At 39.5% G+C, this 115,343-nt stretch carries 97 protein-coding genes (1 of these 97 running past the window's edge); 46 read left to right on the forward strand and 51 right to left on the reverse strand.

The annotated features are described in order from the left end of the window. On the forward strand, nt 1-5,939 hold a 5,939-nt coding region (locus BVH02_RS21445), incomplete at its 5' end, for a beta strand repeat-containing protein (protein ID WP_394363990.1). A gap of 247 nt (nt 5,940-6,186) precedes the next feature. On the opposite strand, the gene BVH02_RS14020 is transcribed toward BVH02_RS21445, so the two are convergent. Both BVH02_RS14020 and BVH02_RS14025 read right to left on the reverse strand, forming a co-directional pair. Beyond that, a complete protein-coding gene (locus BVH02_RS14020) occupies nt 6,187-10,542 on the reverse strand; it encodes an AsmA family protein (protein ID WP_086502090.1) in 4,356 nt (1,451 codons plus the stop codon). A gap of 1,075 nt (nt 10,543-11,617) precedes the next feature. Next, nucleotides 11,618-12,652 carry an RluA family pseudouridine synthase gene (locus BVH02_RS14025; RefSeq protein WP_086502091.1) on the reverse strand — a complete coding sequence of 345 codons (1,035 nt, stop codon included), beginning with the start codon at nt 12,650-12,652 and terminating at the stop codon, nt 11,618-11,620. A 58-nt stretch (nt 12,653-12,710) separates the two neighbouring features. Here BVH02_RS14025 and BVH02_RS14030 point away from each other — a divergent pair, with 58 nt between their 5' ends. Next, complete coding sequence (locus BVH02_RS14030; RefSeq protein WP_086502092.1) at nt 12,711-13,634, forward strand: 1-aminocyclopropane-1-carboxylate deaminase/D-cysteine desulfhydrase; 924 nt, start codon at nt 12,711-12,713, stop codon at nt 13,632-13,634. Here the strand turns inward: BVH02_RS14030 and BVH02_RS14035 are convergent. The 3 genes from BVH02_RS14035 to BVH02_RS14045 form a co-directional block, all read right to left on the reverse strand. Then, nucleotides 13,609-14,253, reverse strand: coding sequence for an AlbA family DNA-binding domain-containing protein (locus tag BVH02_RS14035; protein ID WP_086502093.1), 645 nt, complete (start codon nt 14,251-14,253; stop codon nt 13,609-13,611). The genes BVH02_RS14030 and BVH02_RS14035 overlap by 26 nt on opposite strands. A gap of 357 nt (nt 14,254-14,610) precedes the next feature. Continuing rightward, a complete protein-coding gene (gene uvrB / locus BVH02_RS14040) occupies nt 14,611-16,653 on the reverse strand; it encodes an excinuclease ABC subunit UvrB (protein ID WP_086502094.1) in 2,043 nt (680 codons plus the stop codon). 347 nt (nt 16,654-17,000) lie between these two features. Further along, nucleotides 17,001-18,188 (reverse strand): Lnb N-terminal periplasmic domain-containing protein, encoded by a 1,188-nt coding sequence (locus tag BVH02_RS14045; RefSeq protein ID WP_086502095.1) that lies wholly within the window; start codon nt 18,186-18,188, stop codon nt 17,001-17,003. A gap of 146 nt (nt 18,189-18,334) precedes the next feature. Between BVH02_RS14045 and BVH02_RS14050 the strand changes: the two genes are divergently transcribed. From BVH02_RS14050 to BVH02_RS14060, 3 genes are all read left to right on the forward strand, one after another. Beyond that, on the forward strand, nt 18,335-20,542 hold the full coding sequence (locus BVH02_RS14050) for a T9SS type A sorting domain-containing protein (RefSeq protein ID WP_158093897.1): 2,208 nt from the start codon (nt 18,335-18,337) through the stop codon (nt 20,540-20,542). 83 nt (nt 20,543-20,625) lie between these two features. Further along, on the forward strand, nt 20,626-21,939 hold the full coding sequence (locus tag BVH02_RS14055; RefSeq protein ID WP_086502097.1) for a gluconate:H+ symporter: 1,314 nt from the start codon (nt 20,626-20,628) through the stop codon (nt 21,937-21,939). Nucleotides 21,940-22,066: 127 nt separating this feature from the next. Then, a complete protein-coding gene (locus BVH02_RS14060) occupies nt 22,067-22,540 on the forward strand; it encodes a RidA family protein (RefSeq protein WP_086502098.1) in 474 nt (157 codons plus the stop codon). A gap of 123 nt (nt 22,541-22,663) precedes the next feature. On the opposite strand, the gene BVH02_RS14065 is transcribed toward BVH02_RS14060, so the two are convergent. From BVH02_RS14065 to BVH02_RS14090, 6 genes are all read right to left on the reverse strand, one after another. Further along, a complete protein-coding gene (locus BVH02_RS14065) occupies nt 22,664-24,058 on the reverse strand; it encodes an MltF family protein (protein WP_086502099.1) in 1,395 nt (464 codons plus the stop codon). Between the two features lie 132 nt (nt 24,059-24,190). After that, nucleotides 24,191-25,537, reverse strand: coding sequence for a TolC family protein (locus BVH02_RS14070; protein ID WP_086502100.1), 1,347 nt, complete (start codon nt 25,535-25,537; stop codon nt 24,191-24,193). Beyond that, nucleotides 25,537-28,599 carry an efflux RND transporter permease subunit gene (locus BVH02_RS14075; protein ID WP_086502101.1) on the reverse strand — a complete coding sequence of 1,021 codons (3,063 nt, stop codon included), beginning with the start codon at nt 28,597-28,599 and terminating at the stop codon, nt 25,537-25,539. The genes BVH02_RS14070 and BVH02_RS14075 overlap by 1 nt, the downstream gene beginning before the upstream one ends. A 1-nt stretch (nt 28,600) precedes the next feature. After that, on the reverse strand, nt 28,601-29,683 hold the full coding sequence (locus tag BVH02_RS14080; protein WP_086502193.1) for an efflux RND transporter periplasmic adaptor subunit: 1,083 nt from the start codon (nt 29,681-29,683) through the stop codon (nt 28,601-28,603). 61 nt (nt 29,684-29,744) lie between these two features. Next, entirely contained in the window at nt 29,745-30,527 is a 783-nt protein-coding gene (locus BVH02_RS14085) for an alpha/beta fold hydrolase (protein WP_086502102.1), read from the reverse strand. Nucleotides 30,528-31,273: 746 nt separating this feature from the next. Then, nucleotides 31,274-34,624 carry a TonB-dependent receptor gene (locus BVH02_RS14090; RefSeq protein WP_086502103.1) on the reverse strand — a complete coding sequence of 1,117 codons (3,351 nt, stop codon included), beginning with the start codon at nt 34,622-34,624 and terminating at the stop codon, nt 31,274-31,276. A 344-nt stretch (nt 34,625-34,968) separates the two neighbouring features. On the opposite strand from BVH02_RS14090, the gene BVH02_RS14095 reads away from it, so the two are divergent. After that, nucleotides 34,969-35,664: a lysoplasmalogenase gene (locus BVH02_RS14095; RefSeq protein ID WP_086502104.1), complete on the forward strand. Its 696-nt coding sequence runs from the start codon at nt 34,969-34,971 to the stop codon at nt 35,662-35,664. Between the two features lie 333 nt (nt 35,665-35,997). On the opposite strand, the gene BVH02_RS14100 is transcribed toward BVH02_RS14095, so the two are convergent. The 3 genes from BVH02_RS14100 to aspS form a co-directional block, all read right to left on the reverse strand. Then, nucleotides 35,998-37,077, reverse strand: a complete 1,080-nt coding sequence (locus tag BVH02_RS14100; protein ID WP_169712844.1) for a fatty acid desaturase family protein — start codon at nt 37,075-37,077, stop codon at nt 35,998-36,000. 55 nt (nt 37,078-37,132) lie between these two features. Next, nucleotides 37,133-37,330: a hypothetical protein gene (locus tag BVH02_RS14105; protein WP_205635738.1), complete on the reverse strand. Its 198-nt coding sequence runs from the start codon at nt 37,328-37,330 to the stop codon at nt 37,133-37,135. Nucleotides 37,331-37,852: 522 nt separating this feature from the next. Next, nucleotides 37,853-39,607: an aspartate--tRNA ligase gene (aspS, locus tag BVH02_RS14110; RefSeq protein WP_086502105.1), complete on the reverse strand. Its 1,755-nt coding sequence runs from the start codon at nt 39,605-39,607 to the stop codon at nt 37,853-37,855. Nucleotides 39,608-39,928: 321 nt separating this feature from the next. Between aspS and BVH02_RS14115 the strand changes: the two genes are divergently transcribed. After that, nucleotides 39,929-41,236 (forward strand): peptidoglycan DD-metalloendopeptidase family protein, encoded by a 1,308-nt coding sequence (locus BVH02_RS14115; protein ID WP_086502106.1) that lies wholly within the window; start codon nt 39,929-39,931, stop codon nt 41,234-41,236. A 357-nt stretch (nt 41,237-41,593) separates the two neighbouring features. Next, a complete protein-coding gene (gene rluF, locus BVH02_RS14120) occupies nt 41,594-42,325 on the forward strand; it encodes a 23S rRNA pseudouridine(2604) synthase RluF (RefSeq protein WP_086502107.1) in 732 nt (243 codons plus the stop codon). Nucleotides 42,326-42,462: 137 nt separating this feature from the next. Here the strand turns inward: rluF and BVH02_RS14125 are convergent, their stop codons facing one another. Continuing rightward, complete coding sequence (locus tag BVH02_RS14125) at nt 42,463-42,936, reverse strand: YcxB family protein (RefSeq protein WP_086502108.1); 474 nt, start codon at nt 42,934-42,936, stop codon at nt 42,463-42,465. Between the two features lie 149 nt (nt 42,937-43,085). Here BVH02_RS14125 and BVH02_RS14130 point away from each other — a divergent pair, with 149 nt between their 5' ends. After that, complete coding sequence (locus BVH02_RS14130; RefSeq protein ID WP_086502109.1) at nt 43,086-43,313, forward strand: hypothetical protein; 228 nt, start codon at nt 43,086-43,088, stop codon at nt 43,311-43,313. Here BVH02_RS14130 and BVH02_RS14135 read toward each other — a convergent pair. Beyond that, entirely contained in the window at nt 43,310-43,723 is a 414-nt protein-coding gene (locus tag BVH02_RS14135; RefSeq protein ID WP_223271871.1) for a Fur family transcriptional regulator, read from the reverse strand. The two genes, BVH02_RS14130 and BVH02_RS14135, sit on opposite strands and share 4 nt — an antisense overlap. A 283-nt stretch (nt 43,724-44,006) precedes the next feature. Next, nucleotides 44,007-46,523, reverse strand: a complete 2,517-nt coding sequence (locus BVH02_RS14140; protein ID WP_086502110.1) for a zinc-dependent metalloprotease — start codon at nt 46,521-46,523, stop codon at nt 44,007-44,009. A gap of 107 nt (nt 46,524-46,630) precedes the next feature. Here BVH02_RS14140 and BVH02_RS14145 point away from each other — a divergent pair, with 107 nt between their 5' ends. Further along, nucleotides 46,631-47,746 (forward strand): NAD(P)/FAD-dependent oxidoreductase, encoded by a 1,116-nt coding sequence (locus tag BVH02_RS14145; protein WP_086502111.1) that lies wholly within the window; start codon nt 46,631-46,633, stop codon nt 47,744-47,746. Here BVH02_RS14145 and BVH02_RS14150 read toward each other — a convergent pair. Further along, entirely contained in the window at nt 47,743-48,672 is a 930-nt protein-coding gene (locus tag BVH02_RS14150; protein WP_317045435.1) for a UbiA family prenyltransferase, read from the reverse strand. The genes BVH02_RS14145 and BVH02_RS14150 overlap by 4 nt on opposite strands. A 169-nt stretch (nt 48,673-48,841) precedes the next feature. Between BVH02_RS14150 and BVH02_RS14155 the strand changes: the two genes are divergently transcribed. From BVH02_RS14155 to BVH02_RS14165, 3 genes are read left to right on the forward strand one after another with little or no spacing between them, the layout of a single operon-like run. Then, nucleotides 48,842-49,921, forward strand: a complete 1,080-nt coding sequence (locus tag BVH02_RS14155) for a type III polyketide synthase (protein ID WP_086502112.1) — start codon at nt 48,842-48,844, stop codon at nt 49,919-49,921. After that, nucleotides 49,918-50,625 (forward strand): methyltransferase domain-containing protein, encoded by a 708-nt coding sequence (locus tag BVH02_RS14160; protein ID WP_086502113.1) that lies wholly within the window; start codon nt 49,918-49,920, stop codon nt 50,623-50,625. Before BVH02_RS14155 ends, BVH02_RS14160 begins: the two co-directional genes overlap by 4 nt. Nucleotides 50,626-50,647: 22 nt before the next feature. Beyond that, nucleotides 50,648-51,511, forward strand: a complete 864-nt coding sequence (locus BVH02_RS14165) for a mechanosensitive ion channel family protein (protein ID WP_086502114.1) — start codon at nt 50,648-50,650, stop codon at nt 51,509-51,511. Between the two features lie 40 nt (nt 51,512-51,551). Here BVH02_RS14165 and BVH02_RS14170 read toward each other — a convergent pair whose 3' ends face one another. Genes BVH02_RS14170 through BVH02_RS21580 form a run of 3 tightly spaced genes read right to left on the reverse strand, consistent with a single transcriptional unit; the run spans nt 51,552 to nt 53,312 of the window. Then, nucleotides 51,552-52,229, reverse strand: coding sequence for a nitroreductase family protein (locus BVH02_RS14170; protein WP_086502115.1), 678 nt, complete (start codon nt 52,227-52,229; stop codon nt 51,552-51,554). Between the two features lie 56 nt (nt 52,230-52,285). Then, nucleotides 52,286-53,119, reverse strand: coding sequence for a hypothetical protein (locus BVH02_RS14175; RefSeq protein WP_143244220.1), 834 nt, complete (start codon nt 53,117-53,119; stop codon nt 52,286-52,288). A 25-nt stretch (nt 53,120-53,144) separates the two neighbouring features. After that, nucleotides 53,145-53,312, reverse strand: a complete 168-nt coding sequence (locus BVH02_RS21580; RefSeq protein ID WP_169712845.1) for a hypothetical protein — start codon at nt 53,310-53,312, stop codon at nt 53,145-53,147. Between the two features lie 111 nt (nt 53,313-53,423). On the opposite strand from BVH02_RS21580, the gene BVH02_RS14180 reads away from it, so the two are divergent. From BVH02_RS14180 to BVH02_RS21585, 4 genes are read left to right on the forward strand one after another with little or no spacing between them, the layout of a single operon-like run. Then, a complete protein-coding gene (locus BVH02_RS14180) occupies nt 53,424-55,184 on the forward strand; it encodes a MutS-related protein (RefSeq protein ID WP_086502117.1) in 1,761 nt (586 codons plus the stop codon). Nucleotides 55,185-55,241: 57 nt separating this feature from the next. After that, nucleotides 55,242-56,387, forward strand: a complete 1,146-nt coding sequence (locus BVH02_RS14185) for a 5-(carboxyamino)imidazole ribonucleotide synthase (protein WP_086502118.1) — start codon at nt 55,242-55,244, stop codon at nt 56,385-56,387. Then, nucleotides 56,384-56,899, forward strand: a complete 516-nt coding sequence (gene purE, locus BVH02_RS14190) for a 5-(carboxyamino)imidazole ribonucleotide mutase (RefSeq protein WP_086502119.1) — start codon at nt 56,384-56,386, stop codon at nt 56,897-56,899. Before BVH02_RS14185 ends, purE begins: the two co-directional genes overlap by 4 nt. A gap of 39 nt (nt 56,900-56,938) precedes the next feature. Continuing rightward, nucleotides 56,939-57,082 (forward strand): hypothetical protein, encoded by a 144-nt coding sequence (locus BVH02_RS21585; protein ID WP_169712846.1) that lies wholly within the window; start codon nt 56,939-56,941, stop codon nt 57,080-57,082. Here the strand turns inward: BVH02_RS21585 and BVH02_RS14195 are convergent. Beyond that, the gene (locus tag BVH02_RS14195) at nt 57,079-57,534 is read right to left on the reverse strand and encodes a hypothetical protein (RefSeq protein ID WP_086502120.1); all 456 of its coding nucleotides are present in this window, start codon (nt 57,532-57,534) and stop codon (nt 57,079-57,081) included. The two genes, BVH02_RS21585 and BVH02_RS14195, sit on opposite strands and share 4 nt — an antisense overlap. Nucleotides 57,535-57,546: 12 nt before the next feature. Beyond that, complete coding sequence (locus tag BVH02_RS14200) at nt 57,547-57,894, reverse strand: DUF3127 domain-containing protein (protein ID WP_086502121.1); 348 nt, start codon at nt 57,892-57,894, stop codon at nt 57,547-57,549. A gap of 349 nt (nt 57,895-58,243) precedes the next feature. On the opposite strand from BVH02_RS14200, the gene BVH02_RS14205 reads away from it, so the two are divergent. Further along, entirely contained in the window at nt 58,244-58,846 is a 603-nt protein-coding gene (locus tag BVH02_RS14205) for an RNA polymerase sigma factor (protein ID WP_086502122.1), read from the forward strand. Beyond that, nucleotides 58,821-59,054 carry a hypothetical protein gene (locus BVH02_RS14210; protein WP_086502123.1) on the forward strand — a complete coding sequence of 78 codons (234 nt, stop codon included), beginning with the start codon at nt 58,821-58,823 and terminating at the stop codon, nt 59,052-59,054. Before BVH02_RS14205 ends, BVH02_RS14210 begins: the two co-directional genes overlap by 26 nt. Nucleotides 59,055-59,247: 193 nt before the next feature. Here BVH02_RS14210 and BVH02_RS14215 read toward each other — a convergent pair whose 3' ends face one another. Both BVH02_RS14215 and BVH02_RS14220 read right to left on the reverse strand, forming a co-directional pair. After that, complete coding sequence (locus tag BVH02_RS14215; protein ID WP_158093898.1) at nt 59,248-60,126, reverse strand: alpha/beta hydrolase; 879 nt, start codon at nt 60,124-60,126, stop codon at nt 59,248-59,250. Between the two features lie 2 nt (nt 60,127-60,128). Beyond that, nucleotides 60,129-61,562 carry an aldehyde dehydrogenase family protein gene (locus BVH02_RS14220; RefSeq protein WP_086502125.1) on the reverse strand — a complete coding sequence of 478 codons (1,434 nt, stop codon included), beginning with the start codon at nt 61,560-61,562 and terminating at the stop codon, nt 60,129-60,131. A gap of 357 nt (nt 61,563-61,919) precedes the next feature. Between BVH02_RS14220 and rlmH the strand changes: the two genes are divergently transcribed. Next, nucleotides 61,920-62,393 (forward strand): 23S rRNA (pseudouridine(1915)-N(3))-methyltransferase RlmH, encoded by a 474-nt coding sequence (rlmH, locus tag BVH02_RS14225; protein ID WP_086502126.1) that lies wholly within the window; start codon nt 61,920-61,922, stop codon nt 62,391-62,393. Nucleotides 62,394-62,460: 67 nt separating this feature from the next. On the opposite strand, the gene crtD is transcribed toward rlmH, so the two are convergent. After that, the gene (crtD, locus tag BVH02_RS14230; protein WP_086502198.1) at nt 62,461-63,936 is read right to left on the reverse strand and encodes a 1-hydroxycarotenoid 3,4-desaturase CrtD; all 1,476 of its coding nucleotides are present in this window, start codon (nt 63,934-63,936) and stop codon (nt 62,461-62,463) included. 163 nt (nt 63,937-64,099) lie between these two features. Here crtD and BVH02_RS14235 point away from each other — a divergent pair, with 163 nt between their 5' ends. The 3 genes from BVH02_RS14235 (at nt 64,100) to BVH02_RS14245 (ending at nt 67,002) form a co-directional block, all read left to right on the forward strand. After that, nucleotides 64,100-65,068 carry a hypothetical protein gene (locus BVH02_RS14235; RefSeq protein ID WP_086502127.1) on the forward strand — a complete coding sequence of 323 codons (969 nt, stop codon included), beginning with the start codon at nt 64,100-64,102 and terminating at the stop codon, nt 65,066-65,068. A gap of 208 nt (nt 65,069-65,276) precedes the next feature. Continuing rightward, nucleotides 65,277-65,627 (forward strand): hypothetical protein, encoded by a 351-nt coding sequence (locus tag BVH02_RS14240; RefSeq protein ID WP_086502128.1) that lies wholly within the window; start codon nt 65,277-65,279, stop codon nt 65,625-65,627. Nucleotides 65,628-65,862: 235 nt separating this feature from the next. Next, entirely contained in the window at nt 65,863-67,002 is a 1,140-nt protein-coding gene (locus BVH02_RS14245) for a hypothetical protein (RefSeq protein ID WP_086502129.1), read from the forward strand. Nucleotides 67,003-67,413: 411 nt separating this feature from the next. Here BVH02_RS14245 and BVH02_RS14250 read toward each other — a convergent pair whose 3' ends face one another. Next, on the reverse strand, nt 67,414-68,880 hold the full coding sequence (locus tag BVH02_RS14250; protein WP_086502130.1) for a glycine--tRNA ligase: 1,467 nt from the start codon (nt 68,878-68,880) through the stop codon (nt 67,414-67,416). Between the two features lie 130 nt (nt 68,881-69,010). Here BVH02_RS14250 and BVH02_RS14255 point away from each other — a divergent pair, with 130 nt between their 5' ends. Continuing rightward, nucleotides 69,011-69,691, forward strand: a complete 681-nt coding sequence (locus BVH02_RS14255; protein ID WP_086502131.1) for an outer membrane beta-barrel protein — start codon at nt 69,011-69,013, stop codon at nt 69,689-69,691. Nucleotides 69,692-70,065: 374 nt separating this feature from the next. Here BVH02_RS14255 and BVH02_RS14260 read toward each other — a convergent pair whose 3' ends face one another. From BVH02_RS14260 to rdgB, 10 genes are all read right to left on the reverse strand, one after another. Beyond that, nucleotides 70,066-70,500: an outer membrane insertion C- signal gene (locus BVH02_RS14260; RefSeq protein ID WP_086502132.1), complete on the reverse strand. Its 435-nt coding sequence runs from the start codon at nt 70,498-70,500 to the stop codon at nt 70,066-70,068. A gap of 56 nt (nt 70,501-70,556) precedes the next feature. Beyond that, nucleotides 70,557-71,603, reverse strand: coding sequence for a Gfo/Idh/MocA family oxidoreductase (locus BVH02_RS14265; RefSeq protein WP_086502133.1), 1,047 nt, complete (start codon nt 71,601-71,603; stop codon nt 70,557-70,559). Continuing rightward, complete coding sequence (locus BVH02_RS14270; RefSeq protein ID WP_086502134.1) at nt 71,600-72,232, reverse strand: response regulator transcription factor; 633 nt, start codon at nt 72,230-72,232, stop codon at nt 71,600-71,602. The genes BVH02_RS14265 and BVH02_RS14270 overlap by 4 nt, the downstream gene beginning before the upstream one ends. Before the next feature lie 57 nt (nt 72,233-72,289). Further along, the gene (locus tag BVH02_RS14275; RefSeq protein ID WP_086502135.1) at nt 72,290-73,045 is read right to left on the reverse strand and encodes a sensor histidine kinase; all 756 of its coding nucleotides are present in this window, start codon (nt 73,043-73,045) and stop codon (nt 72,290-72,292) included. Continuing rightward, nucleotides 73,038-73,790, reverse strand: a complete 753-nt coding sequence (locus BVH02_RS14280) for a hypothetical protein (protein WP_086502136.1) — start codon at nt 73,788-73,790, stop codon at nt 73,038-73,040. The genes BVH02_RS14275 and BVH02_RS14280 overlap by 8 nt, the downstream gene beginning before the upstream one ends. A gap of 2 nt (nt 73,791-73,792) precedes the next feature. Next, a complete protein-coding gene (locus tag BVH02_RS14285; RefSeq protein ID WP_086502137.1) occupies nt 73,793-74,203 on the reverse strand; it encodes a hypothetical protein in 411 nt (136 codons plus the stop codon). 147 nt (nt 74,204-74,350) lie between these two features. Further along, nucleotides 74,351-77,320 carry a protein translocase subunit SecDF gene (gene secDF / locus BVH02_RS14290; protein WP_086502138.1) on the reverse strand — a complete coding sequence of 990 codons (2,970 nt, stop codon included), beginning with the start codon at nt 77,318-77,320 and terminating at the stop codon, nt 74,351-74,353. Between the two features lie 92 nt (nt 77,321-77,412). Then, entirely contained in the window at nt 77,413-77,769 is a 357-nt protein-coding gene (locus BVH02_RS14295) for a hypothetical protein (RefSeq protein WP_086502139.1), read from the reverse strand. 122 nt (nt 77,770-77,891) lie between these two features. Next, nucleotides 77,892-78,509: a uridine kinase gene (gene udk / locus BVH02_RS14300; RefSeq protein ID WP_086502140.1), complete on the reverse strand. Its 618-nt coding sequence runs from the start codon at nt 78,507-78,509 to the stop codon at nt 77,892-77,894. Between the two features lie 37 nt (nt 78,510-78,546). Beyond that, complete coding sequence (gene rdgB / locus BVH02_RS14305) at nt 78,547-79,122, reverse strand: RdgB/HAM1 family non-canonical purine NTP pyrophosphatase (protein WP_086502141.1); 576 nt, start codon at nt 79,120-79,122, stop codon at nt 78,547-78,549. A 287-nt stretch (nt 79,123-79,409) separates the two neighbouring features. Between rdgB and BVH02_RS14315 the strand changes: the two genes are divergently transcribed. Together BVH02_RS14315 and BVH02_RS14320 are read left to right on the forward strand one after the other, a co-directional pair. Beyond that, entirely contained in the window at nt 79,410-79,976 is a 567-nt protein-coding gene (locus BVH02_RS14315) for an LOG family protein (protein WP_086502143.1), read from the forward strand. A gap of 255 nt (nt 79,977-80,231) precedes the next feature. Continuing rightward, nucleotides 80,232-80,735, forward strand: a complete 504-nt coding sequence (locus BVH02_RS14320; protein ID WP_086502144.1) for a hypothetical protein — start codon at nt 80,232-80,234, stop codon at nt 80,733-80,735. A gap of 23 nt (nt 80,736-80,758) precedes the next feature. On the opposite strand, the gene BVH02_RS14325 is transcribed toward BVH02_RS14320, so the two are convergent. Then, nucleotides 80,759-81,688 (reverse strand): hydrogen peroxide-inducible genes activator, encoded by a 930-nt coding sequence (locus BVH02_RS14325; protein ID WP_086502145.1) that lies wholly within the window; start codon nt 81,686-81,688, stop codon nt 80,759-80,761. Between the two features lie 101 nt (nt 81,689-81,789). On the opposite strand from BVH02_RS14325, the gene BVH02_RS14330 reads away from it, so the two are divergent. Next, a complete protein-coding gene (locus tag BVH02_RS14330) occupies nt 81,790-82,347 on the forward strand; it encodes a peroxiredoxin (RefSeq protein ID WP_086502146.1) in 558 nt (185 codons plus the stop codon). Between the two features lie 77 nt (nt 82,348-82,424). Then, complete coding sequence (locus tag BVH02_RS14335) at nt 82,425-83,015, forward strand: carboxymuconolactone decarboxylase family protein (protein WP_191278337.1); 591 nt, start codon at nt 82,425-82,427, stop codon at nt 83,013-83,015. Nucleotides 83,016-83,259: 244 nt separating this feature from the next. Here BVH02_RS14335 and gndA read toward each other — a convergent pair whose 3' ends face one another. Beyond that, the gene (gene gndA / locus BVH02_RS14340) at nt 83,260-84,678 is read right to left on the reverse strand and encodes an NADP-dependent phosphogluconate dehydrogenase (RefSeq protein ID WP_317045436.1); all 1,419 of its coding nucleotides are present in this window, start codon (nt 84,676-84,678) and stop codon (nt 83,260-83,262) included. 192 nt (nt 84,679-84,870) lie between these two features. On the opposite strand from gndA, the gene zwf reads away from it, so the two are divergent. The 5 genes from zwf (at nt 84,871) to BVH02_RS14365 (ending at nt 89,933) form a co-directional block, all read left to right on the forward strand. Further along, complete coding sequence (zwf, locus tag BVH02_RS14345) at nt 84,871-86,397, forward strand: glucose-6-phosphate dehydrogenase (protein WP_086502147.1); 1,527 nt, start codon at nt 84,871-84,873, stop codon at nt 86,395-86,397. A 248-nt stretch (nt 86,398-86,645) separates the two neighbouring features. Further along, entirely contained in the window at nt 86,646-87,359 is a 714-nt protein-coding gene (pgl, locus tag BVH02_RS14350; RefSeq protein ID WP_086502148.1) for a 6-phosphogluconolactonase, read from the forward strand. A 141-nt stretch (nt 87,360-87,500) separates the two neighbouring features. Further along, nucleotides 87,501-88,550: an NAD(P)-dependent alcohol dehydrogenase gene (locus BVH02_RS14355; protein WP_086502149.1), complete on the forward strand. Its 1,050-nt coding sequence runs from the start codon at nt 87,501-87,503 to the stop codon at nt 88,548-88,550. Nucleotides 88,551-88,664: 114 nt separating this feature from the next. Continuing rightward, a complete protein-coding gene (locus BVH02_RS14360; RefSeq protein ID WP_111357151.1) occupies nt 88,665-89,471 on the forward strand; it encodes an alpha/beta hydrolase family protein in 807 nt (268 codons plus the stop codon). 45 nt (nt 89,472-89,516) lie between these two features. Beyond that, nucleotides 89,517-89,933 carry a DoxX family protein gene (locus BVH02_RS14365; RefSeq protein WP_086502150.1) on the forward strand — a complete coding sequence of 139 codons (417 nt, stop codon included), beginning with the start codon at nt 89,517-89,519 and terminating at the stop codon, nt 89,931-89,933. A gap of 20 nt (nt 89,934-89,953) precedes the next feature. Here BVH02_RS14365 and BVH02_RS14370 read toward each other — a convergent pair whose 3' ends face one another. Beyond that, entirely contained in the window at nt 89,954-90,997 is a 1,044-nt protein-coding gene (locus BVH02_RS14370; protein WP_086502151.1) for a zinc-binding metallopeptidase family protein, read from the reverse strand. Nucleotides 90,998-91,426: 429 nt separating this feature from the next. Here BVH02_RS14370 and BVH02_RS14375 point away from each other — a divergent pair, with 429 nt between their 5' ends. Then, a complete protein-coding gene (locus BVH02_RS14375) occupies nt 91,427-91,888 on the forward strand; it encodes an outer membrane insertion C- signal (RefSeq protein ID WP_086502152.1) in 462 nt (153 codons plus the stop codon). A gap of 40 nt (nt 91,889-91,928) precedes the next feature. Next, nucleotides 91,929-92,384: a DUF1905 domain-containing protein gene (locus tag BVH02_RS14380; RefSeq protein WP_086502153.1), complete on the forward strand. Its 456-nt coding sequence runs from the start codon at nt 91,929-91,931 to the stop codon at nt 92,382-92,384. Nucleotides 92,385-92,386: 2 nt separating this feature from the next. Here the strand turns inward: BVH02_RS14380 and BVH02_RS14385 are convergent, their stop codons facing one another. The 10 genes from BVH02_RS14385 to BVH02_RS14430 all read right to left on the reverse strand — a co-directional run bounded on the left by BVH02_RS14385 (nt 92,387) and on the right by BVH02_RS14430 (nt 102,220). Continuing rightward, the gene (locus BVH02_RS14385) at nt 92,387-94,786 is read right to left on the reverse strand and encodes a TonB-dependent receptor (protein ID WP_086502154.1); all 2,400 of its coding nucleotides are present in this window, start codon (nt 94,784-94,786) and stop codon (nt 92,387-92,389) included. 14 nt (nt 94,787-94,800) lie between these two features. Beyond that, nucleotides 94,801-95,502 carry a fatty acid desaturase gene (locus BVH02_RS14390; protein WP_086502202.1) on the reverse strand — a complete coding sequence of 234 codons (702 nt, stop codon included), beginning with the start codon at nt 95,500-95,502 and terminating at the stop codon, nt 94,801-94,803. A gap of 23 nt (nt 95,503-95,525) precedes the next feature. Then, nucleotides 95,526-96,371, reverse strand: a complete 846-nt coding sequence (locus BVH02_RS14395) for a 4-hydroxy-3-methylbut-2-enyl diphosphate reductase (RefSeq protein WP_086502155.1) — start codon at nt 96,369-96,371, stop codon at nt 95,526-95,528. Nucleotides 96,372-96,383: 12 nt separating this feature from the next. Further along, nucleotides 96,384-97,085 (reverse strand): lycopene cyclase domain-containing protein, encoded by a 702-nt coding sequence (locus BVH02_RS14400; protein WP_086502156.1) that lies wholly within the window; start codon nt 97,083-97,085, stop codon nt 96,384-96,386. Between the two features lie 2 nt (nt 97,086-97,087). Further along, the gene (locus BVH02_RS14405) at nt 97,088-97,930 is read right to left on the reverse strand and encodes a phytoene/squalene synthase family protein (RefSeq protein WP_086502157.1); all 843 of its coding nucleotides are present in this window, start codon (nt 97,928-97,930) and stop codon (nt 97,088-97,090) included. 21 nt (nt 97,931-97,951) lie between these two features. Continuing rightward, nucleotides 97,952-99,430 (reverse strand): phytoene desaturase family protein, encoded by a 1,479-nt coding sequence (locus BVH02_RS14410; protein WP_086502158.1) that lies wholly within the window; start codon nt 99,428-99,430, stop codon nt 97,952-97,954. A 4-nt stretch (nt 99,431-99,434) separates the two neighbouring features. Next, nucleotides 99,435-99,947 carry an RNA polymerase sigma factor gene (locus BVH02_RS14415; protein ID WP_086502159.1) on the reverse strand — a complete coding sequence of 171 codons (513 nt, stop codon included), beginning with the start codon at nt 99,945-99,947 and terminating at the stop codon, nt 99,435-99,437. A gap of 197 nt (nt 99,948-100,144) precedes the next feature. Then, on the reverse strand, nt 100,145-101,035 hold the full coding sequence (locus BVH02_RS14420; protein ID WP_086502160.1) for a MerR family transcriptional regulator: 891 nt from the start codon (nt 101,033-101,035) through the stop codon (nt 100,145-100,147). Beyond that, entirely contained in the window at nt 101,032-101,478 is a 447-nt protein-coding gene (locus tag BVH02_RS14425) for a sterol desaturase family protein (RefSeq protein ID WP_086502161.1), read from the reverse strand. The genes BVH02_RS14420 and BVH02_RS14425 overlap by 4 nt, the downstream gene beginning before the upstream one ends. A 73-nt stretch (nt 101,479-101,551) precedes the next feature. Further along, nucleotides 101,552-102,220, reverse strand: coding sequence for a carotenoid biosynthesis protein (locus BVH02_RS14430; protein ID WP_086502162.1), 669 nt, complete (start codon nt 102,218-102,220; stop codon nt 101,552-101,554). A 111-nt stretch (nt 102,221-102,331) separates the two neighbouring features. Between BVH02_RS14430 and BVH02_RS14435 the strand changes: the two genes are divergently transcribed. The 9 genes from BVH02_RS14435 (at nt 102,332) to BVH02_RS14475 (ending at nt 112,626) form a co-directional block, all read left to right on the forward strand. Continuing rightward, nucleotides 102,332-102,637 carry a DUF4286 family protein gene (locus BVH02_RS14435; RefSeq protein ID WP_086502163.1) on the forward strand — a complete coding sequence of 102 codons (306 nt, stop codon included), beginning with the start codon at nt 102,332-102,334 and terminating at the stop codon, nt 102,635-102,637. A gap of 423 nt (nt 102,638-103,060) precedes the next feature. Further along, complete coding sequence (locus BVH02_RS14440) at nt 103,061-104,212, forward strand: DUF4221 family protein (protein WP_086502164.1); 1,152 nt, start codon at nt 103,061-103,063, stop codon at nt 104,210-104,212. A gap of 6 nt (nt 104,213-104,218) precedes the next feature. Further along, a complete protein-coding gene (locus BVH02_RS14445) occupies nt 104,219-105,355 on the forward strand; it encodes a DUF4221 family protein (RefSeq protein ID WP_086502165.1) in 1,137 nt (378 codons plus the stop codon). A 6-nt stretch (nt 105,356-105,361) separates the two neighbouring features. After that, entirely contained in the window at nt 105,362-106,486 is a 1,125-nt protein-coding gene (locus BVH02_RS14450) for a DUF4221 family protein (protein WP_086502166.1), read from the forward strand. Then, nucleotides 106,479-107,642, forward strand: coding sequence for a DUF4221 family protein (locus tag BVH02_RS14455; RefSeq protein WP_086502167.1), 1,164 nt, complete (start codon nt 106,479-106,481; stop codon nt 107,640-107,642). Before BVH02_RS14450 ends, BVH02_RS14455 begins: the two co-directional genes overlap by 8 nt. After that, nucleotides 107,632-108,774 (forward strand): DUF4221 family protein, encoded by a 1,143-nt coding sequence (locus BVH02_RS14460; RefSeq protein WP_158093899.1) that lies wholly within the window; start codon nt 107,632-107,634, stop codon nt 108,772-108,774. Before BVH02_RS14455 ends, BVH02_RS14460 begins: the two co-directional genes overlap by 11 nt. Nucleotides 108,775-109,022: 248 nt before the next feature. Continuing rightward, nucleotides 109,023-110,195, forward strand: coding sequence for a DUF4221 family protein (locus BVH02_RS14465; protein WP_086502169.1), 1,173 nt, complete (start codon nt 109,023-109,025; stop codon nt 110,193-110,195). Between the two features lie 1,370 nt (nt 110,196-111,565). Further along, nucleotides 111,566-112,180 carry a cytochrome c oxidase subunit 3 gene (locus BVH02_RS14470; protein ID WP_086502170.1) on the forward strand — a complete coding sequence of 205 codons (615 nt, stop codon included), beginning with the start codon at nt 111,566-111,568 and terminating at the stop codon, nt 112,178-112,180. Nucleotides 112,181-112,185: 5 nt separating this feature from the next. Further along, entirely contained in the window at nt 112,186-112,626 is a 441-nt protein-coding gene (locus BVH02_RS14475; protein ID WP_086502171.1) for an SRPBCC family protein, read from the forward strand. A gap of 185 nt (nt 112,627-112,811) precedes the next feature. Here the strand turns inward: BVH02_RS14475 and BVH02_RS14480 are convergent, their stop codons facing one another. Further along, entirely contained in the window at nt 112,812-113,282 is a 471-nt protein-coding gene (locus BVH02_RS14480; RefSeq protein WP_086502172.1) for a Fur family transcriptional regulator, read from the reverse strand. Nucleotides 113,283-113,492: 210 nt separating this feature from the next. Between BVH02_RS14480 and BVH02_RS14485 the strand changes: the two genes are divergently transcribed. Both BVH02_RS14485 and BVH02_RS14490 read left to right on the forward strand, forming a co-directional pair. Beyond that, nucleotides 113,493-114,746 (forward strand): retropepsin-like aspartic protease, encoded by a 1,254-nt coding sequence (locus BVH02_RS14485; protein ID WP_086502173.1) that lies wholly within the window; start codon nt 113,493-113,495, stop codon nt 114,744-114,746. 116 nt (nt 114,747-114,862) lie between these two features. Beyond that, nucleotides 114,863-115,343, forward strand: partial view of a LemA family protein gene (locus BVH02_RS14490; RefSeq protein ID WP_086502174.1) — the 5' portion only. It continues 110 nt past the right edge of the window; only the first 481 of its 591 coding nucleotides appear in the window; it begins with the start codon at nt 114,863-114,865; its stop codon lies beyond the right edge, outside the window.

The raw sequence follows: 115,343 nt of genomic DNA on the forward strand, positions 1-115,343 counted from the left end.
ACATTCCTTTATCTGGAGGTTGCAATACGCCGGCAGTCAATGCTACAGGAACTATCACAGTCACCCAGAACAATACAGTGGCAACAGCTTCCAGTACTCCTACGCTTTGTATCAACACTGCCTTAACTAATATAACTCATGCCACCACCGGAGCAACCGGTATAGGAGCAGCAACTGGTTTACCAACAGGTGTCACCGCATCTTGGGCTTCGAATACCATAACAATTTCCGGAACTCCAACAACATCCGGAACTTTCAATTATTCCATTCCTTTGACTGGTGGATGTAACACACCTGCTGTAAATGCAACTGGAACTATCATCGTTACGCCCAATAATACTGTAGGCACTGCTTCCAGCACTCCTACTCTTTGTATCAACACTGCCTTAACTAATATCACCCATGCAACTACAGGAGCAACTGGAATCGGAGTTATAACAGGATTACCAACAGGTGTTACCGCTGCTTGGTCTGGTAATTTAATCACTATCTCCGGTACGCCTACCACTTCTGGGACTTTCAATTATTCCATTCGTCTCACAGGTGGATGCAACACGCCTATTGTTAGTGCTACCGGAACTATCACAGTCACTCCAAATAATACAGTTACATCAGCCTCTCCAAATCAAACACGTTGCATTAACTCAGCCTTAGCCAACATTACCCATTCCACCACTGGAGCAACAGGAATCGGTGTGGCAACAGGTTTACCAGCAGGTGTCTCTGCTGCCTGGTCTGGTAATGTAATCACCATCTCCGGTACGCCCACCGCTTCTGGAACTTTCAATTATTCCATTCCTTTAATAGGCGGTTGCAATACACCAGCTGTTAATGCTACCGGAACTATTACAGTAACAGCAGCAAATACCGTTTCAGTAGCATCTTCCTCTCCTATTCTCTGTATTTATACACCTGTGACGCCCATCACTCACACCACAACCGGAGCAACCGGAATAGGAGCGGCTATTGGATTACCAGGTGGAGTGACCGCATCAAGGTCTGGAAATACAATTACAATTTCCGGTACACCATTCGTTTCTGGAACTTTTAACTATTCAATACCACTAACAGGTGGATGTGGATCTGTTGCTGCTACAGGAACTCTAATTGTCACACCAAATAATACAGTAGGTGGCGCTTCTTCAACTCCAACACTTTGTATCTCTACTCCACTAACTAATATCACACATACCACCTCGGGAGCAACTGGAATTGGTTCGGTCACAAATTTGCCAGCCGGTGTCTCTGCTGCTTGGTCTGGTGATATCATTACCATATCCGGTACTCCTACAGTATCTGGAACTTTCAATTATTCCATTCCTCTCACTGGTGGTTGTAACATACCCGCTGTGAATGCTACCGGTACAATCACGGTCACACCTAATAATACTGTTACCTCTAGCGCACCAAATCAAACTGTTTGTATCAACAATGCTTTAAACAATATCATCCATGCCACCACGGGAGCAACCGGTATAGGAGCAGCAACAGGTTTCCCTCTCGGTGTGACTGCTGCTTGGTCTGGTAATACAATCACCATTTCCGGTACACCAACACAATCTGGTACATTCAATTATTCCATTCCTCTATCGGGCGGCTGTAACACTCCGGCTGTCAATGCTACAGGTACAATCACAATTACTCCGAACAATACAGTAGGAACAGCCTCAACTGCACCAACACTTTGTATCAATACTCCTTTAACCAACATCACACATGCTACTACTGGTGCAACGGGAATCGGTGCGGCAACAGGCTTACCTGCAGGTGTTTCTGCTGCCTGGTCGGGTAATGTAATCACCATCTCCGGTACGCCTACCGCTTCTGGGACTTTCAATTATTCCATTCCTTTAACCGGAAGTTGCAATACACCGGCGGTCAATGCTATTGGAACTATTACAGTTAATCCAGCTACCACAATTGTAAGTGAAAGTCTAGCTGCACAATCCATTTGTATCGGTCAAAACTTTACAGGCATTTCTATAAGCGCTACGGGTACAGGAACTTTAACTTACCAATGGTATGGCAATACGGTCAATAACAACACGAGTGGAACTGCGATTACCGGAGCAATTTCACCTTCTTACACCCCACCTTCTTCACTTCTTGGCACCAACTATTATTATGTGACTGTCACAAGTAGTTGTGGGCCAATTAAAACTTCAAGCGTTTCGGGAGCATTTATTGTTGATCCAATTACTTCCATTACTACCCAACCAGATGACACTGGGGAGTTCGATTGTTTTGGAGACGGTTTTGATCCTATTTCAGTGGTTGCAAAAGGCGGTGACCTAACTTACCAATGGTATAAAAATACTGCTGCCTTAAATACAGGTGGAATTGCAATGACGGGACCCCAAATGGCCACGTTCACTCCTCCTTCCACTATTCTTGGAAATTCTTATTATTATGTGATTGTAACCGGAAATTGTGGAACTGAAATCTCAAATGTGTCTGGATTATATACAGTCAATGAGCCTGAGACTACCATAATCCAACATCCCTCAACTGATTCAGAAACATCTTGTCAGGGGGGAATTCCTTTCTCTGAATTAATTGTAGAAGCGCAAGGTGAACCATCAGTCACTTATCAATGGTACAGTAATTCATCACCCTCAAATACTGGAGGAACTTTAATCTCCGGAGCTACTTTACCAAATTTTACACCACCAACTACTTCCGTTGGAACCTTTTATTATTATGCCACCGGATCCAGTGCATGTGGTACAGTGCCTACAGATGTGTCAGGCGCCTTTACAGTTACCCCTTTAACAAACATAGATTCAGAAAGTCTTGCTGCCCAAACCATTTGCTTCACCGATAATTTCACTCCTATTTCTGTTACTGCATCTGGTTCTGGAACTCTATCTTATCAATGGTATAAAAACACGGTAAATAATAATACGACAGGAACATTAATTTCCGGAGCAAATTTACCAAGCTATATCCCTCCATCTTCGTCCACAGGTACTAACTTCTATTATATTATAGTTTCTAGTGAATGTGGTCCAGCACAAATCTCAAATCCATCTGGCGCATTTACAGTGACTCCTACTAACACAGCAGGTGCTGCCTCAAGTACTCCAACACTTTGTATCAACACTGTCTTAAACAATATCACCCATACAACGACTGGAGCAACCGGAATTGGAGCAGTAACAGGATTACCGGCTGGTATCACCGCTGCATGGGTTGGGAATTCTATTACTATTTCTGGTACTCCTATCGAATCCGGAACTTTCAATTACACTCTCCCACTAACTGGCGGATGTGGTGCAGTAGCTGCAACAGGAACTATTATAGTCGAGCCAATAGCGACAGTTTCTCTGCCTTCTGTTACATTCCCGAGTGTCTGTATAACTTCTCCGACATTATCCCCTTTCACTCAAACTACTACGGGCGTTACAGCAATAGGTGTACCTACTGGATTACCTCCGGGAATTTCGGCATCTTTTAATTCCACAACTGGATTAATTACTTTCTCCGGGACAGCCACCACAATAGGCTTGTATAGCTATAGCATCCCACTTGTAGGTAATTGTGTATATGGTCTAAATGCAACCGGGACAATTGATGTAACTCCGGTATATAATATTACCTCTGTTTCTTCAGTTTCTGCCAGTAGCATTGGTGGCGCTGCAACCGTAACGTTTTATGGAAACCCTGCAACAATTCTAGATGGGACCTACAAAATAACCTATCAAATTAAACAAGCATCCGGTGCCTTTACCACAGTGGGACCAGTGGATGCAACAGTGGTAAATGGCAAAGGAACTTTCACAACTATCCCAATTAATAGCAATGTGGATACCTACACGGTCCAAATTTTAACCATCAAAAAATCAACTGATTTTTGTACAGTAACTTTAACTACTCCACCGACTACCTATTTTGGTGTCTGTTCAGCTGTATTTGGCAGTAATAGCACTTTTTATGTTCCTGCAGGCGTTTTCAGTGTTACGATAGAAGTATATGGAGGCGGTGGAGGTGGTAATGGAGGTGGTGGTGGAGGCGGTGGATATAGCATTCTAAAAAATATCCCTGTAACTCCAGGAGAATCACTTGCTGCATTTGTAGGCAATGGTGGAGGTCAAGGTCAAAATGGAGGCGTAAGTTATGTCACTCGTGATTCAAATATTGCTAATCAACTAGGTAATAGCTTGGTTTTGGCAAATGGAGGAAATGGATCTACTGCAGGAAATGCGGCAGGAGGTACATTTGACCCTCGATACACAGGTTCCAATGGTAATCCTTCAAGTGGAACCAATGGAGGTAAAGGAGCTGGTCCCTCAGGTGGAAATGGAGGAACAAGTGGAAATAATGGAACTTCACCTGGAGGTGGAGGCGGTAATTGGAGCTCAGGTAAAGGAATTGGAGGAAATGGTCTAATAGTAATTTCTTACTCTTGCCCGGATTCAGATATTAGCGATTGTATTAAGGTTATTGATGATGGATCCAAATCAGGATCTGGCATAATTGAATTCTCTTGTGATTATAGCTGGACAGCACCTGAAGGGCTACAATCATTCACCGTTATTGTTGGTAGCGGTGGTGGTGGTGGAGGCAGTGGATTTGGTTCTGGTGGCGGTGGATCAGGTGCATTAATTTTACAAAAGTTTAGTACTTCTAACCCATATGGTTTACCTGCCAATGCAACTTTCCCAATTACGGTAGGTCAAGGTGGGAATGGTGCAGTAGGTGGAACTAACCCTGGCTTTACAGGAAATCCCTCTACTTTTTCTGGAACTATAGATGGAAGTTCCATTAATATATCCGTACACGGTGGCGGTGGCGGCGGGTCTCAAAGCTCCATTGGAGGAGCAAATGGCGCTTCTGGTGGAGGTGGTGGTGCAAGACCAAATCCTGGTGCTCAAGCTGGGGTAGGTGGAAGCTCTATTCCTATTGTGTATTCCGGCACTGATGTAATATTATACCAAGGTAATAAAGCAGGAGATGGAGCTCATAGCAATTCTCAAAATTCCATTGCGGGTGGTGGTGGTGGTGGTCTGGTTGCATTTGTACCCTCAGATCGTCCAAATGGCAAGGCTTCAGGGAATGGTCAGGGTGAGGGAGGAGATGGAGGTAAAGGTGTCTCACTTACGATGGGAGATTCTCTTCGCCAATTTGGTGCGGGTGGAGGTGGAATTGGTGAATATTTCAATGGAACAGAAAAAGTCGGGATAGGTGGATCAGCCAATGGAGTTAAACTTGGTGGGGATGGAAATTTAGCGAATCCATCTGCTATCGGTGGAGCAGGAAAAAATAAAACCGGTTCTGGTGGTGGAGCAGGATACGGCGGCGGAGGCAGAGGGGGCAATGGTGTCGTTTATATTTATTTTGATATTTTACGCATCCTTTCAGTAGAGTACCTTTATTTCAATGCCACCTATAACCGGGAAGAAAGATCAGGATTATTAGAATGGGCTACCTCTAAAGAGTGGGAAAACTCAGGGTTTGAAATAGAGAGATCGGTAAATAACACTAACGATTGGGAAAAAATCGGCGAAAATGCAGGAAGTGGATATACTGATGCTGCTACAGCATATTCATTTACTGACAAAGAACTACCAGCATCCGGTGGAAATGTTTTCTATAGATTGAAGCAAGTGGACTTTGATGGGTCATTCGGCTACAGCGTGGTCAAGTCCATACAGGTAGCAGCTCTGAAAGGGAAAAGCAATTGGGTAGCCTACCCTAACCCAAGCTCTTCAGGTGACTATGTTGTAATTGACTTACTTGACCTGTCTGCCTATAATGACGAACCTATAGTTATGCTGATCTCTGATGTAAAAGGTGTTTCAAGAACCTACACTTTAAAGCAGCCAAATGAGGTATCTGAAGTAGTCAATGACTATTTAGATCAAGCACATGTGGGCCTATATATAGTACAGTTGATATGGGGAGAGCAAAATCAGCAACTTAAGTTAATGAGGAAATAGACAAATTTTTTATATCAAAAGCCCTTTTAGAGTTGATTCTAAAAGGGCTTTTTGTATTACTAATAAATACTGCCTGGCATCAAAGTCCTAAGAAATTTTGGCTGCCATTGTATAGAAATTGCTTCTTGATCAGAGGTTATAGAATTTGGGGAAGTTTGAAAATGTATCCTAAGTAGACAATACTGGAGAAACGAACGAAGACGACAAACATGCCTTATTACCCAATTCTCTAATCACTATATATACCTTACTCCTCCTCATCTTTTCTTTTTGGAGCTTTGGCTTGCCCCAATCCCACAGCACCTTTCAGCCCGCTAAAAGTTGCCCTCCACCAGCCTCCAAAAATAAACTTGGTCTTATCACGCTCAAAATACACCCTTGATGTCACTCTATTGTTAAACAGCTTTCTAGGATTACTTTTCTTTGTGATGGTATTAGCCAAAAAAGTCATCAAACCCAACTTTCCTCGCCCTCTCTCCAGTGTTAAGGAATCAAGAAATTCTATATGCAGATTTTCATACCTAAAGTTCATTTTCCCTTTAGCCACAGCATCATCAATCTTGAAATTCCATTTTCCATCCGTCACTTTTCCATCAACAATTCCAATAAACGTTCCTCTTGAGATCATATTATTCAATTTAGTCAAATCAAATTCACCTAATTCAACCTCCACTTCCATAGGATAAGGAGCCCCAAAACTCATATCCGCCTTAATAGTAACATCACCATCTCCCATCAACTGGGCCGTAGCAAATAATACGCTGGACTTCAATGGGAATTCCTCCGAACTTTTTCGTAACACAAAAGGCGCTATAGAAGCATCAACATCTTCAAAATGAATAGAGCCGGGAAGCATGGCTTTGGGAGCAAACTCCTCATATCTAACCAGCCCATTACGTACAATAACAGAATCCACGTCCAAATCAAAGGGAGCATTTTCCATCAAATACTGTGGCATTTGCTTGACAATACCTTCTTTGAAAGGGATCCTCTTATCTCTGAATACATCCAGCTCCAAACCATCCACTCTTAGTGCGTGAGCCTTTAAGATGTTAGTGCGAAAATATTCTTCAAAATCAATGTCCTCAAGATGAATTTTTGACACAAAAGCATCCATTGTATTATCCTGAAAACCCTTTTTCCGCAAAAACTCATAGCGACCCATTGTTGGATTGAAAAACACACTGTCGAGAATGATCGAATTATTCAAATACTTAATCTTTCCTATTTTAAGTTTATTGAGACTATCCTTTGTATAGACTTGATAATTAGTAAGTGAAAGACTCAAGTCTTTTTCTAATAGCAATTGAGGACTTACATCACTGCCTTTCCTCATCAAATCAAGATTCAGATCTTGCAATCCAAGGTTTACATTGTTAAATGCCATTCTTGGAATCTGACCCGTCTCCTTGTTATTAAGCACAATTTTTCCATTTTTGATCAGCACATCCTGAAGAAGAATAGCTTCTATTAAGCCACCATTTACAGCACTTACAGAATCAGGCTTAAGTTTAGGCTTTCTAACTTTATTCGCCGTATCGAGATACACCATAATCTTTGGATTCAGTAGCCTTAGCTGAGTAAGGTCAAACACCCCAGTAGATTGTATCTCACTTATAGAATTATTTTTCACTCCAAGTTCATCTATTTTAGCAGACAAAATAGGAGAGCCAGGGTTTCCTGTGATAGTACTTGGGACAATTTCAAAATTAGAAAAAATAGTTTCCGAAGATGAATTATCCACATACAGATTAGAAAATTTGATCGTATGGATACTGTCGGGTAAGGTATAAGAAAAATCATTTAGCGTCAGGTTGATCGCATCAAATAACCCTGCTATGTCTTTCTGTGCATTTGCCGTGGAATCCAGATTCAGTCCTTTTATCTCAAGGTCAAAATCTGTCTGAATAGACTCAAAATCATCCTCTCCTACTCTATAATTAATACTCAATTTTGAATTTGTTGCTTCTATATCCCCAATAGTAACTTTCTCAATGGATTTTGGCAAAGTCGTACCCACACCCTGACTAAATTTTTCTTTGGAGTCTTCCTTTTGAAAATCCCTTTTAACTTCAAGAGTTATCCCACTTCCATCCACCGCGAGTTTATCCAGATTCAGTATATTCTCGAATAAGAAAGATTCAATATCCACACCCTCCAGAGACACACTAGGTAGATTCAAGGATAAAGCAATTTTGCTCTTAATAGACTTACTTGGACTCAGCGTAAGGTTATCGATTTCTATTGTCTTAGAACGGGAATTAAATCGGAGGCCGTCCGTGTCTACATCGTAATTTCCACCTGCCACACTGAAGTCATATTTCCTCAAAATCAGATCGATCTCATCTGAGAAAAACGTTCTTTCGGGACTTTTAAGCTGTCCTTTTTCAAGATAAAAGCCTTTCAAACTAAGAGAAAGGCTATCCTCACTTAAAGAGAGATTTTTCTTACCTGCAAAATTCTCATACTGAACTTGCCCATTACTAAAACTTATAGAATCTATCTGAATGGATGAAAAATAGGATGTCAACAAGTCTTCGATCTCATCTGTAGATTCTACTTGTACTGTAGAATTTCCGCTACTCTTTTTCCTAAACCTGGTCAAGTTAGCAATCGGTGATGGCACTAGAATCTGCCGAATAATGAGCTTTTCATCCAAATAAGCCGACATCAAATCAATCCCCTCTACTCTAAACTCAGGAATGCTGATATCAAGAATGACAGACCTGCCATAGGTATCCAGAATTGCCTGAGTAGAGTCTGGGTTTTCTGGCCGAAGCGTAAAGTTATTTATCACCACTAAGGATTGTTTCGAATCTATCAGGACCCTATCTGCCAAAAACTCATGCAAATTATCACGCAATTTCAAGCGGTATTTGTCCAAACTAAGTACCATACCTTCCGCCAAGAACTGGTTTTTTACATCTTTGGTCGAGTTTGGCTGCAAAAATACTTCTTCAAGCAACAGACTAAATTTCTCAAACCCAATATCATCACTCCTCAGTCCCTTCTCATTTTTGAACTGAACTTCACCATCGCGAAGGTCCATTCTACCAATCGACAACTCGTTCATATAGCCCTCCAATAGCTCTTTTACTGGTATACTAGCTTTACTTTTATCGCTTTGACTGATCTCAGTGATCTCGACTTTAGGCGATTGTACAAGCATCTCATCAATTTTGAAAACTCCTTCATTATACAAACGCTTCAAGTTTGCTTTGGAAAGTGTCAGTTTCGGTAAGGAAATTCGCATAATTTGATTAGCCAAACCTTTTGCCAAAGCATCTTCCTTAGGCTCTACATGAACGTTCTCTATGATAATTTCATCTTTAAAAGAAGAAACACTCATCCGGTCCCCGTAGATGACATGGACATTGTCTGACAAGTACAAATCCGCATTCTCGATATCCATGGCAGCTTCTTCTCCATAGAAAAATTGGTTAGTTTTCCTTGACTCATCATCGCCCAAATAAAAATTGATCATCTTAAAATCAAGTTTCTTGATATCAATCCGGTTTTTCAGCGTGTCAGCGATGCTGTATGTTGTGAATTTCCCATTATTCACTGAGAGCTCTTGGACTTCAAAAGACTTCAAAACCCCTTTTATCAATTCATTCAGATTTCCTGTAGCTGTGCTATCTTTTTCACTGTAACTATTATCCTCAACTTTAATCTGTGGATTGTTAAGGATAATTTCGTCAATCAGGACATTAGAAGTCATGAAGGCTTTGTTAAGATCCACATTCCCTACACGGAGCGCACTTAATCTAACCTCGTAATACGCTTTACTGTCAACTGATTTATCAGAATTAAGCCGGAAATCAGTAATATTAATCACGTTGTCCAGCGAGCTTACATAGACTTTTTCCGCTTGAATGGAATGCACCCCATCAGGCAAAGGGAAGTTCACATTTTCCAGATCGAACTCAAACCCTCTAGCGTTGAAGGGTGTCGCCCACACGTCTCTGGTGGTCCAATTGATATCTTCGACAAGCAATCGCGTATTTTCAGCCTTTAGTGAGTTCTGACTTAGAAAATTCAAAAAGAACAGATCTGCATGGTTTATCTCCAATTCACGGATATACACACCCGTGAAATTAATTTTATCAATAATCTTTTTCAGCTCGTCCTCAAGAGATTTTACTGGAGAGCCTGTCGATTCTCTGGTTGAATCAACTTCCAAAAGTTCCTTTGAAGGCAAATCCATACTAATATTTGGATTGTCAAACTCTAATCTACCCACATACAAGATTTCTTCTGAGAAGTCATACCAGAGATTTTTTAGCGCCAATTGATCTAGAGACAAATCAAATATTGCCTGCGTTTGGTCTGGCCTTCGCTCTCCTATAGGCTTCATCACTATCCCGTCCATGAAAAGTCCACGACGAAACAGTGAAAATCTAACTCTATTGAAATCAACTAAATAAACATCCTTGGCGGCCTCATTGATTTTACGCCTTGCCCAGTTGGAGAGCAGAAGATTGGAGCCAAAATAGACTACAAACTCTAAAAAAAGTAGAGCTAAGAAAGTAAACATTACCCATCTAAGAACCTTCTTTCTAAAAGGGTGTCTGGAATGCTTCGTAATATGCTCTTCTGTCATTCAGGTGATTTTTGTCTAAAATAGACATTTAAGAACAAATCTAAACGAAAAAAGCAGCACTTAGGTGCTGCTTTTTTTTGCTGTAGGAGAAGGATTCGAACCTCCACGGAGCAGTTAGGCAATAGTCCGGTAGAATTACGCTTTATTCTTGAATCCCCACCCCCGAGACAGGAGGGCTTGTCTGCCAATTTCAACATCCTACAAGGTTGAATTTTCACTCGCTGCTAGCCATTTGCCAGCTTTGATGGTTTTTTTAGAAAACCAAAGTTTAATAGGTTTGAGAGGACTAAAAATAGTCCAAAATAACGCTTGCCCTTAAGCAAACTTTTATTTCGCTGGGTCAAAATTAGAAAAACCTGCCATTTATTAAAATTTTAATAAGAATTAATTATTTTTTTTACAGTATTAATATTTAAAAACATGTTTCAATACCATATCAATAATTATAAACGTAATTAGAAGACGCTATTTAACTATTCAATAATTGAGTCTCTGCGTATATTTGCAATAGCTTATTGGGAAAAGATATAACTAAACCAAATTAAAGCTAATCTCCATTTTGGACTGGGCATAAAAAAACCATGAAACAAAATTTCATGGTTTTAGTCAATTAACAATAAACCCAAAATAACCTGCTGTAGGAGAAGGATTCGAACCTCCACGGAGTAGTTAGGCAAATTTACGAGCTCGCTAAATGCTTTATCCTATAACCTCCACCCCCGAGACAGGAGGGCTTGTCTGCCAATTTCAACATCCTACAATGATGTGTATTTTAAATATATTCTGGGTACTTAGAGTGCTTACCGTTTGTTTGCTCTCTTTCAATACTTCAAATATAGCAGACGGGTTTCTTTATTAAAAATAATTCAAAAAATATTGTGAATTTTTACAGTATTTTTAATGAAATCGATTGAAAAATACAGTATCGTTAAAAATGAGTTCTTTTACCAGTTCCAAATTATCTATATTTCAATGAGAGAGCTCATAAATGACAATACGCTCATTAAACGGCTATTTTATTGCCAAAACATTAATAAAAAAGATAATTCATTGAATATTTAGCAATCAAATCCTGTTATTCAAAATTCACGTAGTTTTCCCACTTATCCAAAACAGATTGGAAATCCTCTGGTAAGGGAGCTTCAAAATACATCTTTTCCTTTGTCGCAGGATGTATGAAACCCAATGACATTGCATGCAAAGCTTGGCGAGGTAGCAATTCAAATGCATTGTGAACAAATGCTTTATATTTTGAAAACTGGGTTCCTTTTCTAATTTTCTCTCCACCGTAGGTCGCATCATTGAAAAGCGGATGCCCAATGAATTTCATGTGTGCTCTGATCTGATGGGTACGGCCTGTCTCCAGATTGCACTGCACCAGGGAAACGTACCGTAGCCTCTTTAACATTTTCCAATGTGTCACTGCATGCTTGCCTTGGTTTCCATCAGGGAACACATCCATGATTTTTCTGTTCTTGGCACTTCTACCAACATGCCCAGTTACGGTCCCGAATTCCTCATCCATTTCCCCCCAAACAAGTGCCTTATATGTCCGCTCAATGGTGTGATGGAAAAATTGCGAAGCTAAATGCGTCATCGCATCCTCAGATTTGGCAATAACGAGTAGCCCAGAAGTGTCTTTATCTATTCGATGCACCAAGCCTGGCCTACCTTCATTTCCTTTCATCTCAGGCAAATTCTGAAAATAATACACCAAAGCGTTCACCAAGGTACCTGTCCAGTTGCCATGAGCTGGATGCACGACCATCCCCGCTTCTTTATTCACCACCAACAAATGCTGGTCTTCATAGATTATATTTAGCGGAATATTCTCTGGAACCACCTCTGTATCTCGTGGCGGTTTACCGAAAAGAACCCGGATATCATCCAGAGGTTTTACCTTATAACTACCCTTGATAGATTCGCCATTAACTTGAATCGCACCCGAGTCTATGGCTTGCTGAATCTTATTTCGAGTAGCAAAAGCGATCTTATCTGTCAAAAATTTATCGATCCTGATGGGGGTCTGACCTTTATCGATTAGAAACTTAAAATGCTCATAAAGTTCTAACTCTTCGTCTTCAAAATCTTCGTCTGGTTGCATGCTCATGCTGCAAAAATAGGATTATCAAGCTTAACTTTGGCTACTCTGCAAAAAAGCACCGAAAATGCTCATCCAAAATCCAGTTCCCGTCCAGTCTCTTACCCATACTTTACTTGCTGAAAAAGCAATTCAATTGTCCGTGAAGCGCCTGGATTTAGTCCATTCTGACGTTTCTGGAAATAAATTTTTCAAGCTCAAATACAATGTAGAAAAGGCAATCCATGAAGAAAAAAGCACACTATTGACTTTTGGAGGGGCTTTTTCAAATCACATCTATGCTACTGCCGAAGCTGCAAACGCGGAAAAGCTACTATCTATAGGAATAATCCGTGGGGAAAGAACAGAACCTCTAAATGCTACACTTGCACGTGCAGAGCAGTTGGGCATGCAGTTCCATTTTATTGATAGAAAAAGCTACAGAAATAAGATGGAGCATGAATTCTTGGATAGCCTGAAAGATAAATTCGGTAATTTCTATCTAATTCCTGAAGGCGGAACCAACGAGCTAGCCATCAAAGGAACTCAAGAAATTCTCGATTTAGAAGATGAGCAATTCACCCACGTCTGCAGTTCTATAGGTACAGGAGGCACGTTTGCAGGTCTCTATTCTTCATTAGCAAACAGTCAAAAAGCACTTGGCTTTTCCTCATTGAAAGGAGATTTTATTCATCAGGAAATCACTGACCTACTCCAGCAGCATAAGCTGAGCAGTCTAGGCTCTTACGAAATTTTCACTCAGTACCACTTTGGTGGATACGCCAAATACAAAAAGGAACTTATCGATTTTATGTGGTGGTTTTACGAGAGTTTTGATATAGTTTTAGACCCTATATATACTGGAAAAATGGCCTTCGGAATCTGGGATTTGATCCAAAAAGACCATTTTCCTTCTGGCTCAAAAATAGTAATGATCCACTCTGGAGGACTTCAGGGAAATGCTGGATTTACAGAAAGAACAGGGATTAAACTTCCGAGTCTTTCAGCGTAAAGTAATCTTCTGATTCCCGCGGGTGGATTTTCAGCACGTTTGCCAGCACCAGTCTAACCAGCGTTTTGGAAGCCATAAACCGCGGTAGCTTCGCAAGCTTGGCAAACTCCTTTAGCGTAATTCTGTCGGAAACTCCCAAAGCTTTCATCAATATCTCTTCCTTTGTACCATAAGTAAAAACCATGTCTTTAGGATTTTTACCTCTGCGTAAAATCTCCCAAACCTCCTTGCTAGCCTGCACAGATCGGTCAGCTACACGTATATAGCCTTGTTTTCTATCTTTTTCTTTCAAGTAATGCGGACGATTCAAGCTTACTGGAATTTTAAAAACAGCTACACCTTTTTTATCATTGAGTTTAAATGAAATTACCTCGTATTCTATTACAGGAAAAATAAACTCTTTGATGGCTTTTTCCATCACATAAATCTCCTCCTCGATGTACCGCTGCCCACTGACAGTCCCATCATCATCCACTCCGATGAGCAGATCTCCACCGGAAGTATTGGCAAATGCAATCAGTTCACGAACAATTTTCTCAGGAAAAGTCGCCTTCTTCTTAAATTCTATTTTCAGACCCTCACCTCTTGCAGCGAGCAACTTCACATCCTGCAGCGTCATTTTTATAGATTTTAGATGGGGTTAATTGTAAGTAACAATTGATTCAATGTTGGAGAATCCAATTATAAAGAAAGAGAAATTTCGCTTCTAGTCTATTGAGCATTTCGTTCCCTAGGAACGTTTGGTTGGAAGAAAGCTGAGTTTATTTACCAGACGTTCCTACGGAACGAGGAAACAAGCTTGTTTCCGATTGAACTACCGACTAGTTGTTCCGATGGAACAATCCATCTACACTCCTACTTAATTTATATTCTACACAAGATCAAAGAGATGTCAATTGCGTTCTCTGCGAATCCCGATAGCTATCGGGACTCTGCGTTTTCTCTGCGGTTAAAACATTCTTCGCGGTTAAAGATCCTATTTACGAACCCCTTGATTTAGTTGATCCAACCTTGATTTTTGAGATTGCCACTCATCTCGTAGTCTCGCTGCTTCCATGAAGTTCAGTTCTTTTGCCGCTTTTTCCATCTGCTTCTGCGTCTGCTGGATCAGTTTCTCCAGCTTTTCTTTGCTGAGGTATTGCACCACTGGATCCGCCGCCATACTCTGTTCTCCAGGCATAGGCTCTGCATAGTATTTCGCGTTTTTCTTCGAGTCAGCAACTTTAGTCTGGCCCATGATTTTATCATGTGACTTCACTACAGTAGTCGGCGTAATGCCATGCTCCAAATTATACTCGATTTGTAAGACCCTTCTTCGCTTCGTCTCATCCATCGCCAATTGCATGGAGTTAGTAATCTTGTCCGCATACATAATCACACGGCCCTCGGAATTTCTTGCTGCTCGACCAATTGTCTGCACCAAACTTCGCTCATTTCTCAAGAAGCCTTCTTTATCCGCATCCAAAATCGCCACTAAAGAGACCTCTGGCAAATCCAATCCTTCTCTCAACAAATTCACGCCTACAAGCACATCGAAAACACCCAATCGTAATTCTCGCAGGATTTCTACTCGGTCTAGCGTTTTCACTTCAGAGTGAATGTAACGAGACTTTACCCCAGCTCTTTCTAGAAACTTCTGAAGTTCCTCAGCCATTCTTTTGGTCAGGGTAGTCACCAGTGTTCTCGCACCAGATTTAATCGTCTGATCTATTTCCTCCAGCAAATCATCGATTTGATTTTGGCTTGGTCGCACCTCAATCGTAGGGTCCAAAAGTCCAGTTGGCCGGATGATTTGCTCCACAACCACTCCTTCGGTTAGGGACAACTCATAGTCCGCAGGTGTTGCCGAAACATAAATAGCTTGATTCGTCAGCTCCTGAAATTCTTCAAATTTCAGGGGACGATTGTCCAATGCCGAAGGTAATCGAAAACCAAAATCAACCAAATTGATCTTTCGAGATCGATCTCCGCCCCACATTGCTCTCACTTGCGGTAAGGTCACGTGGCTTTCATCCACTATGAGTAGAAAATCATCTGGGAAATAGTCTATCAAGCAAAATGGCCTTGCTCCTGGTGCTCGCCTATCGAAATACCTGGAATAGTTTTCCACTCCTGAGCAATAGCCCAATTCACGCATCATCTCCAAATCAAACTCCGTTCGCTCCTGAAGTCTTTTCGCCTCAGCAAATCTGCCTTCTCTTTCAAAGAAATTTACCTGATCCACCATGTCGTATTGTATCTCATGAATGGCTGTTTGCAGCGTGTCTTTTCCCGTCACAAATAAGTTTGCAGGGAAAATAGAAATAATTTTTTCGTCATTTAGCTTCTTTCCAGTCGCTGGATCAAAGCGCTGAATCGCTTCAATCTCATCTCCCCAAAAGAAAATCCTATATCCCCAATCGGCATAGGCTACGAAAATATCCACTGTATCACCTTTCACCCGAAAAGTACCATGTGTCAGTTCGAGTTGCGTGCGGCTATATAAAATATCGACCAACTTGAACAGCAACTGATTTCTGGGAATGCGATCACCTTCTTGAAGCTTGATAACATTTTTAGAAAACTCATCTGGATTTCCAATACCATAAATACAAGACACCGAAGCAACCACAATCACATCCCTACGCCCAGTAAGCAATGCGGAAGAAGCACTCAATCGCAGCTTCTCGATCTCTTCATTGATCGAAAGATCCTTCTCTATATACGTGCCCGAAGTAGGGATGAAAGCCTCTGGCTGATAATAATCGTAGTAGGAAATGAAATACTCGACGGAATTCTCGGGAAAAAACTGCTTGAACTCCCCATACAGCTGCGCCGCCAGAGTCTTATTATGACTGAGAACCAGGGTAGGTTTTTGGGTTTGCTGAATGACGTTTGCTACTGTGAAAGTTTTACCAGAACCAGTAACACCGAGTAGCACCTGTGCCTGATCGCCATTGTTTACGCCAGCGGTGAGCTGTTCTATAGCCTTGGGCTGATCTCCAGTAGGTTGGTAATCTGAGGTAAGTTTAAATTCCATAAGCTTCGTCCGAAAATACCCAACACCAATCCTCTATGCAAAAGTTTACTTAGGAAAGAATTTCTAAGACATTCGTAAGATGATTTGAAAAGGCGGATTATCCTCAATCAAAAAATTGAGGTAAGGCATCAGGAAAAGCAAATCGTAGCTAAATCAAATCCTTGCCAAAGGCAAGGCCTGTAACAGCCCAGAATGAAATTCTGGGTTTCAAAGAGAAGTTTATTTTTTAGAGTGCCAACGGCACGATCAATAAAAAACTAAAAGAAACAGCTTCATTACTAACTTACCCCCTAGCATATTAATTTCGAATGATGAATACTGAATAATGAAATGGTGAACTCATAGGCTTACACCACTTTTTTAAACTTCCCCACATTATAATACAGGTAATTCGTTCTGAGGATCATTACCAAAAGCAAAGGAATCAGGCTAGGGTGAAAAGATTGCCAGCCCAAAATCCAGAATACCACCGCTGCATCTGCCATAATCAAGGCAAACAGCAAGTACTTTAGCACCCAAGGTTTGATAGTTTTCTTGAGCAAAACAATCGCTAGGACTAAGTGGCCAGGGAAAGCCCAGAGAATATTCCAATTGTACCTGGTAGAGGGGATTTCCGAACCTATCCAAAGCAAGGATATTACGATCCCTATGATTCCTAGGATACCAAAAAAAGCCACATCAAAACCCACAAAAAGCTTTTTCTTCTTAAATCCTAGGAAGGTTATTGCTGTGAAAATAAGCGCTACTAGCCAAAAAATCCAGTATGGATTGATTGCTCCAAATGCCCCTTCTGCTTTCTCAAATTTCAAAACATCTCTACTCTTCTCCACCAAAAGGCGTGTAGGGCCATCGCCTTGGATTTCTGCCCGAGCAAAAGCTCCTTCCACATACTTGGGTAGAAACTGCTCCTCTAGCGGAGTGGCGTCTTTATCTAGGCGTGATCCTAACGCAAGATCAATTCCCAGATCCGACCATGTCATAAAATATACCATCTCGTCGATTAGACCACGAAAACTCATATCTACCGGCTCACGCACGGCATCGTTCCAAACGAGCTGATCTCCCAGCACAGTGGCTAGCGCGTCACGCACCCGAGTAGCACAGTTATCAAAGAAGAAATCATACCGATATGCCCGATTCTCTGGCAGGTAATTGTTCTCCAGAAACCTGATTAAATCCAACTTCTGCTGCTCATTTAGATCAAGTACCTGCTCCCGCACGGAGCGCTGAAAGTAATCGTATTCGGCTATAAAGCGATCAAAAGTGGAAACCGAGAGAAAGTAATCCAGTCTGCCTCCAGCAAAGTTTAAGACAAAATTGGGCGCGCCAAAGTCAAAGGTGCCGTAGTTATAGACCACATCCCTGCCGGTAGTCAGCTCTGTGACCCGAATTCCGCTATGCCCAAAGGAGCTGTAGATCTCCTCGCCGGGATCGCAAGTCAGGAGGGAGATTTGGTATTGCTGGGCTTGAACAGCACCTAACCAACTGATAGTCAGTAAAAAAATTAAACTAATTGCTATTTTTTTAAAATTCATTTCACTAAATTAATAAACGCTTTTTTAGAATACTTTTTCTAATGAAAATACGGGACATAACGTTGGCCCAGGAGGCAATTTTTAGGTGCCGAATATACCTCATATTCTCGGTAGTTGCATTTAATTGTCTTTACTTAAACGTTGCATTGAGTCAAGAAATTGGGGCATACCGCACAATTGCTAGTGGGAATTTTGGAAATATAGGAATATGGCAAGTGTATAACGGCACACTTTGGACTCCGGCATCCGCCAAACCTAGTCATGTGAATGACATTTATATAGACCAAGGTCATTTATTAACCTTAACGGGTAACGAGGAAGTCAAGAGTGTCTTTATTAATGCTGAAACTGGAGCAAATCAGAAATTGAATCTGAATGCATCGAATCTAAATATTTATGGTACGCTTCAGGCATTTTCAGGTGCTGCCCCAGGTTCAGCTACTGGATCATGGAACAGCCAAAACTGGATAGGCAACTCCATTATAAGCACATTAACATTTAAGGGGAACTCAAGAATAATTATTCCTAAAAATGCTTGGAGTGGATTTACAACCCAAAGTAGATATACAGTGATTTTCGATCCTGGAGCAGGAAAAACTTTGACAATTGAGGAGCCATTTAAAGCTGTAAGATTTATTGTTAGATCGGGTATTGTACTGCAAAAATTAGATACTTCTGTAATTCCAAACTTTTGTTCATCACTCTCTTTCAATACGGAAACCACCTTCTATCCTGCAGGTCCGTTTGGAGATTTTATAATCGAAAATGGTGGGATATTTATATCTGAATGCAATGAAAAAATAATAGCAAGATCTGTGACAGGATCAGTAAGTGCCAATCTCTTTAATATTCAAACAGGTGGTGAGCTTGTTTTGGAAGGCACAACTCCGAGAATTGAAGCAGCAAATTTTCAACTTGAAGGAAAAGTAACATTCAGGGGAGGCTCATCGACTAAGACATTACTAACATCTTCCTTTGCTGATGCAGGTACTATCAATAGCTTCCATCATCTGGAAATTCAAGGAACTCAAAACGTTTCCTTCCCAGCATCTATATCCGTAACTGGCGACATTTCTAAAGTTGGTACAGGCACATTCCTAACATCAACTAGCCATATAACTTTCACAGGAAATCAGGTCCAAACTGTTTCCGGATTTTCCCTAACTCCAAGGGATTTGACAGTCAACAAATCAGGAGGAAAAGTCAATTTAGCCCAAAATCTTACAGTCCTGAGAAATCTAACTATGCTTAATGGAAAACTTGATTTCCAAAATAATCAGCTCACAATTAACTCATCCAATTCAGGAACTTATAACTATACAGGAGGGTCATGGGAGAACTTATCCAGATTCATATACAACAATTCACCGACAAATCTCACTGCCATCAATGCTACGTTTCCCTTTGGAGACAGATATCATGGTGGAATCCGAAAAGTTCAAATGCTCGGCACCTCAGCTGGCGGCAATCTCTCTATCAATTACACCGAATACAAAGGGGCAGATTTCAATCCTGGTTTTGAAGACACAGGAGGTATTCCAATTCTATATCGCCTATTTAGCTATTTCCAATTCTCCGGATTAAGCACATCCTTAAATCCATTGGAATTGAGGATTTCTGCAAACAATTTAATAGTTGATCAACCTGAAGATATTAGATTAGTTTGCACTGGATACGCTGCTCCAGGAAACCATATTTTGAGTATGGACGCTATCAATCTTTGGGCAATTCGAGATCTTACATTTGACGATCTCCCTGGGAAAAATTTTACTGTTGGCAGCTTCAGAACATTGAGTATTCTTCCCGTCACTTGGCTTTCTGTTTCTGCGAAAAAACAAGGAGCAAACAACCAAATCACCTGGACAGTAGCGCAGGAAAAAGATAATGAGAAGTTTGAAGTCTATCATTCCACAGATCCATTGGTAAAATGGACGAAATTAGGCGAAGTTTTAGGCAAAGGCGACACAGACACACCCGTCTCTTACTCATTTATTGATCAAAGTAGTTCTAATTTATTTATATCCTATTACCAAATTAAGCAGTTTGATTATTCAGGAAAATGGGCTTGGAGCCCTGTGTTTAGACTGGAAAGAGATTTATCAAATTCAAATGATCAACTTTCCATATCCCCAAATCCACACACCTACGGCAAAATTAGCGTTGTCCTAACTCAAAAATTGCATTCTGAAAAAACCCTCGTAAAAGTTCACACCACTCAAGGTCTACTTATTTCATCCTTTAACTTTTATGAGGCTCAATTCTCTGAAAAACTAGAATTATTGAAGCCAGGGCTGTATCTCATCACCTTTTCAAATGAGAAATACAGCCATCATATCAGATGGATTAAGCATTAACAATCTTTTGAATGAATTATCTTAGCTGAAATACACTTTATCTCATTTTTTTTATCTTAGCCAGCTAAACCCAACCTCAATCGATGACCATTCTTCTTGTCTTGCTCAGTATTGCCATCCTGGTGCTTCTGATCGTCTGGGCCAAGCTCAATCCTTTTTTAGCTTTTCTGATTTCCTCCATTGCAGCTGGTTTCCTTTTGGGACTTCCCGCAGACCAGATCGCTGGCTCTGTGCAGCGGGGAATGGGCGTACTATTAGGTGACTTGGTCATCGTAATCGTGATGGGCGCGATGCTCGGTAAGCTTGTCGCCGAAAGTGGTGCTGCGCAGCGAATCGCTGGTTTTCTGATGAAAGTCTTTGGCGAAAAACGCATCACCTGGGCCATGGCTATCACTGGGTTAGTGGTGGGTATTCCTTTGTTCTATAATGTAGGCTTCGTCCTGTTAGTCCCGTTGGCCTTCACAGTAGCGTATCAGTATAAAATCTCAGCTGTCTATGTAGGCATTCCTCTGTTGGCAGCACTTTCTGTGACGCATGGGTTTTTGCCTCCACATCCATCGCCAGCAGCTTTGGTAGCACAGTTTGATGCAAATATGGGTTTGACTTTATTCTACGGTTTTCTGATTGCTATTCCTACCATTGCGCTGGCAGGACCTATTTTCGCAAGAACTCTGAAAAATATGAAGGCGGAACCGCTGAAGACTTTTCAGGCAGAGATAAAACCTGAATCTGAGCTTCCTTCTACTGCTAATAGTTTTTTTACGGCTTTACTTCCAGTCGTATTATTGGTGGGAACCACGGCACTCAATCTCAATATAGCTGAAGAAAGTCCTCTTGCTCCTTTCATTCACTTCGTAGCTGATCCGGGAATCGTGATGTTGGTTTCAGTGCTAATTGCCACGTACACACTTGGTCTAAAACGCAAATTCACCATGAGGCAAATCATGGATCTATATACTGTGGCGACCAAGGACATTGCGATGATTTTATTGATCGTAGCAGGAGCGGGTGCCTTGAAGCAAATCTTTACTGACACAGGAGTCAGCATGGTGATCGCTGAAGGATTGCAAAGTTGGGATATTCATCCTTTGATTCTGGCCTGGGTTATTACCGCAATCATACGTGTATGCGTGGGCTCAGCTACTGTTGCTGGACTAACCACTGCTGGCATCATCGCTCCTCTGGTAACTACTATGAATGTGGATCCAAATCTTTTGGTACTTTCCATCGGAGCGGGAAGCTTGATGTTCTCCCACTTCAACGATGCTGGCTTCTGGATGTACAAGGAGTTTTTCAACGTAAGCATCAAAGATACCATCAAATCCTGGTCGGTCATGGAAACCATTGTAGCATTAGCCGGCTTGGGTGGGGTCCTACTCTTGGATATTTTTGTATAAAGTAAAAGTGCTTTTCTTTTGGTCAGTGGAGACACACATCGCCTTTCATGAAGCTAAAAAAATCACCCAGATTTATTTAAACAATACCTCTCTGTTTCAGAGAATCAAGTAAAACAATAATATAATTATGGAAACCCCAGAAAACAATTTTTCTAAACTTGGTCTAACGCTTCCCCCAGCACCGAAACCACTAGGCGTGTATAAGCCATGCTTGATTGATGGCAAATACCTTTATCTCTCAGGTCATGGCACGGTACAAGCTGACGGAACCCTGATTCTTGGTAGAATTGGCGAGGATATGGATCAAGAACACGGCAAATTAGCTGCTAGACAGGTGGGACTGGCAATGCTTGCAACAATTAAAGCAAATCTTGGCTCGCTAGATCGCGTGAAGCGAGTGATCAAAGTGCTTGGAATGGTGAATTGCATCTCTACTTTTGAAAAGCACCCCTACATCATCAATGGATGCAGTGAGTTATTCGCACAGGTTTGGGGTGAAGAAAATGGTATAGGCGTACGATCAGCTGTAGGAATGGGTTCGCTACCTGGTAATATCCCAGTTGAAGTAGAAGCGATGTTTGAGCTTCACGAGGAAGCATAGAAAATCCCGAGGTCTGTGAGGACAGAGACCTCGGGATTGAAAATGGTAATTTCCTGGTCTGTGGAGACACAGACCAGGGCTTCATGCAAAAATTACTCGGATTCTTCAAATCCGGCTTTCCTTTTAAGGATGCACAAGTGCTTTGTAAGATTCGAATACGCTCATCACGTCTTTGACGTAGTTGACTGCCAGATGACCTTTGGCAAAGCCGCTTTTCACAATAGGATCCTGGTAATAGTCTGGATCGCTTTTTAGCTCCAAGAATTTGGAAACATCTGCCCAAGTCTGGGTATTTTCCCCAAATTTCAAGGTTAATCTCCAGGCATCTTCCACATGCCCGTGACCGATATTGTAAGATGCTAAGACAAATTTCAGGCGCTCTGAAGTATCTGGCACTCTTTCCATCCAGAACTTATCCAAGTATCTCAAATAGCGAACACCACCCATCAATGACTCACTTGGATCATCTGGGTTCTGTACGCCAAATCTCTCTAAGGTCACTGGCATCAATTGCAGCAAACCTCTTGCTCCAGCATAAGAAGTCGCCACTGTATCAAACCTAGATTCTTTATAAACGAGTGAAGCAAGTAATCTCCAATCCCAACCTAATTGTTCAGCTCCATCCTTAATGATATCATCGTAAACAGAAATTTGATTTCCAGCTAGAGATGAAAATGGACTATTTGTTCTGAAGTAACTGTTTTTGGAATTCAAAAAATACTTCGCATAGACATCAGGAATAAATCTCTTCTGCTTATCTGAAAGCCAAGTATCTAAGGAAGCTAAAAGCTTAGGGGAATTCTGACGTACGACCCACGATACATCATTTTCTTGTTGAACCTTCCATGAAATATCCAGTCCTTCGTAATAAGTAGCATTAACACGAGCAATATTCTGGTCGGCAATAGTCCATTTTATCTTCCCTTCTATTACTTTATCAATCAATGTTTCTTCGTGATCAGGCGAAGTAATTACTGTGTAATTTAACTGTAGCGAATCCTTTAAAGCGCAAAGCTGAGTCTTGTAAACAGCGCCTTCACGTACGTAAATTGTGTCAGTTTTTAATTGATCCCAAGAAGTGATCTTACCCGATGATTCATTGCCAACAAGCACTGTACTCATTTTGCCTAAAGGAAGAGAAAAAGAAGCTTTCTCAGATCTTTCTAGATTCTTTTCAAGATTCATTGCAATCACATCCACCTTGCCTTCATGCAGGTAATCAAATGCAACATCTATTTCAGAAACCATTACGAGATGCAATTGAACATTCAGACGTTTAGCAAGATCCCGCAGGAGTTCATACTCGTAGCCCATTCTTCGTCCACGGTATATGTAATACCCCGTCGAATTATTATCCACTGCTGCGCGAATAAATCCACGATTTTGGATGCCTTGAAGGTCAAGCAGGTAGGTATCCTCTTTGGCGATAGAGCCGAAATTCTTCTCTATAAAAGTGCATTGCACACCGAAAAGTAGAAGTATTAATATGGAAGAAAATAAAATTATCGCTTTTTTCATTCACTAGAGCCGTCAGACTCTGGATGTTACGAAAAGCCAATTGGCAAATGTTATGCCAAAATAAAATAAATACATCTGTTAAAAAAAGCAAATAAAAAAGTGAAGGCTACTAAATTAGCCCTCATTTAGCTATTAATCTTCTGACGTCAACTCAAAGCTTTCTAAACTATTTTCAAAAAATATCTTTCCTGAAAGTCTTCTTAATTCTATTTCCTGCTCCTTGATATTGAAAATAGATGTGATTAATCTATTCTGCGCTGTCAACAAATTGACCTGTGCATCTCGAAATTCAAGGTAGGATGAGATTCCTAACCTAAACCGCTCCAAGGCAATATCTGTACTTTCTTTCGCGGTTTCGTAATTCTTCTTTTCCACTTCCAAAAGATTCTTATTGGTCAGGTAGGTATTGTAAGAACGATGAATATCTGATTTCAACTGTATTCCAAGCTGGTCGGTAGCATAAGATTGAATTTTCTCTTGAACCCTAGCATTTTGAATTCTACGGTTTAATGTCAACCCGTTAAAAAGATTAATAGTGATATTTCCACCTCCATTAAATCCTTGACGTTGATTTTGAATTAAAAAGCCCGCGTCTGAATTAGAGGTATTATTGACATAATTTCCATTCAAATTTAAAACCGGCAATCTAGATATTCTCAATTCCTTCATTTGAAGAAATGCGACATTTTCTGCCCGTTGTGCGATCAACAGGTCCTTGTTATCAGTGAAAGCATTTTCTTCTAAGTCCATCAAGTAGAGCGGATCACCTATCAAGATGGTGTCTTTTACTGTGAAGCTACTGCCAGGATCCAAAGCCATCAGCTCATTCAAGTTCACACGCGCATTTTGAATCACCTGATCTTGCGTGAGTAACATCGTCAAATCAGAATTGTAATCAACTTGAGCAGTAAGGAAATCACGTTTTCCCGCCCCACCCAATTCGTACTGTGCCTTGGCAATATCCAACCTAGACTGACTAAGTTCTAAAGTAGTTTTTAAAACTTCGTATCGTTGTAGCTCAAGTACTAATCTATAATAGGCGGAAGATATACCTGCAACTGTGTTTTCAACAACTACTTTTGTTTCTAGCTCTGAGATCTCGGTAAGCTGCCCCAATCGCTTCATTATTACAAAACTTTCGGGCCTGAATCCATAAATAGCCGCGACAGAAAAGTTTTCATTTCTCGATCTTGCATCATTGATCATTCGTGGCTCAGGATCATTGAGGAATTTCTGCTCTACATCTTCTTTGCTGAAACTTCTCAAGTAAGTAGCATCCACACGTGGCATGAAGAGATCTCCACTACCAATTTTTTCATCTCCTTCACGGAGTGTAACAGTTTCCACTGCCATTTTTATTTGCAGATTATTCTCAAGTCCAAGTTGAATGGCCTTCTCCAAATCCAGAGACTCATTACTTTGGGCGTACACGCTTGTTCCAAAAATGCTCAAAAAGAGCAATAGGCTAAGGTTTTTCATTAAATTCTGGCTAATCTTCCTTCTTTGGAAGTGAGATAAGTGTAAATAGATGGGATTACAAATAGCGTCAAGATAGTTGCGAACGCTAAGCCACCAATAACGGCAGCTCCCATCGGAACACGACTTTCAGCTCCAGCTCCTAAACCTAGTGCGATAGGCAAAATCCCCAAGATTGTGGACAAACTAGTCATTAAAATCGGTCGGAATCTGGCTACAGCAGCACCATAAATTGCCTCATGAACTGTCATGCCCATAGCTTTTCTCTGATTTGCAAATTCCACAATCAAAATACCATTTTTCGTCACCAAGCCTATCAGCATGATTATACCGATCTGACTAAAGATGTTTAATGTAAAATCAAATATCCAAAGTGTGAATAAAGCACCGAAGAGTGCCAATGGCACAGTAAACATGATCGTAAGTGGATCCAAAAAGCTTTCAAACTGTGCAGAAAGCACCAGATAAATCAATACTAAAGCGAATATAAATGCAAATAGTAAACTGTTTGAACTCTCTCGGAATTCCTTAGAGGGACCCGATACATCAGTGGTGTACGAATCATCTAAAACTTCAGCGGCAATCCGATCCATTTCTTCTAATCCTTTTCCAATTGTATATCCTTCGGCAAGGTTGGCGGAAACTGTTCCTGCTACGAAGCGATTGAATCTGTATAATTGCGGTGGAGTACTGTTCTCTGTGACAGTGACCAAATTATCTAATTGTACTAATGTACCATTTTCAGCACGTACATAAAGCATACGTAGGTTAAGTGGCTCATTTCTATCTTCAAGTCTCATTTCACCCACCACTTGATACTGCTTGCCATTCTTGATGAAGTAAGCAAATCGCTGTCCTGAGTAAGATAATTGAAGTGTTCTGGCAATTTCCTGAATAGAAACCCCAATATTTCTCGCTTTTTCTCGATCTATTTCGATCTCCAGCTCTGGTTTAGTAAACTTTAAGTTGATGTCAGAGAAAATAAATACAGGACTTTTACCTACCTCTTCCATAAAAGTCGGAATTACCTCTTTCAACTTATCCAGGGTGGGAGCTTGCAACACATATTGCACAGGCAGACCACCACGGCTATTGCCAATGGATTGAGCTTGAGAAGCAAAAGCCTTTACTCCAGTATAACTCTTTAGCTTCTCATTTATCTCATTGAAATATTGGCCTTGGGTCTTTTCCCTATTTTCCGCATCTGTAAGAATGAATCGGACAAAACCTGAGTTAGTACTTGATGAACCAAAGCCTGGTGAGGTAACAGATACTAATCCTTTAACTTCTTCTTTAGGAAAATGAGCCTTAAAATCTTCTACCATTTGATCAATCACTCGATCCATGTAACCAAATGTAGCTCCTTCGGGGCCGCTCATTCGTATTACGATTTCGCCTCGATCTTCTGTCGGTGCTAATTCAGTAGGTATTTCATTGAACAGCCAATAGATTCCGAAGCCCATCATTCCTACCAATAGGAAGGATACCCAGCGAAATTGCATAAACCATGACAGCGCTGAATCATACTTGTTATTGATCCATACGAATCCAGGCTCAGTAAACATATAAAAACGGTTGTGCTTTTCTCTTTTTTTCAAAAGCTTAGAACTCAACATAGGAGTCATCGTCAAAGCCACAAAAGAGGAAATAATCACTGCCCCTGCTACTACGATTCCAAACTCTCGGAAGAGACGTCCCGTTGTTCCTGTCAAAAATATAACCGGAAGGAATACCGCTGCTAGCGCCACTGTAGTTGCGATAACTGCAAAAAATATTTCTTCAGAACCTTGTGCTGCTGCTTTTTCTGGCTCTTCTCCTTTTTCTATTCTAGAGTAAATATTCTCCAATACCACAATTGCGTCATCGACCACGAGTCCAATCGAGAGGACAATTCCCAATAAAGTCAATACGTTGATCGAGAAATCCATCAAATACATGATAAAAAATACCCCTATCAAGGAAATAGGAATAGTCAGTACAGGAATGAATGTCGTGCGCCAATCCCTTAGAAACAGGAAGATAATTGCTACTACCAAGACAAATGCGGTGATAATAGTCTCTTGAACTTCAGAGATAGAACTACGGATATATTTGGTAGTATCAAAACCTATTTCAAGACCAACATCTGCTGGTAAGTCCTTTTTGATGAACTCCAATCTACGGTAAAACTCATCCGCGATTTCAATACTATTAGAACCAGGCAATGGCACTAAGACTACCCCAACCATGGGTACTCCATCTCGCTTTAAAATACTACGCTCATTCAATGCAGCTAACTCAGCTTTGCCTACATCCTGAAAACGAACAATATTATTCTGATCTTCTTTGATAATCAAATCATTGAATTCCTGAGGCGTACTCAATCTACTTTTTGTCCGTACTGAAAGTTCAATGGTCTCGCCTTCTATTCTTCCTGAAGGCAATTCAACATTTTCACTTTGCACTTTGGAGAGTATATCCAGTGGCGTAACTCCGTAAGAGGCCATTTTGAGCGGGTCCATTCGCAGGCGGATTGCATATTCTTTTTCTCCCCAAATCTGTATTCTGCTTACTCCAGGAATTGTTTGAAGTCTTTCTTTGAAAATATTCTCTGCGATATCTGAGAGATCCAACAGGCTTCTTTCATCACTTTTTACATTCAAAAATATGATAGGCTGGGAATCTGCATCGGCTTTTGAAACGACCGGAGGATCTGCATCGGGAGGAAGATTTCGTTGTGCACCAGAAACTTTATCACGCACGTCATTTGCTGCCGCTTCCAAATCTGCACCCACATCAAATTCCACTGTTATACTACTACCTCCATCATTAGAGGTAGAAGTCAGGGATTTGATGCCTTGAATACTATTTATAGCTTCTTCCAAAGGCTCGGTGATCTGCGCCTCAATAACATCGGCATTTGCCCCAACGTAGGAGGTTCGCACATTTATCACTGGGGGATCTACACTAGGAAATTCTCTGATACCTAACATAGAAATGCCGATGGCACCAAAAAGTATAATGACCAGAGACATTACGATGGCCAAAACTGGCCTGTTGATACTTATACTAGATAAACTCGCCATCTTAATTGATTTGAGTGAATTCAACAGGAGATCCCGTTTTTGCTTGCAGAACACCAGTGGTGAGCACCAGATCTCCTACATCAAGACCACTAATGATTTGAACGTGAGTATCTGTACGAGTACCGATTTCTACTTTGCGCTCCTCCGCTTTGTTATCAGCACCAACTACGAAAACTTTATAGCCTTGTAATTCTGGGACAATAGATTCAGAAGGTACCATCAAAGCATTTTCTGTCTCTCCCAATACAAAACGAATTCTAACGAACATTCCCGGCAAATACTTCCTTTCTTTATTTGGACTTTCTGCACGAAGCTTCAATGTACGTGTCGCAGCATCGATCTGAGGCTCAAACGCATACACTTTCCCCATAACTTCCTCAGGAGATGATTCATTAGAAAAATAAATAGGAGACCCCACTGATACCATATTAGCATAGCGCTCAGGAATGGAAAACTCTATTTTGATCGGATCAATATTTACAAAGTTTGCTATGATATCATTTGTTCCAATTACAGATCCTTCACTAACTTGTCTCAAACCCAAAATCCCGTTGAAAGGGGCTCTAATAACCGTTTTCGACAATTGGGCTTCTACCAGTTTCAAATCTGAAAGTGTAGTATTGTATTGATTTAAAACTATATCGTATTCTTCCTGGCTGATTGCTTCACGAGCCAAAAGTTGTTTTTGTCTATTTTCCTGGCTTTCAAAAAGCTTCTGCGTATACTGAAGTCTCTGAAACTGTGCCTGCAACTCATCGTCGTTTAAGTAAAGTAAAGGTGTTCCTTTACTTACAAATTGACCTTCTTTAAAGGAAATTTTTGTAATCAATCCTTGGATTTCAGTTCTCAGATCGACAGACTCGTTCGGCTGAATTGTACCCGTCACTGACAGCTGATTTCTTAGTGTTTCTCTCTCCAGTTTCACGACTTTAACGGGTAAACTAGAAGGAGCACCAGAACCAGCGCCAGCGGAATTAACAGCTGAATCATTGCTTTTGCGAGATTCAAGTCTTGGATAAAAATAGGCAGCCGCTACGATCACAATTACCGCAATGATCAATAAGGTTTTGGTTTGTTTTTTCATCTGTTTATTCTTGCTACACTTTTTTCCTTGGATAGCTTTCAAGAGAAAAGTAAAGGGCTTTTTAGATTTGTTTTTTGAGAAATGCGAGTGATAGCTGATTAAATTCCTCCGGTTTTTCGACGTTCACTACGTGGCCACATTTCTTTAAAATATTCAATACTGAATGTTTATGCGTTTTAATTATTTTCTTTACCGGCTCCAAAAACATCACATCCTGATCTCCCATCACATATAAGGTAGGAATACCAAGATCAGATTCTTTAAAATAACTGAGCAAAGGATTGATGTCCTTTGTCAATTGAAACCATCGTATAAATTCTTTCTGACAGAGTTTTTGAGCTTCTCTGACAAACAGATTTCTTGATTCCGAATGCTGCTTTCTGGGCATGATCACAAACGCGAACAATTTATAAAGCCACATATATGGGATCACCCGTTTAAAAGTACTCCCTAAGAAAACCAAAACCCTCGATTGAGTAGTCAATCTGGTCACCGCACCTGCCATCACAAGCGATTTAACTCTCCATCGCTCTAACTCCGCCAATTGCCGAACTATGATCGTTCCTAATGACACGCCCATAAAATGTGCAGGTGGAAGATTCAGATGATCCAACACCTCAATTACATCGGTTGTTACTCCTTCAAAAGTATATTCCTCGTTATATATAGCCTGAGGAAGATCAGCAGACTTACCATGGCCACGAAGATCAATCAAGAGAAGATTGTACTTTTCTCTAAAATCCTTCAACTGCTTAAACCAGACCGCAGAGGATCCTCCAGCCCCATGTATAAACACGACCCATTCCTTACTCACCGAATGAGAAAATATTTTGTAATACAGCATGTTAGGTTAACCAGTACGCCTTTAATAAGGTTGTCGGAATACAAAAATAACTCACTTTATTCCGGAAAAAGCAATAATACTTACTAAAGGCAAATCCCTACTATCAATGGGAAAAATACAGGATACTGAAAGAAAAAGGCTCGACATCATTGATTAAGCTGATGTTCTTATTTAAGTTCTGTTTTCTATAATTTCCAGCCCAAAGTAATCTGAAATACATAAGCGAGCTTAATAGCACCAGTAATTGGCTGATTATCAAAATTTTCGATAGTTCCTAATTTAACATAATAGTCAGAAAAGAAATCTATCTAAATATCATACTCAAAATCCTTATGAAATCTATTTTATTCTGAAAAACTTGAATACGCCATAATATTAGTCAATAGGTTCAAATCGGCTATGCCATAAAGATTAAGTTCAGTACCAACCACTCCTTCTCCAGAATTTTTAGAATAAATATCCTCAATTAGGATTCCGAGTTTAGTTTGATTTTTCTAGTCTGCTTTGTTATTAGAACACCTTTGTCCTACTTATAATAGCCACTTTAATAACATCGGCATTCTTCAAAATTAAAAAATCTGTCTGCGCAAAAGAGGTAAATGACAGTCCTGAAATCAGTAACTAAAATAGTGATAATTTTCCCATAGCGACTCAATAAATAATTTCGAAAGTAACTGATGCTAGACTTATAACAAAAAAAGCATCCCCTTTAGAGGGATGCTTTTAAAATGAAATTACTTCTTTTCTTAGAATATATATCTTAAACCAAACTGCATGCTCCAGGTGGTACCGAAATTACTTGCATTTTGAAAAGGAGTAGATGGCAATTCACCAGAAACTCTGTTCATGTTAAAGGTAGGTGTCTGAGTAGCGTTTCTTTCAGTTCGAGAAAGCAGGTTTTGAGATCCGTTTAGGTTCTCCTGAATTCCCCAGTCGCTATTCAGCAAATTTCCAAAGTTCACAATATCCAAACTCACCTGAATAGTATTTCTTCTTTCACCGATGTTAGTGAAGATATCCTGAAGTACTCTCACGTCGAATCTGTTCAACCATGGAGTAACAAATGCGTTTCTTGGCACATACTGTCCTCTATATTGTTCTAGGTCATTTCCAGCTACAAACTTGTCAAAAGCTGCAGCTTGTTGCGCGGCTGTGATAGGGCTTGAGCCATTAGAACCAGGAATTTCCTTGAAGTTCAGACTGCTAGTAGTCTCTGGTATGAATAATAGATCAGCATTGATACCATCGCCATTGAAGTCGTTACCATAGGTGTAAGAGAATCTACTTTGATTCGATCCATTATAATAAACGCCAACTGAAGTAGCAAAATAATTTCCGTATTCTAATCTGTAAGCTACGTTAGCAACAACTCTATGTGGAGTAGCGAAGTTGGAGATGTTCAGCATCTGCTCGTTAGGGCTATTGATGTTTGGACTAGCACCCCAAGCAGAGTTAGCAGAAGAACCAGAGTTTGCACTCACTTCCTTTGCTTCTGAGTAGGTATAATAGACACTTCCAGAAATACCATTGTAATCAGGAACCATTAAACCGGCGGTAGCACTGAATGCATACCCTTTTAAATCTGTGTTAGTCAGGATAGTTGCATTGTTTGCACCTATATTAGAATTGTATTGAATATCGCTATTTTGTAAAGTGATTTCTCTATCATCTCCTTCAACATAGTTCATCTTATTTGGAGATTCTTTTCTATTCGCTCCAAACTGGAAGGCTGCATTGATATCTCTTGTATACAAGATGTCAGTAGTTAATACAAATGGCGAGTTGCCCAACTGGTAATCTGCACCTAAGCTAGATCTCCATACAGATGGCATTCTAAATTCTCTGTCAACTAAAGCAAATGAACCAGGAGCTCCTGCTTTAGGGCTTGAGATGAATACACTTTCACCTCCCGCTGGAGGATTGTTCACATAGTAATAACGCTCTGGCTGGAAAGTTAAGTTGCCAATCCAAGGTGCTACTTCTCCGTAACTACCTGGCTCGATCGTGTTATGAAGAACTCCTGCACCGGTAGGCATATTGGTCAACCATACAAAAGGCACTCTACCTGTAAAGACACCCGTTCCACCTCTTAGGATTAAGCTTCTATCACCTAGTACGTCATAATTGAATCCTGCACGAGGAGAAAGCATAATTCTAGACTTAGGCCAGTTGCCTGAATCATAGTTTTTAGGTTGTCCAGCAGGATCTAATAAAATGAGATCGTTGATAGATTCGTTTGGAGTCAACTCATTCATGTAGATTGGAAGCTCCGCTCTCAATCCAAGAGTTACAGACAGTTTATCATTTACTGCAATTTTATCTTGCGCATAAAGTGATGCTAGGCCAAAGTTTACTCTGGAATAAGTCTCTTGACCTTCATATGGATAAGTCAAACCAAACATAATCGGAGCTACTTCATTCGGAGTGCCAGTAGACAAGAAATCTTCAACAGTCGCATATCTATAGTAAGAAGTACCCATTCTAGTAAAGCTGTTTCCAAACTTCTGTACCTCAAATGCTGCACCAGCAGTGATGGTATGGCGACCTTCGATGTAGGTCAAATTATTGATAAAGGAGAAGTTGTCGTTGATTACGTCGTTGTTGAAAGAGAATAATTCTGTTCCGAAACTCATGTAATTTCTTGTTCCATCACCTATTCCAAAATCGAAAATATCCACCATTGGGAAAAGCTGGCTACTTGGCGTACTCCTAGTATCCTGAATTTTGGAGTAAGTAAATAAAAACTGATTAGAAATTTTTGGGCTGAAGAAAGAGTTCAATTCAGCGGTCAAGGAACGCACCGAGTTTTCAAAACCATAAGCTGAATTCTCAAATGACATAGAGTTTTGACTCACACGGTTGGCATCATTAGTTGTTCTTGGTCTAGGACCAGAGCTTCCGTTAGTTACCTGATTAGAAATACCAACTACTTGGTTATATCTCACGGCAAGCTTGTGCTTGTCACTGATGTTCCAATCTATTCTCGCAAGAAACTTAGTGTTGAACTGTTCAGCCTCATTTGCATAGCCTTCGAATCTACCTGGATCATATCCCCAAACATCACGCAAGTGACTTTGAACTGCTAACAGATCTGATCTTTTTACTCTAGTGATATTATTTTCAGCATCGGCAACACCATTTTCTGATGGTCTCCATAGGTTAGTTCCAGAAGCATTTGCCCCAGACTCAGTTTCTCTTTCAGCATTGACGAAGAAGAAAAGTTTGTTTTTGATGATCGGACCACCTAGTCTAAAACCAAAGTTTTTAGTCCCTGCATCTACAGCCTCCAATTCATTGTCTCCAATTTTCTTACCCTGCAGATCCTGATTTTTTGTGAAATAGTACGCAGATCCAGTAAAAGTATTAGTACCGCTTCGCGTAACCGCATTAATTCCAGCTCCAGTAAAACCACTTTGCGTCACATCAAATGGAGCAATATTTACTGTGATTGCTTCGATGGCATCCAATGAAATAGGCTGTGCATTACCACCTGGAAGTGGATTACCGCTTAAACCAAATCCGTTGTTGAAATTAGCACCATCAACCTGAAGGTTATTGTATCTAGAATCACGACCTGCGAAGGAAGTACCGTTAGCCTGAGGAGTCAAACGTGTAAATTCTGTTACAGATCTGCTAATTTGAGGAAGATCGGTTAACTGCTTATTTGAAATATTGGTAGATGTACCCGTCTTGTTGGAATCAAACTCAGAAGATCTTGCCCCGGAAATAAGCACTTCGCCTAATTCAGTGCTGTCATCATTTAGCGTAACAGAAAGCTGATATGGCTCACCTAATCTAAGAACTACGTTGCCATAAGCAGACGCTTGGTATCCAATAAAGCTTACCTGAATAGTATAAGGACCACCTATTCTCATGTTTGGAATAGTAAATCTTCCGTCCAAATTCGTAACTGCACCGTAACGAGTACCTGATGGCTCGTGAGTAGCGACTACATTTGCACCAGGAAGTGTCTCTCCAATTGCATCTACCACTAACCCTACTACGGAACTAGTGGTTACTTGCGCTTGAGAAACACTAATAGTAGCAAATGCTACCAATACGAGTGACATCAAACTTTTAAGTAAATTTTGCCTCATAATTTGTACGATTTGTTATAAGTTGGTTTTAATATATTCCCTACAAATGTAAAATCGACCGGATAGATGAACTAATACAGCCCGTTAAGTTTTACCCTGCAAATTTCACAAATTTTAACTATTTCTTAACATAGAAACATGAATAAAATTCTGTCCCAATCACAAATAATATTGGTTCTCCATCATCTTACCTGTAAAACTGATTGTATTTTAGAATATTATTTCAGAAATAGCGAAAATACAGAATATTGATACCACGTTAGTTCACAGGATATAATTCTGGAATAACTCTCTATTCAAATTAATATTACACAGTATAGTTGCATCTCAAAATTATCATCTAATTGAAAAGAAAAAATATCCTTTGGCTTTACCTCTTTTTGTTTGCTTCGCTCACAGATATCGCATTCATGCTAGAGCAAAAAAATGAGCTAAGAATATTCTCCAAGCCACTGATTATTTTAGGTTTAGTAGCCTATTTCTATCAAATCACCAGACCTATCTCCTCAACGTTACTCGTAAAATCAATACTTGGAGCTTTGATTTTTTCCTGGATTGGAGATATTCTACTCTTGTGGGATAGTCTTTTTATTTATGGGTTAGGGGCTTTTCTGATGGCGCATATTTGCTATATCATAGGGTTTAGAGTGGCACAGAAAGCTCAAGAGACACCTCTCAAGGTGAATTTTATTAAGACATTTTTCTATAATCTGCCTGTTTATTTCATTGCCGCTTTTGTGTTCTATTTAACCAATCCTAATCTCGGCGCGATGAAGATTCCCGTAATTATATACATCCTCGTCATTCTCAGCATGGTTTCCGTAGCTAGAGAACGGTTTGGGAAATGTAATCCAGCTTCCTTTTGGCAAGTTTTTATAGGTGCATCTCTTTTCTTCATTTCGGATGCAACTATCGCGTTGGATAAATTTTATTACCCTATTCCCGATGCTGGTATCATCATAATGGGGACATACGTTATTGCTCAATTAATGATCGTGATGGGAATCAGGTCACATATTCTACAGCCAACGTTGAAGTGAATTTGTACGAGGCAAAAAGTAAATGGTGTGGTATTCGAATGAATTCAACGGCTTAGGCACAAGTCTAAACTTGGACCTACAACAATGAAGCGTTCTAGTAGGCATAGACCCAACAAAAAGCAGTGAAAACTGCATTAAAATCCAAGGACTAGGATGAGCTAAGCCAGAGTTACTTTGAAAAAAAACTGAGTCACTCTTATTTAGGAGCCACAATCAACTCAATAATACTTGGAGTATGTGATGATCAAGATTAAGCTTCCAAAATAAATAGGTCAACCGCAGTGCTTAAACATGTAAGTTCTGACGCTGATCCAGTTCTTACACTTGTAACTTTTAAGCCTTTCCAAGCTGGCGGAGCATTTTGACATGATCCGAAAGTGCAGCTACAAAAGTTTTCTTAACTAGGTAAGGGACATTAAATTCCCTCGCAGTTTCAGACACGATCTCGGACAACTTACTGTAATGTATATGACAGATATTTGGAAACAAATGGTGCTCTACCTGAAAGTTCAATCCCCCTATTAACCAAGAGAACACCTTACTTCGAGGGGCGTAGTTGCTTGTGGTGGCGAGTTGATGTACTGTCCAATCATTGGAAATAAGCCCTTCTTGGTCTGGCTTCAGGAAAACTGCATCTTGTACGATATGGGCTGTCTGAAATACAAGACTTATACAAATACCAGTCACGAAATGCATACTTAGAAAAGCCAGAATAATAATCCAAGCTGGTAGCGGAATCATAATCAAGGGGAGGACTAGCGCGTAAGAATAGTAGAGAAGCTTCCACGCAGCAATTTTCATTACTTCCTTGTTGTATTCTCCTTCTTTATTAAAAAACCCCATGTCTCTATACCTTTTTACTCTGACGAAATCCTTGGTAGTAATCCATGATATTGTAGAAAGCCCGTAGAAAAACCAGATGTATAAATATTGAAAGCGGTGTATCCAATAACGCTTAGTATTTGGGGTAAAACGCAGGAAAAATGGTGTATTGATGTCATCGTCACCTTCATCTACATTGGTGTAGGTATGATGTAGAACATTGTGTTGAATCTTCCATACGTTGGCACTCGCACCAATCAAGTTCATACTGTAGCCGACGTACTTATTCACCTTCTTATTCTTTGAATAAGAGCCGTGAAGCGCATCATGCATCACTCCCATCCCGACTCCAGCCATGCCTAATCCACTGGTGATGTATAGTGCAAAAATGAGTGCAGGACTGGAAATCAACCCTGTGCTCATCATAATTAACGGTATAAAGAATACGGAAAGCATGATAATAGTTTTGATTACCATGCTCCTATCTCCATAAATGGAGGTTTTTGTATTTTTGAAATGTGCATTTACTCTAGACCTTAAGATTTTAGAGAATTCTGCACTTCCAGTCTTATCGAACTTTAAGTTTTTCATGCGTGCTTCAATTTATATTTTATGGCATCTGCCAGGTGTGCAAGAGCCATTAGACTTAATAGGTTTGCAATTCTGCAAAGAGCAGGTGCAACTCCTCTTTCGTCTTTTGGAGTTTTTGGGAGAGTCGATTAAGCATTCCTTCTCTTTGTCCCTCTATAAATTCGAAATCAGCATCATTTAGCACGGTAAACCGCTGTTTCAGCATTACTTTTTGTTCCCGCCAGCTTCTTGTTATATTCATCTGTGTGCTCATAAAGTTGTAGATATAGTTTATTTTTAATAGGAATTAGGCAGTGATTATCTGGGTGATAAGAGCCTTAGCCTCTCGAACAGCCTAGTATAGAAATAAGTTTGAATAGCGTATGCTAGTTGTTTACTTCTATATGAAGCCTCAAAATATAAACCCTGTGAATTTGGCATCCTAAATTCTTGAAACATTTTAAGGTTTATTATTATTTTATTTAATCTATGTAATTGCAATAACGAACAAAAACCAAGTTAGGATTTGAATAAACCTTGCGTCAAGCTTTCACATAGCTATTTCTGCCGACCTTTAGGTTATTATTCACGAGATTAATTAAAAGCCAAGACCATGTATGACTTATCCTATTTTGTGAGAGGCCTTATGTGTCCGATATCAAGGTGCATGATTTAGAATAAAGATTCAAAACCACGAGATCGAAGCATTTGAAATTGTCATAAAAAAAGGCTGTCTCATCTCTGAAACAGCCTTTACAATAAGGTTATTCGTTATCGGGAGAAAGATTTTTCGTCCCTACTTCTTAATAGCTAACTGAATAGATAACTCTTTCAATTGCTCGTCTGCAATGCTGCTTGGAGAATCGATCATCACGTCTCTTCCAGAGTTGTTTTTCGGGAAAGCGATGTAATCACGGATAGAATCAGATCCTCCGAAAATCGCACACAATCTATCAAACCCAAAAGCAATACCTCCGTGTGGTGGTGCTCCGTATTCAAAAGCTTCCATCAGAAATCCAAATTGCTTCTGTGCTTCTTCTTCTGTGAATCCGAGATGTTTGAACATTAATTGCTGAGTAGCACGGTCGTGAATACGAATAGAACCTCCACCGATCTCCACCCCGTTGATCACCAAATCGTAGGCATTTGCTCTTACAGCTCCGGGATCAGTATCCAAAAGTGCCATATCTTCCTTTTTAGGAGATGTAAATGGATGGTGCATCGCATGGAATCGTGAAGTCTCTTCATCCCACTCTAACAATGGAAAGTCCATCACCCAAAGTGGTTTGAATATGGTACGATCACGAAGCCCTAGCTCTTCACCCATTTTCAAACGAAGCTCTGAAAGTTGCTTTCGCACTTTATCAGCATCTCCGCTTAGGATCAGCATCAAGTCTCCCTGACTTGCTCCAAATGCATCTGCCCAATCCTGAAGATCATCTGCAGAATAAAATTTATCCACAGAAGATTTGATCGTACCGTCAGCATTGTATTTGGCATAGATCATGCCCTTAGCACCAATCTGAGGACGTTTTACCCATTCAGTCAATGCATCCAGTTGCTTACGCGTATATTCTGCAGCTCCTTTGGCACAAATCCCAACTACCAATTCTGCTCCATCAAAAATACTGAAACCTTTGCCTTGAGCCAACTCATTCAGCTCCACGAATTTCATATCAAAACGAAGGTCAGGCTTGTCGTTACCATAATATTTCATGGCATCGGCATAGGTCATACGCTTCACTTCTTCCAGCTCCACTCCTTTTACTTGGCTAAACAAGTGCTTAGTCAAGCCTTCAAATGTATTTAGAATATCCTCCTGAGTTACGAAAGACATTTCGCAGTCTATCTGAGTAAACTCAGGCTGACGATCTGCTCTCAAATCCTCATCACGGAAGCACTTTACGATCTGAAAATATCTATCAAAACCAGAAACCATCAGCAATTGCTTGAAGGTCTGTGGTGACTGTGGCAATGCATAGAATTCACCAGCATTTGTACGGCTAGGCACGACAAAGTCACGCGCTCCTTCTGGAGTTGACTTTATCAATACAGGCGTTTCCACCTCGATGAAGTCCTGCGCATCCATGTATTTGCGCGTCTCTTGCATCATTTTATGACGCAATTGAAGCTTTTCCCGGATCACATTTCTACGAAGATCCAAGTATCTATATTTCATCCGAAGCTCCTCGCCACCGTCTGTCTCATCTTCGATCTTAAATGGAGGTACTTTGGCGGCATTCAACACCTCAAGTGTTGTTACTTTGATTTCTATAGAACCAGTTGGGATCTTATCGTTTTTAGCACTTCGCTCAATTACTTTTCCAGTAGTCTGCACTACAAACTCACGTCCTAGCTCAGCCGCTTTTTCCAACAATGCTTTTTCGCTGGAATCCTCTTCAAAAATCAATTGGGTCATTCCGTATCGATCGCGAAGATCAACCCAGATTAAACCTCCTTTATTTCTCACTCGCTGTACCCAGCCGGCAAGAGTAACTTCTTGATTTACGTGATCCAGGCGTAGTTCGCCACAAGTATGCGTTCTCAGCATGTTTATTTCATTTTTTTGGAAGGTCAAAGATAAAGAAATGACCGTGAGTACACAGGAATCATTGAAGGATTAGCATTAATTTCAAGCATTTACTTCCATTTTTCACGGAAAAGCAATGAATTCTTCAAGAAAATTCAACTCAGGGGGATTCGTTAATAAACCTGACTTAAAAAATTTTTTATGAAATAATAGAAGAGTTCCATTCGTTGGTATGATAGTTGGAAAGAAAAGATCCAAAGGTTTTTACCCCAAAACTTGGAAAAAAAACCCATTTTCGCTTGATTAAGTTAAATTTATCCTCCCCCAAATAGTATTAGATTAATGAAAAAGATCTGGATAGGAATTGCTACACTTGTTATAACTGTTGGCGCAGCATCTTCACTCCAATTTTTCGACCTGCCTTTTCAAACTGAAAAGGAAGCAGCGATAGTTGAACCACCCTTGCTTGATTCCCTAGCAAGTCAAGTTTTCCTCTACGGAATCAACGTCACTGGGCTGAATATTGTAGAAGGTACCGTGAGTAAAAATCAAACTCTGGGTTCTATTCTTGCACCATTTAATGTGCCTTATCAGATAATCGATCAAATCGCCAAGAAGTCAAAGGAGATTTTCGACGTGAGAGGCATCGCAGCCAATAGGAAGTTTACCGTTGTCACTCCAGCTGATTCGTCCCAAGCAGCATATTTTATCTACGAGCCAAATTCAGCTGAATATGTAGTTTTTAATCTAGACTCTATCGACATTTATAAAGCAGAGAAACCAGCTGAATTTAGAACCAAAGAAGCTGGAGGAATTATAAACTCTAATCTTTCGGCTGACATGACTAGCCAGGGAGTTACTTACGACATCATTGACCAGTTTGCCGATTTGTATGGTTGGTCTATTGATTTTGGAGCCTTGCAAAAAGGCGATAAATACAAAGTCACTTATCAGGAGAAAGTAATAGATGGAGTAGTTGTCGGAGTTTCAGGTATTCAGACAGCCTATTTTGAACACAAAAGTGTACCATATTATGCGATTCCTTTTGAGCAAAATGGAGAAGTAACCTTCTTCGATCAAAATGGAGATAGCTTCAAAAAAGCATTTTTAAGAGATCCTCTCAAATACTCTAGAATTAGCTCTAGGTATAGTCTCAAAAGATTTCACCCTGTTCAGAAGCGTTACAAAGCTCACTTGGGTACTGACTACGCTGCACCGACTGGTACAGAAATTAGATCTGTAGGTGAAGGCACAGTCGTAGATGCTAAATACAGTTCTGCTAATGGCAATTATGTGAAGATCAAACACAATGGTACTTATACTACACAGTATTTGCACATGTCTAAAATAGCCAAAGGCCTCAAACCAGGCGCTCGCATCAGACAAGGCCAAGTAATTGGATATGTAGGTAGCACAGGCTTAGCAACCGGCCCGCACCTTTGCTTTAGATTCTGGAAGAATGGCAAGCAGGAAGATTGGCTGAGTGAGAAGATCCCTCCTTCCGAGCCAATTTCGTCAGCTAACAAATTAGCATTTGAGTCAACGAAAATTGAGTATATGGAAAGGCTAGCATTGATCAGACTTCCTGGTGAGCCAGAAATTTTGCTTGCAGAAACTCCAAAGCCATTGGCTCCAGCTAAAAGCGAGTAAGCTATAACGTAATTTATACAAAAGCGCAAGTCCTCGGATTTGCGCTTTTTTTGTTTTTAACCGTAAAGGCACGAAGGTTTCACAATGGTCATAGGTAAAATGTTTCAAGATGGACCAAATCAATTTTAACTAAAGATTTTAAATTTGTATTTCGCCCTTTCAAAGCTTATCTATCTGGATTATAAACTTTAACCCAGCCCTTCAGGCTGGCTCTTTTATTTTGAGCTTTCAGCCCAAGATTTAAAATTTAAGAATATCTGTGTTCTCTGCGGAAACTCTGTGTACTCAGCAGTTAATCAAAACAAAGTCTTCGATCTGTTTACGTAACTTGCAGCCCTAATCCATTTTCAATTTCCAGTGGAAGCAGATCAACAAATACGAATCAATAAATACCTAAGCGAAGTAGGCTTCTGCTCAAGACGAGCGGCTGACAAGCTGTTGGAAGAAGGCCGAATCACTATCAACGGCAAAGTCCCTGAGCTTGGCACAAAAGTAAACGCTACGGACATAGTTGCTGTAGATGGTGAAGCGGTCGGAAAACCAATCCAAGCACATACCTACATTGCTTTCAACAAGCCTGTAGGAATAGTAAGCACTACTGACGTCATAGGTGAAAAAGATAATATCATTGATTACATAGGACATCCACAACGAATTTTTCCAATTGGCAGATTAGATAAGGATAGTGAAGGATTAATATTTTTGACCAGCGAAGGTGATATAGTAAATAAGATCCTTCGCTCGAAAAACAATCACGAGAAAGAATACATCGTCAGGGTGGATAAGCCTGCAAATGATGAATTTTTGAATTTAATGAGCGCTGGAGTTCCTATCTTAGACACCATCACTAATCCTTGCAAAGTAGAGCGAATCAACAGATTTAAGTTCCGTATTATACTCACCCAAGGTTTGAATAGGCAGATCCGAAGAATGTGTGATCACTTTGGTTTCAAAGTAGTCGAATTGAAGCGCATCCGAATCATGAATGTGCATTTAGATATTCCGGTTGGAAAATGGCGTGATCTGACAGAGAAGGAACTGGCAGAAATTAATGAGCTGATCTCGGATAGTTCGAAGACATACGATTGAGGATTAAATAAGCTATAGGTAGGCCCTAAGGATCTTACATTATCTTTTTGAAAGGTCTATGTTCTAATCGCACAGCCACTCCAAAATGCAAAAAGCCACTCAAATCGGGAGGCTTTTACTATAGATTGAGGATATGCTTATTTAAGCAGCTCTTTTCGTTTAAGAATTGTTTCCATAAATTTTCGCTCATTATCAGAGTTAAAGATCCGGAATGGAAGATGAATAAACTGCGCTTTGGACATGTAAAGCACGTAGGAATCTTTACGTTTTTCAGCATTTTTGATCATGTTCCATTGCACAGGCATTCCTTGTTTGGAATTGATCTTCATCAATATTTGACGACTATCGATTTCATAAGCCATCTTATCGAAAATCACTTTATTCTGCTCCATCTGAGTAACTCCAGTAAACTGTATCGCCCAGAATAGAACATAAAGTGCGTAGGCTATCAATCCGCCAATGATCCACCAAATCGAAGGAATCCAAAAATAGCCACACATTATTACCAGTGCGATTGGAATCACCCACCACTGCTCTTTCAGCACATTGAGAAGAGCCATTTTAATATAAGTACCGGTTGGAAGTTGATATTTTTTTGTTTTTACAATCATCACATGTCTTTTTCAGAGCGCAAATATCCACCTATCCAAGGGAATTAGCAAGTCCACTTAAATCATATAAATGTTCTTTTCCAGAAACAAATCGGCATTACCATTGATTTAAATATTGTATTCAATTATCTTATCTCAAACTTTTAGCGATGAGCAGTCTTATAATCGATTTGATTCTGTGTGGATTGGCGTATGTCATCTTGATATATGTCATGGCCACTATGACCAAAAATTCCTTGCGAAAAGGTGGAAGTAGTGAGGATGATGGAGATGGTGGGATTGAAGATCTTACCCCTCCAAAGATTGATCTGCCACCAGGAGTTCAGTGGCCAAGTGATTCTCCAAAATCAAGAGTTCCGGAATCCATGGAAGTTTAATAACACTTATTGCACACACCTTGTACTAATAAACTCATTTCTTTCTTTTTGAATCCCTTCGGCAAGTTGATATTAGGAAGGGTGATAGCATCTAAGCAGGTTGTTTCTCCGCAGATTTCACATTTGAAATGAACATGCTCATGGTTGTGCACTTCGTCTTCATGTGAGCACAGTGCATACTTGGCTGAGCCACTATCATCGAGTACTTTATGTACTACATCTTTGTCCACAAATGTCTTCAGTGTACGGTATATCGTCACTCGGTCAAATTGACTATCCAGAGCATCTTCTAAGTCTGAATGTGCCAGCGCTACCTGCTTATCAAGAAATTCTTGAATAATTACTTGGCGACAGTCTGTGATGCGTAACTTATGACGTTGTAAAATCGAAAGAGGAGTTGACATGCTCATGGGGTTCAAGCAAAACTAATCAAAATTTGATTTTAAGTGCTATTCTCTCAGAACGGCACGGCGGCACAACGTTTTAAATTTGAATAGAAGCCTTCATAAGAAACTTCCCTTTTCGGTTTATAGATTTTAGCATAAATCCTTAAAAAAGCTTCAGGTAAAATTCTGAATTTTATGCCGCTAATAGAAGAAACGTCAGGGACTGTGCACTGCCGACAGCGGATTTTTCAAAATAAATGGGCACCAAATCTGGCGCCCATTTAAATTATCCTCTACTCTATAACCCTTACTTTGGATCTAGAATAACATTTACTCTTTCTAATGCATCTTCAAGGTGAAGCTTAGACATTCTGTCTGAAGTTCTTGAGATCGCAGATCTGATATCTCTTTGAAGTATTTTCAACTCACCTCTTGCTATCGGTCTGATGTCAGATTGCGAAGCATTGATCTGAGTGCCAGATCTTCTACCCGTAGCTGATGGCCCGTCATTGGTCATTAAGAATTCCAGACGCTCAATATAGGCTCTTTGCAAAGCTCTTCTATGCACATCTATCGTTCTACCTGCGGCAAGCTCAGACCAGATACCTTTTCTTAAGTCATCAAAAAGCTCAGTCATTTTGTAAGCGTCATTGCCGTTCAATGCTTCATTTTCGATTACTCGACCAAGTCTTCCAAGATCAAGAACTGAATTCAAAGTACCTGCTTGAACACCTCTAATTTTCTCCAATGCTCCAAAATCCTCGGTTCTAGCAAAGATATTATCTTGCATCATCCACTCAGGAGTGGTGAAAAGTTCCTTATTAAGGAATGTGATCGCAGACTTCTGGATTTCTTTTGACGTATGAGTATAGACTGGCAAATCCTGCCCTGTTGCTCTATACACCTCAGCAACACCACCTACATTGGTTTTCACATGACCCATGTATCTATTGAACTGCGTGATCACCTGACTGTACATTTCTCCCAAATCATCAAAATCCTTATATGGCTTATCTGTATCAGCTGTCCACTTCATAAGATTTGGCATGATACGCTTCAAGTTGGCAATGCCATATTCAGAAGCTTTCATTGAGTTGTCACCCAAATCTTCGCTTTGTGCAGTAGGGTCATAGCTATTGCCCTGTCGGCCGTATCTGTAAACTGGGTCACCTTGCTTTTCTAAGATCCACTTATCAAGTGTCATTAATTCGTCTTCAGGAGAAGTAGCATCAAGTATTGGTCTATAACCCCATGCGATCGAATACTTATCATATGGACCTACGTTAGGCATCAAGCTTACTCCTTCGTCACCTGGCTGAGCGATGTAGTTAAATCTCGCATAATCCATAATAGATGGAGCAGTTCCGTTTTCCTTAGTGAAAGCAGCATCTCTTAACTTCTCAACTGGATAAGCATGAGAAGAAGCGAAGTTATGTGGAAGACCTAGTGTGTGTCCTACTTCGTGAGAAGAGACAAACTGAACTAACCTGCCCATCACTTCATCCTTGAACTGAATACTTTGTGCATCTGGGTTGATAGCGGCAGTTTGGATGAAGAACCAATTCCTCAATAGATTCATCACGTTGTGATACCATCCGATGTCGGATTCCAAGATTTCACCTGATCGTGGATCAGATACGTGTGGGCCGTAGGCATTCTGAATGTCAGAAGCGAAATATCTAATTACAGAATACCTCGCATCTTCTGGACTCCATCCTGGATCCTCTTCTTTAGTAGGAGCTTCTTTGGCGATGATCGCATTTTTAAAACCTGCAGCTTCAAATGCAACTTGCCAATCATTCACACCTGCAATCAAGAAAGGAACCCACTGCTTTGGTGTAGCAGGATCGATGTAATAAACGATCTGCTTCTTAGGCTCTACTAATTCGCCGGCTTTGAACTTTGCAATATCCTCATCCTTCACCTCTAGTCTCCATCTGTCAAGGAATGTGCGGTTGGCAGCTTTCTGAGCATCTGAGCCATAATCGACCACAGATCTGCTAAACCAACCTACGCGCTGGTCACCCAAACGCTGCATCATTGGTTCCTTTGGAAGCAAAAGCATAGAAGAGTTCATCTCTAGTGTAATAGATCCAGTAGAATTATTTGAAGGCGGTTCGCTCGCGAGATAAGTCATCACATATCTCGCCTCAATGTTAATCGGATACGTATGAATATGTTCAATGTAGGACCTATCAGTGTCTAAGCGACTTACTTTATATTGTGTTCTTGGTCCTTTAGGAAGTCCTAAAGCTTGGACATCCTTTGCCCACAAATCTGTTACTTCTATCACTATTCCTGTAGAGTCTGTGCCTAGAGATTTGATGGCAAATTTCTGAAGTAATGGCTCCAAGTTAGAGTTCTTCACTGCAATTGCGATTGGTAGAGAATCTGCTGCAAAGTTGTTAACAGAGATAACCTTTAGATGGATATCATTGTTGTTCTTTTCCCATCTAAGCATCAATGTGTTAGTTCTCTCACCTCCATAGCCAAGTCCAGCTGCTGTTTTGGCGATAGTGGTTACCATCAACATGTCTCTACCTAAAAGAGAATCGGGAATCTCGTAGTAGTATTTATCTTCAATTTGGTGAACTTTGAAAAGGCCGTCTTTGGACTTTGCCTTAGCTGTGATAACATCTTTGTAAGGTTTTGGATCTGAATCATTACCTTTTGGTTTGGCAGGTGTTGCTGGAGTGGCAGTTTCTTTCTTGTCGTCTTTTTTCTTCTTTTTCTGAGCAAAAGAGTCCGTAGAATACAACATGACACCCATTACACCTACTACTAGAGTTAATCTTCTAAGTAATTTGGGTATGGTATTTCTCATAGTTATTATTTGGTTAAATATTTTCTAAACCGTGAATTTCCTGAAAGGATATTTAATGAGGTTTCATTTTTGATAAGTGGCTCATAAACAAATTTAAAGGCAAAAGTGTGAAGCATAAGTATGATATTGTAGTAATTGGAGGGGGCCTGGCCGGACTGATATCTGCCTTTTTGTTGGCCAAAAATGGGCAAAAAGTACTTTTGGTCGAAAAGAAGCACTTCCCATTTCATCGGGTTTGTGGAGAATATATTTCCAATGAAGTGCTTGATTTTTTGAAAAGAGAAAATCTGATCCCCTATCATTTTGAGCTTCCGCAGATATCTAGATTCCTGTTTTCTGATACCTATGGAAAAAGCGTCACAACTCCTTTAGGTTTAGGTGGTTTTGGGATAAGTCGCTATGTTCTGGACGACCATCTTTACCAGAAAGTAATGGAAAAGGGTGCTGAAGTAAAAACAGGAGTTCAGGTTGACACCATTTCATTTGACGAACAAGAGCAACTGTTCTATTTAGAATTAGCTGATGGGAAGGTTGTATCAGCGGATTATGTAATTGGTGCCTTCGGCAAAAGATCTAAATTGGACAAGGTACTGCAGCGTAGTTTTATACAGAAGAGGAGTCCTTATATAGGAGTGAAGTATCACATCAGAGCTGACTTCGATCGAAATACAGTTGCACTTTATAATTTCGAAGGTGGCTACTGTGGATTGAATGCAATCGAAGATGACAAAGTAAACCTCTGTTATTTGGGAGATCGCGAGCAGCTAAGAAAGTATGGTTCAATCGAGGCTATGGAGAAGGAGATTTTGTGGAAAAATCCTAGCCTAAAGCCATTTTTTATTGATAGCGATTTTCTCTTCGAAAAGCCTGAAGTGATCAACGAAATAAACTTTGAAAGAAAAGAACCTGTGGAAAACCATATTCTAATGGCAGGTGATTCTGCGGGTTTGATTACACCACTTTGCGGTAATGGAATGGCTATAGCTATCCAATCGGGGAAGCTGGCAGCTGAAACAATTTTAGCAGGAAAATCTAGATCAGAAATTGAATCAATCTATGCAGCTTCTTGGAAATCACTATTTGCGCAAAGACTTTCTCTTGGCAGAAATATTCAACGGCTATTCGGGGCCAAAAAAGCCTCGGTTTTAGCAAGAAGGATAATTCAATACGTTCCTTTTGCCGCAGACCAACTGATAAAAAATACCCACGGGAAACCCTTTTAATATCCTAAGGCCTGTAAAATCTGCGTGTTTTCCAGAAAGTAGTAAATGAAGAAAGCATTTAGCGAGAGTGCTGAAAAGTAGTTCATTCCCATTGCCCAATTATAATTGGCATATTTAGTAGGATTGAGGCGTATAAAGCTGAACCAAGTCAAGAAGTATAACATGATCGGAGTCATAGCCGCAAGAAATATCCAAAGCATATCTATTTGATTTCTATTTAGAAAAAACCACGCAAAGGCTGCTCCAGTGATCATAAAAACTACAGCAGAAAACAGGAAGGTTCCTTTGATCCCTAACACCAAACTCAAAGTTCTATCTCCTCGACGGCTATCTTCACCATGTTGATACACCTGTGTCAGCGGATAATTTCCCCATAACATTAAACTAGTCAAAAGCCCTGGAATGAATACGTGAGGTTTGAAAAGAACGTCCCAACTTAAATTGCTAATCCCAGCATAAGTCATAGCGAATGTGAAGTAACCCTGAAACAAGCCCGCAATAAACCAGCTCATCCATGGATACTTTTTGATGCGGATAGCAGGGTGAGAATACGCCATACTCACCAATCCATAGAGCAGAATCATGAGTGCAAAGCTAAAATTGATCGTTGCACCAATCCCAATTGCAATCAAGAAAAGTACTAGCGAAATCCAATAAAGGTCTTTGGTGACTTTTGGTGGATGTTTCAACCCGCCGATGCTTTCTTCATCCTTGTCAAAGTAGCTATTGTAGCCGTTACTCGATGGATAAAGAAAAAGATGTAATGCAATGAAGACCCATAAAATTCGAGATTCATTATGATTGGGAGTGAATGCAAGTGCAAAGAAAAACACAGGCATTAAAAATAGTGAAAAAGAAATCCGGAGGTGCTTAAGACTGGAAAGGGAGATCATAGCGTAATTGAGGGTTGGCTTATAACTTTTCATTGTAGTTATGGTTATTAAGCATTCCGCCAATTTAGAGATATTACGTTAACTTGATCAAATCAACTATGCAATGACTCAAACATTTTGGTATCTTTTTGAAAAATGAAAGTAATCTTCCTTCCTAAAAACTAAACATGATAGTGATTTCACCGTACCCAAAATCTTCTATATGAGCATTGGAATTGTAAGCATAGGTTTGGCAAATCCTGGAAATCCAATTGATCAATCTTCCATAGCCTGCTTTATGCAGAAGGCACATCAATTAAATGAGCTGGATTCTAGAAAATTGAGTTTTCTCTACAGAAAATCTGGAATTTCAACTAGACACAGTGTATTGCGTGATTTTGAGAAGTCTGACGCCAAGGACTTTTCATTTTTTCCAAGTACGAAAGATTTTGAACCCTTCCCCAGTACCAAGGCCAGAATGGAGGTTTTTCGGCAAACTGCGCCGCAACTGTGTGAAGAGGCAGTAAAAAATTGCCTATCTAAAACTGATGTCAATGCATCAGAAATCACCCATTTGATTTTGGTTTCTTGCACCGGAATGGTCGCTCCTGGGGTTGAGTTAGAATTAATGAGAATGTTGGACCTGGAGGATTCTGTGGAACGCTATTGCGTGCACTTTATGGGATGCTATGCTGCTTTTACGGGTTTGAAATTAGCGGATAAAATAGTGAAGGCAGAGCCAGATGCTAAAGTACTTATGGTATCTGTGGAGCTCTGTACCTTACATTTTCAGAAAGAATATGTGGAAGATAATATCCTTGCCAATTCACTTTTTGGAGATGGAGCTGCGGCGGCTTTGGTAATGAAGTCCGAATCTGGCTTAAAAATCAAATCTTACCTTAGTCAATTACTTCGTGAAGGAGAAAATGATATGGCTTGGGGAATCGGAGATTTCGGTTTTGAGATGCGACTGAGTAAGTATATTCCAACACTTTTAGATCAAGGAATCAATAAATTGAAGAGTAAGTTTGAAGAGAAATTCAAGTTATCCACAATAAACAACTTTGCTATACATCCCGGAGGGAAGCAGATTCTTCAGAAAGTTCAGGAAGCTTTTGACCTCCCCGCTTCAGCAAATATTCATGCGACAGCGGTGCTAAATCAGTTTGGAAATATGTCATCTGCAACTATTCTTTTTGTATTGGAGCGAATGATGCACGACGAAGCCATTCGAGGAGAAATTCTTTCAATGGGTTTTGGTCCAGGGCTTACATTAGAAACTTTACTTTTAGAAAAGGGATGAGCAAATTTGCGAAGCGAAGTGAGGAAAAAGAGTTGATGGATGACCTCAATTGCTCAGGGGAGGAACTTAATCAAACGCTACGAGAGCTTAAAACTATAAATCGCTGGTTGGGCGGCAACTATGTGACAACATCTGGATTGGAGAAAATTTTTAAACGTTATCCACAAGAATCCTATGCTGTGGCAGACATTGGATGTGGAGGCGGAGATATGATCCGGGTGATGCATGACTGGGCAAAAAGACAGAAAAAAGAGGTGAACTTTACAGGAATCGATGCAAACAGGAACATTATTGACCTCGCGGCGGTTAGATTAGCTGACTTGCCCAAAGTAGCCTGGAGAGCTCAAAATGTTTTCGACACTGGATTTTCATCCGAAAAAGTGGATATCTCTACGTGTACGCTATTTACACATCATTTTACAGATGGTGAATTAGTAAATCTTCTTCAGTCCCTTCGTGAAAAATCTCGACTTGGTATTGTGATTAATGACCTTCATCGACATCCATTGGCTTATTATAGTATTAAGTGGCTGACAGGGGTATTTAGTAAATCAAAGATGGTGCAAAATGACGCTGCCTTATCAGTATTGAGAAGCTTTTCGAGATCAGATTGGGAGAGAATAGCAAAGGCTGCTCAGCTTGACCATGTTGAGGTCAGCTGGCATTGGGCTTTCCGCTGGCGAGTGATCATTATATTTAAATAATCAACCAAAACAGTATTTTAAAATGGAAATTTCTCAGGAAACGGTAAATGCATTCTATGAACGCGCAATAGACTTGGCGTACTTAATTGTTCCAAGAATAATATTTGCCATAATTTTTTATTTCATAGGTAAATTCATTGTAAAAGCCCTACTGAAGGGATTTAAGAATCTTATGGAAAAAAGGGATACTAATCCATCTCTTAATGAATTTCTATTTGGGTTTATTAAAATAGTCTTATACATCACTTTATTCATGGGGGTGGCGAGTATTTTGGGAGCCCCATTAGGCTCCACAGTTGCAATATTTGGTGCAGCAGGCTTAGCTATAGGTCTTGCATTGCAAGGTTCTCTATCAAATTTTGCTGGAGGTATTCTGATTTTAGGTTTTAAACCGTTTGAAGTAGGAAATGTCATCATTGCACAGGGACATACTGGGACAGTTTCTAAAATACAGATTTTATATACGCACCTGATGACATTTGATAATTTAGAGGTCGTTATCCCAAATGGTAGTCTGGCTAATTCGGATATCGTGAACATGAGTACGCAAGCGACCAGGAGAACCGAACTTAAAGTTGGTGTAGCTTATGGAACAAATATTAAGGTGGCAAAGGAAATTTTGCTGAATATCTTTGAGAATGACCCACGTGCCTTAAAGGATCCTGCTCCTTTCGTAGCTCTTAAAAATTTTGGGGATAGCTCTTTGGATCTGATTGTTAGAGTTTGGGCTAAGTCGAGTGAATTATGGCCAATGCATTTTGACGGAATGGAGGCAATTAACACGGAATTTGAAAAGGCTGGAATTGAAATTCCATTCCCTCAACGTGTTGTTCATCAGATTAAGGAAAAGGCAGCTGAAGAAGAATTAAATTCTGAAGAGGTTTAACATCAGAAAAAAGGCGATCAAATGATCGCCTTTTTTGTGTTTAGAACTTTTTGATAATCTCATCAAGTGGTTTTCTATGAATATCAGGAACGTATGTTTCTGCTTTTGCATAGCCCACTGGGATCAGTAGATAAGGTTTCTCATTGAAAGGCCTTGCCAATATTTCACTTAAAAAATTCATTGGGCTTGGCGTATGTGTCACAGCTACTAAACCGGCCTGATGTATAGCTGCAATTAAAAATCCACAAGCTATTCCAACAGATTCATTCACATAATAATGCTGTACTTTTTCGCCATTTTCCATGCCATAGGATTGCTTGAACACTACAATTAAATAAGGAGCTTCTTCTAGAAAGGGCTTTTCCCAGGTAGTACCAAGCGGTTTCAAATCAGTTTTCCAGTTATCAGGCATTCGTGAAGAATAGCTGATTTTTTCCTCTTCTTCAGCTGCATCTCTGATCTTCTTTTTAATAGCGGGATTTGATATGAGGCAAAAAGTCCAAGGCTGCTTATGCGCACCCGAAGGCGCAGTGCTGGCAGTGAGGATGATTTTTTCCACTATTTCTATAGGCACTGGCCTTGGATCAAATTCTCTAACTGTTCTTCTTTGATCCATTTCCTGATAAAACTGCTCAGCACGTTGGATCATTTTTTCCTGACTGTGCTGAGGGCGTTCATATCGAACATGCGCAAAACCCTCAATTAATTTCTTTTCCATAAAAAAAAACGGCTACCTCGAAAGATAGCCGTTTAGATTTTATTTTTAGAAGGGAATTAGTCTAACGTTACTTCTTTAGATCCGCCAGGGTAAATAATTGTAGCCTTTTTATCACATGCGCCAGATCCATAATTTATAGATAAATCCATGCCGTTGTATTTGATTAATAAGATTCCTGAATTGGGGGTTGTTACACCTGAATCTATACAGCTTTTTGTGTATACTAAAGGATCAGTAGTAGCTCCTGTATAGGCCATTATCTCACGACTCATTCCTGAAACAGTGCCTTTGATCGAAGCTTCGTATCCTTGAGCGTTCAATTTAATAGATCGCTCCTGGTTGCTAGTTAAGGTCATAAAAGTATTGTCCGGCCAAGTAACTTTACCATTTTGAATAATTACTTCTAGGTTGATTGTGTTGGTTTCTATATTCACTCCTTTGTTTAAAAGTGTTCTGGTTCCTTCTACTTTCAAACCATCAACTTCATAGCCTTGAAAGGTAGTAGTAACTTTAGCTCCAGGAAATCCAATTTTACCTGTATAAGTCAAAAGCACGATACCTTTTCGTACGGTACCATTTGTATTAATACAGCTTGTTCCAAAGTCCATTGTGATAGTCTTTTTTGTCTCATCCAAAGTAACCTTGGCACCATCACAAAGTGATGAGGCAGGTATATTTGCATTTGTTCTTGCGCCGAGACCACTACTGCCTAATACTGTGAGTGTAATATTATCTAAATCTTCAAAGACCCTATTCACTAATGCTTGGTCATTGACCACAGACAGGTCAGGCTGAACAGAAGGTGTGTCATTAAATTTATCACAACTCGTTAAAATCATCGCGCTTATAAGTAGCAGCAATAGTAAAGAAGGATTAATTGTGTTTTTCATAGAATTAATAGTTGATGAGGGACTGTTATTTAGGTGATTTCTTAGAGGTATTAGCTGGTTTCTTGGTTTTTCCGCCTACACAGCCAATGTTTTGAGTAAAAGGGACGTCATCAGGAAGTATTCCCATGCCTGATGATAAATCCCACTCTTCAGCTGGCGCTGGATCATTCTTTTTAGTTTTATTCTTTTCCATTTCTTAGGTATTTAATCTTCAAACGTGAAAATCTCCTTTAAAATTTTACTCATAGGCAAGGATTGAGCCAATTAGATTTCAAAACATATACCAATCCTTATCTTTGGGACAATGAACGTATTTGATTTTGAAAATTCTGGTCTCGAAGAGAAACTTAAAACTGTAAAAAGTAAGGCAGGCTCCTTATCCTTTTTCAGATTGATAGTCTTCGTCGCAATGATAGGGTTGTTTGTATTGTCAGTTTCTGAAAACCTCCTTTTTTTGGTTGGATTCGTGATTTCAGTGGCTGCTTTTATTTCTCTAGTAAAAAAATACAATGATCAAAAAGACCAGGAGGCCATTTATTTGGCCTTGAATAAAATGAACCTCAGAACTGAAAAACGGATTGCTAGAAATCTAAAAGGCCTTGATTCTGGCATTGAATTTCAAGAGAAAACACATCCTTTTTCAAATGATCTGGATCTATTTGGAGATCATTCTCTATTTCAACTTTTGAATCACACGGTTTCTAAGAAGGGAAAAGAAAGCTTAGCAGCAAATATCAAATCTCAGTTTGATTTGGGCAAAGCAGAGACTTTGCGTACAGCTTCTGCTGAGTTGTCCACGAAACCAACATTCCTTCAGGCCATGGAAAGCATAGGGACGGCTTTTTATAATGAAGAAAATACAAACTCCGGTTGGATCAAGTGGTTGAATGAAGAGGACAAAAGCACGCTTTTGATTCCAATCTTTGCTTATATCGGTCCTCTCGGAGGTTTGACACTTGCTACCTTGATTTATTTAGGCGTTATACCTGCAGCCTATTTTGGGGTTTGGATTCTGATTGGGATGGTTTTTCTGGGGATGGTTTTTAAACCTTTAGTAAGGGCAGGTGAATCCATTCCTAGTAGAAATCAGTTGAAAACCTATCGCTATTGGCTAGGAGTTTTGGAACAGGAACAATTGCAATCACCCCTCCTAATGGAGATGCAGCAACCATTTCTTACCAAAGGGTTCAAAGCATCTACTCTTTTTGATCAGCTGGACAGTTTGGGACTCTGGGCCCAAAACAGGGTAAACCTGCTGTATATTCCTCTGAATTTATTCTTTTGGACAGATTTGTTTTTATACTTAAGATTAGCTTCCTGGAAGAAGAAACATGGAAATTTAGTTGCTAAAATTCCAGATCAACTAGTCGAGTGGGAAGTTATGATTTCTCTAGGGGCATTTGAGAAGGAAGTTGGAGGAAAAGGCAAAATCGTCTCTGTAGAAAAAGGATTGATAGGCAAGGCAGTTTCTCATCCCTTACTAAAACCAAGTATAGCTATTCCAAATGATTTCGAAATCGATATAAATAAGCAGTTAATTTTACTTACTGGGGCAAATATGAGCGGGAAAACAACCTTCATGCGAACGCTTGGAATTAATTGCGTGTTGGTAAATCTAGGATTGAGCCCCTTTGCACAGGAGTTCGGATTTAGTGGGTTTCAGCTTTATACCAGTATGCGGAATACGGATAATCTAGGGGAAAGCGTAAGTTCATTTTATGCAGAACTTAGCCGAATCAAGCAATTGATAGATAGAATAGAAAAGGGAGAAGAGATTTTCTTTCTATTAGATGAAATTCTGAAAGGAACAAATACCGAAGATCGCATAGCTGGGTCGGAAGCATTAATTAGGCAGGTCACCAACACTAGCGCTTTAGGAATCATAAGTACGCATGATATAGAACTTGCGGAACTAGAGAAAAGAATGAATACTTTAAAGAATTACAGTTTTCATTCCGAAATCCACGATCAAAATATTGATTTTGATTACAAAATAAAACGGGGAGCATGCCCGAGTTTTAATGCGCATAAACTGATGGAATTGATGGGAATTCGCTTTCAGTAGTAAGAAAGCAACGCAACTCTTTTCTCTCACTAGCAAATTTTTGAATTTAACAATACTATGTCAATACCATCGCAACCACTCATTTTGGGAGTCCTCGGAGGAGGTCAACTGGGTCGAATGCTTATACAGTCGGCAATCAATTACAATCAAGATATCCACATTCTTGATCCAGACCCAAATGCACCATGTAAAGATCTCAGCCAGCGTTTCACTGAGGGTTCACTGAAGGATTTCGACACAGTGTATGCTTTTGGACATAGCTGTGACGTTATTACAGTTGAGATAGAAAGTGTTAATACAGAAGCACTTGAGAAATTGCAGCGTGAAGGGAAGAAAGTTTATCCACAGCCACATATTTTAAGTTTAATAAAAGACAAAAGAAAACAAAAACAGTTTTATCAATTGCATGGTATCCCAACAGCTGATTTTATATTAACAGAAAACAAAGTTGAAGTCATCCATAATTCTGATTTCCTTCCAGCTGTAAATAAATTGGGTAAAGAAGGTTACGATGGACGTGGTGTTCAAGTATTGAGAACTACTGCCGATCTGGATAAAGCATTTGATGCACCTGGTCTTTTGGAGAAGTTAATTGACTTCGATAAGGAGATTGCAGTGACAGTAGTAAGAAATGAATCTGGGGAATTGATAGCTTATCCAGCGGTAGAATGTGCTTTTCATCCTACAGCCAATTTGGTAGAATTCCTTTTTGCTCCTGCTGAAATCAGTAAAGAAGTCGCAAAAAAAGCTGAGGAAATCGCTAAGGATGTGATTCTTAAATTGGGAATGGTAGGGATCCTTGCTGTAGAAATGTTTGTGACGAAAGATGGGGAAGTATTGGTCAATGAGGTAGCTCCACGACCACATAATAGTGGACATCATACGATAGAAGCAAACTTCACCTCCCAGTTTGAGCAACATTTACGTGCGGTAATGAATTGGCCTCTAGGCAATCCAGATTTGAGATGCCCAGCAGCAATGATTAATTTGCTGGGAGAAGATGGTTTTACTGGGCCAGTTTTGATAGAAGGTCAAGATCAAGCATTGGCTGAAAAGGGTGTATATATCCATATGTACGGAAAGAAAATCACCAAACCATTTAGGAAAATGGGACATGTAACTATTCTAGCTGATACAACAGAAGGATTAAAAGAAAAAGCACAACGAATCAAAGAGTTAATTAAAATCAAAGCGGAACAATGAATCTACAGGTAGGTATAATTATGGGAAGTCAGTCAGATCTCCCAATCATGGCCGAAGCAGCACAAATGCTTGAAGAATTGGGCGTGAATTATGAACTGACGGTAGTTTCTGCACATCGAACTCCACAGCGGATGATTGATTACGCACAGTCGGCTCGAGAGCGAGGAATTAAAGTAATAGTAGCGGGAGCTGGAGGAGCGGCACATTTGCCTGGGATGGTAGCTTCAATGACGAGTTTGCCTGTAATTGGTGTTCCTATTAAAAGTTCTAATTCCATCGATGGCTGGGATAGTATTCTATCGATTTTACAGATGCCTGGAGGTATTCCTGTTGCTACGGTAGCATTGAATGGTGGGAAAAATGCGGGCATTCTTGCAGCGTCCATTGTTGGTGCTTTCGATGCTAGAGTAGGTGAAAATCTAGATGCTTATAAAAACACTTTGAAAGAAAAGGTGGAGGAATCTGCGGCTTTGATAGAAGCTAAAGGCTGGAAAGAAATTCTTAAGAAATAGTAAAAATGCGGCTGAGAAGCCGCATTTTAAATTACTACCATGAATTGGAAAAAGATTATTCGATTTAAAGTTGGGGAAGTTCCTTGGGAAGTGCCCTTGAATATTTTAGTCCTTATGGGCGTGATTACACTGATATTAATGAGTGTTGGGGCCTATCTTGGCTTCCAATTTGGAAGTGGTTAATCTGTAAAGATTCCCCAACCATCATCATTTTTCTCTTCTGAATCAAAGCACTTTGTCCACTCAATAAATAGCAAGCGATATTCCTCTATAGATTCTCTTAGTAGCTCCAAATGCTCTTCTGCATGGGTTTCTTCTATTCCTAGCTGATAAGTCATGGTTTGGAGACTTTTAGCATGAACTTTAATGACTACTGCCTTCTCCATTTTCAAAACATAGTCAGAAATACTTTCAGCACCAGCAAATTTGGCACTCATGATCATCGCGTCTTCCATCATAATATTGCCGTAAAGCTCTTTTCTGGCTTCATCTAGGCTTCCAACTAAGGCACGAGTCAACCGAAAGACATCCTTAGCCTTTTTCATCAATGGGTGCTTGTAGATATTTTCATGCTCATTGGGCACATCGAATTCATCATCATCGTCCCAATCCGCGTCATCGTCATCGTCCCACATGGCAAAGGAGTTTTAGAAAGGTAGTTTATCTTCTTCGCCTTCAGAATGAAAGGAGTCCATCTCAGGCATAGCTGTAGATGCAGCAGCTCTTCCGCCACTTTGCTCTACTTTGAAAGCCTTAACTTCAGTGTACCAGCGACCGTTATATTCTCTGCTTTCCACATCTATACTTAAAGTTACATTTTCACCTTCATTGATAGAAAACTGATCGATTTTATCCCCCCATATTGACACACAAACCTTTTTAGGATATTGTCCTCCTGTTTCTAGGATAAATTCCTGCTTTCTCCAGGCATTGCCACTTTTTGAATTCCCACCTACTTCGGGTAGTTTTTGGATTACTTTTCCACTTAATTCCATTGTCGTATTTTTTAATTTCTATCTATGCGAAGATAGACATTGCGGTGGAAATCTTCTGTTAGAATAGCTGCAAATTACTTCGCTGTAATAGCTGCCTTTAACATTTTTTGGCATAAACATTGGGCATTGGTGAGTCTACATTTAAATTCATTTCTATTAAATTTTGCTATTGCATTCTTTTAAAAGATATAATTTGGTATGACGTCTGGATATAACGTGTGAGATAAAATCCTTGCGTTTTCTTTGCAGAGTTGTATTTGAAATCATACTTTTAAGACATATTATTTTTCTTTCACCCTTACCACATACTATGGCCTAGACCTTTACGTTTATTATAAACCAACTTAAAATGAGTAAACGAATTGGTCCTAAGGACAGCGAATTGATAGCACAGTATCGAAATGGTAGTGATGCAGCGTTTGATCTATTAGTAGATCGGTATCAAAGTAAGATGTACACCACGATTTTTCTGATTGTTAAGGATCAGAAAGTAGCTGAAGACCTACTTCAAGACGTGTTTATGAAAGTGGTAAAAACACTTAATTCAGATAAATACAATGAAGAAGGGAAATTTCAGCCTTGGGTGATGCGCATAGCGCATAATTTGGCGATAGATTATTTCCGTAAAGCCAAAAGATATCCTACCATATTAATGGAGGATGGTTCTAATATTTTCAATTCGCTGAAATTTGCTGAAGAAAATGTAGAAGACCGGCAGGTAAGAGATGAAAACATTGAGCTAGTGAAGCGCCTGATTGAGGAACTTCCGGAGGCTCAAAAGCAGGTCTTGATTATGCGACATTACTTGGATATGAGTTTCCAAGAAATTGCAGATCAGACTGGTGTAAGTATCAATACCGCTCTTGGTAGAATGCGATATGCGCTGATCCACCTGCGAAAAAAGATGAAACAACTAAATTTTGCATATGATAAAACCATTTACCCCAAATGACCTGCTAAGATATATTTATCAGGAAATGACGGAGGTAGAGCAAGAACTCTTAGTGCAAGCCTTGCATAGTGACAATTCGCTAATGCAAGAATATATAGAACTGCTGAGCACAATAGAGCAAATGGATCAAGTCCAGCTTCAACCTTCAGAAAAAGTAGTACAAGCGATCAAGTCGAGCGCTCAATCTACAGGACTCGCACGAGTCTGATGACATGGTAATCCCGCCTCGAGCGGGATTTTTTTTTAATTTTATGTATAGCATCAATTGCTTCACATAAGGTAAAAAGCAATTTTATGTAGTGTAAATAGTTGCATTTCCGGCACTTCGTTCATTCCGCTTCGGTCTTCCAGCCGGGTATGTAAAGAAAAAAGCGGTAATGGCTAATTAGGAACAATTACGTTTAATTTATTGCAATCTTGATAAAGTCCGCAGCCTGCTCAAATAATTGAGGATAGGTAGCCGCAGTAAAGCCATGACCTTGATTGGGGATTTTAATGAATGAGTGGAATACATTAGCCTCTATTAAAGAATTTTTCAGGAGCTCACTCTGTGAAATTGGAACTACGCTATCCGAAGTCCCGTGGAAAAAAATTGTAGGAGGGGAATTAGAGTTTACATACGTAATAGGACTGTTAATGGCATAAGCATCGGCTTCATCTTGTGGACTACCTCCAATTAGGCCATTTAAACCTAGCTGTGTTATTAGGCTAAAATCATATAGTTTAGCAAGGTCTGTTGGAGGAAAAAAAGCTATAACCGCTTTTATGTTGCCAATGCGCTGATGTTTATAGGAATGCAATAAAGCTAAATGACCTCCCGCACTAGCACCAGCGAGAATTAATTGGTCAGAAATATTCCAATCTGCAGACTTACTTTGTATATAATTTATGGCTTCTATAACGTCATTCTGCTGAGTTGGAAATTTATTACTACCATTATTTAGATTATAAAGGCTATAGTTAATGGCTACAAAAGCATAGTCTGGCAAAGCTGAAGAAAGTGCTGCCCGGAATTGTGTAAACTCTTCTTTGCTTCCCTCAATCCAAGCTCCACCATGAAGATAGATTACGAGTGGTGTTTCATCGGTCGATCTTCCAGCAGGTAAATAAACATCTAAGACCTGGATTCTCTCTCTCCCATAGGATTGATCAAATAAATCTAAAGCAGGTAAGAACCCTGTTGGGTTTTCGTCTCCGTTCGAAGTACAGCTGTATAGATAGGAACTAATTAGAAGTAAGAGAAATATCTTTTGAAAGAAGTGATTAAAAACTCTGAACATCCTTAAAACCATTTGATAAGTGACTCTATGATTTGCTTAGCTCGGATGCCATATGGCGGTCTGAGAAGCGTTACATTATTTAATCCCACACGTTGTTTGAGTACACCTTTCTCATTGCTAAATGCCATAAAGCCATGATAGCCGTGTGCTTTTCCAATCCCGCTATTATTTACACCTCCAAATGGTAATTCCATATGGAGATAATGAATGACACAGTCGTTGATGACTGCGTTTCCTGAACTTGTTTCTCCAAGAACTTTAGAGGCATGCTCAGAATCATTTCCAAAATAGTAAAGCGCTAAAGGTTTAGGCTTTGAATTCACATAAGCTATCGCTTGCTCAAGGGTGCTATAGGGTACGATAGGAAAGATCGGCCCAAAGATCTCTTCCTGCAAAACCAGCATTTCATCCGTTACATCTGTTAATATAGTTGGCTCTATATATCGTGACTGGGGATCTAACTTTCCGCCGAAGGCAATCTTTGCTCCTTTAGCTACAGCATCATCAATGTATCCTTTTAGCCTTTGGAAATTTTTGTCGTTGACGATCCTAGCCATATCGGGAGACTGATCTATTCCTTTGAAATCTGGATCATACATCTTTTGAAGTGCGACTTTCATTTCTGAAAGAAACATTTCCTCCTGAGATTTGTGTACCAATACATAATCCGGAGCGATGCATGTTTGTCCACAGTTGACATATTTCCCCCAAATTAATTTCTCGGCAGCATCCTTTAAATCAGCATCTTCATTCACAATAACTGGCGATTTTCCACCCAACTCTAATGTTACAGATGTCAAGTGCTCCGCAGCAGCTTTCATCACTATTTTGCCAACAGCTGGACTTCCTGTAAAAAAAATATGATCAAATGGAAGTTGAAGTAGGGCTTGGGATACAGCTACTTCTCCTAATATTACTGAAACCTCATTGGAGTTAAAAAGTTCAGAAATCATCCTGGCAATCAATTCGGATGTATGCGGTGTCATCTCCGAAGGCTTGATAATCGCAGTACATCCTGCAGCTAGAGCAGAGATTAAAGGGCCAATTGTAAGATTAAACGGGTAATTCCAGGGCGAAATAATTAATGATGTTCCTTTGGGTTCCTTATAGATCTTGCTTGTTGTGCCAAGCATGGGTAAAGGGGTTGAAACGGATTTCGGTTGCATCCATTTTTTAAGATGTTTGATCGTATGATTGATTTCGGCAGTTACAGGGAAGATTTCTGTAAGATCAGTTTCAGGTTCTGGTTTACTAAAATCATTTGCTAAAGCATCGCGGATGTCCTGCTGATAATCTTTTATCCAGGCTCTGACTTTTTTCAGTCGTGCTACTCTCTCGTCTAAAGTTGAAATTCTCCATTGGTAGGACGTCTCTACCTGAGATTGAAAAATAAGTTGAAGGTTTGGGTTTATTGATGAGGAGGGTGAGAGAATCATAGTTATTTATGGGATTATTTTAATCTAAGTTAAAAATAGAGTTTTCCATTGGAAATAGGAAAGTGAGTGTCTCTAATAATAAACAAGGACTTAAGAGTATTTTCAATTTACATTTCCCAAATTTCATAGTCATAATTATGTATTTTGTCAATTAGGTTTGGCTGACCCTTGGGTTATACAGAGGTCAGATATTTATTTTTTGGCAGGAATACTTTTGCAGGATAACATATAGCGGTCAAATTGACTCCCCAGAGTTAAGTGTGTTTTTGGGTAGGGATAGTCAAATTACATAGTGCTTAGTTTTTCTTATTAGGCTAAGGGAAATTATCCATAATCAAAAATTTTAGATATTTGGCTATGCAAATCAAACTGATCGCTATCGGCAAGACGGACAATAAATCCATTATATCCTTGATTGAGGAATACAGTAAGCGGCTGAATTTTTACATCAAGTTTGATTTTGAAGTCATCCCAGATCTGAAAAACACCAAATCTCTCTCCGAAATCCTTCAAAAAGAGAAGGAAGGAGAATTGATTCTAAAAAATATAATTCCTTCTGATGACGTGATCTTATTGGATGAACGCGGCAAAAGCCATAGCTCCATAGATTTCTCAGAATTCCTTCAGAAGAAGATGAATGCAGGCTTAAAGCAACTCATTTTCGTCATTGGTGGACCTTATGGTTTTTCGGACCAGGTTTACGCCAGATCAAACGGCAAACTTTCCATATCCAAAATGACATTTTCGCATCAGATGATCCGACCTTTTTTCATCGAGCAACTTTATCGAGGATTTACGATTCTGAGAAATGAGCCATATCATCACGAGTAAATAGTTTTCATTATTCGGAAAAAAGTAATCTGTGGACACGCTTATAAAAGACACTAAAAATTGATCACTAACCGTCTATCATTTCACTCATGATTTTTGCAGAAAGCAAGCAAAGGGGGATTCCTCCACCAGGATGCACGGAACCTCCGCAGAAATACAGATTTTTTATAGATGAGGAATAATTAGCATGGCGGAGAAAAGCCGCAAACTTATTATTTGAGCTATTGCCATAGAGTGCCCCTTGAGCAGAGGACGTCTTCGATTCTATCGATCGAGGATCTAAGATTTCTTCTACTTCAATCAAGGCTTCCAAATCAGTTTTTAGGATTCTATTCAACTTATGAATGATATTTCTCTTCGCTTCAGCTATCATCTTATCCCAATCTTGTCCTTGGTTATTGGGCACATTGATCATCGTAAACCAATTCATACAACCCCCAGGAGCGTCATCAGATTTGTGAGTTGAGGTAATATTCAGATAAATGGTAGGATCTTCATAGATCGTCCCACGCTTAAAAATATGCTCGAATTCCAAGGGATAATTATCTGAGAAGAGAATATTGTGTAGATCAAGCTCTTGAAATTCACGTTTGATTCCCCAATAGAATATCAGTGCAGAACTTGATTTGGGCTGGCTGAGCAAAAGCTTAGGTTGCTTCTCTTCTTTAAGGATCGTCTTGTAGGCATTAACCATATCCATATTATTTGTCACGAGGTCAGCATGGAAATCTTTGTCTTTTACTCTGATTCCTATTGCTTTTCCACCTTCGACTAAGACCTTTTCCACTTTCTGTCCAAAATGATAATTCACTCCGAGTTCTTCTGAAAGTTTGAACAGACTCATCGTGATATCATGCATCCCTTTTTTAGGAAAAAAGGCACCTATGTTAAATTCAAGATGAGGAATAATATTTAGTGTAGCAGGGGTTTCAAAGGGATTTGAACCGTTGTAAGTAGCATAACGATTAAAGAGTTGCACCAATTTGGGATGAGAAAACTGCTTTCTATTTGCTTCATTCATAGTAGAGAAAATCCCCAGTTTCCTCATTTTCAGATAGGACTTCATCGCTTGTGAATTTGTCCACGTACTGATCTTGTGAAGGGAGCGATTCATGAAAAGTGGAGCCAGACTATCGTAGATAAAGGCTGATTTGAGAAGCGCTTCGCGAATGTTAGAAGCCGGCTCGCCCAGCTTAGTCTGCACTTCTTCTGCAAAGTGATTGAGATCTGAGTAAGCTTTTAGCGTCGTCCCATCTTCCCAGAAATAATTACAAGCAACCTCCAGCTTTTCATATTCAAAGTAGTCTTCAGGATTTTTCCCAGCTAGTCGAAAAAGCTCATCGACCTGCTCAGGAAGTGTGAAAAGCGAAGGTCCCGCATCAAATCTGTATTCTCCTAGGTGAATCTCACTCAGTTTCCCTCCCGGATAGGTATTCGCTTCAAAGACTATCACTGAATAGCCTTTTAATGCCAGCCGAATGGAAGCAGCAATGCCCGCAATTCCAGCACCAATAATTAGTGCCTGTGTATGATTGCTTTTCATTTTTTCAAGTTTTAGAAATGCATCTGAAGATAAAAATTTAGCCCGCAAAATACTTTAGTATTTTTTACTAAAAATAATACAATAAAAAAAGCTTTTCAACACAATAAAAATGCTTTTAATAATTGTACTTTTTTTATATTCATACTCTTATACTCATATAACCATGAAAAATTATTTTTCAGTCAAAAGCACAGCCGGATCAGTGATCATGGCCGCTTTGTTGGTAATGGTTGGCTGTACTCAATTTGAGACAGCGGAACCTGCTTTGGACAACAGTCAGTCTGTTGAAGTATTAAATGAACAAGCAAACGGTGTATTTTTTCCGAATGCGAGAATCTCTTATGGTAATGTTGAGCCTGTGATTATCGATGGTGAAAACAACGGTGGAAATAGGACATGCGCGGAGGTGGCAGCAGCCCGCGAAATTCCTAATTTTCAATATTCAAGCGGTCGAATTAATTATGAAGGTAGTGCATTTTCAAAACCCTTTCCCGCTGGTTTTACAATTACTACTGACGGTACAAATGTAAGTTGGAGTTTTACTCCACCTCCCGGATATTGTCTGGATGCAATCGCTTTCATTGTGAAAGGTAGTAACGCTGCAAATGTTTATTATTACGGTCCGGATATTTATGAGGATTCGAGGCTTACATCACCTAACAATGCAAGTGGCGGGGCGGCTGGACTAAGCAACCTCACTATCTGTTATACCTTAAGACTTTGTGGAGATGTAAAAGAATGCTTTAGGGATGAAACAGCATGGGCATTTGGAAGCAAGTATATAACTAGAGGAAACTGGGCTACTTATGTCCAATACAGTAATGTGGTGAAAACAGTGAAATTATTTGCTGGACAAACTTATGATATTGGCAATGTGACATTTACTCCTTCAGGAGACGATGTAGAAATCAAAATTGAATTGAATGAGTTTGGCAGGTTCCAAGACATTGCTGAAAACGTGAAAATTCAGGGTTATGCCTTAATTCCAGCTGCTACAAATCCTTCACCTGGTCTATTTACTACTCATAAGGCAAAGGCTACTGAATCTCCTTACACAGTAGTTGTTCCTAGGTTCAATTATTATGGAGTACACGTAGATGCTGCTAGAGCGGTAGAATGTCCAACTGATTGAATTTTAAAAAAATTAATTTGAGTAAAACTTGAGCCAGTAGTCGAAACTACTGGCTCATTTATTTTTATGTTTCAGGATAAGGAAAAAGAGGGAGATAATAATTCTTTTTTAGTCAAAAACTATAGACATTACTTCTTAAGAATAAAATACAAGTTATGTAGCGTGGTAGCTATTTTTGACGTATTGAGTGTACACTTAACTCCTTTTTATGAAAAACTTCTTACTAATAGCGCTTGTCGCACTTATTTTTATTTCCTGTGACAAATTAGACGAACCGGAAATTTTAGGGACTTACACAAATACGCTAGATGGATGCGATTCAGTTGATGACCCAATGTTTGGCTGCGGAAGATTTATCACACTTTCTGCCGGAGGAGTAGCCGATGTTCTTCTCGGTGGGGACATGATTTCAAGAACTACTTACAAAATCAAAGGGGAAAAAATTAAGATCGAAAAAAGCGAGCAGTTTGGATTAGAATTGACTTTTAAACAATTAGATGATGGCACACTTAGAGAGGAGCGAGATAAATCAATTTGGTATCCGGCGGATATGGATTAAACCCTGCTCTTTGGGATTCCTGCTTCTCGAGATTTGCAATTCAGGAGAGTCTAGACGAGTGTTTTATTCATAGAGAATGTGAAAATACAACTATTAAGCAGTTGGTAGAAGAGATAAAGTTATTTGAATTAAATCTTTACTATCTTGTATTTACATACAAATATTATTTATCCGACTTTTTTAAATATATAAAAGACATTTTATTGTGAAGTAAACTAAAAACTTTTAGACCACTATGAAAACTTTTACAACAAAAATGCTGGTGTTAGTGACCTCGGCATTGCTCTTAGGAGCCTGTAGCCAAATGGCTACTTATGAAAATGAAGATCTAAATAATGGATTGGAAAAAGCAGATGAGTTGGGTTTCATATTGAATCCTTATGGAACTACCAATGGATTTGAGAATGGATCGGTTTTGTTTGGAAACGAAATTGACTGTGAAAGTTCTTATTGTGTTCCTGCAGAAAGGGTTGATGAAATACGCTTCTCTAGAAGTCTTACTCCTCAAAAAAGGACATCGGGTGAAAATGTTAAGGAGGTATATTCAAATGTATATTTAACTCTTTTACCAAATAACATGGCTTACTATGAGGTAGATGTTATTTCTGTTTTAATTTCAGGAGATCCACAATCTCTTGTATCTTTTGATGGTTCCATTGGTGGCTATAGCTTTGCGACATATCCAGGTCAGAGTTATCAGGATGTAAGTAATAATATAAGGACTAATTATTTTAGAAGTGAAATGTTTGACTTTACAGCTATTCATTGTGGTAATTCATTTGATTACATTATTAATGAAACAAGTTTTGCTGTGGACGAACCTGTAGTTTTCACAGGTACTCTTTATCTGATCCCGATTTGCAGGAGTAGTTGTGATGAAGAAACTTTTGACTATTCCAGTTCAGTAGAAGAGGGCATGGTTGATGTAACATTTGAATATAGTTACAGCGAAGAAGCTAAAGTATCCATTGATTTTACTTTTCCACAAATCATCATTGATATTCCAAATAATGGCACATATACAGGTGCTGATGGAAAAAATTACAGAGTAACAGGAAATGGAACTGTATTCCATTGGACAGGCGAAGTTAGCTGTTCTTCTGAATCACCAACGACATTTTCATTTAAGGGATTGGTTCCTGACTGTGGTGCAGGAAATTCAAATGATGGAAAAGCTAATATTTGGACAGGTGCGAAAGTAGTAGCAGTCGATGGTGTTTCACTAGTTAACAATCCAGAAACTTTAGACATTAATGAAGGATTTTATTCTCTTAAAAGAGAGCTTTCAAACATTGTATTTGAAGGTTGTCCAACTACAAAAAAAAGTAAAAAGAAAAAAACTTCTGAGAATAATGATGGGCCTCCAAAGAGTTAATCACTTATGTCGGGTATTTCTATGAACAGAAAATATATGTATGGGATCGACCTGCTACTCGGAATTCTTGTTTTGCTCTTATAATTAAATGACAGTGATTTGTCATCGCAAACCAGCAAAAAATCTCTAATCCCTTATGCCTTTGACAATAATTGAGAATTTCTATGAACTTCTCCCAATAGCAAGCAAAAACATTTACCCATTGATGCACCGTGAATATGACGAGGTGAATAGCTCCGTAATCTTGGATTTGGTAATAAATAACCATAATTGAAATTAAAATTGTCGGATTAAAAATTTTCGATATCGCTTCGGAATTTTAAATTTAGAAGAGCCCGCAAATCCCGAGAGAATCTCATAAAAAAACTCCTGAGATCGATTTCAGGAGTTTTTTTATGCTTTTTAAAATTCTTACAGCTTTTCAAAGATCCTTCTAAAGCTAGTCGCCTCAGCAATTCTTCCATGAAGCTCAGAGATAGGCACTCTTTCCTGCTCTGTAGTATCACGATGACGGATAGTCACAGTGTTGTCTTCTAGCGTCTGATGATCCACCGCAATACAGAATGGAGTTCCAATCAAATCCTGACGCGCATACCGCTTACCGATCGATGAAGCATCTTCATAGATAATATTAAAATCGTATTTCAACAGTTCCACTATTTCCTGCCCTTTCTCTGGTAAGCCATCTTTCTTTGTAATAGGGAGAATAGCTGCTTTCACAGGTGCTATTGCTGGATGAAGTTTCAAGAAAGTTCTGCTTTTCTCTTCAGTTACTTCCTCGGTATATGCGTTGCAAAGTGTCAATAAGAAAAGACGATCTGCTCCGATTGAAGTTTCCACTACAAAAGGAATATAATTCTGATTTATTTCTGGATCGAAATACTGCTGCTTTTTCCTAGAGAATTCCTGATGTGATTTTAAATCAAAATCAGTTCTGGAGTGAATCCCTTCCACTTCCTTGAAGCCAAATGGGAAGTCGTATTCTATATCCATAGCTGCATTAGCATAGTGTGCTAGCTTCTCATGGTCATGCTTTCTGAGTTTTTCCTGCGGAATTCCCAAAGCCAAATGCCATCTCATTCTAGTTTCTGCCCATTTCTGATACCATTCCAGCTCAGTGCCAGGACGTACAAAGAATTGCATCTCCATCTGCTCAAACTCACGCATTCTGAAAATAAATTGACGAGCTACGATTTCATTTCTGAACGCTTTTCCTATCTGCGCTATTCCGAATGGAACTTTCATTCTAGCGGTTTTCTGCACATTTAGGAAGTTCACAAAAATTCCCTGAGCCGTCTCTGGTCTCAGGTAAATAGTAGTAGAATCTTCCGCTACAGAGCCGACTTGAGTGGAGAACATCAGATTGAACTGACGAACATCTGTCCAATTGGAAGTACCACTTACTGGACATTTGATACCTTCATTGGTGATTAGATCTCTTACTCCGTCCAAATCCTCCGCTTCCAGCATTCTTGCCAAAGCACCTGTTAATGCATTCGCTTTTTCAATGTCACCAGCGCGTTCGAAAACTGCTGCATGTTCTTCAACAAGTACATCTGCACGGTAGCGCTTTTTAGAGTCTTTGTTGTCGATCATCGGATCGTTGAAGCTGTCTATGTGACCAGAAGCCTTCCAAGTGGTAGGATGCATAAATATGGACGCATCTATGCCCACAATATTTCCTTCTACACGTGTCATGGTTTCCCACCACAGACGCTTCAGGTTATTTTTCAATTCTACTCCATAAGCACCGTAATCGTACACTGCCTGAAGGCCGTCGTAGATCTCAGAACTAGGGTAAACAAATCCATACTCTTTGGCATGGGAAATAATATCTTTTAGTTGCGTGTTTTCTGCAGGAGTTTCTGTTTTTGCCATAGGGGCAAAAATAGGCAAAATGAATCAATTGGCGTAGAAAAATGAAAGTCTTCAAAGTTTGGGGACATATGATGCAACTAAACTCTTAACTGTATCGTGTAAACTTCAAACCTGAACTAAATCTTACACCATGAAAAAAGTATTACTAGGATTACTCGTATTTCAATTGGTCACTTTTACAGCAAATGCACAAATACAAAAAGGGAGTGTTTTGCTTGGAGGAAGCATCAACTTCGCTAATAGCAATAATGATCAGCAAAGGACTTCGGATTTAGGCAGTGATAGAAATACGACATCCAATGAGTTTTCCTTTGACCCTAAGATTGGTGTTGCCTTGGAAAACAATTGGGTTATAGGTGCAATGGTTATATTTAAAACTGGTAAAAGTATAATGGATGCTACCACTTACAGCAGCACAAACTCTAGTAAGGAAAAACTTACCAATGAACAAAATGCATTTGGTGTAGGCTTGTTTGCAAGAAAATACTTTCCCTTTGGTGATAAATTTTCAGCATTTGGAGAGTTAAATAGTGGTTCCCTTTGGAATAAAAACTCTTCCATCTATGAATATAATAATGGTACTCCTGCCGAAAGCGAGAACAAATACACAGAGTATCAGACCAACTTGTTAGCAGGAATTGCCTACTTCCCTAAAAATTGGATGGCAATAGAACTTTCTACCAACCTAGTGACTTTTACAAGCTCCAATCAAGAAACTAATACTATAGACTACAGTAATAATTCTTTTGATTTTGGTTTAAATACCTCCGCCATAAGCCTTGGTGTATCTTCTTTCTTAAACAATAAGTAAAACTCTTTTAAAACCAAAAAAGGTCAACTCATCGCTGAGTTGACCTTTTGGGTTGTAGGTGGTTTTTTCTTTTATGTGTATCAGCTGTGGCACGAGTAAAGATACATAGCAACTTATTATTTGGAAAACACTAAGATTGAGGCTAATTCGGTCACCTGTCTCCCGATAGCTATCGGGAGGTCTTCCAGCCTGCGGAGCAAAGAATTAACGTCTACAGGCATGATTGCGAATCGTAATAATTAATTAAGATTTCAGGCTAAACTAAAATCGAATCAGCTACATCTTTAAAATTAGCTACTTCGGTCTTCCGTCATCGGACTTCCAGCCTAACTAAGAATTGAGCAAAAATGCATCATTTAGGGCAACCATAAGATCTATCTAAATGTGTATTTAAATCCAAATCCTGCACGGAAGTAATCCCCATGATCAGTTGCTAAAATAGGCGTAGCTTCTAAGACAAGTCCGAGGTTTTTACTATTAAATGGAGTTACTAAAAGTCCGAAAGGAATCGCAATGTAGAAATCATCGTCATCATCATTTTTATGATTTCTATCATCATCCAATCCTAAACCTAATCCTAGGTAAAAGTTGACATCATCTTTCATAACAATATTATATGCTCCCATCACTTCAAACCCGATGTCGCCACCTGTCCCGATTCGGGCCTCACCGAAAATTTGTTTGTTGGGATCAGTTCCTAGGGTGACAAAAGTCTCAGAGCTTTGTAGGTTGACACCTGCGCTGATCTGGGCCTCAGCAAATGAGATGAATGCGAAAAGAGTAAGAGATAATAATACTAATTTTTTCATATTTCAGTTTTTATTCTGAACACCACTTTCCAAAACCTCAGCCAAAAAACCTTGGTCTACCATCCTCCTTCTGCTCTCGTGACTCTTTTTCCTACCTCAGAACTTTCAAATGAAGCTTCTATGATCTTCAATACGCTGATGGTCTGAGGTATGGTAATATCGAGGTTTGTGCCTTTTAAAATCGCGTCAGCGACATTCTGATACAATATTCTATAATTTCCCGGCACAGTTTCGTAGGCCCTTGTTTCCTCACTGAGGAAAATTTTCCCCCAACTTTCCGCAGGTTCCACACCCCAAGCTGCTCCTTCTGGCTTATGCCCAAGCTTAAATTCAGCTTCCTGCACGTCTAAACCAAACTTTTGATAGGATCCTTTTTTTCCCAATAGCAAAAACTTCGGAGTAAGAACATTCACCAAAACTCCTGCAGTCACTCTAGCTTTCAGTGTGCCGTAATCCAAAACAATATCAAAATAATCGTCAGCCACCGCATCGGTTCTTTGTTTACGAATATCTGCCTGAATCCAATTAGGTACGCCAAAAAGCAACACTACTTGATCTATCAAATGCGAACCTAGATCGAAAGTAATTCCATTCCCTGAAACATCCTTTTCCCTCCAATTATCAGAAATATCTGGACGGAATCGATCAAAATGAGATTCCAGATATACTAAATTGCCGAGATCACCTTCCCGCACTAATTTCTGTAAGGTCATAAAATCTCCATCGTAGCGACGGTTGTGAAAAACCGAGCAAATCAAGCCCTTCTCTTCAGCTAGCTCATGTAATTGCTCTGCTTCATGAGAAAAAATAGTCACTGGTTTATCTACCACTACATGTTTTCCTGCTTGAAGACATTGCATCGCCATCGGAAAGTGAAACTCGTTTGGCGTTGTGATCACAATCAAATCTGCAGCATCAGCTTCCAATAAAGCATCCAAACTTCTGTAGGTAGTCACATCAGGATACAATTCTTCACAGCGATTGGTACTTCTCTCCACTGCCGCTACTAGCTGAAGGTCTGGACATACAGTGATCAGTGGTGCATGCATTTTCTCTGCTACGGAGCCAAAGCCAATAATGGCTGTTTTGATAGGACTGCTCATGGATATAGGTTCATTTCGTGTGCTTTGTTCACCAGCTCAATTCGAGAACTGACCTGAAGCTTTTGATGGATATTTTTGCGATGAGTCTCAACTGTTTGCTTACTTAAATTTAGCATCAGGGCAATTTCCTTATTCTGGATACCATCTTTGATTAAATGTATGATTTCAGTTTCCCTGCGGGATAGCTTATACTTTACGCGAAAAGCATCAAAATAAGCCCCTTGAAGCGCTTGCTTTTTCACCCGGTCAAAGTTCAGCACGTGCCTACCTTCAAAAACTTCATGGATGGTAAAAATCAATTCGTCTGGATCAGCATCTTTGAGGATAAAGGCATCAGCCCTTTGATCTATGCACTGCTTGTAGATTTTCTCTTCGTCATACATGGAAAGGATCACCACCTTAAAATCAGGATGAATTTCCTTGCAATAATTCAGCACGCCAAATCCGTCCATTATGGGCATATTAAGATCTGTAAGTACGATATCTACCGGATTTTCGGAAATATAATCACAGAGTTCCTTACCATTTGGGAAGACCCCTACAACCGTAAGATCGTGTTCATCTTCTAGAATTCCTTCTATACCTTTCGCAAATAATTTATGATCATCAGCAATGGCTATTCTGATCATGACTTGAGGGGAATTAGCATTTCAGGATTTATTAAATTCTAAAATATACCGTAAAATCTAATTTGGCAAGGTTAAAGTGATTTCTGTGCCTTTTCCGATGATAGAAGTCAGTTCAAATCTTCCGCCTATGGTTTCCATTCTCTTTTTAAGATTGTACATCCCACTTCCACTTGATCGTTGGGAAGAGTCGAATCCTTTCCCATAGTCGGTGATGATAATTTGTCTTTTATGCCCGCTTTCATACATTCTAATCAGGATTTTATCTGGTGAAGCATGCTTAATCACATTATTTAGCGATTCCTGAATTACTCGAATCAACACCAGTTTTTGATCTTTAGGTAAGTCGATAAGTTCAAAATTTGCTTCCAGAGAAGTTTCACAAAAGCCTGTTTTCTGTATTCTTGATAACTGCTGCTTTATGAATTCATTGATACTGACCGACTCCACCCAGTCTAGATTTAGTTGCTTAGATAGTCCACGCACCTCTTGTATTGCCTGACCGAGTATGTCTCTTCCTTCAGCTAGTTTTTCTGGCTTGATCGATCCAAAATTGAGTTTGGCGAGCGAAAGTAACTGACCAATATTGTCGTGAAGCTCCCTTCCTATATGAGTCAGGGTTTCTTGCTGTATTTCATTTTCTATATTCAGCAAAGTCTTTTCATGCTCAGATTTGACCTGATCCATCTTTTGGAGGTTTTGTACCTGTCGTTGTCTGTGTAGTATGACCATGGCAATTACAAAGAACGACAAGAGAGCAGCCAGGAAAATACTCGCAATAATCATCGTAATAATGGTACTGCTTTCCTCAGACATAATTAGGCTCTCTTTCTAACTTCAGCTTTAGGCTATCGGTGGAATAAGATAACAACATCGTTATCATTATAAATAACCATAAAATTGTATTGATGTAATTTAAAGATTTATATAGATCCATATTTTCTGCCCAAAGGTACTTTTGCGAAACTGTTTTGAGGAAAATCATTGAGTGATAAAAAAGGATAAATGTTACTTGCCAAAAAGATGCAAGTCGAAGTGGATTTGATTCTAGATAGCTATCATCGGTAATAAAGCTCATGAAATATAATCCACAAGAAATAAGTATAGAACCCGCAGCTATGGAAAAAATCAATGGCTGGCTTCCGTAGATAGGCTCAAATCCAAAACCCACAATAAAAACACTTGTTCCTAAAAAGAAAAACATTAGCCAGTTGACAATTTTCTTTTTCCTTATAGACAAATAGGATTTCAAAAGATATAAAATCAATAGGGTAAGAAGCTGTTGATTAAAAATATTAAATACCCAGACATTATATTTTGGATTCTTGGTATTCCCCAGTAGTGCATTCACACTCCTTTTCATTTCAAAATTGAAATTAGTATAAGCACCAAGATTTTCATAAAAAAAAGCCAGCAAGACAATTAAAAAAGGAAGCCAATACTTAATATCGGCTCTCTTATCTTTTGGTCCCCTAGAGATACAAAAGACTCCTATAATTAATATGAGGTCTAAGATTATCATATACCAACCTCCAAAGGCCTGGTAAAATCTACTGTCCATTCTTAATTCACTGTAGGGTCTGGATCACATGTTGGAGGGCATTGCTTTCCATGATTTTCAAAATCACCTGCTCCCGGATCACCTGACCTCTCCATAAAATCCAAATCCTCCACTTGATCCCCTTCTAAATTAGCGGCTGACATGACTAATGTGATTAATCCATCATATGCCTCTGGATTATCAGGAAAATATTCTTTTGCAAGTTCAGTAGTGTATTCTCCAAAGTAAAATTTGATTCCTCCCGTAGTAGGATCTGACTTTTCCAATAACTTTTCTATAGTAGTTCTATCAAAAAAAATCCACTTTGTTTGGTCGATTACATTTCCATTTTGATTGGTGGCTGTTCTTCCGCTTCTCACCTCTGCATCATACTTTTTTCTCATCGCCTCTAGGGCCTCTCGGCTGATTCTCATAATAAAAGTCCTTTATAAAAGTTTGAAATAGGTTTTATACTTAGTTAAATATTCTCCAAAAGATACAAACTTTCCCGCTTAATGGGTAATAAAAAAGGGGTGGGATACGATCCCACCCCTTTTAGATTTTTATAAACTAGAAATCATTTAAGCCAATTTCTTTTCTTCAATTGCTTTATCACTTTCCAATTCACGCTTCATCAAATCCACTACTATTGGAGTAGCGATATATATAGACGAGTATGTACCTACTAGAATTCCTATAAACAAGGCGAAAGAGAAACCTCTCAACACTTCACCACCGAAAATCAACAATACTATAACCACAACCAATGTCGTAAATGAAGTAATCAAAGTACGCCCAAGGGTCTGATTTATAGCATCGTTAAATAATTTTACTAATCTATTTGTCCCTTTATTCTCGATATTCTCACGAATACGGTCAAACACAATCACGGTATCGTTAATAGAATAACCGATCACAGTCAACACTGCCGCAATAAATACCTGATCAATCTCAAACGTAGCTCCAAATGCACTTGCGATAGCAAAAGCTGCAATTACAAATAAGGTATCGTGTATCAACGAGATGATTGCAGCGAGTGAATATTGCCACTTACGGAATCTTAACAAGATGTATAAGAAGATCGCAACCAAGGCTACAATCATTGCCTCTAATGAAGATGCTTTGATGTCATCCGCAACGGTAGCTCCTACTTTAGACGAACCTGTAATAGCGAATTGACCAGCAGCTAATGACTCAGCATCATTTGTAAAGGTTAATCCGGTCACTGCAGCAATTCCTTCTTTTACTCTACTCTCTACTTCAAGGTTAGAGGCAGCGTCATCCTCATTTACCAAGTAAGAAGTGGTTACTTTCAATGTATTGTTAGAACCGTAAGTTTTCACTTCTACAGATCCATCAAATTCTCTGTCCAAACCTGATTTCAAATCAGAAGCGGCCATTGGCTCGTCAAAAGCAACAATATATGAGCGACCTCCTGTAAAGTCAACTCCAAATTTCAATCCGTTTACTGCAGCGATGCCTAAACCAATCACAATAATAGAAGTAGAAATCAAGTAAGCCACTTTTCTTTTTGCCAAGAAATCAAAGCTTAATCCACTCAATGCATTTTTAGCAAAAGGAGTAGCAAAGCTGATTGAACTGTTATCGCCTTTTTTGCTCATCCATGACACTATCACTCTGGTGATAAATACGGAAGAGAAGAAAGAAGATGCGATACCGATCATCAACACGATTGCAAAACCTTTTACTGGGCCTTGACCTAATGCGAATAGGATCGCTCCTGTAAGGAAAGTGGTTACGTTTGAATCGAGAATCGCAGAAAATGCTTTATTGTAACCTGCATTGATCGCAGCTATCAAACTTACACCATTGCGAAGTTCTTCTTTAATACGTTCGAATATCAAAACGTTCGCATCAATAGACATACCTATAGTCAATACGATACCTGCAATACCTGGTAAAGTCAACGCAGTACCTAGCTGAGCTAGAATTCCTAAGATGAAGAAGATGTTGAAAACAAGTGCTGCAATAGCAACAAATCCACCTTTAGCATAATAAGCAATCATGAACAGAACCACGATCACTAAACCTGAAACCATGGAGAGTAAACCTTGATTCAAGGCTTCTTTACCCAAAGTTGGACCGATAATGCTTTCTTCTACAATCTGAGTAGGTGCTGGAAGAGAACCTGACTTAAGGATATTAGCCAAATCCTGAGCTTCCTGTAAAGAGAAGTTCCCAGAGATTTCAGACTGACCAGTTGGGATCTCTCCATTTACTACTGGAGCGGTATATACATAGTCATCTAGAACTACAGCGATTCTTCTTCCGATATTCTCAGAAGTTAATTTTCTCCATTTTCTAGCGCCTTCTGCATTCATTTGCATAGATACAGCAGGTCTTGATGTTTGATCCAATACCTGGCGGGCATCCGTCACCACATCACCTTCAAGTGGAGCTTCTTCAGTTCCTCTTTCAGCTTGGATAGCGAATAACTCCAAAGTCTCAGAGCCATCTTCCGCTTTGAAAGGCTTCACTGCCCAAAGTAATTTGATATCTCTAGGAAGCAATGATTTATAATCCGCATTTTTCAAAATACGGTTGATCGCCATCGTGTCACGAAGCTCGTATGCCAAACCATAATTAGGCTTAAGTAAGCTAAACAAAGGCGAAACATTATTAGCAGCAGCATTGCTAGGATCGATCTCAGCCAGTTGCTTTTCTAAAGCATTTCTCAAAGAGTCTTCTCCTGTAAGTGCTTCAGTAGCTACCGTGTCAGCAGAAGCAGTATCAGTAGTTCTGTTTGCAGATACCCAAGCATTATTTACAGCTTCAAGTGCTGAACCGATTTCGTTTACTTCTACTACTTGCCAGAACTGTAGTTTGGCTACACCCTGAAGTAAGTTTCTAACTCTTTCTTGATTGTCCACACCTGGCAATTCGATCTGAATACGACCAGAACCTTGGATTCTTTGAATGTTAGGCTGTGAAGTACCAAATCTATCTATACGAGTTCTAAGGATGTTGAACGAACGTTCGATCGCATTCTCAATTTCATTATCAATGATGTCAATGATCTCTGAATCAGAAGATTCCAACGAAATACGACCTCTGTTGGCTGCAGTAGCGAAAATACTGCTAAGCTTTTTGCCTGAAGTATTTTTCTGCCAAGACGCATAAAATAGATCTACATATTTAGTAGAAGATGTTTTTGCCGCTTCTTTAGCTTCTTCTACCGAATTATTGAATGCAACATCTTTGGGATTGCCAGCAAGTCCTTTAACGATCTCCACAGGTGAAACTGCCAAAGTCACATGCATACCGCCTTGAAGGTCAAGGCCCAATCCAAGTTCAGTTTCTTTTACCTCCTGGAAAGTATAATCAGCACCTAAGAAGTTGTAAACTGGAGCTCTCCAGATGGAATCTAGATAGCTTTGTCTTTTTGAGAAATCCACGTTTCCAGACGCATCAGTTGCGTATTCCTGGGCTTTTTCCTGGATATTATTTGATACAAATGTGAATGACAGATAGTACAAGCATAATGCTGTAACGATCACTGTCAAAAACACAATGACACCTTTGTTTTGCATGAGAAATAGAAATTATTAATTGATTGTAAATACAGATTGAAGGCCTATCTACTAGTCAGATAAGCACTTAGAAATTCGGAAATGAATTGGGATCAGGGCCCTTTGGTAGATATTATTCGCTCAAAAAGTATTTCTACGAGCTGGTTGGGCTGAACAACAGTAGTTGCTTTAGTGATGAAAGTTGATCCTTCAAAACTTATTATATCATGAATAAGATAAAGAATGCTGTGTGATACATTTACTACAAAGGGCACTACTGCATCTACTGCTACAGTCAAAAAAGTTTGATTCTGATCAGTTGAAGAAGCTTTATCTTGGTTTTCGACTTTAACTACTTCGCTGTTTTCAGGAATATATTCTACGCTGGAAATAAACAAACATAACAGCAATGCCAGCATCACCGTGAGGCGTTGTTGGAACAAGTTGCTATTTCGTTTAGTTGCTTTCATGCGGCGCAAATATAGCCATTTATTTAAAAGGAGTGTTTCTCCTCTCAGATTTTCTAATTTTCGAACTCATAATCAGCATATTTAATTAAAAATCAGCCGAATATCATTGGGAACAATTAATATCAAGCATTCTTTGCTCTCAAATAGGTACGAATGACCTCTAGTGCTTTATCGAAATTGTGATTATTTGGCACAATTAAATCCGCGTCATTCATAAATGGCTTGATGTATTTCTCATAGGTAGGCATCACATGTTGCTCATATCGATAAAGCACATCATCCAAATCATATCCTCGCTCTACTTTGTCTCGGATGATTCTTCGTTTTAGTTTGATATGATCTTTGGCATCAATGAAAATTTTCAGATCAAGCAGACTTGCCAATTCTGGATAATACAATACAAAAATACCTTCGACCACAACCACTGGGGCAGAATTGAAAGTTAACATTTTCGGCTTTTTAGAAGCATTATTGAAGGTATATTCTTCTCGCTGAACTGTCTCTCCCGACTGGATTTTACGGATATCAGCAGCATATTCTTCAAAATCTAAACTTTCTGGCCTGTCGAAATTATGAACCCCATGTTCGTCGATTGGTTGCATTTCTCGTGGCTTGTAATAATTGTCCTGAGAAATCAGACAAACCTCCCCATCATCGAAAGAACTCAGCAGTCGCTCTAAAAAAAGTGTTTTTCCTGATGCAGATCCGCCCGTGATACCGACGATGAATGGTTTTTTCATGGAGCAAAGTTAACCTGAAATTATTTTTTAAACAGAATTATCTATGGCTAAGAAAGGTAATAAGCTCACTCACTGCTTTTCCTCTGTGAGAGATCCGGTTTTTTTCTCCCATGCTCAATTCTGCAAATGACCTAGAATCACCTACTGGACAAAAGACTGGATCATAGCCAAATCCTCCATTCCCAGTTCTGACCTTTAATATTTCACCTTCCGCCACTCCTTCAAATTTGTATTCCTCATCACCTAAAAGGAGCGCAATAACCGTTTTAAACCTACCTGTTCGGATAGAAGAATTCTCCAGATTTTTGAGTAAGAGATTTATATTTCGCTCATCGCTTCTAGGCTCTCCTGCATACCTACCAGAATAAACACCTGGCGCACCTTCCAGTGCATCCACTTCCAATCCAGTATCATCTGCAAAGCAATCCACACCAAAATGTTCCTTCACATATCTGGCTTTCTGAAAAGCATTATGTTCCAATGTGTCACCAGTTTCAGGAAGTTCATTCGAGCAGCCAATATCTTTAAGAGAAACTATTTCAAAGCTATCGCCGAGAGCAGCTTTCACTTCTTCGATTTTCTTGGGGTTATTAGTAGCAAAGCAAATTTTCATAGCTCAAAAATAGCGTTTAATGATCATCAGTACGATACCTTTTGACAAAAATTGAGAGGTATACCAGCAATCATTTATCTTGAATTATTTCAGCCATACCTCATTCTAAAATTTGTCGGTAGTAAACCAAATATTTTCGTTCAAATAAAGCTGAGAGATATACATAGTCTAGCTTCATGAAAAACAAAAAAATATGTTCTCTGCGAAAACCTACTCGAACACTGCGGTTAAAATCTTCATCTAAAAAAGAATCTAGTATTTTCGTACTCCAAATTAGCATCAAACTCATGAAGAAAATTACCATTTATTGCGGTTCCCGAAAAGGAGAGAATAAAGTATATGAAACAGGTGCGCGAGCACTAGCTCAAGAAATGATTAAACGAGACCATTCACTGGTCTATGGAGCAGGAAGAGTTGGATTGATGGGTGTGATTGCTGATGAAATGCTATCAGCTGGAAAAGAAGTGCTGGGAATCATTCCACAGAAACTCGTAGATCGAGAAGTGGCTCACCGTGGTTGTACCGAGCTGATCATAGTAGAAACAATGAGAGATCGCAAATGGCTGATGGCAGAGCGCGGCGACGCATTCATAGCCATGCCTGGAGGAATTGGAACATTTGAAGAACTTTTCGAAATAATGACTCTGAATCAACTTCACTACATACAAAAGCCATTGGCACTCTATAATGTAAATGGCTATTATGATAAACTGATTGATTTTTTGAACCACGCGATGAAGGAGGGATTTATGTATCCTGAGCAAGAAGAATTACTCATTATCTCAGATGATCCTTCAGATTTGCTAGATAAGATTGAAGCCTATGAGGCAAGACGACCTTCGGATTGGGGGTAATGATCGATGTCTGGAGTTAGATGTCCTATGTTCTCAGCACATTGCAATTTTCGCAAAAACTGTAAGATGTAAAAAGTATCAAATAAAATTAAGAGGTGACAAAAACAACAGCGAATCTGCCAACCTTCTATTAATGAATGTCAAATGAAGAATCTCGAATAATGAAATGAGGTCAAAACATCGGGCCACCGACACCCAGCATAAAACATTATTTAACCCTATCCTATAAAAATAATTTCTTAATATTGCGGAGCAATGATTCAGAAACTCTTTCCATTAGACAAAAATTACATCCTTCGTCAGGCACAATCCGTGCTTGAAGAGGAGCTAATTGATCGAATGATTTTTGAATTGAAGCGTTCCTATACTTCCTTGTATAATCCGCTTCAGCTCATGGACACTACATACGAGCAGATTCTTGATTCCTTTGATTTTCCTCGGGAGCATGCTCGCTTAATCTACCGCCAACTTTGTGGTATCTATCGCTTCAAACACGGAGACAATCAACTTGAAATGCTTTTTGATGGGAGAACTCATCTAGAAAAATTTCAAGAAGAATGGGCAGGGGCATTTGTTGAATATGTGGCTCAATTAGGAATATATGGGCAATATGTAAAAACCATGCTAAGGATGACACTACTTTTTGACACCGAGTCTCGAGCAGAATGGGCAGAAAATCACTGCAAAGCATTTATCAATCAACACTTCGATTTAAAAGTGGTGAAAAGACAAGGCGAGCTTCGCCTTAAAGTCGGGTAATTCCCGCTTCTCATCCTATATCACTACTTCCAATTTATCATTTTATACTGTTCTTCCTTTTGAAAGCGCTCTGGAATAGATAGGAGTATTGATTTCCGGATCGCATGGATCAATACATTTTTGGCGAAATTCTTGGTCACCGCCAAACTTATTTCTCGTACTGGCTCTGGTGAATCAAATCTCCGAAGAAACTTGGTTTCCTTTTTTTCCATTACCGCCATTTCAGGCACGAGCGTATAACCTACTCCTTTATCCACCAGCCGAGTAAGAGATTCTATAGAGCCACTTTGAAATTCAAATCCAAAATTATTTTTTGAAAATTTATTATTGCATATCGCTAGTGTCTGCTCACGAAAACAATGTCCTTCATCGAGAACCAAAATTTGGTTGGCATCTAGCATAGCCGGAATAATATGATTCCGTTTTAGGAAAGGGTGATTTTCTGGAAGGTATAAGAGAAACGGTTCGTAAAATAAAGGGATCTCACGGATGCTTTTTTCTTCTAGAGGAGTGGCAAGCAATCCAATGTCCAATGTTCCTCGCTGTAATTCAAGAATAATTTCTGCGGTTTCCATTTCCCTAATTATCAATTTGGTCTTTGGATTTGTCTTCACAAATTCAGGCAAAAATAGCGGTAGTAAATAGGGAGAAATGGTTGGTATCACACCAAGCGTAAATTCTCCTTCCAAAGATTCCTTCTCTGTCAGTACAAATTCCTTCAATTCTGAAACTTCTTTAAGAATCTTTCTGGCCTTTAAAAGGATCAAATTACCCGCCACAGTCGGCTGAAGCGGTTTTGTGTCACGATCAAAAATTTTGACTCCTATCTCTTCTTCCAACTTTTTCACCTGTGTAGTCAAGTTTGGCTGAGAGACATTGCAGCTTTCTGCCGCTGTCACAAAATGCCTGAAATTATCCAAGGCTACAAGGTACTCTAGTTGGGTTAGTGTCATATAACTTAAAGTTATGAATAGATAAGAATTATCAATTTGATTTATGAAAAAATGTGAGGCAACTTTGTATAACAATCTTGAAAACTAAAAATAATAACAATATGAACAATCGCATGTTAGGCTTAGGAGCTGAATTCCCAGCCTTCGAAAAAACCGCAGTAGTATCTAGAGAGAAAGGACAAGAATTCCAGACAATCAGCAACGATATCCACACTGCCGATGGCAAATGGATGGTGATGTTTTGGTGGCCAAAAGATTTCACTTTTGTATGTCCTACTGAGATCGCTGAATTCAACAAGAATGCAGGTGAATTTGCAGACAGAGACACCGTTTTGGTAGGAGCATCTACTGACTCTGAATTTGTTCACTTGGCTTGGAGAAACAACCACGAAGATCTTCGTGACCTTAAATTCCCAATGCTAGCGGATACTTCTAAGTCTCTTGCAGAAGAACTTGGTATCCTCGAAGCAACAGAGAAGATCGCTTACAGAGCTACTTTCATTATCGACCCTCAAGGAATCGTTCGTTGGGTATCTGCTTACGATCTTTCTGTAGGAAGAAATGTTGAAGAAGTATTGAGAGTACTTGATGCCCTTCAGACTGACGAACTTTGCCCATGCAACTGGGAAAAAGGCGAAGAAACATTGAACCTGAACTAATTCAGATCTCAAGTCTAGTTTTAGCAAAGGAGGTCTGAGGATCTCCTTTGTTTGTTTCAACCCTAAAATCTAACATCATGGAAGTATTAAATATGAATCAATCAGTAGCCGAACTTTTGGAAGTAGTGGGCCTGAATGAAGAATTTACCAATGAATCTTTGAGAAATCTGGGCGATGCTGATTCCAGGTATGTGAAAGATTTGAAACTCAATTTCAAGACTATCCTCAAAGGTGATAAGCTAAACCAAAAGGAAGTTGCTTTGATGGGATTGGCACTTGCAGCTAACGCGGCAAACAATCCACTTCAGCGTTTTTTTAGAAAATTAGCAGAAGAAAACGAAGCTACTATTTCCGAGATCGGTGAAGCGGTGGCATGTGCTTCTTTGCTAAGCAGCAATAATGTGTTGTACAGATTCCGCCACTTCGTGGAAAAGGAAAAGTATGCACAAATCCCTGCCAGACTTCGCATGAACATCATGATGACTCCTGTATTAGGTAAAGAGTTTTTCGAATTGATCTCTACGGCAGTTTCTGCAGTGAACGGCTGCCAGATGTGCGTAGCTTCTCACGAGAATCACCTGATCGAATTGGGAACTACTGAAGAAAGAATCTTCGAATCCATCCGTATGGCATCTGTCATCACGAGCATGGTAAAAGTGATCTATTAAGAATTATAGTCCGGTATATAAGTGCAAAAACCTCCTGAGTGATCGGGAGGTTTTTTGTTGCTTTAACCACAGAGTGCACAAAGGTTTCGCGGAGAACGCAAGGAACAATTTTATTGCTGTTGTCCTGCTTCTCCGGAAGCAGGATTGGCAAACTATGGTAACATAAAAGCTCGTTGGAGAATCCGACGAGCTTTTGAATACTGCGATTGCGACTTAAAACTGATCACTGAACTCTGAAAACTGCCTACTTTTTCCCCCATTCAGTATGGAAGATTCCGTCACGATCAGTTCGCTCATACGTATGCGAACCAAAGTGGTCACGCTGAGCTTGGATTAGATTAAGTGGTAGTTTAGTCGAAGTATAAGCATCAAAATAACTCAAAGCGCTAGAAAGTCCTGGAACAGGAATTCCATTTTTTGCTGCGAAAGCAACTACTTCACGAACTGCTGGTAAAGTATCTTGCACTTTTGGAACAAAAGAAGGCGAAAGCAACAAATTTGGTATAGAATTATCTGCGGTATAGGCTTCCGCAATATCAGCCAATAATCCAGCTCGGATAATACATCCCGCTCTCCAGATTTTAGCAATCGTGGACATATCCAGGTCGTAACCGTATTCCTTGGAAGCGAAGGAAAGCTGATGCAAACCTTGAGAGTAAGCGATTATGAAAGAGAAATATAATGCTTGCTCTGCTTGAGCAATCAACTCTTCTTTGGCGATATGAGCCACTTCAGGTCGAGAATACAATTCGTCCGCTTGAACTCGTTCATCTTTCAAAGCAGAAATCTCACGCATACTCACCGCCATATCAATGGTAGGAACAGGAATTCCGAGATCCATCGCATTCTGAGAAGTCCATTTACCAGTTCCTTTTTGCTTGGCCTTGTCCATGATCATATCAACCAGATCGGCGTCAGATAATTCATCTTTCTGTGTAAAAATCTCAGCCGTGATCTCAACCAAGAATGATTGCAAACGTCCTTTATTCCAAGTTTCGTAAACCTGATGAAGCTCTTTATTCGTCAGGTCACAGGATTTTTTCAGTAAATCATAAATCTCTGATGTTAACTGCATCATGGCGTACTCTATGCCATTGTGGACCATCTTCACATAGTTTCCCGCTGATTTGGGACCCAAATATGCAACGCATGGCTCACCTTTGTATTTTGCAGAAACCGCTTCAAAAATTGGCTTCACATGAGCATAAGCTTCTTTGTCCCCGCCTGGCATGATACTAGGGCCTTTTCTCGCACCTTCTGCTCCACCTGAAACTCCAGAACCAAAGAAGTGAATTCCCTTTTCTTTCAAATAGGCTTCTCTTCTATCTGTGTCAGTAAAAAATGAATTTCCTCCATCGATGATGATATCACCTTTGTCCAGAAGTGGCAGTATATTTTCTATCGCATGATCTACTATTTTTCCAGCAGGTACGAGAAGCATAATTTTCCGAGGAGTCTTTAGTGCATGTATAAACTCTTCAACATTTGTTGTTGCCTTTACATTTTCCTTGTCTACAGCTTCCACCTCCAACGCCTTTACTTGAGCTTCACTAAGATCATAGCCATAAGCACTAAAATTATTGTCCGCGACATTCAAAATAAAATTTCGCCCCATTACTCCAAGGCCAACTAATCCAAAATCATACTTACTGTGCTCCATCATTTCTATATCTTAATTTTCAAATTTCCTTCTTAGCCCTATCTGCTACAAGGTTAGAATTAAATATGGGTTATTTTTGCATCTCTTCCTTCCAAAATTAATGGATTGAAGGTTGGCTTTATAGCAAGATTGATAAATTTGTGCATACCCAAAGCCGGGATTTGATATAAAAAACATAAAAATACACCCATACTGATGAAAAAAACACAAAACCAGATGCTAATAATTTTTGGTGCGTCAGGTGATTTGACTGCTAGAAAACTGATTCCGGCAATTTATAACTTGCACAAAGACAAGCATCTTCCCGAAAATTTCGTGGTTTTGGGTGCTAGCCGGTCCGCGATGACGGATCAGGAATTCCGCCAGAAGGTAGTTCAGGAAAGTGAATTTTTGAAGGATAGAATTAGCAAAGATGGCAAAGACTTTATTGCTGATTTTGCTGACAAGATATTTTATGAGGACTTAGGCGATAATTACGATAGCAGCTACAAAGCTTTGGCTAAGAGAATTGGTAAGCTGAATAAAGAAAAAGAATGTGAAGAGAATTACATCTTCTATTTGTCAACACCACCAAGCTTGTATGAAGTAATCGCCAAAAATCTTTGCGAAGCAGGACTTACTAAAGAAGAAACTGGCTGGAAGAGAATCATAGTGGAGAAGCCTTTTGGCTACAGCCTAGAAACTGCAAAAGAACTTAATGAGGGCTTACACAAATATTTCAATGAACCTCAAGTTTATAGAATAGATCATTATTTGGGCAAAGAGACCGTTCAAAACTTACTTGTAACACGTTTTTCAAATTCGATTTTCGAACCTACCTGGAATAGACGATACATTCATCATGTGGAAATCACCAATGCTGAAACGGTAGGTGTCGAGAAGCGCGGTGGATATTATGACAAGTCTGGTGCGCTTCGTGACATGTTCCAAAGTCATTTGCTTCAGGTACTTTCTTTGATCGTCATGGAGCCTCCCATTAATGCTAGCGCGGAAGAAATCCGTGATGAAAAGGTGAAAGCGTTGAAGTCACTCCGCCTCATGACTGATCCGCAAGTATTAGCTACGCACACGATGAAAGGTCAATACGTAGCCTCCACCATAGATGGAAAAAAAGTAAAAGGTTATCGTGAAGAAGAAGGAGTAGATCCGAACTCTAAGACAGAAACCTTCGCCGCAGTCAAGTTTTTTGTTGACAACTGGCGTTGGAAAGATGTGCCGTTCTACGTCCGCACAGCCAAATGTATGCCTACCAAGGTCACAGAAGTGGTAATTCATTTTAAGTCTCCGGCCCATGAGGTGTTCAAAAGTCAAGATGTGTATAAGAAGGACAATAAACTCATCATCCGCATTCAACCTGATGAGGGAATCCTGATTAAATTTGGTGTAAAAGTACCTGGCTTAGGATTCCATGTGGAGCAGGCAAATCTGGAATTTTACTATTCAGATCTTGACTCAGCGGAGATCATGGATGCTTACGAACGATTGCTACTCGATGCAATGCAAGGGGATGCGACACTTTATGCACGTGCCGATGAAGTAGAAGCTGCATGGAGGTTTGTGGATCCAATTTTGAAATACTGGGAAAATGAGGAGGTCCCAACTTTCGGCTATCCCGCAGGAACTTGGGGACCGAGAAATTCCGATGATTTGTTTGAGGGTCATTTCGGGTGGAGAAATCCAGGAGATCTTCTGACTGACGAAACTGGTTTCTGTATCCTATAAGATTAAAACCGCAAAGGACACAGAGGATTACGCAGAGAACGCAGCGTATAATTAGCCTTTCGCCAAAAAGAGCTGAAAGTTCTCGATAACATAGCCCAGCCTGAATGGTTGGGTAAAATGATAAATTAACTATCTCAAAGCTCTGAAGCCTGCCTTGCCGCTAGGCAGGGAGCGAAATAGTAATTCAAACCATTATGATAAAGTCCCAAATCATGCATATTTAGGGATTTCATAAATCTACTAGACTAATGACACTTAATATTTACGACACCAAAGAGCAAGTTGCTAAGGAATTTTCTGAATACTTTAGAGACTTGGCAAAGGGGGATCAACCTATCCACATCGCTCTATCTGGAGGAAGCACACCAAAAGTTATATTCGATTATTTGGCGGTTAATTTTGGAACAACAATCGACTGGACGAAAATCAATTTCTACTGGGGCGATGAGCGCTGTGTAGCTCCTTCAGATACTGAAAGCAATTATAAAATGACGGTAGATCATCTACTGTCTAAAATCGAGATCCCTGCGACTAATATTCATCGAGTTTTGGGAGAAAATGATGCAGAAGGAGAAGCCGATCGCTACAGTCAAGTTTTGGACAAAGAGCTTCCAAAATTGAATGATATTCCTCAGTTTGATCTAGTCATGCTTGGAATGGGCGATGATGGGCATACGGTTTCTATTTTCCCTGATTCTATTGGATTATGGGATGCTAAAGAAAATTGTGTGGTAGCTACACATCCAGACTCTGGCCAAAAGCGGGTGACCATCACTGGTAAAATCGTCAATAATGCCAAAGCTGTTGCATTCCTTGTAACGGGAGCTGGAAAGGCTGAAAAAGTACAGGAAATTCTAAAAAAGGAAAAAGATTTTGCGAGCTACCCTGCTCACTTGGTGCAACCATCAAATGGAGAGTTGATTTGGTTTTTGGATAAAGATGCTGCGAAAGGAATAAGTTAAAAACTTTAAATATTTCTAAAATCTAGCCTGCGAAGAAAAATCGCAGGCTTTTTTTGCTCTAATAACTTAGGCGCCAGAAAAACAAAACTAAAACGGCGACCGACATGTTGTGCCATCATACTTTATAAACCATTAATTGTCATGACACAAGTAAAAGCATACGCAGCACAACAAGCTGATCAACCATTAGCACTTTTTGACTTAGATAGAAGAACACCAGGTGAAAGTGATGTAGAAATCGAAATTTTGTTTTGTGGCGTCTGCCACTCAGACATTCACACCGCCAGAAATGAATGGGGCGGCACGAAGTACCCAGTAGTGCCAGGCCATGAAATCGTAGGCAAAGTCTCTGCTATAGGCACAGGTGTCACTAAGTATAAAGTGGGAGACACAGTTGGTGTGGGTTGTTTTGTAGATTCCTGCGGTCACTGCAATAACTGCGAAAAGGATCTAGAGCAATATTGCGAAAATGGAAATTCTCAAACCTACAATTCTTTACTTCAGGATAAGAAAACAATCACTTACGGCGGCTATTCGACTCATATCGTAGTGACAGAGAAGTTCGTGTTGAGCGTTTCGGACAAATTGCCTTTGGAAGCAGTCGCTCCTTTACTTTGCGCTGGAATCACCACTTATTCACCATTGAAACATTGGAATGTCAAGGAAGGTGATAAGGTTGCTGTAGTTGGATTAGGTGGCTTAGGTCACATGGCGGTAAAAATCGCCGCAGCAATGGGCGCAGAGGTAACTATGCTAAGTAGATCACCTGAGAAAGAGAAAGATGCTGATGCACTTGGAGCACATCATTTTGAATTGACCACTGTTGCTGAGAATATGAAGAAAATGTCAGGCAGATTTGATATCATCATTGATACTGTATCTGCTCAGCATGATTACAATGAATATTTGAAACTGCTAAAAACTGATGGCACCATGGTCCTTCTAGGTGTGCCACCACAGATGGAGCAGATTCACGCAGGCTCCTTAATTTTTGGAAGAAAAAGCCTTGTTGGATCACTAGTAGGTGGTATCAAAGAAACTCAGGAAATGCTGGACTTCTGTGCTGAGCATAACATAGTCTCTGATGTAGAAGTTATCTCCATTGACAAGGTAAATGAAGCTTACGAGCGTACCATTGCAGGTGATGTACACTACCGATTTGTGATTGATATGGCCTCTTTGAAAAATTAATACTATTTCCAACCATTCAATAAAGCGACTGAGATTAAATTCTCAGTCGCTTTATTTTTAGTTCCGACGGATTTTAAAATCTTATCTTTTGATTCAAATGTATTTATGTAAAAGATGAAACTTCACAACACCCTATTTTTCAGCCTACTTGCTTTTTTGATTAGTACAAGCTCTTTTGGTCAAGACCCAATTTTCAGTGAGTACAAATCAGAGCAGTTTACATTTGAAGGTCATGACGCTAATGTAGTTTTTCCATCAACACCTAATGATGAGAAACTTTGGATATGGCGAGCTAGATTTTGGGGGCATGAGCCGCAGCTAGACAAAGCCTTGTTAGATAAGGGTTTTCACGTAGTATATGTGGATGTAGCTGATCTGTATGGGAATGAGGAGGCTGTAGAGATTTGGAATGGTTTCTACAAACTATGTCGCAAGAAATATGGGCTAAACAAAAAAGTGGTGCTCGAAGGAATGAGCCGTGGAGGGCTGATCATATATAACTGGGCTGCTAAAAATACCGAAAAGGTATTTAGCATTTATGCGGATGCCCCCGTTTGCGATATCAAAAGTTGGCCGGGAGGTATGTATGCAGGTGCTGGAAGCCCTTCCGATTGGAAGAAATGTCTTGAAGCCTACGGATTAGATTCTGCTTCCGTAATAGATTTCAAAGGCATTCCGATATACAACAGCATTAAAGTTGCGAAGGCTGGAATTCCCGTAATCCATGTCTATGGTGATTCCGACGAAGTAGTTCCCTTCGAGGAAAATACGGCTTTGCTGGCGGAACAATTCCGTAAAGCCGGGGGAACAATTACCTTAATCCCAAAAGAAGGCATAGGTCATCATCCACATTCTTTAAAAGACCCTACACCGCTTGTAGAGTTTATTATGGAGAGTATTCGGAAATCATCTCACCAGTAAAGAATATCTTTTTTCTACATATAAACACCGCATATTTACAACTCCATGCAAAACCCAAGAACCTCCAACATACAAACGGTTTTGAGAATAATATTAGGGGCTTTTATGATCTTTGCGGCGGTTGGGCATTTGACTTACCAACGCCAGGAGTTTCAGGCCCAAGTGCCAGATTGGCTGCCTCTGGGCAAAGATTTGGTGGTAATTCTTTCTGGAATAGTTGAGTTTACCCTAGGTTTTGGGATGGTTTTCTTGTCAAAGCATAAAGTGAAATTTGGGATCGCTCTCGCAATTTTTTTCGTGCTTATCTTCCCAGGAAATGTTGCCCAATATGTGAATGGCACGAATGCTTTTGGATTAGACACAGATCAGAGTCGCTTGATCAGATTGTTTTTTCAGCCTCTACTGATAGTATGGGCGCTTTGGTCCACAGGAGCTTATAAAGTACTTTTCTCTAAAAATTAACGAATTAGATTAAGGCTTTCTCACAGGTTAAATATCAGTCGGTGAATAAACTTCATCTTGTCCACCACAGCAGGACTCACTACAAAAGGGTATGCATCCGGAATTCCCATTGAGCGATTGAGACTATTAATAGCAAAAGAAATTGGCGCCCAAGAATTGTAAATTGTGTTGAAATCGCTGATGGTGTACGGATCAAAATCCACAGATCCAGCCATGTTGTCCCCATTTAGAATTGGCTGAACGGAAATTCCAAAATAATAGGCTGTCTCGGTCATATCCATGATGTGCAGGTAATGCGCCCAAGTTTCGGCCCAGTCTTCCCAAGGATGAGAAGTTGCATATTGACTAATAAATGCGTCTTGCCAATTTGCTGGCGCACCATTCTGATAATACGTTTTTAAAGAGGCGCCATACTCGACTTGTTCATCTCCAAAAAGTACTCGAAAATCAGAGAGAACTCCTTGATTTGTAGCCACCAATCTATCCCAAAAATAATGACCTACCTCATGGCGGAAATGGCCAATCAACGTACGATATGGCTCTGAAAGTTGCTTTCTCATCTGCTCCCGGTGTACCGAGTCTGCCTCAGAAAGCAAAATGGTAATCACTCCATGAGCATGTCCAGTCATGATTTTTGTATTTCCTTGTTTGGAAATAAAATCAAAGCAAAGACCGATTTCAGGATTAGTTTCCTGTGGAGGAATAGCCAATCCAAGTGCGAGCAATTGATAGACCAGACGGTGTTTTGCGACTTCTAACTTTTGCCACTTCTGGAAGTTTTCGTCATCGGATAAATCCGGAATAGTACGATTTAGCTCACAAGCTGGGCAAAACTCGCTCTCATTCTCAGCAGGCAGGAGCCAATTACAAACACCAAATTCTTTATTTAAACAATAGTTAAATTCTTGCCCGTTCCGATCAGAAATCAGAGAATAAGTATTGGGTTCAAAAGTCAACATCGTGGCAGTTGTATTCGAATAACCTGTGAGATGTCCACACTTTTCACACCTTAGGTTTTCAAAAAACAGCGTGTGAGAGCAATTTCCGCATTCAAAAATTTTCATAATATGTGGGCTTAATGGAGTAAGATAGGAAGAAGTTTCACTCCTCTACTTCTAGCGTCCATAAAGACACGCTAGTCCTAATAAATTTCTTACAAATTAAGAGCCAGTGATCGTTAAGAAATACCAAATCCAATGAAATGGATCCTAGAGCTTGAACACTAAAAAATTTTAGAAGAAAATATTAGTTCGGGCTAAAAAAATAAATTTAAAGTAAAAATTCTTGCGTAATATTTATAACTAATAAACTATTTACAACCTCATTAAGTACAGAAATTTGCCAAACCTGAGTGACCATTTAACTAAGTGTTATCCTCTTTAGCTTGTTTATTTTATCCTAATTACAAATAATTGTCTCCAAATGAATATTATCAGAAAAAGGTCAATATTTGCATAGCAAAGATTTCCAATTATAATTTAACCCCTATTTATATGAAGTATTTAAAGATTCTGTCCCTTGTGTTATTTTTCGGTTTAGCTTCTTCTCTTGAGAGCAATGCCCAAGAAGTCGGTATCAGATTTGGCAATTTCTATGGAAATAATGTGGCTATCGATGGCGTATTTGAACTTGGCCAATTTAGCAGAATCCACGCAGACGTAAGTTTTGGAAGTCATGGAGTAGGAATTGATGCACTTTGGGATTTTATCTATCGTCCTATCAGTAACAGTGATTTCGACTATTATATCGGTGTGGGTCCTTCATTATACCTAGGCGATCCCTTTGTTCTAGGTGCTGCTGGTGAAATCGGTATTGAATACGCATTTCCTGATGTTCCCATTGCAATTGGTTTTGATTGGAGACCAACTTTAGTAATCATTGAAAACACACGATTCAATGCTGATCAGTTTGGATTGAACATCCGATATGTTTTTGGAAGAGTTACTGGTAATTAATTTTAAAATATAGAGCAGGCTATAAACCTGCTCTTTTTTCATGCAACTGATCGTAGAAGGAACATTTATTCTTGAAAGATTTCCTGGTAAGGGAGGTTGGACATTTATTAAACTTTCCGGAGACCTTATCACCACAGGTAAAGCTTTTGGAATGATGGAGATCTCTGGCTCCATTGATGAATACACTTTTGAGGACAAACACCTGATGCCTATGGGAAATGGGTATGTTTTTTTGCCTGTGGCCAAACCGATCAGAAAAGCCATTGGCAAAGAAGAGGGAGATAAGGTAAAGATTAGATTTTTCAGAAAAGAAGTCCCCAACAAGCTTCCTCAAGAACTAATCGATTGTCTCAACGATGATCCAGGCAAGTTGGAGCTATTTAAAAAGTTAACCAAAATTGAGCAGCAGCGTTGGATCGAGCATATTTACAGTACCGAGGATATAGACTGCAGATCTATTAGGATCATCAAATTGCTAGATTCGCTCAGAAGCTAGCCTCAAAACTCTACGATTATTCCGACAGTTGGAAGTATTGTACCAGCAGGATTGTCTAAATATCTCAGCAGGTATCGACTTGGATCTGATGGATCCACCAAAATATTTCCTTCCAGATCTCTTACAGGAATGAGTGAAGGTGGCTGTTGTGCCTTGAAATTATAGGCATTTTGGATATCCACATACCAGTTCAAATTCCACTTATTGAAATAATACTTTTTGTCCAATCTCAGATCCAGCTGATGGAAACTGTTCAAGCGAATCGCGTTAATCTGATCGAAATCCAAGATAGGCTGATTACGCAAGTCCCAGTTCGAGATTAAACTAGATTCATCGTAATCGTAGGGTGTGTACGGCGTCCCTCCAACATACCTCCATCTTGCTCCCAATTCCCAATTATTTCCAAATCGCTTCCCTGCTGTAAGGCTCATAATAACTCGATTGTCCCACGAGCTAGCAATATATCCAGTGGTATTAGGATTAGTAAATTCACTTCTGACCAATGTAAAAGAAGCAATTCCGTAGAAATTATTAAACAATCGTTGCTGTGCCAAGAACTCCAAGCCATATGCTCTACCCTTGGAGTTTGATTCTACAGGTTCATTTCCAATTACGCCGAAGTCTGCTCCCAAATTGGCTAAGGAGATGCCGTTTCTAATAGAGGAAGGGTAGTTGCTGTAATGCTTATAGAAAGCTTCGACTGTAAATCTTCGGTTTTTCTCTGGAGACTGGAGCTCGATCCCTGCGATCAGTTGATCGTTACGAATGAATCTCACATCGTTAGCTTGATTGATTAACTCACCCATTTCACGGTAGCCCAAGACCGTATAGGCAGGCTTCTGATAGTAGATTCCTGCGTTTGCAGTCAAATATAAATTAGACTTCAATTGATAAGAAGCAGAAACTCTTGGACTGATCTGGTTGAATGGATTTTGAGCAGACTTACCAAAGTCTGACCCATCCATTCTAATCCCTCCTGTTACTAAAAGCCGCTCCCCGATAAAGTATTTACTCCCCGATACAAATGCGCCGTAAGAATTGAAAAAAGAAGTGGATTTCTCCACCACAGTTTCCCCTTCAGTTGCAAGAATAGACCTATCAAAGTTCCTGATGTAATAGCGTGAGTATTCGTAATTTCCTCCATATTTCACAGTATATCCATTTCCAAAAATGCTATTTTCAGCACGAAATTTATTCTCAGATTCCTGAGATGTATAGTTAAACAGCAAATTTTGCTCAGAGCTTTCATCATTTCCTGCATACTTCACAGATCGATTGTTAAGCATATTTCTACTCAGAACGAAGGTCCAGAATCCATTTTCCCTGAAACGCTTCAACCTAAGACCAGTAGTATAATTCCATTGATTCTGCACAGGTAGTACGCCCAACAGATATAACCTATCATCCCGCTCCTCTTCAGTCTCATCATCAGGCACGTCTTCGTTCAGCACAAACTTATCTATCGCACCAACACCTATGAAAGTAAGCTCGGTTTTGTCATTGATTTTCGTAGTCGTCTTCAGCTGAAAGTCGTTGAAAGTGGGCAAAAATGGCAAACCAATTAACTTGAAAAGCCCCTGCAAATACGAACGTCGGGCAGAGAGGAGATAAGTAGTTTTCCCGCCAATCGGCCCTTCATTCGAAATCGTCAATTCCGATGCACCCACAGTCAATTGGGTAGCCATTTTATCTCTTCTCCCCTCTTTTAGTTGAATCTCAAAAAATGAACTTAGTGCATTCATCCGATTAGCTGCAAATCCACCAGCTACCAAATCCATACTCTTAATCAGATTCACATTTAATATCCCCACTGGTCCTCCTGAGGAACCTTGTGTAGCGAAGTGATTGATTACTGGTACTTCGATCTCATCGATATAAAATTTATTTTCATTAGGCGCACCACCACGGATCAAAATATCATTCCTAAAACTTGGCGTGCTCGCAACTCCCGGCAAGGCTTGGATCACACGTGAGATATCCCGATTCCCGCCTGGATATCGTTCTATTTCACTTGCATTAAGCTTTTTTACCGAAAGGGGTGTCTCCTCTGATCTGGAAAATTCCGAACTTACAACCACTTCAGAAAGCTCTGAAGCATCTTCTTCCAGTTCAAAATCCAATTGCACTGGTCGAGCTAAAGTCACTCGAACTTCGAAAACTGTTTTAGATTTAAAGCCTACAAAACTTGCCCGAAGATTATACAATCCTGTCGGAACATTAGTGATTTCATAGATACCATTTTCATTGGAAATAGCTCCTAATTCAGTCCCAATTACAAGAACATTGGCAAAAGCTACAGGTTGATTATTGATGGGATTTGTGATTTTCCCTCTTACAATTCCTTGAGAAAATGCGGTAAAGGAACTGCATACAAGTGCTAAAAGCAGAATAACTGATTTCATTAAAATTCTAATAATTAGGATTGAGATTCTTTCACGCTCCAAAGCCTCCACCAAGGGGTGCCGGGAGAATCATGATGCTCGTAGTGATAGCCAAAGAAATAACAAGTAATAAAAGCCCAAAAGTGATTTTTAGACAAAGTCGATGAACGATGAATATTATCATTTTCTCCCTTATGAGGAAGATATGTTCCAAAGTAAAATAGCTGAAATGTGGATAACACAGCCGGCAACATCCAGAATAATATTAAGTTTTCCACAGGTATATAAAGCTTGAGAACATTGAAAGTAACTGCCATCAGGAGAATCTGCCATATCGTGACATATTGCTTGATAAAGCAGAAATACCAAGCAAAGAAGTTATCAGATTCATGGTAATCTGGATCCTGAGCGGTGGCTACGAAGCGATGATGCTCATGATGTTTGGGAAAAAGTCTACTATAGAAATTATAAGAAAATAGTAAGGCCGAGAACCATCCAATAGCTTTATTTAATTTTCTATTTGAGGATACTAAGCCATGCATGGCGTCGTGAGAAGTAATAAACAGTCCTGTGTACAGGTGCATTTGAACCAAAACTCCCACGTAAAGGAGTGGACTGGCCCAGGTAAATTGGTAATTCAAAAGAAAAATCAAACTCAAAAACCATAGAATTATAATCGCCAAAGCAATCAAAATCCCTTTAGGATCAATAGAAGCATGTTTGGTTTCAGATTTCATACCAGCAAGTTGGGAATGTTTTCTCAAAAAGTCAGAACTCTTTCCTTCACCTGCTCCATCAGCCATAGAGGAGTAGAAGTAGCTCCACAGATTCCTACGCTCTCATTTTCAGAAAACCAATTAGTCTCGATTTGATCAGAATTCGAGACAAAATAAGTGCTTGGATTAGTTTCTTTACAGACATTAAAAAGTACTTTTCCATTGGATGATTTGGTACCACTGACAAAAATTATTTTATCAAATTGGGTTGCAAAAGCTCTCAGTTCCCTATCTCTGTTAGACACTTGTCTGCAAATCGTATCATTGGTATTAACTTCAATGCCATTATCTTTCAAGACTTGGTTGATCTCGTAGAATTTGTCAGTACTTTTTGTCGTCTGGCTGTAGAGTGTGATATTTTTGGGAAGTGTCTTCAGATCCAATTCCGAAATATCCTGAAAAACCACCGCTTCGTTATTCGTCTGGCCGAGCAGACCAATTACCTCAGCATGAGCATGCTTGCCATAGATATATATAGAATCGCCCTTGTCAAAAGAATTTTTGATCCTATGCTGAAGCTTCAGCACTACGGGACAACTTGCATCGATCAGCGTAAGATTATTTTTGATTGCTAATTCGTAAGTAGATGGAGGCTCTCCGTGAGCGCGAATCAAGACTTTTTCATCCTTAAGTTCTTTCAGAACCTCATGGTCAATAATTCTTAAACCTTTTCTTTTAAGTCTATTAACCTCCTCATCGTTGTGCACAATATCTCCAAGACAATAGAGATAGCCCGCCTCATCAAGCATGTCTTCTGCCATCTCTATGGCATAAACTACCCCGAAGCAAAACCCCGAATGTGTATCTATTTGAACGTGAAGATTCTTCATAAGCTAATAACTTTAAGCCTCTTGAATTGTTTTTCTATTTCTAAAATACTCAAATAACGACACATTCATGAGCAGTAACGTCATAGAATATATCGTATCCTCGATAGGAACTGTCCAGATTCGAATTCCCAAATTTTCGGCATTATTATAGATCACTACAGGTTCTGAGGTGAGGCCACCAGTCAGAATACCATTGAAGAGAATAAACGGAATAAGATGAACTAGATAGGCAAATAAGAATCTGCCCATATATTTATTTTTGAAAATCAACCAGTGTATTGCAAGCGCAAAAGCCCCCACGAAAAAATTCACGGAGGTGTACATTTTATCCAAATTTATAAATGCCAGAACGAGCAAAACTGGAATCATAACAAAGACAAAGGGCTTTCCTGCAGGTTGAAAAATATCTTTTGGGAAAAAGTAAATCAACACCTCATAAATGAATACGCAAGCAAAAGGAACAGTGAAGAAGAATAGCCACTCTTCAATTGGCAGCTCAAAAATGTAAATTCCCAGTAAATATCTAGGATTGAATTCCCAAATACCGATTACAGTAAACCAATGATCCCAAATCAAAAACAACGTAGCTGAGATTATAAGTGCAGGAAACAAGGCGTACCACTTACTTGCATACCTGATTTTTGACTCAAATGAACGGACAAGCGGGAAGGATATGGCAAATAGATTTACCGCCAGATAAAGATACTTTTCCATAGCTAGCCTAAGCCAAGTTTACTGCCGAAGTAGGTTCCGATAAGCAAAGAAAATTTTTGAGAGTTTGGAATTCGAATTCGCTCATGAGTGATGGTAGCAGCTGAAAGGCCTTTAATTTTGTCGAATAACTTTTGATAATATAAGTAAGCCACTTTAACACCAAGTTTTGCTCCATCTGGAAGTTGACATAATCCAATTAGTGCCTCATCAAAATCTTTTTGAATATCAATCTCAATTATACTTTTGGCACTTTTATCAAACAATTCGTATGAAACTCCTGGAAAATATACCCTACCACGTTCCTCAAAATCGCTTTTAATATCACGAAGGAAATTGACTTTTTGAAAAGCAGATCCAAGCATCTGCGCAGGCCTCTTAAGTCGTAGATACATTGCATGATCCCCTTCTACGAATACTTTCAAACACATTAAACCCACTACTTCAGCTGAGCCATAAATGTAATCTAAGTAGCAACTATCATTGTATGTGGTAAAATCTAAGTCCATCGCCATACTTTTAAAAAATGCCTCAATCAAATCCAGATCGATTTCATACTTATTTACCATCATCTGAAAACCATGAAGCACAGGATTAAGGGAAAGCCCTGAATCGATGGCAACATAGGTTTGGTGCCTAAATTCCTCAAGCAATTTGGCTTTATCATGATCATGAAATGTATCTACAATCTCATCTGCGTATCTGACGAATCCATAGATCGCATAGATCGGTGCATGGAACTTTTTATCCAGCGTTTGGATGCCCAGAGTGAAGCTGGTACTGTAACGCTGAGTGATCAGCTTACCACAGTCCAGGCTTGTTTGATCATATAACTCCTTTGCATCCATGATGTTGAATATACTATATTTTTAAGAATTTTCTCGAATCACCTCAGTAGCCACCACATAGCCCGAGATCAGCGATGGAGGCACGCCTGGTCCAGGCACAGTAAGCTGCCCGGTGTAGAACAGATTGCTCACCTTTTTGTTTTTAAGTGATGGCTTCAATAGCGCCGTTTGCTTCAATGTATTTGCCAGTCCATAAGCATTACCTTTAAACGCATGATAGTCAGATTTAAAATCTGAATGTGCATAGGATCGCTTAAATATGATATGAGATCGTATTTCCTGTCCACTTATTTTTTCCAACCTATCCATGATCATCTCATAGTACTTTTCTCTAGTCTCCTCAGAATCTTCCAAATCCGGCGCCAGTGGAATCAACAAAAACAGGTTTTCCATCCCATCTGGAGCCACCGTCTCATCCGTAATAGAAGGAACGCATGCATAGAATAACGGAGCTTCGGGCCATCTTGGATTTTTATAGATCGCATCTGCATGAGGACCAAGCGGTTCGTCAAAAAATAGATTATGATGACGCAGATTAGCTAACTTTTTGTCAACTCCTAAATAAAACAGCAAGCTAGACGGAGCCAACACTCTACTATTCCAATATTCTTCACTGTAATTACTATAATTTGGATTGACAAGGTGTCTATCCACGTGATGGTAATCTGCTCCTGCTACCACTATATCGGCTTTGATTCGTTCACCTGAGATTAACCTTACTCTTTTGGCCTCTCCACGTTCAATTTCTATTTCTTCTACTTCGGCGTTATATCTTATTTGCACACCTTTTTCCTCAGCCAAAGTCACCATAGCCTTGATGATTTCATGCATCCCACCTTTTGGATACCAAGTACCTAATGCTATATCTGCATAGTTCATTAAGCTATACAGTGCAGGAATATTCTCAGCAGTTTCTCCTAGAAAAAGGACTGGAAATTCCATCAATCGTATGATTTTCTCCGATTTGAAAAATTTACGAACATGGCTAGACATCGATTGAAAAATATCCATGCGTATCACATCTTTCATCAGAGCTAATGAGGCAAACTCCATCAGTGATCTACTTGGACGCTTCACCAAATCGTGAATCCCTACCTGATATTTATATTTGGCCTGTGCCAAAAACTTATCTAATTCTGCAGCAGCTCCTGGCTCTATTTGCTCCAAAAGGGATTTGAACTCATCTAAATTTGCAGGAATATCCAAAATATCCTCTTCTCCATAGATCACTGAATAGGACGGATCAAGACGTATTAATTCGTAGTAGTCAGCAGGCGTTTTTCCGAAATGTGAAAAGTAATCCTCGAACACATCGGGCATCCAATACCAGCTTGGCCCCATATCAAACGTAAATCCATCACTTGAAAATTTTCTCGCTCTACCTCCTGGAGAAGCATTTTTTTCTAAGAGGGTTACTGAGAAATTGTTGGTAGCGAGATGAGTTGCTGCAGAAAGACCTGCAAAACCAGAACCTATCACGACCACATGTTTTTGCTTCATTTTCTTAATTTACATGTTTATAAACACTTAAATCTTCTTTTAAGTATTTACGGGCAATATGAATTCTATTTTTTACCGTACCAATGGGAATGCTTAGACGATCTGCGATCTCATGGTATTTGAATCCTCTATAATAAAGCAAAAAGGGTACACTAAAGATATCATCTAGCTTGTCGATAGCTTTATAAATATCGTCCATCGCAAAATCTCCGTAAACTGAGTTTTCGATCAATGAACCGCTGGAATTTATGTAGTGTAGATTGTCTGTGGTATCTACAAAAGTTGCCCTTCTCACCATTTTCTGATAATTAGTGATAAAGGTGTTTTTCATGATTGTATACAGCCAAGCTTTCAGATTTGTTCCCTCGGTGAATTTGTCCTGATTAGTGAATGCTTTTACCATCGTGTCTTGAAGCAAGTCATTTGCGTCGTCTAGATCTCTAGTCAACTTCATTGCAAATGGCTTCAAAACACCCGAAAGCTGGTTTAGCGAATAAGTGAATTCTATTGAGGTCATTGTTTTGTGGTTTTGTTTAATCAAATATAGTATATGTTAAACAGAATTACAACTTTTTGTTTAACTTTATTACGTTTTAATTAAACAATAAAATTCAACATTCTATAGAAATGGCTTTAAATAAGGATTTAAGGCATTTTTGGGCATAAAAAAAGTATTCACTAAGAATACTCTTGTTTAACCAAACTATAGTATATCTAAACTTTTTGCTTCTCCATTTTTATCAATTCATCCTTAATTTCCTTCGCAAAAGTGAGCAATCGGATATTGGAAGGAATGGAAATTGACTGATCTAAGGCCTGCAAACCTGATACAAAAATTTCGGAGTCTGTGAATTCTCTACCCAGCATATCAACATATTCTTGAACTTTATCTCCAGCTGGTGATGAAGTAATCACCGTAAGGAGATAGTTCGGTTTCTGCATTTTATAGACAGAAATCAAATCTGCATTTGGAGTACTTTGACCTAGATAGATCACTTTATGTCCATGCTTTTTAATCAAGTAGCAACTGAAAAGCAATGAAAGCTCGTGTAATTCTCCTTCAGGAAGAAAAAGCATAAAAGTCTTACCCTGATTATTTCCCATCTGACCATCTATGGCAACGATTAGTTTTTGACGTATCAGGTTGGAAATAAAATGCTCCTGAGCAGGACTAATTGCGCCCGTTTGCCAAAGAATTCCAATTTTAGAAAGAAAGGGATATATGATGTTGAGAACAGTATCCTCAAAACCCATCTTAAGGATTATTGTAGATAGCACCTTCTCAAATCTAACTTCATCCAATTCGATCATACAGATCGTGAGCGCCTGAATCTGATCGTTATGATCGATGGATTGATCCGTGAGTTTGATGATTTCCTGCGAAATATCTCCTGCACTCATCGCTGCTATTTTGCTAATTTTCAGCCCATTGGCATTCAACATTGCCACATTTAGAATCCGCTTCAGGTCAGCATCATCATAAAAACGAATGTTTGTATCTGTTCTTTTGGGACTGAGTAAGTTGTAGCGTTGTTCCCAAATTCTCAGCGTATGCGCTTTGATCCCAGATAGTTGTTCTAAATCTTTTATTGAGTAGTTGCTCACCTTTCTCTATGCTTAAAATATTTCTTTGGCACCCAAAACAGCCCAAAGGATACTGCTCCCTCTTTCCTCACACTATGATGATGCGCTTGATGTGCTTTTAATATCCCTTTCAAAAACCCGCTCTTAGGACGATCCAACCATTTCACTCGGCGATGGATCAGTACATCATGTAGAAAAAAGTAGAGCATTCCATAAATACTTATTCCAACTCCCATCCAAAATCTATAATCAAATTCCCCAACTCCCAAAAAAATCAGTAGAACAGCAATACTTCCAAACAGTAATGAAAATAGGTCATTCAACTCAAAAAAGGAGTTGGAATGTTCGTGATGAGTTTTATGAATCATCCACAAAGGTCCATGCATAAGATATTTGTGAATCGCCCAACCAGTCAATTCCATTATGACAAATCCCAAAATGGTAAATCCTATCGCTTCAATCATCAGACGTACAACTTGCGCTGTTTCTTTTTTGTTTTAGAATTAATTGCTTTCAAGCTCATTTTATGATAGAAAATCATAGCTCAAGCGTGAAATTAAGAATAGTGAAGAAGAGTATCATAGTTACTAGCACAAAGGCGGCGATGGGATTGCCTTTATCAAAATTCCCTTTTCTATAAATCAAATGAATCAGAAATGCCACAGCAAACCACGTCAGGTAATTTTCGGGAGGGATAACTTCAAACTTCCAATGCCACATATCTAATGCTACAGCTACTGGCTCCATGATGTAGTCGATGACAAGCATGGCAGTCGCCCCAAGTGTAGCTGCCAACAAATCATTGTCTGTGACTTTGTAAAAGACCGCCCCGGTTAGATAAACCAATATAAACCAGTTTACACCAATAATGATCGGTACTTCCCAAAGCATAGGGCCTAATGTAGGACCATAAACATAATCACCAAAAATATATCCCGTATGAATTCCGATAAGCTCAGCTCCGAAACCTAACCAAAATGCCGCTGCAGCAAAAATGGGAAAAGCTTCAGACCAGCCTCGGTGAAACCCCAGAAGTAATACAAGTGTAATCAGTAGCTGAGCTGGAGTGAGCATCAGAAAATACTCCCGATATTCTGGCAAACTTAAGCCAACGACACCAACTCCATACAAGGCAACGACCACAATTTTGGCAATTATCAATCGCAAATTCTGAACCTGTGGGGGCGCCTGAGCTATTTTATGCATGTTTAGGTAAAGCTTTGGAAGAAGTAAATTCAATTTTAGTGTATGGTTTCCTAACTTTGGAAACTCAAATCTGTTTGCAAAAAAACGAAATTTCAGCCAAAATCCCCCGATATGATTCTTTACAACATCACGTTCACCGTTTCCAATGAGATAGAAGAGGATTTTGTCCAATGGATGAAAGACACTCACATTCCTGATATTTTCGCTACCGGACTATTTACTGAACATAAATTCTTCAGACTTTTGAACAGCCCAGACGACAATGTCACCAATTACGCTATCCAGTTCTTTGCTGAGAACACGAAGAAGCTGATTGAGTACGAAGCTCGATTTGCACACGAATTACGCTTCGAAACTCAAGCGAGATATGGTGAGAAAGCAATTCCATTCCGTACGCTAATGGAGTCGGTGGATTAGGGCCTAGAAAGCAGATATTAGTTTTAATCCTTTACTAATAATTCAACCCCTTTGGGGTTGCCTTGATAGATCATTATTTCATTTAGCCACGGGTTGCACCCGCGGTTATTGAAAAGTTTGATCCCTTCGGGATCTTCAATTTGAAGATTTAAAATCGAATGTTTATAGATTCAATAGCATGACCACAAAGTGGTCAAACCTCTCAATAACCATGGGTGCAACCCATGGACTGAGTGACCAATCCAAGACATCCCCAAGATCTCATTCCCTCCACTTCCCCAACCAGCATAAATATCAAATCAGTATATCATAATTTCCAAGCCTCATTTTATTGCAGTTCCTAACTATTTTTTTGATTTTTTAACATTTTAGGATCGCTTTTTTAAGACAGTTTATTTAGTTTTATAGCTAACCCTACTGTTTATGAAGAGATTATTTTTTTACGCTACTCTACTTGTTTCTCTTTATTCCTGTGAAACTAAAGATACTTCAGAATCCACTTCACAAAAAAACATCCTTGAAAACCTGACATATTCTGTGGATACAGTGGTGGTGGATCCTGGAAATGAAATTATAGATCTTTCGCATGGTTCACGGTTTTCTTCCATTTCGCTAGACGAGAAGAAATTCTTCCTATATGACTACAGTAAAACAGCCATTAACGAGATTGATCTAAAAACATTAGAATTGACAAATGTCTACCAATTCTCAAGGGAAGGCCCAAATTCTATCGGTTTCAATCCTCCCACTATGCAACCTTTGAGTAATGATAGATTCTTATTTGTTTCTTCCTTAATAAATGTCGGTACCTATTTCAAGAGTGGAGAACTGGAGAAAAACCTAAAATTCAATTTTAGAGAAATAGAAGGTCTCGATGTGGATGAAGGAGGCCTTATTACCAATAAAGCCCATATCTCCCATGACGAAAAGCACCTCTTTGCCTTGACAAACCCTTACAAAACAAGTTCGGATGTAAGACTAATTATTATAGATCCAGAAGCAAAAACCGGAAAGTCAATTTCACTGCCTGCTATGATTTCAACGCTAAAGTTTAGAGTAAGCCTCAACACAGGAAAGCTATTTATGGGAAGGGGTGAAGGTGTTTCTTTGAATATTTTGAACAACAAACTTTTTATTACAAGCAGTGCCAATTCAGACAGCTATGTGTATGATTATCAAACTGACTCTCTTCGATTAGTTGAATTTCCTCACCAGCTAGTTGCTCCAAGCAAATCAGGTGAAATAAAACAAGAGGTGTCCGATGAAAATGAGTTCAAGGCTGAAACGGCCAAATTCATTTATCAAACAAGCTTTGATGATTTCTTATGGGATAAGAAGCGACAGAAATATTTCCGATTGGGATATAATTTAATACCACAGGAAACGCCTGAATTGGAAAAAAAATCTGACGTTTTCCTTTTCACCTATGACAAAGACTTAAATCTCCTCGGAAAGAAACAACTAGATCAAATTGATTATAGACTTGAATCCCCCTTCTTCAAAGACGGCAAGCTCTATTCCTATGTCAATGTGGATGACGAGCTCGGCTTCGCAGTATTCACTTTTAATTTTTAAGAAACTATGAAAAAACTCCTTACTATTTCCATTCTAGCACTTCTTTCTGCCTGTGGTGATAAAGAGTCTGAATCGACAGAAGCTAAAAATATCCTTGAAAACCTGACATATTCAGTCGATACCGTGATAGTAGATCCTGGCGAGGAAATTATAAATCTCAACTATGGATTGTCCGGTTCTACCCTAAGTCAGGATCATCAAAAGCTTTATAAGTTTGATGAAACAACCTTCCAATTACAAGAAATCGACTTGAACAAATTAGAGCTAACGGCCAGCTATTCTTTTGAAAAAGAAGGTCCAAATGGATTGGGTCCTTATAAAGGATTTATGACGGGAGCATCAGATGGATATTTCATTTTCACAAATAGTCAAAAAATAGGTAAGTTTTCCAAGTCCGGAGAGCTATCGACTGACTTTGACTATTCAATTAAAAAGCTTATACCTAGTGAAAGTGCGGAGCGAAGTATGCTTTCGCAGTTTGTTTTCTTGGCAGAGCAACAAAAGGGATTTTTGTTGGAAACTGCTTTCGATCAGCCTGTCTTCAACCTCGTTGCTATCAACTTTGAAGGGGAAAGCAACGAGGTGATAGACTTGCCAGAAATGGACCGAACGCATGACTATAGAATCGTTTCAAATGAATATGGGTATAAGATGAGTTCGGTCCAAGAAGTCAACGTGCAAGCCATTAATTCCAACGTGTATATAACCACTGCTGTGAGCAGCGGAGTTTACCGCTATGATCCAGAGCAGGATACTCTGGAATACATCACTTTCCCCCTTATGCTGACCCCAACAGAAAAGACAATAAAAATAAAAAATGAAGTTTCCTCAGCAGAGGAGCGAAAAGGGCAGAATGCTTTGCTCAATTCTGATGTGGGTTTCGAAAAATTGCTTTGGGATGATCAATCGAAACGGTTTTTTCGCTTCAGCTCCTTACTTATTCCAAGCATTTCTGAAGAGCCTAGTAAAAAAAATAAAATCTTTCTTTCTGTTTTTGATCCCCAGCTGAACCTGATTGGTGAGAAACATTTAGTAGAACTTAATACAATACCATCATACCCATTCTTTAAAAACGGCAAGCTCTGGTCCTATGTCAATGTAGAAGACGAGCTAGGCTTCGCGGTATTCACTTTTGATTTTTAGCCAACTATGAGAAACACATTTCTACTTATTCTACTCTCAATTTTTTGCCTTTCTTGCAGCAAACAACCTGATGGATCAAATAAGAGTGAATTTGACTTTTCTTACTCTATCGATACCGTGATGGTAGATCCTGGAGATGGGATTATTTATCTGAAAAGATGGCTAAACACTGCTGCACTTTCTCCCGATAAGAAAATGCTGTTCAACTTCAATCCAGATATCCCTGAGTTTGAAGTCATCGATTTGGAAAACCTGAACCTAGATCGACGAATCAAAATGGAAAAGGAAGGGCCACTAGGTACAGGAGATCCAAGTAGTGTTTTGATTTCTACAGATGGTAAATTCTTTTTTACAAGTTTCGTAGATGTCAGAGAATTCAATGCTCAGTTGGATTCCCTTAAGACCTATACTATTCCGAAAGAAAAATTTGAAGGTTTAAACGCTGATGAATCCTTGGATGCTGATTACCATGTCTCTACAGACGGCAAATATTTGTTTGTTCCCTATGGGCCAGAGGATTTTCAAAAAGCTAAAAATGGATTAGCAATCGTAGAGCTAAGCACTCGAAAATTAAAAAAAGTGCCTTTAGATCTATTTGAACGAAGCAATCAATACGTCCGAACATGGATGGAAAATGGTAATCTCCAATCTCAAACTCGGGAATCGCTGAGCTATTATCAGTTAAAAGACAAGTTGATTATCTCATCACATAATTTCAACGAGGCAGTCCTTTACGACCTCACGACTGATTCTTTGACGCACAAAGTCTTCAATTCTAAGCTAACCCCGAATGCTAAAAAAGTAAGTGAAAGGACTACCGGAAATAGCTTTGAAGAAATGATGGAAATCAGGGAGGAAGCCCAAAAGCAAGTCGAATTCGGGAACTTCCTATATGACGACATAAGTGATAAGGTATTTAGGTTCACTACAGATCTAGACCGAATGATTGGGGATTCGGCTACGTTCAAAAACGTCATTACCATTTTCGATTCCGACTTAAATCAACTTCATGAAGAAGTCGTGGATTTCAATAGACCCAACTTCTCTTTCTTTAAAGACGGCAAACTCTACTCCTATGTCAACATAGAAGACGAGCTTGGCTTCGTCCGCATCAAACCTAGCTATGACTAAACTCAGATTCCTATTTCCAATTATTTTGGTGGCCTTGGCCGGCTGCGGTTCTCCAGAAAATGCTGAGAATACACAACTAGAAACAATTTTTTTCAGCTATGAAATAGATACGGTTTACATCGATGCGAAGGACGAGTTTCTATTTCTGAATATGGGATTGTTTTTTTCGGATTATTCTGCGAAAGACGGCGCATTGTACAATCTAAACTCTCAATCGGGCAGGGTGGAGATTATTGATCTGAAAAATAAAACCCTTGAACGTCTGGTTCAATATGACCTTGATGGGCCCAATAGTATAATTGAAATGGCTCTAACTGGAATAAAGAAAGCTGATAATGGCAGTTTATTTTTCATGAATTACATGCTGATGAATCAACTGGACTCTATGGCTACCAAGATTGCGTCCTATAGATTGTCTAATGAATTTTTGAAAGGTGATGACTTGAAGGCAAACGAAGAAATAGATGGGATGGGTCAAATCGCTAATGATGGTTCTTACTTCGCCAGTGTCTATGGAGTGTATCAAACTGGAGGAACATATACCGGATTAGCTAAAGTCACTTTTGCAGATAGCAGTTTGCAGCTAATTCCCTTGGACTTTTGGGCTGATATGGACAAATACAATATCAAAATGGATGTGGGAGATGGTAGAGCTTTTTCTTCTCCTGAGTATAAATTTCTAACACTTGATGGAAATAATTTGATTCTATCGACTACCGCCAAAAATGAACTTTGGTACTACGAAGCTGCTATGGATAGCACTTTTCATAAAGAATATTCCAGTGCTTTTACTCAAAATGAAAAGGTGGTGAACTATCCAAAAACCGCCAATTCTCAGGAATCATTTGATCAGGCTAACAAACAAAAGAATGATCAAGTGGTATTTGGTCCCTTAGTGAAGGACGAAAACTTAGGCCGATTCTATCGCTACAGTCGTGAAGGGGATGACAGTGAAAATAACTACGCTTACGTACTCACAATTTTCGATGAGAAACTGAATCAGCTTCATGAGGAGAAAATGAGAGATGAAGTAACTATTCCCGGTCACTATTTTGCTGCAAAGACTTTTGTACACCAAGGAATGCTTTACACATTTTTAAATATCGGCGATGAACTGGCTTTTATACGCCTTAAACCAAATTTTCATGATGAATAAGAACCTCATTTTACTCATAGCACTTGCTCTTGCAAGCTGCTCCTCGGAAGACTCTTCCAAAAGCGGAAACGATGACTTCCAATTCTCCTATAAAATTGACACCGTGATGGTGGATGCCGGGGATCACTTCTTTTTTCTCAACGAGGATTTGAGTTTGTCAGATGTTTCCAAAGACCGGAAACTGCTCTATAATCTAAATCCAAAAACGTTCCTACTGGAGATTGTGAACTTGGACGATCTCAAATTAGAGAAGACAGTCCAATTAGAAAAAGAAGGTCCTGATGGAATTGGGCTGCCTTATTATGGAAAAATTCAGGTATTGGAAAATGGTAATATCGGTTTGTTTGGTCAGTTTAAAATCCACATTGTCACCGAGCAGGGTAAGCTTGTTAAAACCATTGATCTTGATCAAATCAAAATTCAAAATAACGATCAAAAAGAGAAAGAGAAAATTGGATGGAACAGCGTACTTTCTGATGACGGCAAACTACTCGCGAGCACACTAGTCAACTTTGATTTCAAAAAACCAGCAAAAGGAATCGTAGTGATTGATTTAGAGACTGACTCGATAAAGTACATTCCTATGAAACTATTTGAAAAGCTTAAGCAATTTGAAATAATTCATCAAGAGGGAAATGCTCCTGGTATCACTACAGGAGAGTTTCCTTTCCTGAGATTCATTGACAATAATCTGATTATCTCCTCCTCAGCTTATAACGAAGTGTATCACTATAATACAAGCTCTGACAGCCTGTCTCACTACAGTTTTAAAGCAAGCCTTACTGACAACGAAAAGATTCGAAATTTCCCTAACGAAGTGCACTCAAGCAAAGAATGGACAGATGCTGAGAAGGCAAAAAACGAACAAGTTTCTTTTAGAGAGTTTTTGAAATTACCTGAGCAAAATATCTTTTGGAGACTGAGTACAGACAAAGACCGTATGATTGCGGATTCTGTTGTTTTCAAGCAGGTCGCCACTTTTTTTGATGCTGATTTTAAGATGCTTAAAGAGCAGGAATTAGAGAATTTCCATGATTTCAGGAATTCTTTCTTCAAAGATGGAATGCTTTACAGCTTTATTAATATCGAGGATGAACTGGCTTTTGTGAGACTCAAACCTAACTTCGATTAGAATCAGGCGGGTTTATCAAATCTTAATCACTTCGGAAACTTGCGGAGAATACCTTCTTTATTCTCCGCAAAAATGCGGTAAATAGTTATTACCACCGCTGATTTGCGGGTCTACACGTACATAAATTCTCCGTACGTCAGACAGGCCATGGCATACAGACATAAATGGAGGCAGAAAAGACTCTAGTCTTTATTGACAGCATTCACATAAAGTTGGCTTTATGGATTTTAGAACCTATTTTTTAGAACATGAATCTTAAGCCAACTGCACTTCTTTTCCTCCTTCTGATCTCCTGCGGAGAAAAAACGATGGAAGTGCAGCTGCCGGTAGCAAATGTTTTTCCCGAATTCAACTACGTCCTTGACACCGTGTTCATCGATGCTGGCGAAGAACAAATTTACCTAGACATGGAGCTGAGTATGTCTGATTTTTCGGTAAATGAAGGGCTTCTGTATAATCTAAAACCTGAAAACGGTCGAGTAGAAATCATCAATTTGAATACGCTGAAACTTGACAGCGTGATAAACTTCGATATCCGTGGACCTAACAGTGTGAAGCAATATTTCCCTTTTGGGCTCAAGAAAACCCTCTTTGGCGACACTTTTTTTAAAGAATATCGAGTGATCCACAAACTTAATTCAGCAGGCAGAAAAGTTGATTCCTATGAACTGATCAATCGGAAATTATCTGGAGATCGTTTGCCTTTTGATACAGAGATAGACGGCCTCGGTGAGATTTCTACTGATGGATCATATCTGGCGAGTTTCTACGGCAACTTCAAAGTGGGTGGCAGTGTACTAGGAATAGCAAAAGTTAATCTGTTGAATAAGTCGATGAAGCTTATTCCAGTTGACTTTTGGGATCAACTGAAAGAATATACCGTCACAGTGGATTATGATATTGGAAGGAGAAATAGTTCTCCGGAACTGAAATATCTCCTGCTCAATGGTCCAGATATCATTCTATCTACATCGGCAAGCAATGAATTGTGGTATTACGATGCAGAAAGTGACTCGGTGTTTCATAAGAGTTTTCACAGTGGTATCACTGCCGATCAGAAGTCAGGCAAATACCGGAAAGATATCACCGATCAACGTCTCTACATGTATTGGGTCAAGCGCAAAAACGACGAAGTAGTATTCGGCCCACTGGTCAAAGATTATCAGGCACAGCGATTCTATCGGTATAGTCGTGAGCTGGATAGTAGCGATCCACAGAAACCAACCTATGTGTATGTCTTAACTATTTTTGACGAAAAACTCGATCAGATCCATGAGCAGAAGTTGCAAAACAGCATCCCGATTATGGGTAAATACTTCGAGGGAAAGGCATTTGTGCATAAAGGCTCGATCTATTCCTTCTTGAAATTATCAAATCAGCTGGCTTTTTTACGATTGAAACCTAGTTTTGGAAATGAGTAGAAGTCGAATGGCAGGCGAAAAAAATAACTTCAACTTGTTTTGGCGATGCCTCAATTTCTCAATTGACATCTAATCGGCCAAAACTCAAACTATCCTCCATTTCCACACCTCGGGGTTGAAACCCCGAGCTATAAAAAAAACCGTCCTCACATGACTTATTAGCTATTCAAGAGTAGAAATGCACATTTGTAGAACTACTCTAGCCGATGTTAGTGTCTCCATAAACATCAAATACTAATGGCCTAATACCTGCCTGTTCCATAAAATCCTTGCCAAAGGCAAGGCCTGTATAAGCACAGAATGCAATTCTGGGTTATAACAACGAAGAAGGTTCTGTAGAGTGCCAACGGCACGATCGATATCTAATACTGGCTAAAAATATCATCATCTGGTTTTGGCGATGCCTCAATTTCTCAATTGACGTCTAATCGGCCAAAACTCAGACCATCCTCCATTACCACACCACAAGGTTGAAACCCCGAGCTATAAAAAAAACCGTCCTCACATGACTTATTAGCTATTCAAGAGTAGAAATACAAATTTGTAGAACTACTCTAGCCAATGTTAATGTCTCCATAAACATCAAATACTAATGGCCTAATGCATGCCTGTCTCCTAAAATCCTTGCCAAAGGCAGGGCCTGTATAAGCCCAGAATGCAATTCCGGGTTATTACAACGAAGAAGGTTCTGTAGAGTGCCAACGGCACGATCGATATCTAATACTGGCTAAAAATATCATCAACTTGTTTTTGGCGATACCTCAATTTCTCAATTGACATCTAATCGGCCAAAACTCAAACTATCCTCCATTTCCACACCTCGGGGTTGAAACCCCGAGCTATAAAAAAAACCGTCCTCACATGACTTATTAGCTATTTAAGAGTAGAAATGCACATTTGTAGAACTACTCTAGCCGATGTTAGTGTCTCCATAAACATCAAATACTAATGGCCTAATACCTGCCTGTTCCATAAAATCCTTGCCAAAGGCAAGGCCTGTATAAGCACAGAATGCAATTCCGGGTTATAACAACGAAGAAGGTTCTGTAGAGTGCCAACGGCACGATCGATATCTAATACTGGCTAAAAATATCATCAACTTGTTTTGGCGATGCCTCAATTTCTCAATTGGCGTCTAATCGGCCAAAACTCAAAGCATCCTTCATTTCCCCAACTCGGGGTTAAACCACAAGCTAAAAAAACCGTCCTCACATGACTTATTAGCTATTCAAAGATAGAAATGCAAATTTGTAGCGGATTCACTATACCCGCAACCTCTCGTTACCCTCTGCGCCCACCGTGGTTAAAACAATCCAAAACTCTTTTTACATATTTCTGAACCTTCACCTCATAAGTATGTTTTCTGAGTAATGGCATTGAGCAAACAGCATCCTACTCTTCTTCAGCGGATTGAAAACCTTCATCCCTACGAAACCATGCTCTATTTGGGGATGTTTGGGAGTGGGCTGATATTTTTATTCCTAAGCTTTGCATTTCTTTTTTCTTCCCGAAATTTACTCGCGGGAATGAATCAGACCGTACCGATAGCGTTTCTCATTTCCACCTTTCTGTTAGTTTTGAGCGGATTTTCGGCTACCTCCATCAGACATGCCTACCAGGAAGAAAACACTGAAAAGCTGCTGGGATCGCTTAGAATTACCGTCATTCTAGGATTTGCATTTACAATTTTACAGGTGATCGGATGGTATGAATTGAAGGCAAAAGGAATAGAATTCACGGGAATTCCGAGCGGAAGCTTTTTATATGTGCTAAGTGGGATTCATATATTCCACCTACTTGGCGCCATGATTTTTGGACTCATTCTTTATTCCCAATTAGTCAAAAGTCAAGAAGATGGAGTACGAAAGTTAATTCTCCACACCAATCCATTTGAAAAAATGCGTGTTCGCTTGTTCACCTTCTACTGGCATTTTATGGATGGTATTTGGCTGATTCTCTTCTTGTTATTTGTCTTAAGTTTTTGAAAAAAATGAAAATCAATCTATCCACTCAAGTTAATCAGGATTATCTCTCGGTAAAAAATGGTTTTGATGAAACCCTTTTCACCAAGCTAAGCCCTCCATTTCCGCCAGTTAAACTAGCGCGATTTGACGGGTCTGAAGTTGGAGATTTAGTATCGCTTGAGTTGAATTTTTTGCTTTTCAAACAGCTATGGACTAGTGAGATCACCCAAAGCCAAACAGACGAAAAGGAATATTTCTTCGTGGACGAGGGGATTAAGCTTCCTTTTTTCTTAAAAAAATGGAGGCACAAACATCGTATTATCAAAGAAGGAAATGAGACAATCATCAGAGATGAAGTGGAATTCTCGGCACCCTTCGGTTTGGCAACCCTGCTTTTATACCCGGCGATCTATCTGCAGTTTTTGTACCGCAAGCCAATTTACAGGAGGATTTTTTCAATTAAATAATCACGATGTGCACTTAGTTTTTTCGCAGAAGATGCATTACGAAACATCTTTCAACTTGAATTTCGGATTAACTGTCAATGATCGTGTCAGCACAAACATCAATTTTCCACTTGTAAGAAAGAGCTGCAGAGTAAAATCCTAAGTGCTTTCTTAGTTATCCTATATGACCTGCGCAATTTCTCACCCTAGAACTCCTGCAAGTTTTCACAATTTTCAATTTCACAATTCCCATACAATACTAGTGAATGACTAGTGATCGCCGATTGAAAACTTCTACCTGTTTCCTCCTTGATCTCATTGATTTTGGGGTCTGAAAACTCTCTGATTTTCCGGCATTGATTGCACACATGATGATCATGATGTTTATAAGTAAGTGCTTGCTCGTAGAGTGCAACTTTATCTTTGAATTGGTGCTTTACAGCCAAGCCACTTTCCACCAATAGGTCTAACGTATTATAAATAGTAGCGCGGCTGATGGTGTAACCTTTATTTCTCATGCTGAGAAAAAGCCCCTCCACATCCATATGCTCATCCTCTGGAAGAGAGTAAAGTTCGTCTATTACTGAAAATCTTTCAGGTGTTTTCCTGCTTCCTTGCTTGGAAAGGAAGTTTTCAAAGATCTTTTTTGCCTTTTCTATCAGGGCCTTGTCTGCCATGGTGTTAAAATAATTTGAATTAAAGATCAGTCTTAATCCATTTTTTGGCAAACCTAAGTGGCTAATCTTCTTAATTTGGTTTCAGTCTAATTAAAACTAAATCGATCAAATCCGTAAACAGAATGGAGCAAATTACTAGTATTCGTTAGAATAATTCTATTTTCATAAAACAGAGCAACTTATTTGTGACCTCTGAGTTTTCATCAATCTATGTATAAAGGCATATCGCTTTTCCTTGCTTTTTTCTTTGCCACACAGCTTCTGTGCCTAGCTCAGGTGCCAGGATTTTTTATGAAAGAGGATAAGCGAAAGGCTGTTATACCTTTCAATGCATCCAATAGCCTGATCATAATTCCAGTTTCCATCAATGGAAATACTCCAATAAATTTTCTAGTTGACACGGGTGTACGATCTAATATTTTATTCAGCAAAAACTTAGGGGATGCTCTGGAACTAGTTTATACACGTAGGATCAAACTAGTAGGTGCTGATGGCAATGATGATCTCATGGCCTCAATATCACCAATTAATCACTTTGATTTGGGTCCAGTTGAAGGGGTGTTTCAAAGCTTACTTGTGTTAGAAGATGAGTTCATAGAATTAGAATCTGTACTTGGAATTCCGATCTATGGAATTTTGGGATATGAGTTTTTTAAGTTCAATCCCATAAAAGTCAATTATGATGACGGGAAAATGATTTTTTACAAAACAAGCGCACTTAAATGGAGGCCACTTTTATATAGAAAAATGGATATGACTATCTATGAAAATAAACCTTACATCACCACTACTGTGAGGCAAAAGGATGGGTCACTAATCTATCCTAAATTACTTATCGATACAGGCGCAAACCATGGATTATTGCTTAATCGCGAGACTTCAGATGACATTACTATGCCACCTCTATTCCTCGAATCAGCTTTAGGCCAAAGTCTTGGAGGTGTATTGTATGGCTTTATTGGGCGAGTAGAATATATGAAATTAGCAAATTTCAGGTTGGACGAGGTGCTCACATCCTACCCAGATGAGACACCATTCAGCTATGTCATTAAAGACTCTGGCCGAATGGGCAGTGTAGGAGCAGAAGTACTCGGCAGATCCCGACTAATATTTGATTACCCTAGAAGTCGCCTTTTTGTACGAAAAGCAGAGAATTTCTTTGCTCCCTTCGAATTCAATATGAGCGGAATGGTAGTGAAAAAAATTCCAGATGATGACAATAGAATTTATGTTTCGGATATACGAGCGGGTTCTCCTGCACATCGTGCTGGATTAGAATCATTTGATGAAATCCTTAGTATAAATAAGGTGCCAATATTTATTTGGGAATTGACTGAAATTAATAAGCTGCTAAGATCTGAAGCTGGTAAGGAAATCGAATTAGAGATACGTCGCTATGAAAACGATGACCTTACAAAATGGAAAGACCACAAATTCACCTTTGTTTTAAGAAAGCAGATTTAGCGCTGTTTTAGATTGATTTCAGATAAAAGCGGTAATTTTGGAGGAAGGGAAGGGGTCGAAAAACTTCTCCTACTAATATACGTGTGTAATCAAGTTATAAATTTCAACTATAAAACATGAAAAAGTTTCTTATTCCTATAGGTATCCTTCTGGTGCTCGGTATTTTCATTTACACCAAAGCCGTAGGGACCTATAATACTTTTGTGCAAACAGAAGAAGTCATTAATGGCCAATGGGCCGAGGTAGAGACTCAATATCAACGTCGATCTGACCTAATCCCAAACTTGGTAAACACGGTGAAAGGTTATGCTGAGTTTGAGCAAGAAACACTTACTGCTGTAATCGAGGCACGAGCAAAAGCTACTGCTGTAAATGTGGATCCTTCCAATCTTACTCCTGAGAAATTAGCTGAATTCCAAGGCGCACAAGGTCAACTTTCTGGAGCTTTAGGCAGATTATTGGTCAGCGTAGAGCGTTATCCTGAATTGAAAGCCAACCAAAATTTCCTTGAGCTTCAGGCACAATTAGAAGGTACAGAAAACAGAATCGCTGTGGCTAGACGTAACTTCAATCAGTCTGTACAGGATTACAACTCTA

Source organism: Algoriphagus ratkowskyi (assembly GCF_002150505.1).
In the GTDB taxonomy this organism is placed as follows: domain Bacteria; phylum Bacteroidota; class Bacteroidia; order Cytophagales; family Cyclobacteriaceae; genus Algoriphagus; species Algoriphagus ratkowskyi.

Bases quoted from the DNA above. Each gene is read 5' to 3' on its own strand.
- BVH02_RS14265 (WP_086502133.1), bottom strand. From the start codon at position 71,603: ATGAGCAGTCCTATCAAAACAGCCATTATTGGCTTTGGCTCCGTAGCA.
- BVH02_RS14295 (WP_086502139.1), bottom strand. From the start codon at position 77,769: ATGAAAGCAACTAAACGAAATAGCAACTTGTTCCAACAACGCCTCACG.
- BVH02_RS14445 (WP_086502165.1), top strand. From the start codon at position 104,219: ATGAAAAAACTCCTTACTATTTCCATTCTAGCACTTCTTTCTGCCTGT.
- BVH02_RS14180 (WP_086502117.1), top strand. From the start codon at position 53,424: ATGAACGTATTTGATTTTGAAAATTCTGGTCTCGAAGAGAAACTTAAA.
- BVH02_RS21580 (WP_169712845.1), bottom strand. From the start codon at position 53,312: ATGGAAAAGAATAAAACTAAAAAGAATGATCCAGCGCCAGCTGAAGAG.
- BVH02_RS14020 (WP_086502090.1), bottom strand. From the start codon at position 10,542: ATGACAGAAGAGCATATTACGAAGCATTCCAGACACCCTTTTAGAAAG.
- BVH02_RS14415 (WP_086502159.1), bottom strand. From the start codon at position 99,947: ATGACCTCAATAGAATTCACTTATTCGCTAAACCAGCTTTCGGGTGTT.
- BVH02_RS14395 (WP_086502155.1), bottom strand. From the start codon at position 96,371: ATGAAGAATCTTCACGTTCAAATAGATACACATTCGGGGTTTTGCTTC.
- BVH02_RS14220 (WP_086502125.1), bottom strand. From the start codon at position 61,562: ATGATTCTCTCACCCTCCTCATCAATAAACCCAAACCTTCAACTTATT.
- udk (WP_086502140.1), bottom strand. From the start codon at position 78,509: ATGAAAAAACCATTCATCGTCGGTATCACGGGCGGATCTGCATCAGGA.
- BVH02_RS14360 (WP_111357151.1), top strand. From the start codon at position 88,665: ATGAAACTTCACAACACCCTATTTTTCAGCCTACTTGCTTTTTTGATT.
- BVH02_RS14370 (WP_086502151.1), bottom strand. From the start codon at position 90,997: ATGAAAATTTTTGAATGCGGAAATTGCTCTCACACGCTGTTTTTTGAA.
- BVH02_RS14270 (WP_086502134.1), bottom strand. From the start codon at position 72,232: ATGATCAGAATAGCCATTGCTGATGATCATAAATTATTTGCGAAAGGT.
- aspS (WP_086502105.1), bottom strand. From the start codon at position 39,607: ATGCTGAGAACGCATACTTGTGGCGAACTACGCCTGGATCACGTAAAT.
- BVH02_RS14485 (WP_086502173.1), top strand. From the start codon at position 113,493: ATGTATAAAGGCATATCGCTTTTCCTTGCTTTTTTCTTTGCCACACAG.
- BVH02_RS14375 (WP_086502152.1), top strand. From the start codon at position 91,427: ATGAAGTATTTAAAGATTCTGTCCCTTGTGTTATTTTTCGGTTTAGCT.
- BVH02_RS14385 (WP_086502154.1), bottom strand. From the start codon at position 94,786: ATGAAATCAGTTATTCTGCTTTTAGCACTTGTATGCAGTTCCTTTACC.
- BVH02_RS14165 (WP_086502114.1), top strand. From the start codon at position 50,648: ATGGAAATTTCTCAGGAAACGGTAAATGCATTCTATGAACGCGCAATA.
- BVH02_RS14465 (WP_086502169.1), top strand. From the start codon at position 109,023: ATGAATCTTAAGCCAACTGCACTTCTTTTCCTCCTTCTGATCTCCTGC.
- BVH02_RS14090 (WP_086502103.1), bottom strand. From the start codon at position 34,624: ATGAGGCAAAATTTACTTAAAAGTTTGATGTCACTCGTATTGGTAGCA.
- gndA (WP_317045436.1), bottom strand. From the start codon at position 84,678: ATGATGGAGCACAGTAAGTATGATTTTGGATTAGTTGGCCTTGGAGTA.
- BVH02_RS14425 (WP_086502161.1), bottom strand. From the start codon at position 101,478: ATGATTGAAGCGATAGGATTTACCATTTTGGGATTTGTCATAATGGAA.
- BVH02_RS14335 (WP_191278337.1), top strand. From the start codon at position 82,425: ATGGAAGTATTAAATATGAATCAATCAGTAGCCGAACTTTTGGAAGTA.
- BVH02_RS14175 (WP_143244220.1), bottom strand. From the start codon at position 53,119: ATGAAAAACACAATTAATCCTTCTTTACTATTGCTGCTACTTATAAGC.
- BVH02_RS14325 (WP_086502145.1), bottom strand. From the start codon at position 81,688: ATGACACTAACCCAACTAGAGTACCTTGTAGCCTTGGATAATTTCAGG.
- BVH02_RS14430 (WP_086502162.1), bottom strand. From the start codon at position 102,220: ATGCATAAAATAGCTCAGGCGCCCCCACAGGTTCAGAATTTGCGATTG.
- BVH02_RS14450 (WP_086502166.1), top strand. From the start codon at position 105,362: ATGAGAAACACATTTCTACTTATTCTACTCTCAATTTTTTGCCTTTCT.
- BVH02_RS14140 (WP_086502110.1), bottom strand. From the start codon at position 46,523: ATGAGAAATACCATACCCAAATTACTTAGAAGATTAACTCTAGTAGTA.
- BVH02_RS14150 (WP_317045435.1), bottom strand. From the start codon at position 48,672: ATGAAAAGTTATAAGCCAACCCTCAATTACGCTATGATCTCCCTTTCC.
- BVH02_RS14455 (WP_086502167.1), top strand. From the start codon at position 106,479: ATGACTAAACTCAGATTCCTATTTCCAATTATTTTGGTGGCCTTGGCC.
- BVH02_RS14195 (WP_086502120.1), bottom strand. From the start codon at position 57,534: ATGTGGGACGATGACGATGACGCGGATTGGGACGATGATGATGAATTC.
- rdgB (WP_086502141.1), bottom strand. From the start codon at position 79,122: ATGAAAATTTGCTTTGCTACTAATAACCCCAAGAAAATCGAAGAAGTG.
- BVH02_RS14380 (WP_086502153.1), top strand. From the start codon at position 91,929: ATGCAACTGATCGTAGAAGGAACATTTATTCTTGAAAGATTTCCTGGT.
- BVH02_RS14275 (WP_086502135.1), bottom strand. From the start codon at position 73,045: ATGTCTGAGGAAAGCAGTACCATTATTACGATGATTATTGCGAGTATT.
- BVH02_RS14480 (WP_086502172.1), bottom strand. From the start codon at position 113,282: ATGGCAGACAAGGCCCTGATAGAAAAGGCAAAAAAGATCTTTGAAAAC.
- BVH02_RS14205 (WP_086502122.1), top strand. From the start codon at position 58,244: ATGAGTAAACGAATTGGTCCTAAGGACAGCGAATTGATAGCACAGTAT.
- BVH02_RS14025 (WP_086502091.1), bottom strand. From the start codon at position 12,652: ATGAGCATGCAACCAGACGAAGATTTTGAAGACGAAGAGTTAGAACTT.
- BVH02_RS14280 (WP_086502136.1), bottom strand. From the start codon at position 73,790: ATGGACAGTAGATTTTACCAGGCCTTTGGAGGTTGGTATATGATAATC.
- BVH02_RS14320 (WP_086502144.1), top strand. From the start codon at position 80,232: ATGATTCAGAAACTCTTTCCATTAGACAAAAATTACATCCTTCGTCAG.
- BVH02_RS14215 (WP_158093898.1), bottom strand. From the start codon at position 60,126: ATGTTCAGAGTTTTTAATCACTTCTTTCAAAAGATATTTCTCTTACTT.
- BVH02_RS14460 (WP_158093899.1), top strand. From the start codon at position 107,632: ATGATGAATAAGAACCTCATTTTACTCATAGCACTTGCTCTTGCAAGC.
- uvrB (WP_086502094.1), bottom strand. From the start codon at position 16,653: ATGGAATTTAAACTTACCTCAGATTACCAACCTACTGGAGATCAGCCC.
- secDF (WP_086502138.1), bottom strand. From the start codon at position 77,320: ATGCAAAACAAAGGTGTCATTGTGTTTTTGACAGTGATCGTTACAGCA.
- BVH02_RS14260 (WP_086502132.1), bottom strand. From the start codon at position 70,500: ATGAAAAAATTAGTATTATTATCTCTTACTCTTTTCGCATTCATCTCA.
- BVH02_RS14475 (WP_086502171.1), top strand. From the start codon at position 112,186: ATGAAAATCAATCTATCCACTCAAGTTAATCAGGATTATCTCTCGGTA.
- BVH02_RS14105 (WP_205635738.1), bottom strand. From the start codon at position 37,330: ATGAGCACACAGATGAATATAACAAGAAGCTGGCGGGAACAAAAAGTA.
- BVH02_RS14065 (WP_086502099.1), bottom strand. From the start codon at position 24,058: ATGAAAAAAGCGATAATTTTATTTTCTTCCATATTAATACTTCTACTT.
- zwf (WP_086502147.1), top strand. From the start codon at position 84,871: ATGAAAAAAACACAAAACCAGATGCTAATAATTTTTGGTGCGTCAGGT.
- BVH02_RS14030 (WP_086502092.1), top strand. From the start codon at position 12,711: ATGCTCATCCAAAATCCAGTTCCCGTCCAGTCTCTTACCCATACTTTA.
- purE (WP_086502119.1), top strand. From the start codon at position 56,384: ATGAATCTACAGGTAGGTATAATTATGGGAAGTCAGTCAGATCTCCCA.
- BVH02_RS14330 (WP_086502146.1), top strand. From the start codon at position 81,790: ATGAACAATCGCATGTTAGGCTTAGGAGCTGAATTCCCAGCCTTCGAA.
- BVH02_RS14045 (WP_086502095.1), bottom strand. From the start codon at position 18,188: ATGAATTTTAAAAAAATAGCAATTAGTTTAATTTTTTTACTGACTATC.
- crtD (WP_086502198.1), bottom strand. From the start codon at position 63,936: ATGAAAAGCAATCATACACAGGCACTAATTATTGGTGCTGGAATTGCG.
- BVH02_RS14085 (WP_086502102.1), bottom strand. From the start codon at position 30,527: ATGCTGTATTACAAAATATTTTCTCATTCGGTGAGTAAGGAATGGGTC.
- BVH02_RS14250 (WP_086502130.1), bottom strand. From the start codon at position 68,880: ATGGCAAAAACAGAAACTCCTGCAGAAAACACGCAACTAAAAGATATT.
- BVH02_RS14155 (WP_086502112.1), top strand. From the start codon at position 48,842: ATGAGCATTGGAATTGTAAGCATAGGTTTGGCAAATCCTGGAAATCCA.
- BVH02_RS14160 (WP_086502113.1), top strand. From the start codon at position 49,918: ATGAGCAAATTTGCGAAGCGAAGTGAGGAAAAAGAGTTGATGGATGAC.
- BVH02_RS14135 (WP_223271871.1), bottom strand. From the start codon at position 43,723: ATGAGCATGTCAACTCCTCTTTCGATTTTACAACGTCATAAGTTACGC.
- BVH02_RS14285 (WP_086502137.1), bottom strand. From the start codon at position 74,203: ATGAGAATCAGCCGAGAGGCCCTAGAGGCGATGAGAAAAAAGTATGAT.
- BVH02_RS14130 (WP_086502109.1), top strand. From the start codon at position 43,086: ATGAGCAGTCTTATAATCGATTTGATTCTGTGTGGATTGGCGTATGTC.
- BVH02_RS14200 (WP_086502121.1), bottom strand. From the start codon at position 57,894: ATGGAATTAAGTGGAAAAGTAATCCAAAAACTACCCGAAGTAGGTGGG.
- BVH02_RS14035 (WP_086502093.1), bottom strand. From the start codon at position 14,253: ATGACGCTGCAGGATGTGAAGTTGCTCGCTGCAAGAGGTGAGGGTCTG.
- BVH02_RS14185 (WP_086502118.1), top strand. From the start codon at position 55,242: ATGTCAATACCATCGCAACCACTCATTTTGGGAGTCCTCGGAGGAGGT.
- BVH02_RS14070 (WP_086502100.1), bottom strand. From the start codon at position 25,537: ATGAAAAACCTTAGCCTATTGCTCTTTTTGAGCATTTTTGGAACAAGC.
- BVH02_RS14170 (WP_086502115.1), bottom strand. From the start codon at position 52,229: ATGGAAAAGAAATTAATTGAGGGTTTTGCGCATGTTCGATATGAACGC.
- BVH02_RS21585 (WP_169712846.1), top strand. From the start codon at position 56,939: ATGAATTGGAAAAAGATTATTCGATTTAAAGTTGGGGAAGTTCCTTGG.
- BVH02_RS14245 (WP_086502129.1), top strand. From the start codon at position 65,863: ATGAAAACTTTTACAACAAAAATGCTGGTGTTAGTGACCTCGGCATTG.
- BVH02_RS14435 (WP_086502163.1), top strand. From the start codon at position 102,332: ATGATTCTTTACAACATCACGTTCACCGTTTCCAATGAGATAGAAGAG.
- BVH02_RS14440 (WP_086502164.1), top strand. From the start codon at position 103,061: ATGAAGAGATTATTTTTTTACGCTACTCTACTTGTTTCTCTTTATTCC.
- BVH02_RS14125 (WP_086502108.1), bottom strand. From the start codon at position 42,936: ATGATTGTAAAAACAAAAAAATATCAACTTCCAACCGGTACTTATATT.
- BVH02_RS14235 (WP_086502127.1), top strand. From the start codon at position 64,100: ATGAAAAATTATTTTTCAGTCAAAAGCACAGCCGGATCAGTGATCATG.
- BVH02_RS14055 (WP_086502097.1), top strand. From the start codon at position 20,626: ATGACCATTCTTCTTGTCTTGCTCAGTATTGCCATCCTGGTGCTTCTG.
- BVH02_RS14080 (WP_086502193.1), bottom strand. From the start codon at position 29,683: ATGAAAAAACAAACCAAAACCTTATTGATCATTGCGGTAATTGTGATC.
- BVH02_RS14365 (WP_086502150.1), top strand. From the start codon at position 89,517: ATGCAAAACCCAAGAACCTCCAACATACAAACGGTTTTGAGAATAATA.
- BVH02_RS14240 (WP_086502128.1), top strand. From the start codon at position 65,277: ATGAAAAACTTCTTACTAATAGCGCTTGTCGCACTTATTTTTATTTCC.
- BVH02_RS14115 (WP_086502106.1), top strand. From the start codon at position 39,929: ATGAAAAAGATCTGGATAGGAATTGCTACACTTGTTATAACTGTTGGC.
- BVH02_RS14255 (WP_086502131.1), top strand. From the start codon at position 69,011: ATGAAAAAAGTATTACTAGGATTACTCGTATTTCAATTGGTCACTTTT.
- BVH02_RS14210 (WP_086502123.1), top strand. From the start codon at position 58,821: ATGATAAAACCATTTACCCCAAATGACCTGCTAAGATATATTTATCAG.
- BVH02_RS14410 (WP_086502158.1), bottom strand. From the start codon at position 99,430: ATGAAGCAAAAACATGTGGTCGTGATAGGTTCTGGTTTTGCAGGTCTT.
- BVH02_RS14315 (WP_086502143.1), top strand. From the start codon at position 79,410: ATGAAGAAAATTACCATTTATTGCGGTTCCCGAAAAGGAGAGAATAAA.
- BVH02_RS14355 (WP_086502149.1), top strand. From the start codon at position 87,501: ATGACACAAGTAAAAGCATACGCAGCACAACAAGCTGATCAACCATTA.
- pgl (WP_086502148.1), top strand. From the start codon at position 86,646: ATGACACTTAATATTTACGACACCAAAGAGCAAGTTGCTAAGGAATTT.
- BVH02_RS14400 (WP_086502156.1), bottom strand. From the start codon at position 97,085: ATGGAAAAGTATCTTTATCTGGCGGTAAATCTATTTGCCATATCCTTC.
- BVH02_RS14100 (WP_169712844.1), bottom strand. From the start codon at position 37,077: ATGAAAAACTTAAAGTTCGATAAGACTGGAAGTGCAGAATTCTCTAAA.
- BVH02_RS14060 (WP_086502098.1), top strand. From the start codon at position 22,067: ATGGAAACCCCAGAAAACAATTTTTCTAAACTTGGTCTAACGCTTCCC.
- BVH02_RS14470 (WP_086502170.1), top strand. From the start codon at position 111,566: ATGGCATTGAGCAAACAGCATCCTACTCTTCTTCAGCGGATTGAAAAC.
- BVH02_RS14075 (WP_086502101.1), bottom strand. From the start codon at position 28,599: ATGGCGAGTTTATCTAGTATAAGTATCAACAGGCCAGTTTTGGCCATC.
- rlmH (WP_086502126.1), top strand. From the start codon at position 61,920: ATGCAAATCAAACTGATCGCTATCGGCAAGACGGACAATAAATCCATT.
- BVH02_RS14390 (WP_086502202.1), bottom strand. From the start codon at position 95,502: ATGAAATCTGAAACCAAACATGCTTCTATTGATCCTAAAGGGATTTTG.
- BVH02_RS14405 (WP_086502157.1), bottom strand. From the start codon at position 97,930: ATGGATGCAAAGGAGTTATATGATCAAACAAGCCTGGACTGTGGTAAG.